Annotated in this window: 116 protein-coding genes, 4 tRNA genes and 1 rRNA gene; 24 read left to right on the forward strand and 97 right to left on the reverse strand. The window is 28.7% G+C overall.

Translation table 11 applies throughout. The annotated features are described in order from the left end of the window. The 7 genes from carB (IR151_RS16005) to IR151_RS16035 all read right to left on the reverse strand — a co-directional run. Positions 1-2,866, reverse strand: a 2,866-nt coding sequence (carB, locus tag IR151_RS16005) for a carbamoyl-phosphate synthase large subunit (RefSeq protein WP_227436399.1), incomplete at its 3' end; no start/stop codon positions are given. A 184-nt stretch (positions 2,867-3,050) separates the two neighbouring features. Further along, positions 3,051-4,100 (reverse strand): glutamine-hydrolyzing carbamoyl-phosphate synthase small subunit, encoded by a 1,050-nt coding sequence (gene carA / locus IR151_RS16010; RefSeq protein WP_227436401.1) that lies wholly within the window; start codon positions 4,098-4,100, stop codon positions 3,051-3,053. 257 nt (positions 4,101-4,357) lie between these two features. Continuing rightward, entirely contained in the window at positions 4,358-7,564 is a 3,207-nt protein-coding gene (gene carB, locus IR151_RS16015) for a carbamoyl-phosphate synthase large subunit (RefSeq protein ID WP_227436403.1), read from the reverse strand. Between the two features lie 52 nt (positions 7,565-7,616). After that, positions 7,617-8,660 carry a glutamine-hydrolyzing carbamoyl-phosphate synthase small subunit gene (gene carA / locus IR151_RS16020; protein WP_227436405.1) on the reverse strand — a complete coding sequence of 348 codons (1,044 nt, stop codon included), beginning with the start codon at positions 8,658-8,660 and terminating at the stop codon, positions 7,617-7,619. Positions 8,661-8,685: 25 nt separating this feature from the next. Further along, positions 8,686-9,402: an orotidine-5'-phosphate decarboxylase gene (pyrF, locus tag IR151_RS16025; RefSeq protein WP_227436407.1), complete on the reverse strand. Its 717-nt coding sequence runs from the start codon at positions 9,400-9,402 to the stop codon at positions 8,686-8,688. A 380-nt stretch (positions 9,403-9,782) separates the two neighbouring features. Beyond that, positions 9,783-10,418 (reverse strand): DUF1847 domain-containing protein, encoded by a 636-nt coding sequence (locus tag IR151_RS16030; RefSeq protein WP_227436409.1) that lies wholly within the window; start codon positions 10,416-10,418, stop codon positions 9,783-9,785. A gap of 23 nt (positions 10,419-10,441) precedes the next feature. Continuing rightward, entirely contained in the window at positions 10,442-11,359 is a 918-nt protein-coding gene (locus tag IR151_RS16035) for a nitroreductase family protein (RefSeq protein WP_227436411.1), read from the reverse strand. A 367-nt stretch (positions 11,360-11,726) separates the two neighbouring features. Between IR151_RS16035 and IR151_RS16040 the strand changes: the two genes are divergently transcribed. Next, positions 11,727-12,956 (forward strand): aminopeptidase, encoded by a 1,230-nt coding sequence (locus IR151_RS16040; RefSeq protein WP_227436413.1) that lies wholly within the window; start codon positions 11,727-11,729, stop codon positions 12,954-12,956. A 203-nt stretch (positions 12,957-13,159) separates the two neighbouring features. Here IR151_RS16040 and IR151_RS16045 read toward each other — a convergent pair whose 3' ends face one another. The 6 genes from IR151_RS16045 to IR151_RS16070 form a co-directional block, all read right to left on the reverse strand. Then, on the reverse strand, positions 13,160-15,541 hold the full coding sequence (locus IR151_RS16045; protein WP_227436415.1) for a homocysteine S-methyltransferase family protein: 2,382 nt from the start codon (positions 15,539-15,541) through the stop codon (positions 13,160-13,162). Next, the gene (locus tag IR151_RS16050) at positions 15,513-16,238 is read right to left on the reverse strand and encodes a vitamin B12 dependent-methionine synthase activation domain-containing protein (RefSeq protein ID WP_227436417.1); all 726 of its coding nucleotides are present in this window, start codon (positions 16,236-16,238) and stop codon (positions 15,513-15,515) included. Before IR151_RS16050 ends, IR151_RS16045 begins: the two co-directional genes overlap by 29 nt. Next, positions 16,228-16,683 carry an S-ribosylhomocysteine lyase gene (locus tag IR151_RS16055; RefSeq protein ID WP_227436419.1) on the reverse strand — a complete coding sequence of 152 codons (456 nt, stop codon included), beginning with the start codon at positions 16,681-16,683 and terminating at the stop codon, positions 16,228-16,230. Before IR151_RS16055 ends, IR151_RS16050 begins: the two co-directional genes overlap by 11 nt. A gap of 280 nt (positions 16,684-16,963) precedes the next feature. Beyond that, the gene (locus tag IR151_RS16060) at positions 16,964-18,148 is read right to left on the reverse strand and encodes an ATP-binding protein (protein ID WP_227436421.1); all 1,185 of its coding nucleotides are present in this window, start codon (positions 18,146-18,148) and stop codon (positions 16,964-16,966) included. After that, complete coding sequence (locus IR151_RS16065) at positions 18,138-18,830, reverse strand: response regulator transcription factor (protein ID WP_227436423.1); 693 nt, start codon at positions 18,828-18,830, stop codon at positions 18,138-18,140. Before IR151_RS16065 ends, IR151_RS16060 begins: the two co-directional genes overlap by 11 nt. A gap of 131 nt (positions 18,831-18,961) precedes the next feature. Next, on the reverse strand, positions 18,962-19,678 hold the full coding sequence (locus IR151_RS16070) for a M15 family metallopeptidase (RefSeq protein ID WP_227436424.1): 717 nt from the start codon (positions 19,676-19,678) through the stop codon (positions 18,962-18,964). 124 nt (positions 19,679-19,802) lie between these two features. Here IR151_RS16070 and IR151_RS16075 point away from each other — a divergent pair, with 124 nt between their 5' ends. Then, complete coding sequence (locus IR151_RS16075) at positions 19,803-20,543, forward strand: ATP-binding protein (protein WP_227436426.1); 741 nt, start codon at positions 19,803-19,805, stop codon at positions 20,541-20,543. A gap of 292 nt (positions 20,544-20,835) precedes the next feature. Here the strand turns inward: IR151_RS16075 and IR151_RS16080 are convergent, their stop codons facing one another. The 5 genes from IR151_RS16080 to IR151_RS16100 form a co-directional block, all read right to left on the reverse strand. Continuing rightward, entirely contained in the window at positions 20,836-21,687 is an 852-nt protein-coding gene (locus IR151_RS16080; RefSeq protein ID WP_227436427.1) for a metallophosphoesterase, read from the reverse strand. 25 nt (positions 21,688-21,712) lie between these two features. Next, on the reverse strand, positions 21,713-22,651 hold the full coding sequence (locus tag IR151_RS16085) for an SDR family oxidoreductase (RefSeq protein ID WP_227436429.1): 939 nt from the start codon (positions 22,649-22,651) through the stop codon (positions 21,713-21,715). A 102-nt stretch (positions 22,652-22,753) separates the two neighbouring features. Then, positions 22,754-23,404, reverse strand: coding sequence for an HAD family hydrolase (locus tag IR151_RS16090; protein ID WP_227436430.1), 651 nt, complete (start codon positions 23,402-23,404; stop codon positions 22,754-22,756). 150 nt (positions 23,405-23,554) lie between these two features. Then, positions 23,555-23,743: a ferredoxin gene (locus tag IR151_RS16095; protein WP_227436432.1), complete on the reverse strand. Its 189-nt coding sequence runs from the start codon at positions 23,741-23,743 to the stop codon at positions 23,555-23,557. A 98-nt stretch (positions 23,744-23,841) separates the two neighbouring features. Beyond that, positions 23,842-25,026, reverse strand: a complete 1,185-nt coding sequence (locus IR151_RS16100) for an amidohydrolase family protein (RefSeq protein ID WP_227436434.1) — start codon at positions 25,024-25,026, stop codon at positions 23,842-23,844. Positions 25,027-25,069: 43 nt separating this feature from the next. Between IR151_RS16100 and IR151_RS20530 the strand changes: the two genes are divergently transcribed. Then, complete coding sequence (locus tag IR151_RS20530) at positions 25,070-25,177, forward strand: hypothetical protein (protein WP_227436595.1); 108 nt, start codon at positions 25,070-25,072, stop codon at positions 25,175-25,177. On the opposite strand, the gene IR151_RS16110 is transcribed toward IR151_RS20530, so the two are convergent. The 5 genes from IR151_RS16110 to IR151_RS16130 all read right to left on the reverse strand — a co-directional run bounded on the left by IR151_RS16110 (position 25,169) and on the right by IR151_RS16130 (position 29,367). Beyond that, positions 25,169-26,086, reverse strand: a complete 918-nt coding sequence (locus tag IR151_RS16110) for a SufB/SufD family protein (protein WP_227436436.1) — start codon at positions 26,084-26,086, stop codon at positions 25,169-25,171. The genes IR151_RS20530 and IR151_RS16110 overlap by 9 nt on opposite strands. 21 nt (positions 26,087-26,107) lie before the next feature. Continuing rightward, positions 26,108-26,836: an ATP-binding cassette domain-containing protein gene (locus IR151_RS16115; protein ID WP_227436438.1), complete on the reverse strand. Its 729-nt coding sequence runs from the start codon at positions 26,834-26,836 to the stop codon at positions 26,108-26,110. A gap of 194 nt (positions 26,837-27,030) precedes the next feature. Beyond that, positions 27,031-27,231, reverse strand: a complete 201-nt coding sequence (locus IR151_RS16120) for a hypothetical protein (protein ID WP_003420681.1) — start codon at positions 27,229-27,231, stop codon at positions 27,031-27,033. Between the two features lie 124 nt (positions 27,232-27,355). Continuing rightward, entirely contained in the window at positions 27,356-27,736 is a 381-nt protein-coding gene (locus IR151_RS16125) for a VOC family protein (protein WP_227436439.1), read from the reverse strand. A 272-nt stretch (positions 27,737-28,008) separates the two neighbouring features. Then, positions 28,009-29,367, reverse strand: a complete 1,359-nt coding sequence (locus tag IR151_RS16130; RefSeq protein ID WP_227436441.1) for an MATE family efflux transporter — start codon at positions 29,365-29,367, stop codon at positions 28,009-28,011. A gap of 511 nt (positions 29,368-29,878) precedes the next feature. On the opposite strand from IR151_RS16130, the gene IR151_RS16135 reads away from it, so the two are divergent. Then, the gene (locus IR151_RS16135) at positions 29,879-30,331 is read left to right on the forward strand and encodes a staygreen family protein (protein WP_227436443.1); all 453 of its coding nucleotides are present in this window, start codon (positions 29,879-29,881) and stop codon (positions 30,329-30,331) included. 159 nt (positions 30,332-30,490) lie between these two features. Here the strand turns inward: IR151_RS16135 and IR151_RS16140 are convergent, their stop codons facing one another. The 6 genes from IR151_RS16140 to IR151_RS16165 form a co-directional block, all read right to left on the reverse strand. After that, a complete protein-coding gene (locus IR151_RS16140) occupies positions 30,491-31,108 on the reverse strand; it encodes a DUF488 domain-containing protein (RefSeq protein ID WP_227436445.1) in 618 nt (205 codons plus the stop codon). Between the two features lie 47 nt (positions 31,109-31,155). Beyond that, positions 31,156-31,761 carry a hypothetical protein gene (locus IR151_RS16145; RefSeq protein ID WP_227436447.1) on the reverse strand — a complete coding sequence of 202 codons (606 nt, stop codon included), beginning with the start codon at positions 31,759-31,761 and terminating at the stop codon, positions 31,156-31,158. 284 nt (positions 31,762-32,045) lie between these two features. Continuing rightward, positions 32,046-32,858, reverse strand: a complete 813-nt coding sequence (locus IR151_RS16150) for a MerR family transcriptional regulator (protein WP_227436449.1) — start codon at positions 32,856-32,858, stop codon at positions 32,046-32,048. An 81-nt stretch (positions 32,859-32,939) separates the two neighbouring features. Next, a complete protein-coding gene (locus tag IR151_RS16155) occupies positions 32,940-34,352 on the reverse strand; it encodes a potassium/proton antiporter (protein ID WP_227436450.1) in 1,413 nt (470 codons plus the stop codon). A 473-nt stretch (positions 34,353-34,825) separates the two neighbouring features. Next, positions 34,826-35,734 (reverse strand): DUF2268 domain-containing protein, encoded by a 909-nt coding sequence (locus tag IR151_RS16160; RefSeq protein WP_413927370.1) that lies wholly within the window; start codon positions 35,732-35,734, stop codon positions 34,826-34,828. A 278-nt stretch (positions 35,735-36,012) separates the two neighbouring features. Continuing rightward, positions 36,013-36,417, reverse strand: coding sequence for a pyridoxamine 5'-phosphate oxidase family protein (locus IR151_RS16165; protein WP_227436455.1), 405 nt, complete (start codon positions 36,415-36,417; stop codon positions 36,013-36,015). 232 nt (positions 36,418-36,649) lie between these two features. Here IR151_RS16165 and IR151_RS16170 point away from each other — a divergent pair, with 232 nt between their 5' ends. Beyond that, on the forward strand, positions 36,650-36,976 hold the full coding sequence (locus IR151_RS16170; RefSeq protein ID WP_227436457.1) for a winged helix-turn-helix transcriptional regulator: 327 nt from the start codon (positions 36,650-36,652) through the stop codon (positions 36,974-36,976). 90 nt (positions 36,977-37,066) lie between these two features. Here the strand turns inward: IR151_RS16170 and IR151_RS16175 are convergent, their stop codons facing one another. From IR151_RS16175 to IR151_RS16280, 22 genes are all read right to left on the reverse strand, one after another. Continuing rightward, positions 37,067-38,902 (reverse strand): glycerophosphodiester phosphodiesterase, encoded by a 1,836-nt coding sequence (locus tag IR151_RS16175; protein WP_227436458.1) that lies wholly within the window; start codon positions 38,900-38,902, stop codon positions 37,067-37,069. A gap of 492 nt (positions 38,903-39,394) precedes the next feature. Further along, positions 39,395-39,844 (reverse strand): GNAT family N-acetyltransferase, encoded by a 450-nt coding sequence (locus IR151_RS16180; protein ID WP_227436460.1) that lies wholly within the window; start codon positions 39,842-39,844, stop codon positions 39,395-39,397. A 314-nt stretch (positions 39,845-40,158) separates the two neighbouring features. After that, entirely contained in the window at positions 40,159-40,563 is a 405-nt protein-coding gene (locus IR151_RS16185; protein ID WP_227436462.1) for a YmaF family protein, read from the reverse strand. 116 nt (positions 40,564-40,679) lie between these two features. Then, positions 40,680-41,546, reverse strand: coding sequence for a pentapeptide repeat-containing protein (locus IR151_RS16190; RefSeq protein ID WP_227436465.1), 867 nt, complete (start codon positions 41,544-41,546; stop codon positions 40,680-40,682). A 350-nt stretch (positions 41,547-41,896) separates the two neighbouring features. Beyond that, positions 41,897-42,136, reverse strand: a complete 240-nt coding sequence (locus tag IR151_RS16195; protein ID WP_227436466.1) for a hypothetical protein — start codon at positions 42,134-42,136, stop codon at positions 41,897-41,899. A 104-nt stretch (positions 42,137-42,240) separates the two neighbouring features. Beyond that, positions 42,241-42,585 carry a zinc ribbon domain-containing protein YjdM gene (locus IR151_RS16200; protein ID WP_227436468.1) on the reverse strand — a complete coding sequence of 115 codons (345 nt, stop codon included), beginning with the start codon at positions 42,583-42,585 and terminating at the stop codon, positions 42,241-42,243. A 326-nt stretch (positions 42,586-42,911) separates the two neighbouring features. After that, positions 42,912-45,422, reverse strand: a complete 2,511-nt coding sequence (locus IR151_RS16205; protein WP_227436470.1) for a diguanylate cyclase domain-containing protein — start codon at positions 45,420-45,422, stop codon at positions 42,912-42,914. A 1,000-nt stretch (positions 45,423-46,422) separates the two neighbouring features. Beyond that, entirely contained in the window at positions 46,423-46,848 is a 426-nt protein-coding gene (locus IR151_RS16210) for a helix-turn-helix domain-containing protein (RefSeq protein ID WP_227436472.1), read from the reverse strand. A gap of 284 nt (positions 46,849-47,132) precedes the next feature. Then, positions 47,133-47,765 carry a ketohydroxyglutarate aldolase gene (locus IR151_RS16215; RefSeq protein ID WP_227436597.1) on the reverse strand — a complete coding sequence of 211 codons (633 nt, stop codon included), beginning with the start codon at positions 47,763-47,765 and terminating at the stop codon, positions 47,133-47,135. A 105-nt stretch (positions 47,766-47,870) separates the two neighbouring features. Beyond that, entirely contained in the window at positions 47,871-48,776 is a 906-nt protein-coding gene (gene dapA, locus IR151_RS16220; RefSeq protein WP_227436599.1) for a 4-hydroxy-tetrahydrodipicolinate synthase, read from the reverse strand. A 4-nt stretch (positions 48,777-48,780) separates the two neighbouring features. Continuing rightward, on the reverse strand, positions 48,781-49,383 hold the full coding sequence (locus tag IR151_RS16225) for a KpsF/GutQ family sugar-phosphate isomerase (protein ID WP_227436474.1): 603 nt from the start codon (positions 49,381-49,383) through the stop codon (positions 48,781-48,783). 63 nt (positions 49,384-49,446) lie between these two features. Beyond that, complete coding sequence (locus tag IR151_RS16230; protein ID WP_227436476.1) at positions 49,447-50,718, reverse strand: PTS ascorbate transporter subunit IIC; 1,272 nt, start codon at positions 50,716-50,718, stop codon at positions 49,447-49,449. Positions 50,719-50,745: 27 nt separating this feature from the next. Beyond that, a complete protein-coding gene (locus IR151_RS16235) occupies positions 50,746-51,033 on the reverse strand; it encodes a PTS sugar transporter subunit IIB (RefSeq protein ID WP_227436477.1) in 288 nt (95 codons plus the stop codon). 15 nt (positions 51,034-51,048) lie between these two features. Further along, positions 51,049-53,130 carry a BglG family transcription antiterminator gene (locus IR151_RS16240; protein ID WP_227436480.1) on the reverse strand — a complete coding sequence of 694 codons (2,082 nt, stop codon included), beginning with the start codon at positions 53,128-53,130 and terminating at the stop codon, positions 51,049-51,051. A 494-nt stretch (positions 53,131-53,624) separates the two neighbouring features. Next, positions 53,625-54,146 (reverse strand): cysteine hydrolase family protein, encoded by a 522-nt coding sequence (locus tag IR151_RS16245; protein ID WP_227436482.1) that lies wholly within the window; start codon positions 54,144-54,146, stop codon positions 53,625-53,627. A gap of 228 nt (positions 54,147-54,374) precedes the next feature. Further along, positions 54,375-54,635 (reverse strand): MerR family transcriptional regulator, encoded by a 261-nt coding sequence (locus IR151_RS16250; RefSeq protein ID WP_227436601.1) that lies wholly within the window; start codon positions 54,633-54,635, stop codon positions 54,375-54,377. Continuing rightward, a complete protein-coding gene (locus IR151_RS16255; protein WP_227436484.1) occupies positions 54,632-54,760 on the reverse strand; it encodes a winged helix-turn-helix transcriptional regulator in 129 nt (42 codons plus the stop codon). The genes IR151_RS16250 and IR151_RS16255 overlap by 4 nt, the downstream gene beginning before the upstream one ends. Positions 54,761-54,956: 196 nt before the next feature. Beyond that, positions 54,957-55,811, reverse strand: coding sequence for an acetyl-CoA hydrolase (locus IR151_RS16260; protein ID WP_227436485.1), 855 nt, complete (start codon positions 55,809-55,811; stop codon positions 54,957-54,959). Positions 55,812-55,842: 31 nt separating this feature from the next. Beyond that, a complete protein-coding gene (locus IR151_RS16265; protein WP_227436486.1) occupies positions 55,843-56,355 on the reverse strand; it encodes a DUF1097 domain-containing protein in 513 nt (170 codons plus the stop codon). After that, positions 56,348-56,617, reverse strand: coding sequence for a hypothetical protein (locus IR151_RS16270; protein ID WP_227436488.1), 270 nt, complete (start codon positions 56,615-56,617; stop codon positions 56,348-56,350). The genes IR151_RS16265 and IR151_RS16270 overlap by 8 nt, the downstream gene beginning before the upstream one ends. A 50-nt stretch (positions 56,618-56,667) precedes the next feature. After that, entirely contained in the window at positions 56,668-57,624 is a 957-nt protein-coding gene (locus IR151_RS16275; protein ID WP_227436490.1) for a flavodoxin family protein, read from the reverse strand. 26 nt (positions 57,625-57,650) lie between these two features. Continuing rightward, complete coding sequence (locus IR151_RS16280) at positions 57,651-59,039, reverse strand: hypothetical protein (protein ID WP_227436492.1); 1,389 nt, start codon at positions 59,037-59,039, stop codon at positions 57,651-57,653. A 342-nt stretch (positions 59,040-59,381) separates the two neighbouring features. Between IR151_RS16280 and IR151_RS16285 the strand changes: the two genes are divergently transcribed. From IR151_RS16285 to IR151_RS20270, 3 genes are all read left to right on the forward strand, one after another. Beyond that, positions 59,382-60,263, forward strand: a complete 882-nt coding sequence (locus IR151_RS16285; protein WP_227436494.1) for a LysR family transcriptional regulator — start codon at positions 59,382-59,384, stop codon at positions 60,261-60,263. Positions 60,264-60,371: 108 nt separating this feature from the next. Beyond that, entirely contained in the window at positions 60,372-60,605 is a 234-nt protein-coding gene (locus IR151_RS16290; protein ID WP_255606218.1) for a transposase, read from the forward strand. Then, the gene (locus tag IR151_RS20270; protein WP_413926651.1) at positions 60,602-60,724 is read left to right on the forward strand and encodes a hypothetical protein; all 123 of its coding nucleotides are present in this window, start codon (positions 60,602-60,604) and stop codon (positions 60,722-60,724) included. The genes IR151_RS16290 and IR151_RS20270 overlap by 4 nt, the downstream gene beginning before the upstream one ends. 308 nt (positions 60,725-61,032) lie before the next feature. Here IR151_RS20270 and IR151_RS16295 read toward each other — a convergent pair whose 3' ends face one another. From IR151_RS16295 to IR151_RS16335, 9 genes are all read right to left on the reverse strand, one after another. After that, positions 61,033-62,340 (reverse strand): M20 family metallopeptidase, encoded by a 1,308-nt coding sequence (locus tag IR151_RS16295; RefSeq protein ID WP_227436496.1) that lies wholly within the window; start codon positions 62,338-62,340, stop codon positions 61,033-61,035. 64 nt (positions 62,341-62,404) lie between these two features. Further along, positions 62,405-62,884, reverse strand: a complete 480-nt coding sequence (locus tag IR151_RS16300; protein ID WP_227436497.1) for an L-2-amino-thiazoline-4-carboxylic acid hydrolase — start codon at positions 62,882-62,884, stop codon at positions 62,405-62,407. Positions 62,885-62,930: 46 nt separating this feature from the next. Continuing rightward, positions 62,931-63,794, reverse strand: coding sequence for a PTS system mannose/fructose/sorbose family transporter subunit IID (locus IR151_RS16305; protein ID WP_227436499.1), 864 nt, complete (start codon positions 63,792-63,794; stop codon positions 62,931-62,933). Then, complete coding sequence (locus tag IR151_RS16310) at positions 63,794-64,549, reverse strand: PTS mannose/fructose/sorbose/N-acetylgalactosamine transporter subunit IIC (protein WP_003425166.1); 756 nt, start codon at positions 64,547-64,549, stop codon at positions 63,794-63,796. The genes IR151_RS16305 and IR151_RS16310 overlap by 1 nt, the downstream gene beginning before the upstream one ends. A 27-nt stretch (positions 64,550-64,576) precedes the next feature. Next, positions 64,577-65,065 carry a PTS sugar transporter subunit IIB gene (locus IR151_RS16315; protein WP_227436501.1) on the reverse strand — a complete coding sequence of 163 codons (489 nt, stop codon included), beginning with the start codon at positions 65,063-65,065 and terminating at the stop codon, positions 64,577-64,579. Positions 65,066-65,082: 17 nt separating this feature from the next. Beyond that, the gene (locus tag IR151_RS16320; protein ID WP_227436503.1) at positions 65,083-65,484 is read right to left on the reverse strand and encodes a PTS sugar transporter subunit IIA; all 402 of its coding nucleotides are present in this window, start codon (positions 65,482-65,484) and stop codon (positions 65,083-65,085) included. A 2-nt stretch (positions 65,485-65,486) separates the two neighbouring features. Beyond that, complete coding sequence (locus IR151_RS16325) at positions 65,487-65,984, reverse strand: PTS sugar transporter subunit IIB (RefSeq protein ID WP_227436505.1); 498 nt, start codon at positions 65,982-65,984, stop codon at positions 65,487-65,489. A gap of 23 nt (positions 65,985-66,007) precedes the next feature. Further along, positions 66,008-66,412 carry a PTS sugar transporter subunit IIA gene (locus tag IR151_RS16330; RefSeq protein WP_227436507.1) on the reverse strand — a complete coding sequence of 135 codons (405 nt, stop codon included), beginning with the start codon at positions 66,410-66,412 and terminating at the stop codon, positions 66,008-66,010. 230 nt (positions 66,413-66,642) lie between these two features. Then, complete coding sequence (locus IR151_RS16335) at positions 66,643-69,210, reverse strand: sigma-54-dependent transcriptional regulator (protein WP_227436509.1); 2,568 nt, start codon at positions 69,208-69,210, stop codon at positions 66,643-66,645. Between the two features lie 165 nt (positions 69,211-69,375). Between IR151_RS16335 and IR151_RS16340 the strand changes: the two genes are divergently transcribed. Further along, positions 69,376-70,119: a PHP domain-containing protein gene (locus IR151_RS16340; protein ID WP_227436511.1), complete on the forward strand. Its 744-nt coding sequence runs from the start codon at positions 69,376-69,378 to the stop codon at positions 70,117-70,119. Between the two features lie 86 nt (positions 70,120-70,205). Here the strand turns inward: IR151_RS16340 and IR151_RS16345 are convergent, their stop codons facing one another. The 6 genes from IR151_RS16345 to IR151_RS16370 form a co-directional block, all read right to left on the reverse strand. Beyond that, the gene (locus IR151_RS16345) at positions 70,206-70,388 is read right to left on the reverse strand and encodes a hypothetical protein (protein WP_227436513.1); all 183 of its coding nucleotides are present in this window, start codon (positions 70,386-70,388) and stop codon (positions 70,206-70,208) included. Between the two features lie 558 nt (positions 70,389-70,946). Continuing rightward, positions 70,947-71,192, reverse strand: coding sequence for a hypothetical protein (locus IR151_RS16350; RefSeq protein WP_227436516.1), 246 nt, complete (start codon positions 71,190-71,192; stop codon positions 70,947-70,949). A gap of 243 nt (positions 71,193-71,435) precedes the next feature. After that, positions 71,436-71,915, reverse strand: a complete 480-nt coding sequence (rlmH, locus tag IR151_RS16355) for a 23S rRNA (pseudouridine(1915)-N(3))-methyltransferase RlmH (protein ID WP_227436517.1) — start codon at positions 71,913-71,915, stop codon at positions 71,436-71,438. A gap of 68 nt (positions 71,916-71,983) precedes the next feature. After that, a complete protein-coding gene (locus IR151_RS16360; RefSeq protein ID WP_227436520.1) occupies positions 71,984-74,086 on the reverse strand; it encodes an EAL domain-containing protein in 2,103 nt (700 codons plus the stop codon). A gap of 12 nt (positions 74,087-74,098) precedes the next feature. Then, on the reverse strand, positions 74,099-74,896 hold the full coding sequence (locus IR151_RS16365; protein WP_227436522.1) for an MBL fold metallo-hydrolase: 798 nt from the start codon (positions 74,894-74,896) through the stop codon (positions 74,099-74,101). A gap of 84 nt (positions 74,897-74,980) precedes the next feature. Continuing rightward, on the reverse strand, positions 74,981-76,444 hold the full coding sequence (locus IR151_RS16370) for a M1 family metallopeptidase (RefSeq protein WP_227436524.1): 1,464 nt from the start codon (positions 76,442-76,444) through the stop codon (positions 74,981-74,983). A gap of 124 nt (positions 76,445-76,568) precedes the next feature. Between IR151_RS16370 and IR151_RS16375 the strand changes: the two genes are divergently transcribed. Both IR151_RS16375 and IR151_RS16380 read left to right on the forward strand, forming a co-directional pair. Then, a complete protein-coding gene (locus IR151_RS16375; protein ID WP_227436525.1) occupies positions 76,569-77,627 on the forward strand; it encodes a DnaD domain protein in 1,059 nt (352 codons plus the stop codon). Positions 77,628-77,635: 8 nt separating this feature from the next. Continuing rightward, positions 77,636-78,628: an ATP-binding protein gene (locus IR151_RS16380; RefSeq protein ID WP_227436528.1), complete on the forward strand. Its 993-nt coding sequence runs from the start codon at positions 77,636-77,638 to the stop codon at positions 78,626-78,628. A 365-nt stretch (positions 78,629-78,993) separates the two neighbouring features. Here the strand turns inward: IR151_RS16380 and IR151_RS16385 are convergent. The 19 genes from IR151_RS16385 to rstA form a co-directional block, all read right to left on the reverse strand. Next, positions 78,994-79,068: transfer RNA gene (locus IR151_RS16385), tRNA-Thr, on the reverse strand. 26 nt (positions 79,069-79,094) lie between these two features. Beyond that, positions 79,095-79,170: transfer RNA gene (locus IR151_RS16390), tRNA-Val, on the reverse strand. 4 nt (positions 79,171-79,174) lie between these two features. Then, a tRNA-Glu gene (locus IR151_RS16395) sits at positions 79,175-79,249 on the reverse strand. Positions 79,250-79,255: 6 nt separating this feature from the next. Beyond that, a tRNA-Lys gene (locus tag IR151_RS16400) sits at positions 79,256-79,331 on the reverse strand. 307 nt (positions 79,332-79,638) lie between these two features. Then, positions 79,639-80,928, reverse strand: a complete 1,290-nt coding sequence (locus IR151_RS16405) for an adenylosuccinate synthase (RefSeq protein WP_227436530.1) — start codon at positions 80,926-80,928, stop codon at positions 79,639-79,641. An 81-nt stretch (positions 80,929-81,009) separates the two neighbouring features. Further along, the gene (locus tag IR151_RS16410) at positions 81,010-81,318 is read right to left on the reverse strand and encodes a hypothetical protein (protein ID WP_227436532.1); all 309 of its coding nucleotides are present in this window, start codon (positions 81,316-81,318) and stop codon (positions 81,010-81,012) included. A gap of 204 nt (positions 81,319-81,522) precedes the next feature. Next, complete coding sequence (gene dnaB / locus IR151_RS16415) at positions 81,523-82,851, reverse strand: replicative DNA helicase (protein ID WP_227436535.1); 1,329 nt, start codon at positions 82,849-82,851, stop codon at positions 81,523-81,525. Between the two features lie 18 nt (positions 82,852-82,869). Continuing rightward, positions 82,870-83,319 (reverse strand): 50S ribosomal protein L9, encoded by a 450-nt coding sequence (gene rplI, locus IR151_RS16420; RefSeq protein ID WP_054275501.1) that lies wholly within the window; start codon positions 83,317-83,319, stop codon positions 82,870-82,872. Continuing rightward, on the reverse strand, positions 83,320-85,314 hold the full coding sequence (locus IR151_RS16425) for a DHH family phosphoesterase (protein WP_227436537.1): 1,995 nt from the start codon (positions 85,312-85,314) through the stop codon (positions 83,320-83,322). A 10-nt stretch (positions 85,315-85,324) separates the two neighbouring features. After that, positions 85,325-86,281 (reverse strand): YybS family protein, encoded by a 957-nt coding sequence (locus IR151_RS16430; protein ID WP_227436539.1) that lies wholly within the window; start codon positions 86,279-86,281, stop codon positions 85,325-85,327. A 7-nt stretch (positions 86,282-86,288) separates the two neighbouring features. Continuing rightward, positions 86,289-86,609 carry a MazG-like family protein gene (locus tag IR151_RS16435; RefSeq protein ID WP_227436541.1) on the reverse strand — a complete coding sequence of 107 codons (321 nt, stop codon included), beginning with the start codon at positions 86,607-86,609 and terminating at the stop codon, positions 86,289-86,291. Between the two features lie 141 nt (positions 86,610-86,750). Next, positions 86,751-86,978 carry a 30S ribosomal protein S18 gene (gene rpsR / locus IR151_RS16440; RefSeq protein WP_021386573.1) on the reverse strand — a complete coding sequence of 76 codons (228 nt, stop codon included), beginning with the start codon at positions 86,976-86,978 and terminating at the stop codon, positions 86,751-86,753. 18 nt (positions 86,979-86,996) lie between these two features. After that, positions 86,997-87,431 carry a single-stranded DNA-binding protein gene (locus tag IR151_RS16445; protein WP_227436543.1) on the reverse strand — a complete coding sequence of 145 codons (435 nt, stop codon included), beginning with the start codon at positions 87,429-87,431 and terminating at the stop codon, positions 86,997-86,999. A 36-nt stretch (positions 87,432-87,467) separates the two neighbouring features. Further along, positions 87,468-87,746, reverse strand: coding sequence for a 30S ribosomal protein S6 (gene rpsF / locus IR151_RS16450; RefSeq protein ID WP_227436544.1), 279 nt, complete (start codon positions 87,744-87,746; stop codon positions 87,468-87,470). A 219-nt stretch (positions 87,747-87,965) separates the two neighbouring features. Continuing rightward, a complete protein-coding gene (locus IR151_RS16455; RefSeq protein ID WP_227436546.1) occupies positions 87,966-89,162 on the reverse strand; it encodes a PLP-dependent aminotransferase family protein in 1,197 nt (398 codons plus the stop codon). Positions 89,163-89,264: 102 nt separating this feature from the next. Further along, positions 89,265-89,450 (reverse strand): DUF951 domain-containing protein, encoded by a 186-nt coding sequence (locus tag IR151_RS16460; protein ID WP_054275506.1) that lies wholly within the window; start codon positions 89,448-89,450, stop codon positions 89,265-89,267. Between the two features lie 14 nt (positions 89,451-89,464). Then, positions 89,465-89,728, reverse strand: a complete 264-nt coding sequence (locus IR151_RS16465; RefSeq protein WP_227436548.1) for a DUF3343 domain-containing protein — start codon at positions 89,726-89,728, stop codon at positions 89,465-89,467. 78 nt (positions 89,729-89,806) lie between these two features. Beyond that, a complete protein-coding gene (gene yedF, locus IR151_RS16470) occupies positions 89,807-90,394 on the reverse strand; it encodes a sulfurtransferase-like selenium metabolism protein YedF (RefSeq protein WP_227436550.1) in 588 nt (195 codons plus the stop codon). A gap of 104 nt (positions 90,395-90,498) precedes the next feature. Further along, positions 90,499-91,791, reverse strand: a complete 1,293-nt coding sequence (gene rstA, locus IR151_RS16475; RefSeq protein ID WP_227436552.1) for a toxin production/motility transcriptional repressor RstA — start codon at positions 91,789-91,791, stop codon at positions 90,499-90,501. 258 nt (positions 91,792-92,049) lie between these two features. On the opposite strand from rstA, the gene IR151_RS16480 reads away from it, so the two are divergent. Continuing rightward, complete coding sequence (locus IR151_RS16480; RefSeq protein ID WP_227436554.1) at positions 92,050-92,631, forward strand: GerMN domain-containing protein; 582 nt, start codon at positions 92,050-92,052, stop codon at positions 92,629-92,631. Positions 92,632-92,709: 78 nt separating this feature from the next. Here IR151_RS16480 and IR151_RS16485 read toward each other — a convergent pair whose 3' ends face one another. The 12 genes from IR151_RS16485 to rpmH form a co-directional block, all read right to left on the reverse strand. Beyond that, positions 92,710-93,852 carry an aminotransferase class V-fold PLP-dependent enzyme gene (locus IR151_RS16485; RefSeq protein WP_227436556.1) on the reverse strand — a complete coding sequence of 381 codons (1,143 nt, stop codon included), beginning with the start codon at positions 93,850-93,852 and terminating at the stop codon, positions 92,710-92,712. Positions 93,853-93,884: 32 nt separating this feature from the next. Then, on the reverse strand, positions 93,885-94,751 hold the full coding sequence (locus IR151_RS16490) for a ParB/RepB/Spo0J family partition protein (protein WP_227436557.1): 867 nt from the start codon (positions 94,749-94,751) through the stop codon (positions 93,885-93,887). A 1-nt stretch (position 94,752) separates the two neighbouring features. Next, on the reverse strand, positions 94,753-95,526 hold the full coding sequence (locus IR151_RS16495) for a ParA family protein (RefSeq protein ID WP_227436560.1): 774 nt from the start codon (positions 95,524-95,526) through the stop codon (positions 94,753-94,755). Positions 95,527-95,661: 135 nt separating this feature from the next. Continuing rightward, complete coding sequence (gene noc / locus IR151_RS16500) at positions 95,662-96,447, reverse strand: nucleoid occlusion protein (protein WP_227436562.1); 786 nt, start codon at positions 96,445-96,447, stop codon at positions 95,662-95,664. 164 nt (positions 96,448-96,611) lie between these two features. Further along, positions 96,612-97,331: a 16S rRNA (guanine(527)-N(7))-methyltransferase RsmG gene (gene rsmG / locus IR151_RS16505; RefSeq protein ID WP_227436564.1), complete on the reverse strand. Its 720-nt coding sequence runs from the start codon at positions 97,329-97,331 to the stop codon at positions 96,612-96,614. After that, positions 97,324-99,219 (reverse strand): tRNA uridine-5-carboxymethylaminomethyl(34) synthesis enzyme MnmG, encoded by a 1,896-nt coding sequence (gene mnmG / locus IR151_RS16510; RefSeq protein ID WP_227436566.1) that lies wholly within the window; start codon positions 99,217-99,219, stop codon positions 97,324-97,326. The genes rsmG and mnmG overlap by 8 nt, the downstream gene beginning before the upstream one ends. A gap of 122 nt (positions 99,220-99,341) precedes the next feature. Continuing rightward, positions 99,342-100,721 (reverse strand): tRNA uridine-5-carboxymethylaminomethyl(34) synthesis GTPase MnmE, encoded by a 1,380-nt coding sequence (gene mnmE / locus IR151_RS16515; protein WP_227436568.1) that lies wholly within the window; start codon positions 100,719-100,721, stop codon positions 99,342-99,344. A 109-nt stretch (positions 100,722-100,830) separates the two neighbouring features. Continuing rightward, complete coding sequence (jag, locus tag IR151_RS16520; protein WP_227436570.1) at positions 100,831-101,460, reverse strand: RNA-binding cell elongation regulator Jag/EloR; 630 nt, start codon at positions 101,458-101,460, stop codon at positions 100,831-100,833. Then, positions 101,429-102,136, reverse strand: a complete 708-nt coding sequence (locus tag IR151_RS16525) for a YidC/Oxa1 family membrane protein insertase (RefSeq protein WP_227436572.1) — start codon at positions 102,134-102,136, stop codon at positions 101,429-101,431. The genes jag and IR151_RS16525 overlap by 32 nt, the downstream gene beginning before the upstream one ends. 31 nt (positions 102,137-102,167) lie before the next feature. Next, positions 102,168-102,419: a membrane protein insertion efficiency factor YidD gene (yidD, locus tag IR151_RS16530; protein ID WP_227436574.1), complete on the reverse strand. Its 252-nt coding sequence runs from the start codon at positions 102,417-102,419 to the stop codon at positions 102,168-102,170. A gap of 32 nt (positions 102,420-102,451) precedes the next feature. Further along, on the reverse strand, positions 102,452-102,796 hold the full coding sequence (rnpA, locus tag IR151_RS16535) for a ribonuclease P protein component (RefSeq protein WP_227436576.1): 345 nt from the start codon (positions 102,794-102,796) through the stop codon (positions 102,452-102,454). 77 nt (positions 102,797-102,873) lie between these two features. Further along, positions 102,874-103,011 (reverse strand): 50S ribosomal protein L34, encoded by a 138-nt coding sequence (gene rpmH / locus IR151_RS16540; protein WP_003420485.1) that lies wholly within the window; start codon positions 103,009-103,011, stop codon positions 102,874-102,876. Between the two features lie 658 nt (positions 103,012-103,669). Between rpmH and dnaA the strand changes: the two genes are divergently transcribed. The 12 genes from dnaA to IR151_RS16600 all read left to right on the forward strand — a co-directional run. After that, on the forward strand, positions 103,670-104,989 hold the full coding sequence (gene dnaA / locus IR151_RS16545; RefSeq protein WP_255613010.1) for a chromosomal replication initiator protein DnaA: 1,320 nt from the start codon (positions 103,670-103,672) through the stop codon (positions 104,987-104,989). A 241-nt stretch (positions 104,990-105,230) separates the two neighbouring features. Beyond that, a complete protein-coding gene (dnaN, locus tag IR151_RS16550; protein ID WP_227436578.1) occupies positions 105,231-106,337 on the forward strand; it encodes a DNA polymerase III subunit beta in 1,107 nt (368 codons plus the stop codon). A gap of 137 nt (positions 106,338-106,474) precedes the next feature. After that, positions 106,475-106,681 carry a S4 domain-containing protein YaaA gene (gene yaaA, locus IR151_RS16555; protein WP_227436580.1) on the forward strand — a complete coding sequence of 69 codons (207 nt, stop codon included), beginning with the start codon at positions 106,475-106,477 and terminating at the stop codon, positions 106,679-106,681. 16 nt (positions 106,682-106,697) lie between these two features. Continuing rightward, complete coding sequence (gene recF / locus IR151_RS16560; protein ID WP_227436582.1) at positions 106,698-107,813, forward strand: DNA replication/repair protein RecF; 1,116 nt, start codon at positions 106,698-106,700, stop codon at positions 107,811-107,813. Then, positions 107,814-109,715 carry a DNA topoisomerase (ATP-hydrolyzing) subunit B gene (gene gyrB / locus IR151_RS16565; protein WP_227436584.1) on the forward strand — a complete coding sequence of 634 codons (1,902 nt, stop codon included), beginning with the start codon at positions 107,814-107,816 and terminating at the stop codon, positions 109,713-109,715. A gap of 19 nt (positions 109,716-109,734) precedes the next feature. Then, on the forward strand, positions 109,735-112,161 hold the full coding sequence (gene gyrA / locus IR151_RS16570; RefSeq protein WP_227436586.1) for a DNA gyrase subunit A: 2,427 nt from the start codon (positions 109,735-109,737) through the stop codon (positions 112,159-112,161). A gap of 68 nt (positions 112,162-112,229) precedes the next feature. Next, positions 112,230-112,526, forward strand: coding sequence for a YtxH domain-containing protein (locus IR151_RS16575; protein ID WP_227436588.1), 297 nt, complete (start codon positions 112,230-112,232; stop codon positions 112,524-112,526). Next, entirely contained in the window at positions 112,526-112,786 is a 261-nt protein-coding gene (locus IR151_RS16580; protein WP_054272124.1) for a hypothetical protein, read from the forward strand. Before IR151_RS16575 ends, IR151_RS16580 begins: the two co-directional genes overlap by 1 nt. Before the next feature lie 11 nt (positions 112,787-112,797). Next, positions 112,798-113,115: an STAS domain-containing protein gene (locus tag IR151_RS16585; protein ID WP_227436590.1), complete on the forward strand. Its 318-nt coding sequence runs from the start codon at positions 112,798-112,800 to the stop codon at positions 113,113-113,115. A 3-nt stretch (positions 113,116-113,118) separates the two neighbouring features. Then, positions 113,119-113,526, forward strand: a complete 408-nt coding sequence (locus tag IR151_RS16590; RefSeq protein ID WP_227436592.1) for an ATP-binding protein — start codon at positions 113,119-113,121, stop codon at positions 113,524-113,526. Further along, on the forward strand, positions 113,526-114,299 hold the full coding sequence (locus tag IR151_RS16595; RefSeq protein WP_227436593.1) for a SigB/SigF/SigG family RNA polymerase sigma factor: 774 nt from the start codon (positions 113,526-113,528) through the stop codon (positions 114,297-114,299). The genes IR151_RS16590 and IR151_RS16595 overlap by 1 nt, the downstream gene beginning before the upstream one ends. Before the next feature lie 181 nt (positions 114,300-114,480). After that, positions 114,481-114,547, forward strand: a 16S ribosomal RNA gene (locus tag IR151_RS16600); the annotation flags it as partial.

A 114,547-nucleotide genomic window follows, 5' to 3' on the forward strand; every position in this document is an offset into this window, starting at 1 on the left:
CTATAAACTCATCTTTATCGTTATTATTAACAGTAGCAAGTACTACTCCTCTTTCGTCAGACATATGTCTACCTGCAGCCAAGAATCCTTTATATAGAGCTTCTTCTAGGTTTTCTCCTACACCTAAAACTTCTCCTGTAGATTTCATTTCAGGTCCAAGACTTACTTCAACTTTAGCTAATTTAGACATTGAGAATACTGGCACTTTTACTGATACTAGTTTAGGCTCTTTATAAACTCCTGTACCATATCCTAAATCCTTTAATTTAGCTCCTAACATACATTTAGTAGCTAAGTCAACTATTGGTACCCCACTCACTTTACTTATATATGGTACTGTTCTACTGGCTCTAGGATTAACCTCTATTATATATAATTCATTTTGAAATTCTATAAATTGTATATTAACCATACCAAGTACATTAAGGTCTAAAGCTATTTTTTTAGTATACTCTAGAATTTTATCTTTTATCTTATCAGATATGTTTTGGCTTGGATACATTGTCGTACTATCTCCAGAGTGAACTCCAGCTCTTTCTAAGTGTTCCATTATTCCAGGTATTAATATATCTTCTTTATCACATATGGCATCTACTTCTATTTCTCTACCAGTTAGATATTTATCTATAAGTACTGGATTCTTATGGTCTCTGGCAAAGGCATCATCTAAATACTGAGTTAATTTTTCCTCGTTATAAGTTATTTCCATACCTTGACCACCAAGTACATAAGATGGTCTAACTAATACTGGATAACCTAATTCATTAGCAACTTCAATACCCTCATTAGTTGTCCATACACCTTTTCCTTTTGGTCTATTTATATCTAATCTCTCTAATAAGTCGTCAAATTTTTCTCTATCTTCTGCTGCATCTATATCATCAAAATCAGTTCCCAATATAGGTATTTTTTTCTCATGTAAGAACTTAGCTAGTTTTATAGCTGTTTGTCCTCCAAATTGTAGTATTACACCTTCTGGTTTTTCTTTTTCAATTATGTTTAAAACTTCTTCTTCTGTTAATGGTTCAAAATATAGTTTATCTGATGTATCAAAATCTGTACTTACTGTTTCAGGGTTATTGTTTACAATTATAGTTTCTATACCCATTTTTCTTAAAGATTTTACACAGTGAACTGAACAATAGTCAAATTCTATACCTTGACCTATTCTTATTGGTCCAGAACCTAATACTACAACTTTTCTCTTATCACTTACAACTACTTCATCATATTGCTCATAAGTTGAGTAGTAATATGGAGATAGAGCTTCAAATTCTCCTCCACATGTATCAACCATTTTATAAACAGGTTGTATATTGTATAGACTTCTTAATTCGTATAATTTTTCTGGGCTTATCTTCATTAAGTCAGATATACCTTTATCAGAGAATCCTTTTTTCTTTAATTCATGTAAGTATTCCTTATCTAAATCTTCTATTTTAAGACCTTTTAATTTTTCTTCTTGCTCAACTATCCATTTAAATTTATTTATAAACCACTTATCAACACCAGTGATTTCTTCTATCATTTCTACTTTATAGCCTCTTCTTATCATTTCAGCTAAATCAAACAATCTTTCATCATCAGGTACTACAACTCTTTTCTTTAGCTCTTCTAACGTTCTACCTTCTGATGGAGCATGAACTAATGAATATTTTCCTGTTTCTAGTGATCTTATTCCCTTAAGAATAGCAGCTTCAAAGTTGCTTCCTATACTCATTATTTCACCAGTTGCCATCATCTTAGTTCCTAATTTTCTATTTGCCTTTTTAAATTTATCAAATGGCCATTTTGGTATTTTTACTACTACATAATCTAAAGTTGGCTCAAAACAAGCATAAGTTTTTTTAGTTACTGCATTTTCTATTTCATCCAAAGTATATCCTAAGGCTATCTTAGCTGCCACTTTTGCTATTGGATATCCTGTAGCTTTTGATGCTAGCGCTGATGATCTACTAACTCTTGGATTTATTTCTATTATTGCATATTCTAAACTATGTGGATTTAAAGCTATTTGAACATTACATCCACCTTGAACTTCTATTGCATTTATTATATCTATTGATGCTTTTCTAAGTAGTTGGTATTCTTCATCACTTAAAGTTTGACTTGGAGCAACAACTATACTATCTCCTGTATGAACTCCAACTGGGTCTACATTTTCCATGTTACATACAGTTATACAGTTTCCATTCCCATCTCTCATTACTTCATATTCTATTTCTTTCCAACCTTTTATACTCTTTTCAAGAAGAACTTGACCTACTGGACTTAATTGCAATCCATGTGAAAGTATCTCTCTTAATTCTTCCTCAGTATCAGCTATACCTCCGCCAGTTCCACCTAGTGTATATGCTGGTCTTACAACCACTGGATATCCTATTTTGCTTGCAAATTCAAGACCTGCTTCTAGGTTTGTAACTATATCACTAACTATTACAGGTTGATTTATTTCTTTCATTACTTCTCTAAATAAATCTCTATCCTCACCCTTTTTTATAGACTCTATAGATGTACCTATAACTTTTACATTATATTTATCTAGTATACCAGCATCATGTAATTCTACAGCCAAGTTTAGTCCTGTTTGACCACCCATACCTGCAAGTAAGCTATCTGGTCTTTCTTTTTCTATTATTTTTTCTATAAATTCTATTGTTAATGGTTCTATATATATTTTATCTGCAATTTCTTTATCAGTCATTATCGTCGCTGGATTACTATTTACTAATACAACTTCTATTCCCTCTTCTTTTAATGCTTGGCAGGCCTGTGTTCCTGAGTAGTCAAACTCTGCTGCTTGACCTATTATTATTGGCCCTGACCCTAATACTAAAGTTTTCTTTATACTATCTAATTTAGGCATAACTCTTTCTCCTTATCTAAACAATTTTCACAGTTTCTATCTTCATAATCTATACAATCAATTTTAATTATTTTATTCCATATTAAATTTGAGATTATTTATTATATCTATATTAATTAAACCAATATTTTTTTGATTTAAGTTAGTCTTATTTTTAGTTATATATTATATATATTGATATTATTTATTTTACGAACTCTAAAAACTTATCGAAAATATAGTCATTATCTTTTGGCCCTGGACAAGCTTCAGGGTGGTATTGAACACTGTATACATCTAGCTTCTCATGTCTCATTCCCTCAACAGTATTATCATTTAAATTTATATGTGTCACTTTCATTTGTTCAGGAACTTCTGAAACATAATATCCATGATTTTGAGAAGTTATAAATACTTTTCCCTCTTCTAAATCTTTAACTGGATGATTTCCACCTCTATGTCCAAATTTAAGTTTAGCAGTTTTTCCTCCAAGAGCTAGGGCTAAAAGCTGATGCCCTAAGCATATTCCAACTATAGGCTTTTTACCAATTAGAGCTTTTATATTTTCTATAACATCTTCTAAATCCTCTGGGTCTCCAGGCCCATTTGATAAAAATATTAAATCAGGGTTTATACTTAATACATCTTCTGGAGATGTTGTAGCTGGGAATATTGTTATATCACATCCACGAGCTATAAATGATCTTAAGATATTTCTTTTAACTCCAAAATCCATAACAGCTACTTTTGGTCCATTTCCTTCTATATGCTCTACTTCTTTTCTTGTAACCGTTCTAACTGCTTCTGTATTTGAAAACTTATCTAATTTATGTTTAACATCTTCTAACTTGCTATCTTCTAATGTAATTATACCTTTCATTGTCCCATTATTTCTAAGTATCTTAGTTAAAGCTCTTGTATCTATTCCTTCTAGTCCTATCACTTTATTTTGCTTTAAATATTGGTCTATATCAATCTCACATCTAAAATTACTTGGAGAATCACTTTTTTCTCTTACTATAAATCCTTTCACTTGCACTTTTTCAGATTCTGCTGATGATAAATTTATACCATAATTTCCTATAAGAGGATAAGTCATAGTAACTATTTGACCATAGTAAGAAGGGTCTGTTAAAACTTCACCATATCCTATCATCGAAGTGTTAAATACTACTTCTCCTACACTTTCTTCTAAATATCCAAATGCTTTTCCTATAAAAACTGTCCCATCTTCTAATATTAACCTTGCTTTCATATTACAGTACCTCCTATAATTCTCTTTAGGCAAACTAAAGAACATTAACTAAATATAATCTTTTAAATATCTATATCTATTTTTCACTTTTACATTCTAGTTTTATACTTATTTACATTTATTTTTTATCTTTTTCTATTATACTACAAATTTCTTAAAAAAAAGAAGTTATCTCAAAAGTAAAAACTCATAGAAAAAATAACTTCTTCTTTTTAATTTAATGATTAAATTCTTAAACTATACAATCAACTTAATTTCTATTCAGCTATATTGTAAACTTTTAACTTATCTTTGTTTAGGTGTTTTTTCTTAACCTCTACTAGAGCTTTTAGTGTATCTAAAGATGTCATTATTTCAGTAGAAAATTCAATAGCTGTTCTTCTCATTTTAAATCCGTCTCTTGTTGAGTCATTACCTTTAGTAGGTGTATTTATTACTATATCAACTTGTTTATTTCTTATAGCATCTAGTATGTTTGGTCTAGATTCTTCCACTCTATTTACTATATCAGCTTCTATTCCATTTTCTCTTAGACTCTTAGCTGTACCTTCTGTAGCAACAAAAGTGTATCCTAACTCTTTCATATCTTTTGCTATTGCTATAAACTCATCTTTATCGTTATTATTAACAGTAGCAAGTACTACTCCTCTTTCGTCAGACATATGTCTACCTGCAGCCAAGAATCCTTTATATAGAGCTTCTTCTAGGTTTTCTCCTACACCTAAAACTTCTCCTGTAGATTTCATTTCAGGTCCAAGACTTACTTCAACTTTAGCTAATTTAGACATTGAGAATACTGGCACTTTTACTGATACTAGTTTAGGCTCTTTATAAACTCCTGTACCATATCCTAAATCCTTTAATTTAGCTCCTAACATACATTTAGTAGCTAAATCAACTATTGGTACCCCACTCACTTTACTTATATATGGTACTGTTCTACTGGCTCTAGGATTAACCTCTATTATATATAATTCATTCTGGAATTCTATAAATTGTATATTAACCATACCAAGTACATTAAGGTCTAAAGCTATTTTTTTAGTGTATTCTACTATCTTTTCTTTTATCTTATCAGATATATTTTGGCTTGGATACATTGTCGTACTATCTCCAGAGTGAACTCCAGCTCTTTCTAAGTGTTCCATTATTCCAGGTATTAATATATCTTCTTTATCACATATGGCATCTACTTCTATTTCTCTACCAGTTAAATACTTGTCTATAAGTACTGGATTCTTATGGTCTCTATCAAATGCATCCTGTAGGTATTGAGATAATTTTTCTTCATTGTAAGTTATTTCCATACCTTGACCACCAAGTACATAAGATGGTCTAACTAATACTGGATAACCTAATTCATTAGCAACTTCAATACCTTCATTAAGTGACCATACACCTTTTCCTTTTGGTCTATTTATATCTAATCTCTCTAATAAATCATCAAATTTTTCTCTATCTTCCGCTGCATCTATATCATCAAAATCAGTTCCCAATATAGGTATATTTTTCTCATGTAAGAACTTAGCTAGTTTTATAGCTGTTTGTCCTCCAAATTGTAGTATTACACCTTCTGGTTTTTCTTTTTCAATTATACTTAAAACTTCTTCTTCTGTTAATGGTTCAAAATATAGTTTATCTGATGTATCAAAATCTGTACTTACTGTTTCAGGGTTATTGTTTATGATTATAGTTTCTATATCCATCTTTCTCAAAGATTTTACACAGTGAACTGAACAATAGTCAAATTCTATACCTTGACCTATTCTTATTGGTCCAGATCCTAACACTATTACTTTTTTCTTATCACTTACAACTACTTCATCATATTGCTCATAAGTTGAGTAATAATATGGAGATATCGCATCTATTTCTCCTGCACATGTATCAACCATTTTGTATGCTGGTTTTATGTTATATAGACTTCTTAATTCGTATAATTTTTCTGGGCTTATCTTCATTAAGTCAGATATACCTTTATCAGAGAATCCTTTTTTCTTTAACTCAAGAAGATAATCTTTAGTTAAGTCTTCAATCTTCATAACTTTTAATTTTTCTTCTTGTTCAACTATCCATTTAAATTTATTTATAAACCATTTGTCTATTCCTGTGATTTGTTCTATCATTTCTACTTTATAGCCTCTTCTTATCATTTCAGCTAAATCAAACAATCTTTCATCATCAGGCACTACAACTCTTTTCTTTAACGCTTCAATACTTCTCTCTTCTGATGGAGCATGAACTAATGAATATTTTCCTGTTTCTAGTGATCTTATTCCCTTAAGAATAGCAGCTTCAAAGTTACTTCCTATACTCATTATTTCACCAGTTGCCATCATCTTAGTTCCTAATTTTCTATTTGCCTTTTTAAATTTATCAAATGGCCATTTTGGTATCTTAGCAACTACATAGTCTATAGTTGGCTCAAAACAAGCATAAGTTTTTTTAGTTACTGCATTTTCTATTTCATCCAAAGTATATCCTAAAGCTATTTTTGATGAAACTTTTGCTATTGGATATCCTGTAGCTTTTGATGCTAATGCTGATGATCTACTAACTCTTGGATTTATCTCTATAACTGCATATTCAAAACTATGTGGGTTTAATGCAAACTGAACATTGCATCCACCTTGAACTTCTACTGCATTTAATATATCTAAAGATGCTTTTTTAAGCATCGCACATTCTTTATTGCTTAGAGTTTGTGTTGGAGCAACAACTATACTATCTCCTGTATGAACTCCAACTGGGTCTATATTTTCCATGTTACATACAACTATACAGTTTCCTTTTGAATCTCTTATTACTTCATATTCTATTTCTTTCCAACCTTTTATACTTTTTTCAATTAATACTTGTCCAACTGGACTTAATTGCAATCCATGTGAAAGTATCTCTCTTAATTCTTCCTCAGTATCAGCGATACCTCCACCAGTTCCACCTAATGTATATGCTGGTCTTACAACTACTGGATACCCTATTGTAAGTGCATAATCAAGACCTGCTTGTAAATCTGTAACTATATCACTAACTATTACAGGTTGATTTATTTCTTTCATTACATCTCTAAATATATCTCTGTCTTCACCTTTTTTAATAGATTCTACTGAAGTACCTATTATTTTTACTCCATATTTATCTAGTATGCCTTTTTCATAAAGCTCAACTGCTAAGTTTAATCCTGTTTGTCCACCCATACCTGCAAGTAAGCTATCTGGTCTTTCTTTTTCTATTATTTTTTCTATAAATTCTATTGTTAATGGTTCTATATATATTTTATCTGCCACTTCTTTATCAGTCATTATTGTAGCTGGATTACTATTTATTAATACAACTTCAATTCCTTCTTCTTTTAAAGATTGACATGCTTGAGTTCCTGAATAGTCAAATTCTGCCGCTTGACCTATTATTATTGGTCCTGACCCTAATACTAAAGTTTTCTTTATACTATCTAATTTAGGCATAAATTTTTCTCCTTATCTAAATGGTTTTTACTATCTGTAAATAATACTAAATCTATATTAATGCTAAGAATTTATTAAATATACAATCTAAATCTTCTTTTGTTGTGTATTCTGGAATGTACTGAACACTATATATTGGTAATTCCTTATGTCTCATTCCTTCTATAGTATTGTCATTTAAATTTACATGAGTTATCTCTGTATCTTCTGGCATTTCTGAAACATTGTATCCGTGATTTTGAGAAGTTATAAATACTTTTCCTGTTTCTAAACATTTAACTGGATGATTTCCTCCTCTATGTCCAAATGCAAGTTTTGAAGTTTTTCCACCTAATGCTAATGCCAAAATTTGATGTCCTAAACCGATTCCTGCTAGTGGTTTTTTGCCTACTAATTTCTTTATATTTTCAACTATATCATTTATATCTTCTGGATTACCTGGCCCATTAGATAATAATATCAAGTCAGGGTTTATATTTAAAATTTCTTCTGAAGTAGTCATTGCTGGTACTACCATTATGTCACAGTTACAAGCTTTCAGTGAGTCTAATATACTATTTTTAACACCAAAGTCTACAACTACGACTTTAACACCAGTCCCTTTAATATTTTCAATTTCTTTTCTTGTAACACTTTTAACAGAATCTTTATTGCAACACTCTGTTAATTTAGACTGAATTTCTTGTAATGATACATTTTCTAAAGTTATAATACCTTTTTTTGTTCCATTATTTCTAATAATCTTAGTCAATGCTCTTGTATCTATTCCTTCAAGTCCAATTACTTTGTTTTGCTTTAGATATGTGTCTATATCCATTTCACATCTAAAATTATTTGGGTTGTCACTTTTTTCTCTTACTATAAGTCCTTTTACTTGTACTTTATTTGATTCAACATCTTCTAAATTTATTCCATAGTTCCCTATAAGTGGATATGTCATTGTCACTATTTGTCCATAATAAGTTGCATCTGTCAGTAGTTCACCATATCCTGCCATTGAAGTATTAAACACAACTTCACCAACAGCTTCCTTTAAATATCCAAATGCTTTTCCTTCAAATACTGTTCCATCTTCTAAAATTAATTTCCCCTTCATATAAGCTACCTCCCAAATGTTTTATCTAAGCATTTTCTATTTCTTTTACAATATTAATAGCTGATTCTCTTGGACTTTCTGCTTTTGTTATAGGTCTTCCAACAACTAAATAATGAGCTCCTCTTTTTATTGCATCTGATGGAGTAACAACTCTTTTTTGGTCTCCAACTTCTGCTGACTTAGGTCTTATCCCTGGGCAAACTGTTATAAAATCAGTTCCACATGCCTCTACTATCTTATCTACTTCTTGAGCTGAGCAAACAACTCCATCTATTCCTGATTCTTTTGCTAATTTAGCTCTCTTTATAGCCAATTCTTCTGTTGTCATATTACATCCTATATCTTGTAAGTCTTGGTTGCTTAATGAAGTTAAAACTGTTACTCCAACCACCAAAGGTTTTTCTATATTTAATCTCTCTGCTTCTTCTTTAGCAACTAGTGCACATTGTCTCATCCCTTCCATATCTGATACATGAATTGTCATTAACCAAACATTATCTCTTACTGCAGCTCTTACTGCACTTTTCATAGTATTTGGAATATCATGGAATTTAAGGTCTAGAAATATTTTTTTACCTTTTTCTTTTAAGTAGTCTATTGTCTTTCCTTTTGTAGCCACATATTGTTCTAGTCCTACTTTAAATATATCTACACTATCTTCCAATTTGTCTATTAGTTCTTTAGCTTTATCAAATTCGTCAGTATCAATTGCAACTATTAGCTTCTCTTTACCATTTATCATTTTTATATCTCCTTTTTAATAAAGCCTAAATCCTCATAAAAAAATCCTTACACCAAAAGAGGCACAAGGATTTTATCTATACATAACTTTGATATTAATTAGCTATGAGATATCTTTCCCAGTCTCTCTGGACTAGTTTAAAAGACTTTATTATATTTAAATTTTTTATTTTATACTCATCAAAAACCTCTAGGTGATTTACTAGAGGTTATATATTAACACTATCTATAACCCTTTAGTCTCTCTGGACTAGTTTAAGGAATTTAGTCATAATATTTTTTCTTTATTTATATAACTTTATGTATCTTAAGGATATTTTAAAGTTTCATCTTTTTTATAATTAAACCACTAATTGCTTTTTATGTCAATAAGTCTTTGAATTATTCTTCATCTTTATCAAATAATTTTTTTTCAAAATAAGACTCTGCATTATATATAGCAGCAGCTGGATTATGCCCAGTTACTCTATCTTTGACAATTAGAGTTGTTATAGGAGCTTCCATATATTTCATGGCTAATGTATCATGACCAACACATAATCCAAGAATTATATTAAGGTCAACTTTAGCCTCATTTAAAAATAAAGCTTGCCCTATTGGATTACACATTATTTCATCTTTACATTTTGATATTGTTTGTGATGGCTTCAATCCAACTGTAGTCTTAGGAATCGCTCCATTTTTACATATAACAGAAAACACTTCAAATCCATGATGTTCAAATACCTTTTGTACTGTTTGCATTTCTCTTTTTAAACCAATACAAAATGCTATACCAATTTTTTTATAGTCACATTTTTTAGCAAACTCTATAATCTCTTTTAACCTAGTATATTGACAGTATCCCTCTGTTTCAATTAATCCAGCATTATAAGCTATTTTTCTATTTTCTTCCTCTTCATAAAGTTTTTTTGCTTTTTCTTGTAACTCAACTTCCCTAGTTGGGCATATCTTCATTAGCTTATCCATATCTCCATCTGAACAGCCTCTAAGATTACATTTCCCACACTTATACATGTCTACTATCCCCTCTCAAAATTTTATTCATTTTGTGATTCTTCTTTTTCCAAACTTAAATTTTCATCTTGAGTTTCTTCTTCTTCTGGTTTTACATGTTCAACTACAGTTATAAAATATGATTTTCCTATTTTATTCTTTATAGGAAGTTTTTCATATGAAACATCTATTTTATTTTTTATACATGCTATATCAAAATGTCTTAAACCTACACCTAAGCTAACCTTATTCATATATTCACAATGTTTCTTAGGTTTCTTTTCAAATAGATGAAGACCTCGTTCATCTTTGTGAAAATACCAAGGTTGAGAGTTTTTCACAGATGGAGCTCTTCTTGTAAATTCTAATATTTCTTTCCATTTTCTATTTCTATTTATTTTATTTATAATATCTTTTACTGGTTTTCTATCAGGTCTAGCATATCTTGTCCTAAATAAATCTTCATTTTTTGCCGGATATCCAAAAGCTATTATTATATATGGATTTTCTATTTTGTTTTCATCTTCTTCTTCTGTTTTTATTCCAGCTAAATAATCTAAATCGTCTTCTTCATCTTCTCTTGGGTCTTTGTTTCCAATATCTACAAATTCCAAGATATCTTCTCTTTTTAATGTGGACTCCAGCCAACAAGTAGCTACTCCTAATGTTGTAAGACGTAATACTATACCTTCAGTAGCAAAACCTATATTTTGTAAATAGTCTTTTCCCTTATCTGATGTGACTACTATATAATGAGGTGCTTTTACTTTACACTCTTTCCCCATTAAAAAGTGTATTATATGACCTCTATCAACAACATGTGCTTTAATATTTAAATCTTCATTTAAGTATTCTAAATTTTTACAACTTCTTTTTATTTCTTCCATTAATGGCTTTTTTAGTTTTGTACTGGAAAAATTTCTTACAGATTTTCTATAAAAAATGGCTTCATAAAGCTCCATTTATGCCCTCCTAACTGAAATCTTCTGTTCATAATATATAAACTACTATATTTAAACATATATAAGCTTTGCCAGAAAATTTTTTATTTCATTATAAATATCTATCTCATTATTATATTATAAGTTTTTTTCGGTATTCTTGTATAGCCTTTCACTAAAAAAGTATTTTTATTTCTACTTTAATACTATTATCAACAAAAAATAACGTCTTAGTTACAATTATATATCTAAACAATCTATTTTAATTAGAATACATATTTTTTATTTCTCAGTCTATTAAGTATAAATATTTTAAATATGACCCAAAATCTAAGTAATGATATAATATTTATAAGTTATTTAATGTTAAAAATACAGGAGGATAGATATGGATTTCAATAAAAATTTAGAAAAATATGCTGAGTTAGCAATTAAGGTCGGAGTTAACATACAGCCAGGTCAAACTTTACTTATAAAATCACCAATCGAATGTGCTGATTTTGCAAGAAATGCACTGAGGGAAGCATATAAATGTGGAGCTAAAAATGTATATATAGAATGGTCTGATGAAGAAAGTACTCTCATTAAATATTTATATGCTCCAAACGAAGCATTTCATGAGTTTCCAAAATGGACAGCAGATCAATATGTAGATATAGCTAAAGAAGGTGGAGCATTTTTATCAGTATATGCTCAAAACCCTGATTTATTAAAAGATGTTGACCCTGAGAAAGTTGCTAACTTTCAAAAAGCTTCTGGAAAGGCTTTAAAAGAGTGGCGTTCTTATACGCTAACAGATAAATGTAAATGGAGCATAGTTTCTGTACCAACAAAAGATTGGGCAAAAAAAGTATTTCCAAGTTTATCAGAAGATGAAGCAATAGATAAATTATGGGATGCCATATTTAAGTGTTCAAGAGTTGCTGGACAAGACCCTATAAAAGCATGGAAAGAACATAATGAAAATCTAAAGTCTAAAATGGATTTTTTAAATGAAAGTAATTTTAAAACTTTAAAGTATAAATCTTCAAAAACTGATTTAACTTTAGATTTACCAAAAGGTCATATTTGGTTAAGTGGAGCATCTAAAGACCCTAACGGAGTAAGTTTTAATCCTAACATTCCAACTGAAGAGATTTTTGGAATGCCACACAAGTTTAAAGTCAATGGAACTGTATACAGTACTAAACCCCTTGTTTATGGAGGAAATATAATTGATAATTTCTCTTTAACTTTCAAGGATGGTAAAATAGTAGATTTCTCTGCTGAAAAGGGACTAGAAACATTAAAGAAACTTATTGAAACAGATGAGGGTTCTCATTATCTAGGAGAGGTTGCTCTTGTTCCATATAACTCTCCAATATCTGATACAAATATTATTTTTTATAATACTTTATATGATGAAAATGCTTCTTGCCACTTTGCAATTGGTTCTGCATATAAGACTTGCTTAGATGGTGGAAATGATTTGAAAGATGAAGAATTAGATGAGTATGGAGTAAATGATAGTCTAACACATGTTGACTTTATGGTTGGTTCTTCAGATATGGATATTGTCGGAGAAACTCATGATGGAAAACATATACAGATTTTTAAAGATGGCAATTGGGCTTTTTAAGTGTTTTTATACTAAAAAGGGCTGACGGAAGTTATACCAGACTTCCCAGCCCTTTTTAATGTTGATGATAAATATTTTTTTATATTAATTAATCTCATTATTATAGATTAATTCCTATTATTTTGGACATAAGTTTCTAAAACTTATATTTATATTATATATAAAATATCCTATTTAGTAAAACCTTTATTTCGATTTACATGCTAAAAATTTAGCTTTGCTATCTCAACAGCAGATTTTGCATCCTTTGAATAATAGTCAGCTCCCATTTCCTCAGCATATTCTTCTGTCAAAACAGCACCACCTACAAATACTTTTGCATTTATTTCATTATCTCTTAATGCTTGAATTGTATCTTTCATACTTTGAACAGTTGTAGTCATAAGTGCACTTAACCCTACTAACTTTATATCTCTTTTTTTAGCAACCTCTACTACTTCCTCAATTGGAACATCTTTTCCTAAGTCTATAACTTCATATCCATAATTCTCTAGCATTATTTTTACTATATTTTTTCCAATATCATGAATATCTCCTTTTACTGTAGCAACTATTATTTTTCCTTTAGATACATTATCACTACTTCTACTTATTAAGGTTTCTTTTATTGTATTTAGTGCAGTTTTCACTGTTTCTGCTGATTGAATAAGTTGTGGTAAAAAGATGTCTCCACTATCATATTTCTTTCCTACTCTATCAAGAGCTGGAATTAAAATTTTATCTAATATATAATTTTCATCCTTCTCTTTTAAAAGATTCAACGTTTCATTTTTGGCTTCTTCTTTTAATCCCCTTTCAACTAAAACATCTAGTGATAAGTCTTTATTAGCTTTAATAGTGGAATCAGACTGTTTTGAATTATTCATATTACTATATTGATTTATATAATCTACGCAGCCTTTATCTGTATTATTTAAGATTCTAAAAGAATTAATAGCCTCCATCATACTATATTCGTTTGGATTTATAATTGCTAAGTCAAGCCCTGCTCCTAAAGCTAGCGTTAAAAAAGAAGCATTAAGTGCTTTTCTATTTGGAAGTCCAAATGAAATATTTGAAACACCTAGTATAGTTTTTACCCCTAATGTCTTAACCATTGTTATGGCTCTTATAGTTTCTATTGCTTCCTCTTGTTGTGCTGAAACAGTTAGTGATAAACAATCTATAAATATATCTTTTGGTTTTATTCCATAAGAAACTGCTCTATCAACTATTTTTTTTGCTATTTCAAATCTTTCCTCAGCTCTTTTAGGTATACCTTTTTCATCTAATGCAAGACCAACCACACATGCACCATACTTTTTAACTATTGGTAATATACTTTCTAAGGACTCTTCTTTGCCGTTTACAGAGTTTACAATTGTTCTACCATTATAATATCTAAGACCTTGTTCTAAAGCCTCTACATTGGAAGAATCGACTTGTAATGGTGTATCTACTACTGCTTGAATCTCTTTTATCAACTTTGGCATTAATTTCTTTTCATTTATTTCTGGCAAACCAACATTCACGCCTAATATTTGTGCACCAGCACTTACTTGTTCCAACCCCAAATTTATTGCATAATCTAAATTTTCATTTTTTAAAGCTTCTTGTAAAGATTTTCTACCAGTTGGATTTAATCTTTCTCCGACAACTGTAGGTGATTCTACTTCCACAAATTTTGAGGGCGAACAAACTACACATTTATCAATCTTTTCGGTACTTCCCTTTTTAACAGAACTTATATTTTCAGATATTTCTTTTATAAAGCTTGGATTTGTGCCACAACACCCGCCTATTATAGTTGCTCCAGCTTCAACAAATTTTTTGACTCCCTCAAAAAATTCCTTTGCATCAACATCATAGATAGCTTCTCCATCAACTATATTTGGTAAACCTGCATTTGCTTGAACCATTACAGGTATTGAAGCTCTTGACACAATTTTTTTGACTATTGGCAAAAGCTGTTTAGGACCTAATGAACAGTTTACTCCTATTGCATCAACTCCCAGACCTTCTATTGTGGCAACCATACTTTCTGGCATACATCCAGTAAAACTTCTCCCACTCTCATCAAATGTCATAGTACAGAAAACAGGTAAGTCAGAATTCTCTTTAGCCGCTAAAACGGCTGCTTTAGCTTCATATAAATCCATCATAGTCTCTATTACTATTACATCAGCTCCAGATTTAACTCCCTGTAATACTTGTCTTTTAAATATCTCATATGCTCTGTCAAAGCTTAAAGTTCCCATAGGCTCTAACATTTCTCCTATAGGACCAATATCTAGTGCTACATATCTAGGTTTAGTGTTATCTACATTTTCTATAGCTTTTCTAGCTACTAAAATAGCATTGTCAATAACTTTTTCTACTGTATATTCACTATCTAATTTTAATTCATTACACCCAAAAGTATTTGTAAGAATTACATTTGAGCCTGCTTCTAAATATGATGTATGTATCTCTATAAGTTTTTCTGGATTTTGAAGACCAAATACTTCTGGATTTTCACCTATTTTTAACCCCTTTTGTTGAAGCATTGTTCCCATTGCACCATCAAATATTAATATATTATCCTTTAGATATTGTCTTATTTCCACAAGAATTCGCTCCTTTTCTATATGTACAATTTCTGTAGTTTTTACAATTTTCACACGATTTTTCTTTCTTTGATTTATCTATTTTCAAATTAGAAATGCCTATAATAGCTACTACTGATTTTCTTGGTATCATAATCCCATTTGATGTAATTGTGAGTCCTATTTGTTTTTGAGCATTTAAAACATTTAATATATCTATATTTTTCTCTATTGGTAAGTCCCCATATCCTGGGCTATATCGCATAGTTATAAATTTGTTTTGTTTTAAAAAAACCTTTTCTATATCATTTTGAACAATATCGCATACTTCTTCTATTGCTGTTGTTCCACATGAATCAATTATTAGTCCTCTTGTTAAGTCTGAGTAAGAGTATCTTTTTATTTCCTTTTCTACCTCTATTCCCAAAGTAGCTGCCATAATTACACATTCATCACAGTCTTTTAGAAGTTCATATATATCCTTACTTTTTAAGGTTAAATTTGTTCCCTCTAGTTCTACAATCTTATCTTTATTTATTTTGATAGGATAAATCCTAGATATATATCTAGGATTTATCTTGTTTTTGGCTATTTCTATACATTCATCAATAGTTTCTTTAAGTTCTTTATCTATTTCTTGTCCTTTATATTGTAAATACCTTAGAACCTCACTTTGATTTATGCTTATACGTTCTCTTTCAATTACATTATTCTCCATATATATTAAGAGAAAATCCTTTATCTAAAACATCTTTTGCATATTCTTTTGCTCCAAATAAAGATAAGTCTCTATAATTTCCACATTCTAAAGCTGTAGCAGCTGGCATTTTATCAGATTCAATTACTTTCTTTAATGCCTTTTCTAAGCCATCTTTAACTGTTTTAGCATCTATATCTCCCCATAATATTAAATAAAATCCTGTTCTGCACCCCATTGGAGATAAATCTATCACTCCATCTAATGTCTCTCTTAAATAAGTTGCTAATAAATGTTCTAAACCATGCATAGCAGCAGTTCCAAAGCTTTCTACATTTGGTTGTAAAAATCTCAAGTCAAATTTAGTTATTTTATCTCCTTTAACTCCATCAAGTACACTACACTTTCTCACAAAAGGAGCTTTAACTTTTGTATGATCTAATTTAAAACTTTCTACTTTTTCCATTTTTGAATCCTCCATCATCACTTAAAAATTTATTACTTTAAATCTATAAAAAAACTCCCCCTATCCACTATTGATAAGAAGAGTATATTATTTCCAATCATCTCATCGTTGTTAGCAGGACCACCTAATAAAAGGTTGGTATAGGATCGCTGAGCTAACTCTCTCCCCTAATTCTTGATAAGTATCTTATTAAACTGACTTAAATTATATATTACTTTTTTATTTTTGTAAACACTTTATGCTATAAATATTTGTGTATCTAAATCATACTTTTATCTTATTACACAGTTTCTTGTATTATTGGTAGTTGTACCTCAAATACAGTTTGATGTATATTACTTGAAACAGTAATTTCCCCACCATGTAAATTCACAATATTTTTTGTAATTGCAAGACCTAATCCAGAACCTCCATCATTGCTATTTCTTGATTTTTCAACTCTATAGAATCTATCAAATATATTTGGTAAATCTAATACTGGAATGGGTTCTCCATAATTTATAACTTTTGCAATAGCCATATTTCCTTTTTTTGCTGTTACTATATCCACATAAATTCCTTCTTTTCCATATTTCATAGCATTGGTTATAAGATTTTCAAAAGCTCTCACCAATTTATTTGGGTCAGCATTTATAATTAATTTTTCTTCATTGAAATTAACTCTACTAACCATAAATTCTTTTTTAAAATAAAATCCAAGTTGAGATACTATTTGGCTTAATAGCTCTACCAAGTTTATGTCTATTTTTTTTAATCTTATTGTATTATTTTGCATTTTTGTAAGTTCAAATAAATCATTTATAAGTATATTTAAACTTTTTGATTTCTCATATGCAATATTAACATAATACATCAACTGAACTTCATCTTTATACTTACCATCTTCTATCAATCCTAGATAACCCATTATTGAGGTTAAAGGAGTTCTTAGGTCATGTGAAACATTTGTTATTAAATCTGTCTTAGTTTGTTGAGCCTGTCTTTCTTCAACAGTTATATTTCTAAGTTGATAAACTATACTATTGATTTTATTTGCAAGTTCATCAATCTCATCAATTTTTTTATCACTTAATCCATTTGACTCATACTCAATATCTATACTTTTTTCTAAATCGCCTTCCTCCATTGAGTTTACAGCATCCATGATAATTTCTAGTTTTTTATTTTTGTTATCAGTATCTTTTAGAAAATTTACAAGTTTTTTATTTCTCTTGTATGACATTAATGAATAAATTGATAATGATGCTGTCAGAAATAAAACTGAATATAATGTGCTGTCTCCTATAACAGATCTAATATTTCTTAAACTAAGCATAAAGTAATTAATTGTAGATAAAGTAGTTCTTATATATAATATCTTTATTATATATGCACTTGTTAACATAATAATTAGGGTTATAATACAGCTTATTATAAAGTCTACTATAGGACGAAACATATAATTTAATACACTCTTATTTTTCAATTTTATATCCTACCCCCCATACAGTATGAATTATTTTTTCTCCATCTGTATACTTTTCAATTTTATCTCTTATCCTACTCATATGAACCATTACAGTATTGTTAGATTGGTAGTATTGTTCTTTCCATACTTTTTCAAATATCTCTTCTGTACTATATACTCTACCTTTATTATTTGCTAGTAAATACAAGATATCAAATTCTCTCGATGTCAAAAATATATCCTTTCCAGCTACTGTTACACTATGCTTTTCCTTATCTATTAATACCACTCCAACTTCTATGACATCTTTATTTTCTTTGTTAGTACCACTAAAATAATACGCTCTTCTAAGTAATGCTTTTACTCTCACAGTAAGTTCAAGTGGATTAAATGGCTTTGTTAGATAGTCATCTGCACCTGTCATTATTCCTTGTATCTTATCCATATCCTCTGATTTGGCACTCAACATAAGTATTGGTATATTTAAACTTACTCTAACTCTTCTACAAACTTCTATCCCATCCATCTTTGGCATCATTATATCCAATACCATCAGATGAATATTTTCTTTTTCTAAAATATCTAAAGCTTCTTGTCCATCTTTAGCCTTAATTACATTATATCCATCATTTAAAAGGTATATCTCTACAAGGTCTCTTATTTCCTTTTCATCATCCACAACAAGAATTGTATCTTTCACTTTTTCACATCCTAACTTACTTTAATATAGTTTTTACTCATCTAAAATTATACTATACTTAAAGTAGTCTAGTATCAAATTTATTTATATTACATTTAGTAATATCATACAATTTATGTTATGTTGTTTTATTATTTGTTTTGCAAATATTCTTCCAAGGTTAACCCTTTTGAATAAATTTCCTCAGCAACATCCTTACCCACATATCTAATATGCCATGGCTCATATGCTGTACCTGTTATATCTTCTTTACCTTTAGGATATCTTATTATAAATCCAAATTTATGAGCATTTTCTGCCAACCATATAGCTTCTTTTGTACTTCCAACAAACCATCTCTCTGGATTTGTCAAGTCAATACACAGTCCAGATTGATGTTCACTATGTCCAGGTTTTGCTACATATGCATCAGCTTTTTCCTGACCTTGAGAATTTACTCTTCTTGTATAAGTATCTTGTTGAGTCTCGTAAGACCTATATGCTGAAGACCCTAAAAACTGTATTCCTTCTTCATTAGCTTGTCTAACTAAGTCTTCTACTGCTTTTGCAGGTTCTCCTGCCATTTGTTTTTCCTCTTCAGTAGCTTCTGGAACAAATTCTATATTTACCTTAGTAATGTCTTTCGGCATATAATCTTTACTAAGTTCATTTGTCTTGTTTACCAATAATATATTATCTGCTATACTATTTGAGTGATTTTTTTTCTGAGAATCTGTTTCAACATCTTGAGATGAAGCAAATTGAGCAGTTCTAGTTGGTTCTTCATCTTTCAGAATTTTATCTTTAACTATAAACATACTTATAAATACTACTACTATAATGCCTAACATCAATTTTAATTTTTTCATGGTTGAATCGTCTCCTTCGTTATGTTTATTAACGTTAATTTTAGAGTATAAGTTTTAAGTATTTTATAAGTAAACCTTAAGTTATTCTTAAGTTTATATTTTCAAATAAAGGATGGTGCTAAAAATGTCTATGCAAAAACTTCTTAGTAAAGCTCGTAAGGCTATACAAGACTTTGATATGATACAAGAAAATGATAAAATTGCAGTTGGTCTTTCTGGTGGAAAAGATAGTTTGACATTACTTCATATCCTTAAAAATTATCAAAGATTTTCTCCACAAAAGTTTGAATTAATAGCTGTAACACTAAATACTGGTGGAATTGATAAATCACCATTAAACAAATTATGTGAGGAAATAAATGTACCTTTTTATGAATTTCAAACTAATATAAAAGAAATTGTATTTGATATAAGAAAAGAAAAAAATCCTTGTGCACTATGTGCTAATTTAAGAAGAGGTGCTTTAAATGACAACGCAAAGAAACTTGGGTGCAACAAAGTAGCTCTTGGACACCATAAGGATGATGCTATTGAGACATTTTTAATGTCTATGTTTTATGAAGGAAGAGTTAATTGTTTTTCGCCAAAAACATACTTAGATAGACAAGATTTAACTGTTATAAGACCAATGATTTACATAGAAGAATATATGACTAAGAAGATTTCAAAGGAGTGTAACTATCCTATCATAGCAAACCCATGTCCTGCAAATGGCCATACTAGGAGAGAATACATAAAAAACCTTATTGCGAATTTAAATAAAGAAATGCCAGATTTTAAAAGAAATGTATTTGGAGCTTTAAATAATTCAGAAAAACTTTTTATATGGGATAAGGAAAATATAAAAAATATTTATTTAAAGTAATTTAAATATAACATTAAATCATTTTCATACATTGTATAAAAATTAATATCTTTATATAAAGAAACACAAGATTGTATTAATTATAAATACTCTCTATTTATAATTGATACAATCTTGCTATATTATAATCTTTTATATTTTTATTATTTTTTATATCTATATTTTAATAGTTATTAATATTATTATCAATTCTAATAAATGTATTAACTATAACTTAAACTTTTTATATTCTTAACTCAATTTATTCTTAAAATTTCTATCCCTCTATATTTCATAAAAACAATATTTTATACTAGATTAGAATATTAAATTCGACTATCTCTGGTACATTAAAAAATCTAAATGGCAACTTTGTACTTCCAAGACCAGAACTCACATATAGATGATTTCCCTTTATATCATAAAATCCTTTAGTGTATTTCCTTCCATATGGAGGAGTAACTAAAGCACCCTTGAAAGGCAACCTTATTTGACCACCATGACTATGTCCAGATAAAACTAAATTCATTGTATCTTTACTGAGCATATCTACCAAATCTGGTTCATGTGCTAATAATAAATTAAAACTATTATAATCAGTTTTGCTTTCCAAATCTCGTATATTTGGATTACCATTTAATATCTCATCAGATCCAAGTATATTAATATACTTATTGTCTTCAAGTCTTATTTTCTTATTTTCATTAACTAAAAGATGAAAGTTAGAGTTTTTCATAATTTGTCTATAATACCTAGGAAGTTTATACATATAATCATGATTACCAAATACTGAAAACTTTCCTAACCTTGCATTCATACTAGATAAAATCTTTGTAATTTCATCTATATCTGGATTTTTATTAGAATAATCAATTAAATCTCCAGTAAATACTAATATATCTGGATTTAAGGCATTCACCTTATTAGCTACTTTTTTAAGTTTATTAGTCGAATAAAAACTGCCTATTTGAGTATCTGAAATCTGAACTACTTTTATAATCTCATTCTCATTTTTTACTATATCTTCTTTAATCATGTTTCCATCTTCATTTATATTATATTTTTTCACAATTAATAGACTCGGTTCTATTGCAACTGAGTATATAAAAATTAAAACAAATATCAATATAAAAAATTTTAAAAAACGCTTTATCTTTAATTTCAAAGTATCTACCTACTTATTTATTATCTTAAACTATTTGCATTACAGACTCAACTTTATCCATTTTTCTATCATGTAATTTTGGTTTATTGGCTAAGAACCATTTATATGTTGTTGTAAGGCCTTCTTTTAATAAAACATTTGGTATATAAAGACCATGTTCAATAAGCTTATTTATATCTAGATTAAAGTCTATATTTCTAAACGGGAAGTAAGTTCTCTCTCTAAACTCAACTTTTTCCATGTCTACATATTTTATAATAGGTTCCTTCCCAATAACTTCTCCACATGTATATATAAGTTCATCCCAAGATATTAACTGTGGATTTGTTACATTATACGCTTCTCTCACATGAGAATTTTTCATTACACTTTCTAACACTTTTACTAAATCCCCAATATATATAAATTGATTGCTTACTTGTTTTCCTTTAGGTACTGGTATTTTTTCGTTTTTTTCTATTTTTTCAAAGAAATAGTATTCTCTATACAAATTATTATTTTCACCATATATATAAGTTGGCCTAATAATTATATATGGTATAGAACTATTTATAACAAAATCTTCTGTTTCTTTTTTGTTAAGTCCATATTTACCCCAGTTTTCATTTTCACCTTTTTCATTATCTTCTTTTACATTTCTTCCACTATCTTTGTATACGGCTCCTGCTGACAATACTATGTATTTTTTTAAGCTATCTAAGTTCACAAAATCAATAAGATTACCAACATCCTCTTTTGTATATGCTGTCATATCATATATGTAATCGTACTGTCTTCCATTGATAATGTTTTCCATATCTTTGCGTACTTTTCTATCGCAAATTAAGTGCTCTCTAAATCCTTTATAATCTATTTCCTTTTTACCATTCGTAAGTATATCTATTTGATACCCACATTTAATTAAACGCTTAGCAAGTGCAGAACCTATGAAGTCGCTTCCACCCATGATTAAAATAGATTTCATTTCAAGTGCATCCTCCTCTTTTTTAAATGGCTTCCTTAATTATAATATCATATTTTTAAATATGCTACACCATTTTGTATTGTTTTTGTCTATAAAAGATATTTATAGCAAAATATCTTTTATAGATTTAACACTTTCGACAATATAGGTAGGATTGCTCTTACTAATTTCATCAAAAGAACCATATCCATACAATACCCCTATAGAATCTACACCTATTTTATTAGCTCCAATTATATCGTATTTTCTATCACCAATCATAATGACCTTATCTTTATCTGTTACACCACACAAATCTAACACATATTCTATAACTTCATTTTTATTTACTCTTGTACCATCAAGGTTACTACCTGCGATATATTTAAAATAACTATCTATACCAAAATATTTAAGTATGGTTTCTGCAAAAACTGTTGGTTTAGAAGTAGCTAATAATAATGTTTTCCCATTCTCATAAAGTATTTTTAAAGTCTCCTTTATGTCTTTATAGATTTTATTTTCAAATATTCCTCTGTCAGAAAAGTATTCTCTATATTTTTCAACAGCTTCTGTTGCCTTTTCATCTTCAAATTTATAATAGTCTTTGAAAGTAGAATGTAGGGGTGGCCCTATAAATTGTTCTAAGTTATCCAATTCTTCTTCTATACCAAAACTATTTAAAGAATATTGAATAGACTTTGTTATTCCTTCTTTAGGGTCTGTAAGTGTTCCATCTAGGTCAAACAGCACTATTTCATAATTTTTCTTCATATATAAGTCCTCCACTTTTTATAAAAATAATATATTATCTTTTGAGTTTATATATTTTAAAAAGCTATAGTAATAGAATCTTAATCTAATACTATAGCTTAAATAATAATCAAATCTTATATGTTGTCTTGAAACTAAATCTAAACAGTCTTATTTAACTGTTATAGCTGAAACTGGACATCCTTCTTCTGCTTCTTTACATAAATCTTGTAATTCTGCTGGTATTTCTCCTTCAATTGCAACTGAATGTCCTTCATCACTCATACTAAAAACGTCTGGACATGTTCCTATACACGCTCCACAAGCTACACATACATCTTTATCAACAAATGCTTTCATACTAAAATACCTCCCCTAAAATTATAATTATTGTTCCATTACATATTTATCCAATATATACTAATTTAAACATATTTTTCCTTTTTTTTCAATATAACTTAATTTATTACAGTGCCATCATACGAATGTCTATAAACTTCACTACTTTTCATCCATGATTTTATAGTATATTGTAAGTTCAATTTTTTATTTAGCATTAGTTCATTATTATTATAATCTGTTATAATTTCTTCACTATCATCTATTGTAAATATTGTAAAATCACCTTCTCCACCAATTTTTATCCTCCCTTGACTTCCTTGCAAATTAAAAACTTTTGTTGGATATTCAGTTACTTTTTCTATACATTTTTCTAGAGGTATACCAAGTTCCATGATTTTATTTACAACATTTAAAAGAGAATAATGTATATCTTTCATATTTTTTATATGCATATCTGTACTTATTAAATCTGGCTCTAATCCTTGATTTACTGCTTTTTTAAAGACTTCAAAATCAAACTGCTCTAATCCATGGCATACATCAAATAATACACCTTTATCTTTTGCATTTAATACAGATTCTCTCAAACTGCCAGATTCATTAAATATTCCATTTGTGCTATTTCCATATACAGGCGTAACTACATCTCCCTTTCCCAAAATATTCATTACTTCATCTATATATGATGGATACTCCCCTATATATACCACTAATGGTAAATTTAACTTTTCTGCAATTTGCTTTGACTTCTTAATTATATCTATACCATCTGTACTAGATTGAAATTTACTTGCTTTTACTTTTATACCTTTTATCTTTTCCATGTTTTTTTCTACAATAGACTCAATGTTATCAAAATTTATAACATCTAAAGATGTTGATTCATTCAATATATTTAATCCCTCATTAGTTACATTTAAAAATGAATACACTTCAGTCTTACATTCATCCATATATTTTTTCTTAAAATCGTAGTAATTTACAGGACCTGCTGTACCTGCATCAAATATAACTGTTGAACCTTTTTCAATTCCAATTGAATCAGAATCCATACCTGTAGGTAATTTTCTCTTATAACAATGGGTATGAACATCTATAAATCCAGGAGAAATATACATGTTGTTAGCATTTATTATCTCAAACTCTTTGTTTATGAGTATTTTTTCTTTTCTTATCATTTCTTTAAGATTTAATCCAATATCACATATCTTTCCATGTAAAACCAAGATATCTCTTTTCTCAAATTTGATACCATCTTTTGGAGATATTATTGTGCCATTTCTTATAAGTAAGTTTTTCATTTATTCCACATCCTAATTACAGTATAATTTCTCTAATAGTTTTATCTTACATAAAGAAAATAAGTCTAAAAATAAAAAAATTTTAGACTTATTCATTATATTATACTATATTAATTATATTAAATTAAATAAAAACTTGGACTTACTTTAAAAAACAATTTAGTATTTGTTGTTCTGCTTCTTCTTCTGTAAGTCCTAATGTCATCATCTTTAAAATTTGGTCTCCTGCAATCTTTCCAATTGCTGCTTCATGTACTAAAAGAGCATCTGGATGGTTTGCAGCAATTTCAGGTATAGCACTAATTTGAGAATTTCCCATAATTATTGAGTCACATTGAACATGTGCAGAGCAAAGAGAATCCCCAATAACACAAGGATTAAATTTTTGTTTAGAGTTGTCTTGACCAACTGTACGAGAAATTACTTGAGCAGAAGAATTTTCACCTTCCAATATAACCTTCATATTAGATTCTGCAACTTGATTTCCATGAGTTAACAACTTTTCAAATACAACTATCTTTGCTCCTTTACCTAAAGTGGCATCCATTTCTCTTTTAGTTGAATCAACGCCTTTAATCTGAATTGTTTCCATTTCACAATATGAATCTTCACCCATATTAACAATCGTAACTGGATTTAAAATTCTTTTTCCTTCTCCATCACCTTCGCCATAATGTTTTTCCACATATTTTAGACGAGCTCCTTTATGTAAGAAGAATCTATGTATTCCATTGTGTTCACTGTCATCATTACCACAATTATGTATACCACAACCAGCAATTATAACAACATCTGCATTTTCTCCAATTTCAAAATCATTATAAACCATGTCTTGTACACCAGCTTCTGTTACTATTACTGGTATATGAACATTTTCTCCTTTAGTGTTTGGTTTTACTATAATATCAATTCCAGGTTTATCAGTCTTTGGAGCTATAGTTACATTTTCAGTTGAATGTCTTTCTATACCTTGTCCATTTTTACGTATATTGTATGCTCCTAATGGAGTTCCACGAAGTTCAGCAACTTTTTCTAAAAGATTTAAGTCTATTTTGTTCATTTAATTTGCCTTCCTTTCTAATTAATTCATATCTTTCATTAATTCACAGTTTGAATTAACTTGGCACATGATTTCAGGTAATATAGCATCTTTTGTTCCATGGCTTTTTACTGAACCATCTTGTAAAACAATTATTTCATCAGCTAACTCTAGTATTCTTTCTTGGTGAGAAATTATGATTATAGTTTGGTCAGATTCCCCATGAATTTTCTTAAAACTTTCATTAAGCTTTCCAAAACTCCAAAGGTCTATACCTGCTTCAGGTTCATCAAATATAGAAACCTTTAAATCTCTAGCAAAAAGAGTTGCTATCTCGATTCTTTTCATTTCCCCTCCAGAAAGAGAGTTATCAACTTCACGATTTAAATAGTCTTTTGAGCACAATCCAACATCTGTAAGATATTGACAACACACATCAGTAGACAATGGTTTTCCATGAGCAAGAGTAAGCAGGTTTTCAACTGTCATACCTTTTATTCTTGGTGGTTGTTGAAATGCATATCCTATTCCTTTTTTTGCTCTTTCTGTGATGCTAAGATTAGTTATATCTTCTCCATCTAAAAGTATTTGACCGCTAGTGACTTTTTCAATTCCCATAATAAGCTTAGCAATTGTGGATTTTCCTCCACCATTTGGTCCTGTGATAACAATAAGTTTGCCTTTTTCAAATGAAAGGCTAACATCATTTATTATTCCTAGCTCCTCATTGTTAGACTCAACATTAAAGGAAAGATTTTTTATTTCAAGCATAATACCCCTCTTTTCTGTAAAATATTACATTTATATCCATTCTTTTATTATATCAGTACTTTTTATATCTCAGCAACTCTAAGGGATAAAATATATATTAAATATAAAACAAGGTTATGAAAAAATAAAAAAGATGAGTTTTCATAACTCATCTTTAAAAATCAGTATTATTTAATTATATATGTATCTAAAAATTAACCTTCTATATACTCTAATATTATTTTTTGATTATCTTTTAACATGATTTCTTCTTTTTTAGATTCAATCCCATTCTTTTTTATTTTTACTTCAGCTACAAAAGCGTCATTACCTTCAACCATTTCTAATAATTCATACGCTTTTTTACGTCCTATTTTAGTTGCTATATCTTTTAGTACTGCCATTTTCTTAAACATTTTATCACCTCTACTCAAATTTTACAATTGATTTTTAATTATATAATTATCGTTTAATACTAAATTATAATAATTATTGTATCTAATTATATCAGATATTGAGTAAATTTAACACTTTACAAAATTATTTATCTTCTCTGACTAAGTAAGAATTTCCATCTTGGTCTTTAAAAGAAAACATTCTTCCATAAGGCATCTCCATTAATTCCCCTACTTCAACTTTATTCTTTGCTATCTGTTCATAAGTTCCATGAATATCTCTTGTACTTAAAATTATTGATGGATGCAATAAATTTACATCTTGATTTTGCTTCATCATCAGATTTTTATCATACAATACAAATGTTGTAAATTCATTTTTACTTGGTGCTACTTCCACCCATTTCATATCTGGACCCATTTCTTTTTCATAAGTTACCACAAAATTTAATTTTTCTGTCCAAAACAATTTTGCATCCTCTTGATTATTTACATAGAGAGTTATTTTTCCTATTTTATTTATCATAAAAATACCCACCTTTATTATTAAATAAATATCTAATATTTTTTATATTTAATAATATACCCATATATATTATTAAATATAGATATATATTTCTAATATTTGTCGCCAAATTATGTAATTCTCTACAGTATATAATTTATAGTGTCCATATAATTATATACTTAATTTACATATTTTAATTTTTCTATATATCATACTTATAATTATGATATTCTCTAAATAAAAAATCACTTTTAAATAGAATTTACTATCTAAAAGTGATTTTATATATTCTATGCAACTTTGTGTTTTAGCCACTTCGTTCCTCTTAATCTCAAACAATATAATGTTCCTCTAACAAGCCAATCTGTATACATACCTATCCAAATTCCTAGCACTCCAAATTCTAATACAACCCCTAATACGTAACCTGTAAAAATTCTAAAAATCCACATTCCTATTACGGCTGTCATCATTGTATATCTAGTATCTCCAGCACCTTTCAGCCCTGCTGATAATACAAAGGATATAGGCCATATTACCATAGCTAAACAATCACTTCGAATCAATTGTGTTGATACATCAATTACATTCGAGTTTTGAGTATACATGCTTGAAATCCATGGTGCAATTGGTATAAATATAGCACCTACTGCAAATAAGCAAACCGTTGCAAATTTAGTTAGATACAATAAAGTACTCTTAGCCCCTTTGATGTCTCCCCGTCCTATATATTGACCCACCAAAGTCGTAGCAGACAAGGCCAATGCATTTCCAATTACATTTATAATAGATGCAATTGACATTCCTATTGCATTTGATGCAATCGCTGATGTTCCCATAGTAACTATAAATATTTGAACAATCAATTTACCTGCATTAAAAAGTAATTGTTCAACCCCTGCTGGTATACCTATATTGAATATAGATTTTTGAGTTTCAACATCAATCTTAAATGGAAATATTTTACCTATAGATATAAATTCATTCCCTTTAAACAAAGCCCTTACAATAACTATACATCCGATTATTCTGGCTATGGCAATAGACATAGCTGCTCCTGTTATGCCATAAGAAGGTGTCTGTAAATTTATTCCTAAAGTATTTAAATCAACACCATATATAAGTATATATCCTAATGTTACATTTACTATATTCATAAACATAGTCACATACATAGGTTTCTTTACATCTCCACAACCCCTTAGAATACCATTTGCTATCTGCTGTGTTGCAATAAATGGATAGGTGAATAATGTAAACTCTATGTATAGTTTTGCATTTGATTTTACCAATTCTTCTGCTGAACCATAAAACAAATTGATTACACCTGTTCTAAAAATCCACATTAATACTGTTATTGTAAATGATAATATTACACCAGATATTAATGCTTGCTTGATAGTTTCATTTACTTTTTCATTATCTCTTTTCCCTATTTGTTGAGCTACAACAACAGTAGCACCAACAGATAGCGCAGCAAATACAGATATAAATATATTGTTGATTGAATCAACCATTCCAACTGCAGATACAGCCTCTTCCCCAATATGACCTGCCATCATTGTATTAAATACCCCTAAAAGCATAACAAATGTCTGCTCTATCATTATAGGAATTGCTAATCTTATAACATTCTTCCTTATAAACATTCCTTTTCCTCTTTTCCCTCTTTATATAAATTTAATTTTTAATTAGTTTATCAAACTATGAATTGATATCATAAGGTTTAGAATTGTATTTTCAACGTTATAATATACTGTATTCAAATAATATAAATCTTGTTTAATATCATTTGAACACAGTATATCTTTATAATTATCTTATGTTTATTATTCTTTATGGATACTAGATTTAAAATATTTATGAGTTAAATTAACCAGTTAATATAGCTGGACATCAAACGCAATCACTGTATTTCGATAATATTGTACCACTATTGTACAATAATAACAATTTCATAATATTATCACATATAAGTCCTGTAATAACAATTTGACACTATTACCAACCTGTACCTATTAGTGTAGAATATCTTATTAGGCTTGTTAATTCACTTTGTATCCTAATTCTAATCATTTATAAAATCTTATAAGATATCTGTAACAAAATCACATCAATTTAAATATTGTATCTTATAGACTATTTTTAGGATGTGATACTTTGGTTAATTTGAATGCGAATAATTTAAATGTAAATATGGTTTACCCTATTTCTGCCACAGCACCTATACGTTTCAGAAGATATACTGTTTCATACTTAGAAAACATGGAAAATATTTATTTAACTATAGCAACATACTTTGATACACTTGGTTTAGGTACAGTAAGTATTGACAAAGTTTATGGTCAATGGGCTTGGTTCGTTGATGATATATATGACTTAAATCTATTTGTTTTTGTAGGAAACTATCCTTATCAAATTGCTAAAAGTAGATATGATACATTTGTTGATATTTTACCAGTGGCTATTACTTCTATTGTCAATGGAGACAGAGTGTTTTTAACTTCGAATCCTTGTTTATTAAACTCAAAAATTACAGTTAGATTTATATCTAGCCATCCTACTCTTAATAGAACAGTTGATTATGGTAATATTAGAGATTTTATTTTTTAACAGTACAACATGATGTGCTATTTAAAACAACGTAACCTTTTAGATAATGATATTAATTTAACATAAAAACCTTAGCTAGTACATCATGTTTAACTGTTACAAATTTATAATAATTTTTCTTATCAAATGGTGTTTAAGTTTTTGGGTAGTTCATATATTTTACTTACCTATTTTTTCTGTTCTATATCCTATTTCTTTATTAGCTAATCTATAGCCTTCTTGTATCATATCTTCTCTTGTTAATGCATTTCCTAATAAATTATCAATACTCAGTTGTTTTCTATCACTAAAATACTTATCTAATAATGACTCTTCTATATCTTCTTGAGATGCTAAATGTCCTTCATGCATTATATATTTTACATTGAAACCTTCTTTATTTAATATTTTTCCTAGTAAAATACTTCTATGACACCTTATAGGCTCTTGCATTGCACCTAATAAAACTATTTTATAACCAATTTGACATCCCTTTTTTAATCTTTCGATTCCTTTTAAAAATACTTCTTCCTTTATTACCTCTTCAAAATCTGCATAACCTTCTTTTGTATATACATCTTTATTAGTTCTTTTTGCCCCAAATTCCTTGCCCATGTATATATATACAAATCCAGCCTTTCTCAGGGATTCATTGAATGCCTCCCTATTATACTGAATATTATATTTAGAATATGGTGTTTCTCTAATGTCAACTACACAGTTTATATTATATTTTTTTATCATATTAATAAGCTTATCAAATGGATAATTTGAATGACCTATTGCAAATATTTCCATACAATCACCTACTATTCTTAAAATTACTATTTTATACAATTGATAATCTATCTTACATACAAGCCCTCTACATTGCAAATATACTTAACTATATCTATACTTCCATTTAACCCTATATATACATTGCTAAATAATCCATTTATTTCTAATCCTATTCCCAAATCCAACATATATATAGAGAGATAAACTCTTTCTCTTAGTGCCAACTTCATAAGAGCATCAATTATATAGTAATTATACCCTATTTCTTTAAAATCAAATAAGGTATCGCTTAATTGTTCTAGATATGTACTCTCCTTTTTACTTAGTACTCTTTTTATATGTTTTTTATTTTCACTTACAAAATATTCACTTACAATTATTATTTCTTTACTGTAACTCATTATAATTAATAGTGCTCTTAAAAACTTATTTTCCTGTATAAAATACTTATCCTTTACTTTATCTAAATCCCAAAATACATCAAGGATACTATGTGGAGATTCCTTATCCATCGTTTTAGGAAAACTATCTATTTTAAAATACCTTTCATTTAGTATTATCTTGTCAGTTCTATCTAAATCTATATATGGTAAATCTTCATTTTCATAATCAATATAAAATCCATTAAATACTTGTTTTACTTTATCAGTTAATACTTTATATTTTTCCACTTTATCACCTCAACGAAAATATACAACTTTATAAATAAAATATCAATATATTTTATTTATAAAGTTGTATATTTTCATATCTTATCATTAATTAATTAAAATTAAACAATTAATTGTATTTCTTATGTTAGACCAGTTTTTCTAAGCTTAGTTGTATAAAACTCTATTTTAAATTGCATATTTAAATACATAAAAATCTAGTAAAATATATTAAATATAAAAATAAGGTCTATCTTTTTATTTAGACAGACCTTACTTAATTACTTATATATTATTTTAATTTATTATAAAATATGTTTCACGGGTATCTGAATTTCTGTTAACCAATCTTCTTCATTTTCTTTATTCCATATACCATCTATATAAGATTCCCTAAAATGCCCTATTACTTCATATTTATTATCTTGTATCCATTTAAATGCATCTGCATAAGTTTTTCCTAATGTTGAATATGGTCCATTATGCAATATACAAACTGCATTTTCAACTTCGTCTATTTCTTTAAATTTTAATAAATCTGTGTCTTCTTTTAGGTCATTTATCGCCTGACACATCTCAACATCCATATCTGTTTCTCTATATTCACCATCATGATATATATTAAAACAATAGTCTGGAACCATACATGTACACCCTGATTTCATCATTTCTCCAGCCATTACATTTGGAAACAAATTGAAAAGCTCATCATAATTCTTTAATACTTTTCTCATAGAAGCAATTTTAACTTTTGGTAGAGACTTAATAATTACATTATTCATATCGACTTCTCCTTTTAAGTTTTTAAGGTAATTACGTAGTTTAATAAGCTTATATTCTTCATTCCTCATTACATCTAATATCTCTTTTTCTTTGTTTATTAAAATCCTTTCCACTTCTTCAGGCTTTTCTATTATTTCTTTTATTTCAACTAGTGATATGCCCATTTGTTTTAAGGTGATTATTTGATGCAATTTTGGCAATTGTTCTGTTGTATAGTATCTGTATTTTGTAAATTCGTCTACGTATTCTGGCTCTAACAGCCCTATATCTTCATAATACCTTAATGTCTTTGTAGTTATTTTATTTATTTTAGAAAACATTCCTATAGAAAACATCTCATCACCTGCGCATTAGATTTGATTAATTTAAGTTTAAACCTTACCCTTAGGTCAAAGTCAATATTAAATAAATTATAATTATATTAATTCTTCAATTTTGTCTCCACTTAATACTAAAATATCCCCTCTTTTTATAACAGTTGACCCTTTAGGTACTAAAACCTGCTCTTTTCGTTTTATCATAACTATTAATATCTCTTCTGGTATATTAGAATCCATTATACTCTTGTTAACCCACTTATTATCATCATCTATATTTACTTCTATAAGTTTAGAACTAATTTCACCATCATAGTCATTAAATGTTTTTAATACAGGTGTATTATCATCAACTAAGTCTAACTTCCTTGCTACAGTTGGTATCAACGTACCTTGTAGTCCTACTGAAAGTAACGCTATGAAAAATATTATATGAAATATATCATTCTCTATGACTACTCCTTGAGTAACTGCATAAATTGCAAAAACTACTGATGCAGCACCTCTAAGACCTACCCATGATATAAACAATTTTTCTCTGTTTGAAAATTTAAATTTTGCTAGAGTTATAAATGTGGCTAATGGTCTTGCAATAATTATCATAAATACAGATATGGCCATTGCTATACCAAATACACTTGGTAGTTTTGAAGGGAAGGATAACAATCCTAACATAAAGAATAACATTATTTGCATAATCCATGAAATTCCATCAAAGAAATGAACTAGACTCCTTTTATGAGGTATCTTACTATTGCCTATAATAATACCTGAAATATATACACTTAAATATCCATTTCCCCCAACATATTCACTAAGTGCATAAGAAAGTAATGCAATAGCTGTAATAAATATAGTATAAAATCCTTCTATCTCAAAATTTGAATTTCTCAAAATATAAACAGATAATTTTGCCAATATAAATCCTATTGCCAACCCAAAAGTTATTTGTTTTATTACCATTGGAATAATAAGTTCTACACCAGAATTATTCATCAATGTCAAAATAATTAATGTTAACATATATGCTATTGGGTCATTACTTCCACTTTCAACTTCTAATAATGAAGCAAGAGAACCTTTTAAGTTTAGTTTTTGAGAACGTAATACAGCAAATACAGATGCAGCATCTGTTGAAGCTGCAATTGCTCCAATTAACAAACCTTCAAATAAAGTAGTTCCTATTACCATGTAACAAAATATACCTGTAACACCTGCTGTAATTATTACACCTAATGAAGACATCAGTATAGAAGGTACTGCAACTGGTTTAGCCATATTCCAGTTTGTTCCAAATCCTCCAAAAAACATTATAAATATCAATCCAATAGAACATAATTGTTTTGTTAACTCATAGTTATCAAAATAGATTCCTACCATTCCATCAGACCCAAATAACATACCCAATAAGATAAAAATCAATAATATTGGTACTCCAAATTTATATAATACCTTACTTGAGGTTATACAAATCAATAGTACTAACCCACTTACAATCATCAATTCTGTCATAGCATCATCTCCATTTCATATAAATTTTACAGATTAAATTATATCTATAATTATACTGATTCTTTAAGTATCAATATGATATAAGTTATATTGTGCAAAGTATAATTAAAATTTAACAATCTATTAAAAGTTGATTATTATGCTCAATTTCATATATTTACTTTAATTATATTCATTTAATCTTTATAGTTTGAATTTTATTTAATTAATATTTCATTTTTCAGTCGATTGTTTAGTGTATTTCATATTTTTATAGTAAATTTACAGGTAACTATGAAATACATAATATTTAGATAAGTAATAGGAAACTAGCATGTAGTATTAGATACACTAGATATGAAATCTTCAAAATTTTATTATTGAAATATTTCTTTATATATATTATTGTATATTTTTTACAAATCATTGTCAATTTATTTTTCTCAAAAATAGAATAATTGCATAATCTTTTTTAGATTATGCAACTTATAGATTTAATCCCAAAATTCCCTTACTTCCTCTATGATTTCACTATATGGTAATAAAGTAGCCTCCACTATTGACTTGTTTGTTTTTTCTAAATAATACTTAATCATATAGTAACCACAGGCATATCCTGCACAATAAGGTAGTCCTACTGGAAAATATCCTTGCATTTTAGCTATATCATCACCATAAAGATATGATATTATATTTTGAAATCCAGTTTCTTTTAAGCCACTTTTGATTATTGGCTTTATATAGCTATTCAGTGTTTCAATGTCAGTTTTACTAACCCAAGGCCCTACCATATCATCCCCAAACATCCATGTTGCAAAGTTTTCTGCAAGACCTTCATTTATCATCATTTCTTCTAAAGTTATGTTATTACTCCAATTTATAAATTGAAATCGAATATTGTGATTACATTCATGTGCTAGTGCTGCTGGTAACCTATTAATAGTATACTCATTTGGGACTATTGATAAAAATATATATCCTGGAATTCCACCATCACCAAAATATCCATCACTTAATATTGTATAAGGGTTTTTGGGATTTGCTAATAATATTGAAAATTTATACTTCTCAGTGTTCAATTTATACCCCTCTTTTATAAAAGGCTTTATGGAACTTTCAATAGTTTCTTTACACTTGTTCCAAAGTTTGTCATTGGATAGAATATCTATGTTATTTATTTGACTTTCATTAATATCTTTTGGAGACAAAACCCCCATCATATCACTTGCCATAATTACATCATATCCACCTTCTTGTTTTGCAGTGATTGGAACATTTATACACATCCATTTAAACTCAAAAGGCTTCATCAACTCATATCTGTATATATCCTCTTTCTTATTTGCAGGTGCATTCATTATTTTTTTATATATTTTATCTGAGCGTACCTCTACAATATTCATTTTTATCATCTCCTTTAAAATAAAGTATATAGAATTACGTAGCGTCAATGTCAATATATAAACTTATACAAATAAACAAGAGAATCATTTAATTTCATATAATATGACTCTCTTATATATTTGTAATGTGATGGATTTGTATAAGATTTTTAAACATTTATTTTATTTCTTAAACTTAATTATGTTAAAACAAGGATAATATTATCATCTAACTTAAATTCTATTTTAATGTTGTTAAAATAATATTGCTAGTTCTTGATATTAATTATTTTTTTGTATTAAATACTATATTCTTTTGGTGGCTCGCCTGAAAAATCTGAGATTACAGCCTTAGCGTCCTCAAGATAAAATATTTCAAAAGTAGGATTATCTTCATTCTTATAGATTGATTTAACAAGTTCACTAGATTCAATTATTTTTTTCTTTATATCCTTATTGTCTGAGAATATGACTTTTCCACATAGTCTTATCCAAGCAAATTCAGGAGTTGACGTAGTTATTTCTACATATGGACTTTTTTTAACTTGTTTAAATACATCTTTTTCATTACTTGTACAAAAATATAATTTTCCACATTCTTCAATCATAAATTGGAATGGGCGAACTTTTGGCTTTCCATCCGCTCCTATTGTTGCAAAATATTGAACTGGATTTTCCTTTAAAAATTTTACTACTTCATTCATTTCATCTACCCCCTAAAATAATTTGTTGTATTTTTTATTTCTTTAATAATATAATAAGCTCATTAGTATCTATTGTATAGTAAGCACTTTAAAGTACTATAGTTACCTAATAGAAACTATTGGCACAGTTTATTTTTTTAATACTTATATATTTAAAAGAAATTTTTATACATATTCCCTAAAATGATATAATACTTTAAAGAAGATTATTAAAGAAAGGATGTTGTGATTTATGAAAAAAGATTTACCTGAATGTCCTGTAGAGATTACTTTACAACTCATCAGTAATCGATGGAAGGTATTAATTATACGAGAGCTATTAGATGGTACTAAAAGATTTGGTGAAATCAAAAAATCTATTGGAGATATAACTCAAAAAGTTTTAACATCAAACTTAAGGTCTATGGAAGAAAGTGATTTAGTAACTAGAAAAGTTTATCCAGAAGTTCCTCCAAAGGTAGAATATACTCTAACAGAAACTGGTTATAGTCTTGAGCCAGTTCTAAATTCAATGCATGAATGGGGAAATGATTACAGACACAAAGTTATTAACAAATAAAAATAACCGTATCTCTTCACTATGATACGGTTATTTAAAAATATTATAAAATAAATATATTATTATTTTGCAATTTGCACATTTTTTAGTCTAATACACTTCAATTATATCTTTATCAGAATCATGCCTAAATAAATAATTAGCTACTCTATTTATGAATCCATTTTTCTGCCAATAAATTGCATCATCTACTAAAAATGGATTATCTGTAATTATACTATCTACATTCAAAATAATCATTTTTTTCATTAATTTACTGTTATTAATAGTCCATACAAAAACTTGTTTTCCTTTTTGATGTATGTTATCTACTACCTTTTTGTTTATAAAGGTGGACTCTATTCCATATATGTCAACATAGTCCCAGTCATAAAAATTCCCATATGCAACTGCCGTTAAATAACAAGTTACCATATTGGGATTTAATTTTTTAACCCTTTTTAATACATTTTTATTCATGGATGCTACAACGCATTGATTATCTATTCTATTTGATTTAATTAGCTCTAATACTCTTTTTTCTACATCAGTTTTTTCATGACCATTAAGCTTTATTTCTATTAGCAATTTTATTTTACCTTTAGAATACTTCATTGCCTCATCAAGAGTTGGTATTTTCTCCCCAGCAAAATCTGACCTAAAATGACTTCCTACATCATATGTCTTAATTTCATCATAATTCACTTCCCAAACATTTTTATTTACACCAGCGACTCTTTCAAAATTAGAGTCATGAAATAAAATCAACTCTCCATCTTTAGTTTCTTGAACATCAATTTCAGCATATTCAGCTTGAGTTATGAATGTTTCTTTAAATGCTGCTATAGTGTTTTCTGGAGCAACCAACGCTGAAACCCTGTGAGCCGTTGCTGTTGTGTTGTAAAAAAATGAAGTATTAAATAAAATATCATTATTTAAAGAGTACATCATTGACTCAATATGTAAGATAAATAAAATTACTACTATTTTCAAAGTAACTTTTAATACTGACTTTATTGAGTTTTTTTGTTTTTCTAGATTCTTTTTATAGACACGAATGTCATTATATTCATAATAAAATGCAGAAATAAATCCAGTACTAATTATAAATATAGCTATTGATGAAATAAATGCTGCATAATCATTAAACATAATGCATCTACTAATAAATATATCTTTTAAAAAGTTTGCATTTGTGTAATTTTTAGTCCATATTCCTATCAATATAATAATAACATGATAAATTATATACCCCATAACAGTAATTATTAGAGATAATCCTAAGGAATAAAGTATTAATTTTATTGCTTTTCCTTTTGTAAGGCTAGCACTTTTTTTCCTTGCTTCTTTAAAACTATTTGTATTTAGAGTTACCTCATGTATACTAAAAATCCATCTAATGACTGATATATATAATATTAAAATTAAAACCATATAAATTATATTCAGAACAATATTAGAACTTATATAATCCAATATATATTCAGGAAGTTTTATTTTCCCTATAAAGCCTGAGGTTAGGGCTATATTCGTTAATGGAACTATTAGTAATACAAACACAAATAATAATATATTTTTAGGATTCAATATGTTTATAGATTTTCTTAAGGATAATTTAATAAGTTTAAACAAAGTAATTTTTTCAGAAATTCGTGATTTATCAAAACAAATAATCACTGAAGTAAATTCAAAAAACATATAAAACGCCAATATTATAATTGACAGTATAGCTAATACTATTGATAGAGGATTCGTTAATATTTCTCCTATGTTATCAGTACTTAAATACACTATATTTGCACTTTTCATAGAGCTACTTAATACAAGTTTGATTGATGGTAATATAATCAACAAAGCTAATCCTTTATGAAATAGCTCAAATAGAATTAATGTACTCCAGTTATATTTCACCAATTTTATAAAATTATTTAAAACTTTCTTTTTCATGATATCCCCTTAATCTTTTTATTATATTTTAACCTGTAAATCACTTAAATATATATTATCTTTTAATAATTTATAATTTAATATCTCTCAAATTATTATATTTACAACTATTCACAAATAAAAAAGCACTTTCTTCTTCTTAAGAAAGTGCTTTTTACTATTAACTTGTATTTGCTTATATATTTAATATAGTGCTGAATCTATAGAAAATAAAATAAATTATTTTCAAATTTAATTGCTAGAATTAAAATTATAAGGTTTATCATTTTATAATATTATTTTATTGGACATATCAAACAATAACTAAATATAACTTTCTTCCTTCTTTACAGTCATATTTTAGTGTATTATCATTTGTAAGTTCTGTAGCAAATATAGTATCATATTTACCCAAATAGATTAGGACAATTACAATTTTATTTAAGTTGTAGAATTCTCTATATGCATATTTATATTTTCATATGCATATTTTTTCATTTAACTATATCTATATTAACTTAGCCTCATATGTAATATTGGAAATGGATTCCCTTGCCCATCTATTTCAGACCTATCAAACTCTTTAAATCCTAAGTGAATATAAAATCCCACTGCTTTTTTATTTTGTTCATTTACATCAACATATTTTATATTGTATTTATCTATAGCATATAATATTAGTTTTTTTCCAATACCATTACCCCTATATTCATCTTTTATAAATAACATTTCAATTTTATCTTTATCTATTCCCATAAAAGCTTTAATCATGTTATCAACTTTTAAACAAACCATAGTTTCTACTTGTGTCAAACCAATTTTAACTACTGGCTTCAAAGATTCAATATCTTTTTTTGTCAAAAAATCATGTGTTGATCTTACTGATGATTCCCAAATTTGTAACATCTCTTGAAGCTCTTTTGCACTCCTTTGTTTAACTTCAAAAACTATTTCAGAGCTCATAATAGTCTCCTCTCCATAGTATATTTTAATTACATAGTACAACCTTATGTTAAGTATAATCACAATAAAATTTTATTTTGTAAATAGTTTATTATAATTTATAATCATGTATTTTGGGCAAATAAATTCACTGTTGAATACTAGTTAAAATGCCTCTGATACTTATAAATGAATATTCTTTTTTATCAAAGATAGAAGTTATAAAGGACTATGAAAGCTAATATCATAGTCCTCATTAAGTTTAAACATTGTATATAATACACTTTTATACTTTACTTACATTCAATAAATTTGCTACAATAATTTACCTTAGTTTATACTAAAGGTGCTTCTATTTGAGTAGTAAAAAGGAATTTATGGCAATGACCATCACTAACAGTAGTATTTCCACATACTAAGTGAACATGCTTATTAGTTCCTGGTATATTAATTGCTGGACCTGTTGTAACACATATCTTGTGGAAATGGTCAAGAAAATCTACATTATCATTTATTTTATGAACATGATTTGTTCCGCCATTTATTGGTATAACTTCACCTGTAACTCCTGCAGCACGATGATTATGTCTATCTTCACATTCTTCTGCTAATTTAACACTTTCTGAGTATTCATGGACATGTGTCATTTCTTCATAGTCATTATAGCACTTATTACACTTATTATATTTATAATCCTCATACATATAATTTTTTTCACATTTACAATTTTGACAACTCATTTTTATATCTCTCCTATTATATTATATATTAAGAAATTCCTCTAAAGAATCTCTAATATATACTATGAACTGGAGTCAAAAATGTTCATATTTTGTAAAGTTATGTAATAATTTAATTATTTATCCCAGTATTTAGGATGTACTAGTGTATCTGGTAACTTCGTATTAGAATCTCCCTTTGCAGTATTAATCTGTAATTGTGTAAGGAATACACTATTTTTAAGATTTGCCCCTCTAATATCGCAGTCTCTTAAATCTGCCCCTATCAAATTAGCACCACTTAAATCTGTTTCCCTTAAATTAGCCGCTATAAGAAATTTACCTTTTAAATCTGCTCCTATTAAATTTGTTTTTCTAAGGTCTACTCCTATTAAATCTATACTTTTACTTAATTTTTTCTTATTTTTAAAATTAGAAGTCTTTACAAAGGATTTAGCTTTTTCTAGTACAAAGTCACTAGCTTGTGACAATAATGAATTAACTTTTGTTCGATGTGATATTATATCTAAATATATTAGTTGTTCTGGACTCATATTAGTTAGCTCATCAGTTTCTTCAATTATTAGATTGAGTTTTTCTTTGATTGAATTAGGTATATCTAATGTAGATGCTTCTTTAAGATACCATAACATTTCATGTAACTGCCTCATAATTAAAAATACTTCAAACATCTGGTTTGCTAATTCTGGCTCTTGTATCCAGTTTTTTCCCTTGTATGTTACCTGTGCTACCTTTTGACCCGAACCAAAGCAATCATACGTAGTACAGCCTCTAAATCCTTGATTTCTAAGATTTTTATGTACAGAACATTTAAAATCTGATTGTAAGTTAGTGCATGGCTTACCTGATTCCTTATCAGCAGGAAAACCTTCTGAAGCAGAAAAATAAAGTGCCACACAACAAAGTCCAAAGCACTTTTCACAATCAATTTTTAAATCTTTAAATAATTGATTATTATATGTATCTCTATGTATAGCTTTCATATTTACTCTCCTTTTATTTTTACATTTTATAATATAAATTAATATTTATTAACAAGTCATTTTTAAACTATTTATACAAAATTACTTCTTCTTAATTATAAGTTAAAGTGTCCTTTATTCCAATAGTATACAGTAATCTATCAATATTAATATTTGTGACAATGCCTTTTTCATGCCAATAGTTTTTGCATCCACAATAGTCTAATATTACACATTGCAGAATAAACTAAAAATTTTTCGCTTTTTATTCTCCAATGTGAATTGATGTTTGTATTGCATCATTAATTTTCTTTTTAAATATATAATCTAAATTTGTCACAAAAAAAGAAAGAAATCATAAGATTTCTTTCTTAACCAATAATATATTCTAGTAATGTACCTTTTTCTATGTGTTTATCCATTTCTAATCTTTCATTTGGGCCAAATGTTATCCATAACTTTGCTTCCCCATTTTCGTCACACCCAACTACTGCTTCTCCATCTTCACTATCTTCACAGCATCTGTATACTATAGGTACTACTTTTTTCATTTCTTCCATTACTTTATTTACATAATAATCTTGTTCTTCACCTTTTAAAAAATAACACATACGTTACCCTCCTAATGAATTTTCTATTACTACATTAAAGTCTTAAATTTATATTTGTATAATAGCTATATAGATTATTTCATAAATACCACAAATTTTTTATACTATGCTTTTTTGACAACAGAAGACTTTAGTTTCATAGCTCCAAAACCATCTATTTTACATTCTATATCATGCCCATCAGATGGGTCATGAATTAAACGTATACTTTTTACTTTTGTTCCTATTTTTATAGATGATGAACTTCCTTTTACTTTAAGGTCTCTGATTACTGTCACAGCATCTCCATCATTTAACACATTTCCATTTACATCTTTAATAATGTTTGTATCTTCTTCTGTATCTAGTTCTAAAGTCCACTCATGAGAGCATTCTGGGCAAACTAGAAGAGTTCCATCTTCATAAGTATATTCTGAATTACATTTCGGGCAATTTGGCAAATTTTCCATATTCATATGTCCTCCATTTATTATTTTTAATTTTATCTTTAAATATATAAAATTTCTTTTGAGCCTATATGATACCACATTATACTTATATTGACAAATATAGCCTTGTACTTATAGTTTTAAATATTTATAAAAGAAAAAACAGTCAATCTGTTATAATCAACTGCTTCTAAAACTAATACTATTTTTTATAAATTGATATTTCAATATCATTACAAAATTTACCTAATTCCTTAAATAAGAACTCTAATATTTCCTATAGTCAACGAAAATATTTTGTCTAAAGTAAAATTTAATTTATGTCCAACATAGTACTTCTTTTACTACTAAATCATACTGACACATAAATATGCTTCCTTTTGATTCCATGTTATAGGAGTCTTATTAATATCTATAGAGTCATAATTACAATACTGCCCAATATGTAATTTAGGATATGTACTCTTAAATCTTTTATTTCCATACAATAACAAATTATCTTCCTTATCAACAACATAAATACATTGATCAATACTATCTATAATAGCCTGGTATTGCTGCATCTGTTGATTTAATTTCTTCTTTTTCTTACGTTGCAAAAATATTGATAGAACTTGAGAAATCAAAGCTAATGTACTGACTTCTTCTTGTGTCCATAGACGTAGACCAGTACATTCATCAAATCCAACAAATCCTCTGAATACCTCATCTTCTCTATATGCACATTGAAGTGTGGAATGTATATCTTGACTAGAAAACAATTCCTCTAATTCAGGACTTAATGTATGTACATCACGACAATAGAAAACAGAATCATCTTCAAAGAGTTTTTCATAATCTCCATAGTCCTCATAATCAGCATTTTGCAAGTATTCTATTTGAGGAATGATTCCCTCATTACACCATTCATAAGTATTAGAAGTGTATCGACCATCTTCTGAATTTTCAAAGATATAAGCACGACTCACATTAAACTGCTTACCAATAATTTCAAGTATCATATTAATCGTCTGGTCTATATTATCGGTCTGATAAAGGACACGGAATATATAACGTGTAAGATTATCAGAAGATTCGACGTATTTTTTTTCTGAATCAATAGCTGTCCCAAGAGAAGAGTAATTCAATTCTTCCAAGCCTTTAAAGGCATCATGATTATAGATGACATAATTGTTTTTACCCAAACTTTTTGCCTGATATAAAGCCTTATCAGCTCTTGTATACATTTCCTTGAATGTATTACCATCTTTCGGATATATAGAGATTCCAATACTACAGGTTACTTTTACAGAGCTTTTTTCTTTCTGAAATAGATGACGGAACATATACAGCAATTCTTCTGCTTTCTTTTCTGCATCTTTAGTTGAAGAAATGTTCTTCATAAAAATTGCAAACTCATCTCCACCTATTCTGCCAACAACATCACTATCGCGCATTATTTTTTTCATGCCTGATGCCATCTCTATGAGCACTATGTCTCCAATCATGTGACCTTCTGTATCATTAATATGTTTGAAATTATCTGTATCAATCATAAATAGCGCACCCATAGCATCTAAATTTTGTTCAACATATTCCTTAATCTGCTTTTCTGTTTCAGCACGATTATAAATTCCTGTCAATGCATCTTTCTCTGCTATGTATTGCAATTTCTCAATCTGTTTTCTTTCTTTTGTAATATCAAGTCCTACACTATAAAAAGATGGTATTCCATCCCAACTGTCTTCTCCACTAATATAACATAGAGTGATAGTCCATATACGTTCTTCTTTTGAGCGCGTATATGTTCTTGCTTCAAATACAACATTATCTCCAGACTCTTTTAAATCTTGCGCCATCATCTTCGCACGCTTATAATCCTCAGGATATAAATATAAACATTGGCTATTAAGTTCCTCTTTAAACTGCTCCTTTGTATATTCAATCATATTCAGAAATATATCATTATACCAGAGTATTGTAAGATAATCCCTTGCATCCATTCGAACCATTCCTGCTGGAATAGTTTTCAGGATTGATTCTCTTTCCTGATCTTTTTTTGCAAGTTTATACTCAGAACTGTACATATCATAAGACAACTCTATGCGTGCTCTGTGTCCTTCCCAATTTATCATACGATTTTTAATCATAAATGTTCGCTTCAACTTGGAATTGTAAAACTCCCATTCATATGTCTCATCTTTTTTTAAATATGAATTGGTACAGAATGGACATGGGGAAGTTCTACCTTGAATTACCTCATAGCATTTTCTCCCAATCACCTCATTTGCTGATGCTTGTAGAGTATTACATGACTGTTTATTTACGTACAACAACTCATATGTGTCCATATCACTTATATATACATTTCCAGCATACTCTGACATCATCCACTTAAAACTCTCTGTACTCTCTTTTTCCATCTCATATAGTTCATTCTGTCTAATTTTTAACTCATCAATATTTGAATATATGATATAGACTATTGCTTTTCCATCCTCCTGTGGCTCAACTAATATACCAGTCATTATTACCCAAACATATTCTCCATGATTTACTGGAATGCAAGTTTGATATTCTACACTTTTCTTACCACTATGATAAGCATCTAAAAAACGACTTTTCATAGCTTCAAAATGATAAAGATTATCTTCATAATAATGTCTAAGACTAGAAAAATGAGACAAAAATTCTTTCTCTGTATATCCCAACAACTGATAAAAAGCTGTATTTCCCCAGATAATTGTAAATGAATCATCTAAAACATGCTTACTAACTCCAATATCCATAGCTTTTAGCATGTCCTCTGAAATAACTTCATTATTTGTTACTTTCTCTTCTTTACACATTCGATGTGTCCCAGTATCTTCTTGCTTCATTTTTAATTATCCTCCTCTCTTTATACCCACTTCTAATCTATTGTGCTAATTAGCATAATTATAAAAGTGAATAATCAGTGTGTCAAATTATTTTATTTACAATATTGTTTTATTTAACTTTTAAATTTTCACACATCGTCCAGCTTGAATGTTAAAGGTATGGCTATTGTTGATTTCCCTAATGATACAACTTCAAAAATTATACAAATTGATTTCTTCTAATTTAGGCAATAGGTTTGATTTATTGCAAACAAAACTTGATTAATTTTATATATAGGGTGGAACTTATTGTTTCTTAACCATAATTTTCTGATATTTATCTAAAATTTGCCTTCTTTTAATGAAATTATATCATAACTTGAACTTTAAATCAGTCCTTTTCTAAATAGAAAAATAAGATAAAACCATTGAAATTATGGAAAAAATAATAGAAAATCATAGCAATTTAAATATACTATCTACAGTGTTTTGTATTAACTCTACAAGTCTGATTGACCATTGCTATTTTTAATACGTATTTTTAAATATTCTTCTAAATTATCTTATAAAACTATATGTTTTTCGAGTTAATTATATATTAATATTCATTTTTTTAAACTTAGAGATACTATCTATTCTTAAATTCTTTTAATATCAATTAAATATATTATTTGTTTTTTATTCTATGTTATATACTATACACATAAAAACTGTATCTATTACTTATAGTATAGTTATTTGCTATACTTTTAAAAGTAATTTCTTCACTAAAAAATAACCACATAAGTAATTATCTTATATGGTCTATGTTAATTATTCATTATTATAAAGTTTTATTTTTAAGTGTACTACAGTAAATGTACTAAAATTGTTTAATAAATTTATTTTCTTTCTTATCAATAATTAAAAAGTAAGTGGTTATACCTAGATAATTATTATCTAATATAGCATCAGAAAAACTACCTCAATCTTCAACTAAAAGTAAATCTGTAGGTTTAACTTTTTTAAAATTTAATTTATTCTATTTTTTTATATAGTCCAGTATATAACTAATTCCCATACCTATAAAACTACCAACTATCCCCCACATAAAATTACTTGTGACAAATCCAATTGAGATGCCAATTATAAAACCACCTATAATTAAATTATCTGATGGGTCATTTTCTTCCTCATTTTTATCATAATCTGCGATATTATCAGTAGGTAATTTACCTGGTACAATCGTATCTTCAGCTTCAGTTTTATTTGTATTAACTATCAAATCATCTAAAGTTACATTAAATAGATTTCTTAATAGTATTAAATTTTCTATATCTGGATATGTTTTATTGGATTCCCATTTTGATATAGCTTGCCTAGATACATTTAGCATTTCAGCAAGTTGTTCTTGTGATAGATTTCTTTCTTTTCTTAGTCTTTTTAAACTTTCCCCCAAGTTCAACATAATCACCTCATCTCAATTTAAATTATATTTATTTATTGATTTATTCACAAGACTTATATAGTTGCACCATGTTAACTATTAGTTGCATTGCTGAATTTATCTACATTCCAAATAAAAAAATAATAAAGGAGTTGCCTTAAAATTGATTTTTTTCTAATCAAATTTTAAATTCAACTCCTTTTTTGGAATTTTAAATGAAATTTATTTCTTGAAAATAAGCTACTCTTCGTAAAAAAGAAAGCTGTTACACATCAATTTATAATTGTTTAGCAACAGCTCTAACTTTAAGCTTTTCTTATATTTTTAATTGTTTCACGAATCTTTCTGGCATTTTCAGCAATATCTTCAACACTACCCTTGGTTAATAACCCACCAAATCCACACACATCAACACCATTTTCCAACCATATATGCAAGTTATCAAGAGTAATTCCTCCACTTGCCAATATTGGCATATCAGGTATTGGTGTTTTAAATACCTTTACTAGTTTAGGTCCATAGAAATCTGATATTGGAAAAGCTTTGATAAAGGTAGCTCCTAAACTCAATGCATCTACTGCTTCTGTTAGTGATGTACACCCTGGTGCGTAAGGAATTTGATATCTATTACAAGTTTTTGCTACACCTTCATTGTAATTCGGTGCAATAATGAACTGAGCTCCATGTAAAATGGCATGACGAGCTGTTTCACTATCTAAAACTGTTCCAGCACCCACACAAAGTCTTTTACCATACTTTTTGCTAAGCCCTTGAATGATTTCTCCAGCATTATTCAAGGTATAACTCATTTCTATAACTGGTACTCCACCTTTAATACAGCCTTCAGCAATCTCACATGCACGCTCAAGTGTTTCCACTCTTACAATTGCTAGAGCTCCACATTCTACCATTCTTTTAGTTATATTCATCTTTTTCATACCATTCACCTCTACATTCATCAAAGCATTTTGATTCTTCATTAATTCCAATCCCATTTTACAATACTATATTAGTTATATGTCAATGTGATGTCACTATCTGCGTTATCTATTCTCACAGTTTTTATTGAATAAAGTTTTATAATTTTCAACTACTTGCTTAATTTCTTCAAGCAATACTCCCATTGGCTCAATTACAGGAAGTCGTGCAGTCCCAACATTAATTCCATTCAAGACAACAGTTTTCTTTATAACAGATGGAATAGTCCCAAATTTTAGGATACGACGAAGTTCTTCAATACTATTTTGAGCTTTTTGAGCTGCTCTTAAATCACCCTTAATAAAGTTATCATAAATAGCAATATCAATCTCTGTTAAAAAATTTGCTGTGGCTGCTACAGCACCTTGCCCACCAGATTTCAAAGTATCAAGAATAAGGGAATCTGAACCTGAAAATACACTAAAGTCTTCATTCCTAGTTATTTCAATATAAGCTTTTATATTATCAAGCTTACCACTACTATCCTTTATTCCAACAATATTTTTTACCTTAGATAATTCATGTACTGACTCAGGTTCAATATTAATTCCAGTCTTACTTGGCATGTTATACATCATAATTGGTAAGTTAACTGCATTAGCAATAGTTTTATAATGTAAAATTAATTCCTGTTGTGTTGGTGTTACAAAATATGGCGTAATAATTGATAATGCACTTGCACCTATTTCTTCCATTCTCTTGGATAAACTTATAACTTCACGAGTTGAATTACCTCCTGTTCCAACAAAAACAGGTACACGATTGTTAGTGTGATTGATAACAATCTTTGCAAATTCAACCTTTTCATCATCTGTAAGCACATGACATTCACCATTAGTTCCTAAAATAAATAATCCATAGATTCCTCTATCAATTAGATAATCAATCAATTCACATGTTGCGTGTGGATTGATATTTTGATTTTCATCAAATGGAGTTATCATTGCACATATAATACCTTTATATTTCATAAAATTATATTCCCTCTCTAATAGACTTTCCAAGACTTCCTCCTGGATGCCACTTTAAATACTGCTTTGCATCAAGACCTTTAGCGTACTGAAGTGCAACACTTAATGATTGTAATACTATAGTTTCAGCAAGAATTGATGCACGAGGAGCCTTATTAAGGCAATCTCCTTCCTGTTTAACGCCTGCAAATAGGAATATATCAGAAGAATTTTTTAAGTATGAATCAACATTACCACTCACCCCAATTATTTTTGCTCCATTTGCTTTTAATGTTTCAACAGTTGCTTTTAATTCTTGAGTTTCACCACTATTCGATATTGCAATAACAACATCACCCTCAAGTACTTGACCACTTGACCCATGTACTGCTTCTGTACCATGCAATACATATGCTGGTGTTCCAGTAGATGAAAGTAATGAAGAAATATACCCTGATACATGACCTGGTTTACCAATACCAGTTACATGCACACGTCCATAACTTCTTTCTGCTTCGAAAATTAAATCACATGCTTTGTTTATAGATACTTCATCTATTGAAGCAATGAACGTTGCAACTTCATTAGATAGATTCTCTAGAAATACAGGTAATGTATTTTCTACCATAGATTTATCCTCCTTAAAATTATAATAGGAATACCTATTATCCTTGTATAATATTAATATGTTTTAGATAGGTTTTATAAATTGTAAAATATTATGTAATATTGAACCAACCACGTTATAATCAATATTAGGGAAAGTTGCTCCTTCTATACCAAGTGTTCCATAAACTGGATATAGTATAACTGGTAAGAATGCAAGAAATAATCCTACAACGAATGAGCCAACAATAGCTCCTCTCCATCCTCCTGATGCATTACCAAATACCGCAGCTGTACCACCTGAGAAGAAACATATATGAGCAGCTGGAATAATTACTACAGGGAATATATTAGGAAATGATGCCATAATAACAATTGCTAATAGACCAGCAGCATATGCTGAGATAAATCCAATAATAACTGCATTTGGTGCGTATGGAAATACTGTTGGTACATCTAATGCAGGACGTGAACCTGGAATATATTTTTCTGAAATAATTACGAATGCTGCAGTTATTTCAGCCAAGAACATACGAACACCAGACATTAATATTGACATACCAGCTACGAATGTAAATGCTTCTATAAGAGGGAATACTAACCAATGTGTTGAGCCAGCAAGTTCCTGAGTAAATGAGTGTCCAGCTTTTAAAGTTGCTACATAGAATAAGATTAACATAACTATAGACAGACCCATTAAGAAATCTCTAAATATTGATAACCACTTAGGAAATTTAATCGTTTCTGTTGTTTCTTCTTTATGCTTTGAAAATAAACGACCAATATAACCTGATAAGCCATAACCAATCATGTTGAAGTGACCAATAGCTTGTTCATCCCCACCTGTCAGTTCACGCATAAATGGTTGACAGAATTGAGGTAATGCAGCAGACATAAATCCTAAGATAGTACCACCCACTAAAATAGTAATTGTGTTATCGAATCCATGTGCTTTCATAATCAAAACTAATACACAAGAAAAGAATAAACTATGACCTGTTGTAAAGAAAATATTTTTGAATCTTGTAATACGTGCAAAAACTAAGTTTAATATGAATCCAAGAATCAATGTACATGAAACCGCAAAACCATATGTACCTTGTGCAAGTGCAGTAGCTGCTTCTGGTGAAGCTATAACACCTGTAATTCCAAAACCTTGTTGAAATAATTTATTGAAGTTCTGTAATGCTCCAGTCATAGCTGAAGCACCAATACCAAATATCAAGAAACCTATAAGTGTTTTTGAAGCTCCAGTAAATACTTCAACAGCTGGTTTCTTTTGAAGAATCAATCCTATAAATGCAACTACACCAAGTAAAACAGCTGGCGTACTCAATAAACTAATAATAAACTCCATAAATAGCCCTCCTTATTCTATTAAATTTTATTTTTCTTTTGATGCAAGAAATTTTTCTAATGCTGTTTTAATTTCATTACGGTCAACAATGTTGTGAATTCCAATTATATCAAATTTCAAATTTTTATTTTTTAACTCTTCAGCAACATCAATTAATGTTTCTACAGCATCTCCATTGAATCCATTTAAGGAGTCTAATGAACCATGCTCTACTTCAATTGGAAAATTATTTTCCTTAATAATTTGTTGAGTCTTTATTTTTAACATCAAACTTGAGCCAACTCCTGCTCTACATGCGATTAAAATTTTATACATAATTAAATCCCCCTTTTATAATTCATGTGTTTTTATAAAATCAATAATTTCATTAGCTTCCTTAGCATTATCCAAAACTCTAAAGAATTCTTCTTCTTCCAATAGTTCAACTAACTCTGACATAGCACGTAAATGACTATTATTATCTATTGCACTTAAGCAAAATACATATTTTACAGGGTCATTATTATCATTTCCAAATTCAACAGGATTTTCTAAAGTAGCAATCCCTATTGCAATTTCTTTTGCCCCTGCTTCTGGTCTAGCATGTGGAAGTGCCACATGTTTTGTAATTACTATGTATGGTCCAGACGCTTTTGCTGAATTAACCATAGCATCTACATAGGCTTCAGTTACTTTATTATTTTCAACTAAGACAGAAGCTGACTGTCTAATAGCTTCCTCCCAATCTTTAGCTTTTATCCTTAGTTTTATTAGCGTTTCATTAGTAATGTCACTTAGCATAGGTCCTTCTCCTTCCTTAGACGTAAAATTTTCTATCTGTGTAAAATAGGCTAATAACTCACTTGAAAGCATACTTTCAGAAGTTACTTTCGCATATTTTTTTATTATATCCATAACCTCATCGATTTTAGGTTGCCTTAAAAAAATATCACCCAATTGAATGTACACTTCACGTGTAACCTTATATTTTTCTTTTGGGGTCATAACAGGACTAACTTTAATCACTGGCACATCTGTTTTTAAACCCTCCGCCTTATAATTAGTTGTAAACACAATGTCTACAGATTCACTAATATTTCCCAGTTCAGAGGATTCTAGTATTGGTAGAAAATGCAAATCAGGGAACAAGCTTGTAAGTTCTGCATGTAAAATAGCTGAACTGCCAACACCATTTGAACAAACTATCAATGCTCTCCTTTTTCTAGGTCCATCAAACTCTTTTTTATCTGAGAAAAGGGTTGCAAAATGCATAGTTAAATATGCCAATTCCTCTTCTTGAATGTCTTCTCCAAATAGCCCACAAAACTCTTTCATTGCATTACTCACAATTCTATAAACTAATCTATATTCTTCTTTTACCTTTTCACAAATTGGATTATAAATAGGTAATTTAAATAAAAGTCTGTAATAGGCTGGTCTAAAATGAGAATATAGTCTCTTAAATATTTTTTCTTGACTTATATAATAAACTCCACTTAAATATCCAAAATTTGTCATCATTTTATTTACAATTTTTGAAATAACAGCTCTATCTTCTGTATCTTCTTCATCATTTCCTACTGATATACCTAAAATCCAAGCACTAATATACATTATATTATGAGATTTTATCTTCTCTTTACTCTCATATACTTCTAATAACTCCCTAGCAAATTTGTATTCCTTCATCGAACTCATGACTGCAATATTAGGAATATCTATATTTTCTTGAATAACTATTCTATTTGAATACATTCTTGCTTTTAGAAAGATAAAGATATATATAAACTCTATTAATCTATCTTCAACAAAAGTAATTTCATATTTTTTTACAAGCTTTAATATAATTTTTTTAGCTTCTTCAAAACTATCTAACTTATACTCTTCAATAAAAATATCAAATACTCTTGAACTTTTCTCATTAGATAGAGTTTCTATAATGTTTTTAATAAGTACTCTTCTAATTTCCATCTCATTCCCGACTAGGTAATATCCGTTTATACGATTGTTCTTAACTTTAATGTTCTTTTTTTCAAGTTCTGGTATCAAATCTTTAAAATCAAGATTTACAGTAGACCTACTTACTTTTATAGAATCTATAAAATGATTAATTGAAATATCCTCCAGATTAATAAAAAGCATTAAATACATATATAAAAGTCTTTCTGTTTTGCTAAAATAGTAAGTATTCTTAGAATAGTTTTTTTCGAGGATTTCTCTAATTGCATCTTTTGTATCTTTTTTAACAATAATATCTTTATCAGCTCTTAAATATATAAGTGGTACTTTTTTTACTTTAAGTATGTCATTGATTTTATTTATTCTATAAGTAATTTGCCTCTTTGATGCATTAGATTCTTCTTGTAGTTCGTCAGCTGTAATCAATGTGCTATTTAATAAAACCTGAAGAATTGATACAATTTCTTTATCCACTTCTATTAATCCCTACTTTCTTGTTAAGATTAGTCTTTGTATTATCACTAGATTTTCATCACCTCCACAATATTTATTTTATTTGATAATTTTAGCCTTTTCAATTTCATTTAAGTCTAACTTTTGTTTTAGATTAAGACAAAAATTAAACTTATCTAAAATACAAACTATAATACATGTATAGATTCTATAGATAAAAAAAGAGTTTCTTAAATAAAGAAACACAAGAAAAATTGATTTAAATAATAAAAATTATATTGATTATGAATAAATTACTACAACTAAAAAGCACATTAATTCAAAATAAAATTGATGTGCCTTATATATAACTCTAATATGTTAAGTCTGATTTTTAATTTGGAATTTAACATCCTTTGTTGGAACTTAAATTTGAAATCAACTTATGTAAATATAAATGTCACAGTCTATGTTCCTTATGATTTTAATATTTTAGACTAAGTAAGTTAAGTTTTTTCTTATGTAATAATCTATATTTATTTCATCCTTCTAAGTGTTTCGTCTACTGAAATACATTCTGCATATCTTTCATTCCAGATAAATTCATTGTAGTATTTATATGATTGTTCTGCTGACATAAATGAATTATCAACAGTTGTATTTGCATAAGCTGGGACTATTATATTAAACCCATGTTCAAATCCACATTTTATAGTAGCATCAATACAGTAATCTGTTTGAAGTCCAGCAATAATTATATTTTTTTCACTAGTACTTTTTAAGTATTCTAATAAGCCTGTTCCCTTAAAAGCACTATTTACTTCTTTATCAAAGATTTTTTCTTCATCACATGGTTTAAATTTTTCATATATTTCAAATCCGTTTTTACCTTTAGTCAACTCATTTTCAACTCCATCATCATGACGGACATAGATTACTTCTATATTATTTTTTCTTGCTGTATCAATTAAGCTTTCTATATTTACTACAAATTCATGAAATTTATATAATTTTTCATTTGTTATTAGTTTTTGTGTATCAACAATTAATAAAACCATACCTATTCCTCCTTGAATGTTACTCTAATAATTTCTTTATATTTTACTATAAAAGTAAATATTAGCCTATAAATTTTTATTGTGAAAAACCTATTAAAACTAGGCTCCAGCTTAAGAGAATATCTACAAGTAATTTTTACTTAAATTCAATTAATAAATAAGAGATAATCATATCACTCACTTAGCATATGATTATCCCTTACATTCTTAAAGAGTTTGTTCTTTCTCTTATAATAAAAGTTCTAAATTGCTTATACTCTTGCTTTTTCTTATTTCTTGAATTTTTTTAATTTCGATATCAATCTCTCTATAAAAATTTATTGTTGTAATATCATATATATCAAACTGATTATATTTTCTATATCCATTTTCATCATTTTTCTTAGGATTTACTAATCCTTTATCCTCATAAAATTTTAGCGTGTCTCTAGATATTCCTAAAAATTTAGATACTGTCCAATTGTATACATTGTATCCTCCTACTGTTATATAAGTTCTTCATGTTCATTAAATTTCTTCCTATTAACAATTCCAACACCTTCTAAAACTTGAAGTATCACAATCATCATACCATTTGTAATCTTTGGAATTACTCTTTTTACTTCATAACTCAAGTATAAACTTATTAATATGATACGTTGTAAATATTATATTATCTACATGTATCTAACAATGATTCTTTACCTTTAAGATACACTCTCACATATTTAACTTTTACTTCAAAAGTTTTTCTAGACACAAAAATGTTCCCTTCATGATAACAGTTTTATTATTTTAACTATTTGTCATCATAAAAGGAACTTCTTGATTTTATCTCATTGGAATATATCCACGATACTGTGAATATGCGTCCATAGTTGCTATATCGCCTAAGAATACTGAGGCAATATTAAATTGTGGTTTTAAATATGGGAACTCTTCTTCTTGTGCCCATTCTGGCTTTTTGATAAATGATTTTGTCCCCTCAACCACAGCTTTATACCATTCTTCTTCTCCTTCAAACCATAGTTCTACTACACGATCAAAGGCAGTTGCTCCATAGTTAATCATGATTTTACTACTTACAAAACGATTAACATAACAGCAGTTTGTAAAGTATGGAACTACCTCATCATAGAACCATCCTTCTCCTTCTTCTTTAGAAATTCCATCTGGGTACTTAATCATAAATTGCCAACGATAGTTTGGTCCATCTTGTACAGTACGTCCTTTTCCTCTAAAATCTTCTTCCCAGTTTATTGGAATAAAAGCAAATATAAATGGTGGACATCCATTATCCCCACCTACTGCACGTCCTGCATCTCCACTTTCTGCATTCTCATGAACTTTTTTATTCTCCACATCTGGTATACACCCTTGCCAACGGAGAACATCCATAGGCATGTATTCTGTCATAATTCTATTTGCCATTTCAGGCATATGTTCATCTACAATCCAATAATGCTCTGTTAATTGCATCTTACGTACACCAAAACGTTCGCCTTCATCTGGTGTAGGATATGCTTGATAAAAAGCATATTTAGTACAATATGGTCCAAAATTACTAATACTATCTGGAATATGGTAGCGATATAACCAGTCCATTAATTTAGGTCTATACTCTTCCTTAGCAAGTCCTACATATATTAAACTTCTCATTATTTTAAATTCAAATCCCATAAACATTCTCCTATAATCAAATTATATTCATATGCTTTCAATTTCCCGTTTTTTTATCTTTCTCCAAAATACATACAGTAAATAAATCTACGCCTGCTCCTACATACCATACTCCTACTGCCATAGCCACAGCAACTTGAATACAAAGACTTTGTAAGTTAATAATACTTTCACCTGTCATAATAGTTAGACCTATGGCCCAACCACAAAGCCATGATGGTAAGAAAATTACTTTTTCAAATAAGGATGCAATTATAACTGCAAAAAAACCTAATATACCAAGTGTTAAAAATAATTCTAGATTTGGGTTGAGATTTATGTATTCCATAATTATAATAGCCAACACTGCCCATAAATCTCCACACCAAAAACCAAACATTATTTTTAATCCATCTTTTCGTTTATTACCATTTGTTACATATAATCCTGCACAAATTAATGCTACTGCTCCAGTTTTTATTCCTATATAAGGTGCTAGCACTGCCCATAAAGGAGGTAGTAAAGCAATCCCTATGGATAGTGTTAATATTTCTTTTTTCTTTCTATCCATTTCCTATATTATAATTAGTAGTTTCTATAGCTTGATTCATTCCCACTAACCTTATTGTTATTGGATTTGCAATCATAGATACTACAAAACAAATTAAGTGTAGTGGTATAAACATAGCAATGAACACTGGAGCTAATCTAACATTGTAATATGCAGGTACTAAAGCAATAATTGCTTCTATAGTCGATATGATAAGTGCTATTTGGATATTATTTACTATATTAATAATTCCAATTTGTTTAAAGTGTGGCTTTTCATTCATATAATAAATCTCCTATAACACTAATTAAAATATGAGTCTTCATATTTTAATTATTCTCCTAATGAAAGTTCAGCATGCTTTTCTTTGGTTAATGGTTCTATAAAATTGTAAGCGGCTTTTCTTTCTTTAAATTCTGGTGTTTTACGAACTTCTGCATAATGACCTTCCATTTTCTTAATATCATCACCATGTATAAACTTACCTGCTAAAGTATCATGAGCATGACCTAATTGCTCTTCTGGGAAACTAAATACAGTTTTTCCACTTGCAGTATCTAATTCTCCAACTATACCACATAGAGCACATATTGATTTTTTAGTACCTGGCTCAAGGTAGAATAATCTATTATTACAATGTGGACAGACTCCTTCTTCTCCTTTGTATAAAGCTTTTTCAAAATCTTCTGCTGCTTCAACTATGTTTAAACCTATTTGATGAACTTGAGCAAGTTTTGAGCCATCCATTACTAATTCCTTTGCCCATGGGAACCAAGCATTATCTATAACTTTCCACATTGGTATTAATGCTAACATAGCATGCTCACATTGAACTCTTGTACCCCAGTCTGACCCTCCTATTCCCATGAATGATATTACTTTATCATTAAGCATTCTTGGGTCTGGAGTTTTTCCTCCTGTAGCTTCTGCAACTTTTATTCCTATAATATTATTTCCTCTATCTGCTCTTGGTCCAAAACGGTCCATTATAGTATGGAATAGACCTGATGCTCCTTCCTCAAATATAGGGTCTGAAACTACTATCCCATCTGCATCTTTCATTTTGTCAAGTAACCATTCAAAATCATCCTTTAATACACACATACTACCTTTTCCAGATAATAAAGTCTTAACACATGCACAACATCCAGTACAATGTTTAATGTTAAGAGATGACATTTGAATAAATTCTACTTCAGCTCCTGCTTCTTGAGCACCTTTAAGTGCCACTTTACACATGGTGTCATTATTTCCATTTTTTGTTCCAAAAGAAATACCTAGTATTTTCATTTTTAACTCTCCCTCTTTAGTGTTTATTAATCTTCTTTCATTTTTAATATATAGAATCCATCATCTAGGGCATCTACAATGATGTAACCTCTATCGTCAACAATAAGATCTTCTGTTACTGCCAAGCGTGGTCCAGGGAATCCTGGGAAATAAGATTCTTCTGGCGTTTTATTTGGATTTGGTGGTATAAAATATGCTAACTCTTTGATGTAATATGGATCTGATACATCATAAACCCTTAATCCTGCATGGAAATAACAGCAATATACTCTATCTCCTCTTTGCTCTAGCCATGGTTTATTATCCATTGGCTCATGAAGGTTATGTGGACCAAATGGCCCTGGTTTTCCTAGCCCTGCAACATTAAAGTTAGGATATGGGAAATCCTTTGGTACTTCAGGATATGGGAATTGAGCAATTAATGTTGGTCTTGTTGGATTACTAACATCAACCATATGTATATTATTCATAGCTTGAACATCTGTAATACTCTCTGGCTTAAAAAACTGGAAACGTTCTCCCTCATTTTGCACAACAACTAAATCTCTTCCTGGTAATGGTAGTGCTGTATGAGTTCTTGCTCCTGCGAGTTTACTAGAAAATGCAGGCATAAATGGTAATTCACCTAAGCATCTTGGTCTTGTTAAATCTTCAACATCTAATACAACTAAACCAGCTCCTCCATAACCACAATATGCTTTTCCATCTCTTACAAATGGTGGTCCATGAAGCCATCCTTTATCCATAAATTCTGGACAATGAGGTGCTCCTGCATCAAAAGTTCTATCTGGATATCCATCTGCATATTGGTCTGGTCTCCACCACTTACCTATTTCCACTGGATTAGTTGGATCTATTATATCTATAACTCTATAAATCAGACCTTCAAATCCAACACAATCACTTGATAAATGTACATATCTTCCACCATTGTACATAAATCTATGAACACCCATTACATGCTTTAATCCACAATCCCAGTAACCTAAAAACTTAGGATTTAAAGGGTCTTCTTTTAAACTATATATTCTGATTCCTGCTTCACACTTAATACTTGCTAATTTAGCTTGATCTACAAGTGCTCCTGGTCCACTTCCACAACTCATAGCTACTATCATTAAATCATCTGCTATTTGAATTTTTGGAGTAGTTGTTGTAGGATACTCTTTTGGATTTAACATTTGAAAATGTTTTATAAATTGTGGATTATAAGGATCTGTCACATCACTAATCATTACTCCATTTTTTTTACTTCCCCCAAAACAACATCCATATAAATAGTATTTTTCATCTCTTTTGTACAGAGCCATCTGAAACATTCCACAAGTTCCATCTAAGTCATTAAAGGAACAAACTTCAAGATTTTTAACATATCCGTTATTTCCTTTTCCTTTTGCATAAAATTTATCTTCCATTTTTTCTCCCTTCTCATTTAAAATATTATTAATTGCTATACTTTCATTTTATGAGACAAACTTACTTAAATCCAATATCGTTTTCATGGGAATATATAAGTTATTCTTATTATTGAGCTACTCCATGTTAACTACCTTTCCAGCCTACTTATGTTGAGGATGGAGTAGTTAGTCTATCTTTGATAATTTTATAAAACCTAATATAGAAATATGTCTAAAACATATATTTTTATAGAAATATTTTCCAATATTATTTAAAAGTAAATTTTCTTATACTATAATAAGTTTTAATTATATATGAATAAGGTCTACAAACAATAAAGTTTAAATAGGGGTGATTATTTGAATACTAAGCAATTGGAATATTTTATATCTGTAGCAGAAAATCTAAGTTTTACCAAAACAGCAGAAAAGTTTTATATTTCCCAAACTGCTGTTACACAACAAATAAAAGCTTTAGAAGAAAAAATAAATGTGACTCTATTTACAAGAAGTAAACGACATGTTGAGCTAACACCAGCTGGAAAAGTTTTTTTATCTGAGGCTCGTACTATAATAAAAAATATCAATGACGCTATTGAAAAGACACAACAATTTGCACATGGTTCTTTTGGAACTTTGAGTATTGGAATCTTAATAGGATATGAAAAAAACAAATTCCAACAATATTTAAAAGAATTTTCTAATACATACCCTAATATATCTATGGAAATTTGTACTAACGAGATAACTGAACTTTTAAACTTAGTAAAAAATAATTTTATGGATCTTGCCTTTGTTATTAATCCAGAGAATCAACCATTAAAAGATTTTGAATATAAAACTGTAGAAAGATATTCTTTGGTAGCTCTTTTACCCCATGGTCATCCACTTTGCAATGAGGATTCTATTGATTTAATTGAGCTACAACATGAGAAGTTTATTTTTGTAAAGGAAACAGGAGATGAGTATGGGCAAAAATCCATGATACAGAATAGATATCGTGAAGCGGGATTCGTACCTAATGTTGTACAACGTTCAAATGATTTTAATACTATTGAGTCACTAGTAGCCTCTAACATGGGTATATCCATTTTACCTTCATTTTGTGTTGTAGATACTATGATAAAACAGGATATTGCAATTGTACCTATAAATGAAGTACAAAATAGAATCGAAGTTGTAGTTGTATGGAATAAAAACAATACAAATCCAGCATTAGAAAAATTTATTTCTATAATATAAAATTAATTAATATTAACTTGGTCTTTAAAATAAAGTGTGTATTCTTCTAAAAAGTAATGATAATTAAAATATTAAATATCACTATATAAATGAAGGTGCACACTTTTTATGTTTAACAAAAACAAAATATTAAAAAAACTTATTGAAGAATATGATGTTAAAACAACTACAGATGTTCAAGACATGTTAAAGGATTTATTTGCAAGTACAATTCATCAAATGTTAGAAGCGGAGCTTGATGAGCATCTAGGTTATGATAGGTATGATAATAAGAATAAAAATACTAAAACTCTAGAAATGGATATAGAAATAAAAATGTTAAATCAGATTTTGGAGAAATAACTTTAAATATTCCAAGAGACCGAAATGTAGATTTTGAACCAAAGGTAATTAGAAATTGGACTCAAATTTTAGCTCATTTAAGTATTTACTTTGAAGAAAGAATTTTAACTTTAAGTTAATAAAGAAATATTTCAAAAAATTCAAGAAATTTTCTTAAAGGGATAATAATTTTTGCAAAAATGGAAAAAATATCAAAATAAGCCTATGATTTTTAAAGCCATAGCCTTATCAATAAATATTTAATTATCACTTAAAAGATAAACTTTTATTTAAAGAATACACATAAATATTTCCAAACTCAAAAACCTTATTGTTTTAATAACACCACCAAGTCCAGCTGTTATTTTTATTCCTATTTTCCCAGTTCCAGGTATACCTACCTTTAATGTATTCTTAATTATATTTGCACATAAGTTCTATTTTCCTTTTACAATTCTAATAGTTTTATTAAAGCCAAGGTATATATCTCCATATTCTTTCGTATATGCTCTATTGGTACTCTTTCATCTGCTCCATGACCACCAGTTTTATACTCTAAGAACTTAGGTCCAAACGCCACCATATCTTTAAACCAACTTGCATATGTGCCACCACCCATAGCAATTGTATATCCATTTTCATCTGTTACTTTTTCATAGGCTTCTAATAACTTTTTAAGTACTAAACTACTCTCATCCACATAATGTAAGTCTTTATGATCAATAATCTTTATTTTCCAACCATTACAAAAAAACTTTTTGAATCTATCTATTATATTGTTTAAAACTATATTTTTACCATACCTTATATCTAACTCACATATGATTTTTTCTTCATTCACTTTTAATATTCCTAAATTTAAAGTAGTGCTTTTGAACACCTCATCATATTGATTAATTCCCAATGCATCTCCATAATAGTCACTACAAAGGTATTTTGAAACTAATTCTATATCTTCTCTATACTGAAAATCCATATTATCTTTAACTATCTTTATTATCATTTTAGATATAGCATTTTCTCCCTTTTCAGGATTACTTGCATGCACAGCTACTCCTTTAGTAGTTAATTCTGAAATAATTCCATTAATAATCTTTGCAGTACAATAAGACGGAACAACATTTTCTTTAGTTCCTCCACTTACTATTATGTAAGGTTTACTTTTATCAATTTTAATCTCTTTTTCTATCCTTATATGAACTCTTCCTTTTTCTCCATTAACCACTGGATACATAGCATCTGGAGTAAAGCCCATACTTGGAATTTCTTCACCTTTATCTAAATAATATTTGATACACTTCATACCTGTTTCCTCATTTGTACCAAAAATTAATCTTATTCTTTTATTAATTGTAGGGTACATATCCTTTATGTTTTTCAATACATGTATAAGCATAGATACAGCCCCCTTATTATCTATGGCACCTCTTCCATAAATAACATTGTCAATTACTGCTCCCGAAAATGGATCTACACTCCAACCATCTCCTGGGGGAACTACATCTAAATGCATTGGAATTCCTATTAATTCTTCTCCCTCTCCAATTTCTGCATATCCAATATAATTATCAATATTTTTAACGCTAAAACCCAAACTAGTGCAGTAATCTAAAGTTTTATCTAAAGATTTTTTAGGTCCGATACCAAAAGGACATTGTGAAATAGGTTCACCTTGTTGTGTATCAATTTTTATTAATTCTTTTAGGAATTCTACTGTTCTATTTAAACTATTATCTACACTTCTGCTTATATCCATAAATCAACCTACTTTCTGTTTTTTTAAAGCCTGTTCTTAAAGAACAGGCTTTTAGCATTAAAAACTATTTTCTTGTGAATACTAATTCGCAAACTTCATCATCATGAGCACATTTTTGAGCAAACTCTAATCTAACACCTTGTGCACAATCAACTCTTCCATAATCACCGTAGCAAGCTAATCTACAAATTTCTTTTCTTTCTTCTTTAGTTAATCCATACTCTTTCCAAGCAGCATCTAATGGACAGTGATGGAATTTTAAAACTCCATTCTCATCTGTATTTTCTACTAATTCCATTTCAAACACTTTTTGTCCTTTACTGTTATATAACATTTCTGCCATTTTTCCTGGAGTATCTGCTACGCTATATTTTTGACCTCTCATTTTGCCAAATCCATATATTGCTTCTTTACATATATCATCTGGATTAACTCCTAATTTTTCAGCTTCTTTCATAAGAAGATAGAACCATACTGCTCTTTCTCCTGTTGCTCCTCTAATTCCTTCTAAATATTCCTTCTCTGTATACATTTTTTCTGACATGTCTTTCTCCTCCTAAAATTAAATTCTATATTTTAATCATTGTAAATTAGAATATTCCAATTAATGATCCTACTAATGCTACTACAACTAAAATTACTAATAACTTAGTTATTGTCCACTTCTTGTATTTCATTCCCCAATATACGAAGAATACAACACCAAGTGGTAATAAACCTGGAGCAATCATATTTAATGTGTCTTGAACAACAATTGCTTTACCACCAATATCAAATGATAATGGAGTTGAAAGCTTAACTGTAGTTGCAGATAATGCTCCCATCATAAACATTCCTAGAATTGAAGCACCATCAATTATCTTATTGACAATACCACCTGATAGAATTTTCTTAATTGAATCTCTACCTAAAGAATATCCTAAATGGAATAAGTAATAACCTTCGCAAAATAGTAATATACTAAACATTATTGGGAAAAATGCACCTATAACACTTCCTTCTGCTCCAAATGAAGCACCTAAAGCCAAGAATATTGTTTGAAATGTACCAAAATCTAAAGTATCTCCAATTCCAGCCAAAGGTCCCATAAGCCCATTCTTAACACCTGAAATAACTTCTCCTGGGATTTTTCCTTCAGTAGCTTTCTCTTCTTCCATAGCTAAAACTGTACCGTGAATTAACCCTCCCCATATAGCTTGAGTATTAAAAAATTGTAAATGCCTCTTTAACGCATCTATTAAATCTTCTTTTCTCTTATATAACTTTTCTAAAGCCGGAGTGAAACTTGCACAAACTGCTAATGCTTGCATTCTTTCAAAAGAGTTAGATAATTCTGCTGTCCACCACCATCTTAGATATGTTTTTGTTACATCTTTCTTCGTAAGTACTCTTGTCTTATTAACTTCAGTCGTACCTTGTTCATTTTTAACTTCTTTGTTTTTTATTTCTTGCATTATACTTCACCCACCCTTTTATCTTCTTTCATAAATGTAATTAAAAGAGCTATACAAACACCAAATATTGCAGCTGCAGTGATTGATATTTCAAAATATTGAACCATAAAAAATCCTATAATAAACATTGGTAAGAATTTATTTTTACCTATAGTAAATATTGTTGTTGCAAAACCTAATGCAGGTAATATACCACCCATTACTGTTAATCCATTCATTAACCATTGTGGTATAACATCTAATAATGATTGAACTAAATCTGCTCCAAAAAAGTTACATACAAAAACTATTGGAAATCTTAAAACAAACCCAAATATTAAAGAGTAAAGTGTTGCACATCTCCAGATACCTTTTGTATTACCTTCTTCGGCATACTTATCTGCCTTATGAACTAATACAGCATTACCAGTTCTTCTTAAGTTATTAACTAATACTCCTATAACACCTAAAGGTACCGCAATAGATACTGCAACTTCTGCATTAACACCAGTTTGAAGTGCTACTGGTATTGCAATAAGAGCAGCTAAACATTTATCTGATGGAATATTTCCTCCTGCTGCTACCATTCCTAGATAAACCATTTCTATACTTGCACCAACAATCATACCAGTTGTTACATCACCCCAAAGTAATCCAAGGCTAAAACCTATAAATAAAGGAGACTTTAGTGTTGAGAAAAGGGTATACCCTGCAAGACCTGCTGCAAACCAATACCATAATCCTGTTACAATTGCCAACATCAAAACAGATTCCATTTATAATTCCTCCTAATTTATAAATTTTTATTTAAATTTCTTTAACGCATTTTCATACGTCATAGATGATTCCTCTGGTATAACCTGTAGAACTATTTCAACCCCATTTTCATTAAGTTTATTTAGTTGTTCTACATCTTCATTTCCTAATGAAACAGCTGTAAATACCATCTTCTTTCCTGCTTCATTTGGAATACCTCCTAATTGAATCTTTTCATATTTAAGACCTGCCTTATACGCCTTATTTGCCATATCAACGTTCTTAAATAGAATAAATATATTTTTATCTCCTAAAGTATTGTTTTGGAATGCTTGCCCTGCATCTTCTACTGTTAAAATAGCCACTTCTACTCCTGATGGTGCTGCCATCCTATATACGTCAGCCATAAATTCATCTTGACCTAAGAAGTCATCAACTATTACTATTTTTTGAGCTTGAGCGATTTTCACCCATTTTGTTATAACTTGTCCATGAATTAATCTATGATCTACTCTTACTAATGTTATTTTTGCCATTATATCCACCTCATAATTTATATTTTTTTAAATTCTTTAATTAAATCCACACAAAGGCTATTATTTTTTCTGACGATTCTTTCTGGTAATGTATGTACTTTATCTTCTTTGCTTAATTCTTCATCTACGATTAAAATTGTCTGTAAGCTAAGTCCATTTATTGCATCTATCCCTCTTCTTATAGCAACAGCTATTGCAACATTTGATGTAGATCCCCCATACAGATCTGATATTATAATTTTCACATCCTCTTTATCTACTATTTCTTCAACCTCTTTCATGAATACAGAAACATCTTTTTCAGGGCTTAGTGATAAAACTTCGTATTGATTTGACAATCCAAAGTTTTTATTTGCTTCTTCTACTAATACTTTTCCCCAAGTTCCATGGCAGAGTATGATTGCCTTATATTTATTCATTGCTAAACAAACTCTCCTTTATAGCGATTAATAATGTGATTTAACTCTACTTCGTCCTCGTCAGGTACCATTTGAATTGATACATTAATATTTTTTTTAATAAATTCATCTATTAAAAGAAATTCTTTTTTATTAATGTATACACTTTGAGATATTTTCTTTTTTCCTATCCCTGTAGGTATTCTTCCAATAATAAGTTTTTTAATATCAATTCCTTCTTCTTTCATTCTATTTGCAGTATCTAAGTTTTTAATTAATACAAAAACGTTATCATCAGCTTGGTTATTATAAAAATACCTCCTTGATTCACTTACAGTTAATATTGATAAATCAATATTCTTTGGTGCTGCCATTTTTATCAAACCTTTAGCAATAACATCATTGGTTGTTTCATCATCTACTACTACTATTTTTTTAACACCTAGATGCTTAACCCATTTATATATCACTTGACCATGTATTAATCTATCATCACATCTGCAATATTTTACTAAAGACATTTTTAATCGAACTCCTTTTTCTATTACATTGAGCCAAGAACTTTATTAATATGGTTTATACCAGTTTTCCCCGCTTCAATACATGTCTCTGCTAACTCTTCTAAACTTTTTCCATCTCTATTAATTAAAGCTTCAAGTAGCATTGGAAGATTTACTCCAGTAAGTGCATGAAACTTTCCACCTTTTTTAAGGTTTAAACTTGCAACATTACTTGGTGAACCTCCTAATAGGTCAGCTAATACTAAAACTCCGTCACCTTCATCTAATTCATTTAACTTTTCTACAAAATTTCTATTTAAGTCTTCAATATTATCATTCCTATTTAGTTTAATTGCTGCTGTTCTTTCTGCTGGTCCTGCAATAAGTTCACAGCTTTTTATAACTTCTTCACTAAAATTCCCATGAGTCATAACTATTATCCCAATCACCAATCTCACCTCACTTTTCTTGTCACTTTTTATATAAGCAATTGTTGTGCCAACTTATGTGTATCAATAACAAATGGCTATTTTACAGGATTTAATCAAATCTTTTTACTTAATTTATAAAAAAAACTCACTTTTTCAATATGTATCAAAATCTTTTTCAAACCTGTATCAAATCTGTATCAAAAATAGGTAAAAAAAAGATAGCCTTTTGGCTATATTTAAATTTTGTATCAACTTTTGAATTTATCTGTATCATACTGTGATTCAAATATATCTAATATATTTGCATATTCCATATCTGAAATAATTATATCGAATGTCTCTTCTACAAGCTTAAAGCTTTCTTTTATAACTAAATATAATTCTTTACTTCTACTAATTCTTTCTTCATATAATTTATAAACTAAAGACTCTTTTATTATTACTCTTTCAATCATACATGAACAATGAAATATAAACTTTACTAAAAGCTCATCTTGAATTACTAAAGAATAATGTTCGCTAATTCTATTAATTACTTCTTTTAATATAAAATAAGCCTTTTCCCCATTTAAAAAAGTCAAAGTTTTACTAATATTATCAATTAGTAATCTATCAAAATATCTACCACCATTATCTTTTTCAGCATACATAATTTCCATATCTCCATAATGTTTCTTTATAGATTCTATAATATTAAAATATAATTTCTCTAATGTCATTTCCGGAGTTAAGGCCTTTCTAGTTGCTTCTATTACAATAGGTGTACTTACCATATCTATTGCTTTTACTTCTTTTCCAGTAGCATCATGAATAACTTTAGCAAATGTTAAAATAGATCCCATATCAGTTAGAATTAAAATTCCCTTTCCTTTGTCAATTTCATTGGCTATTTCTACAGCTTGGACTAAAATATCCTGAACTCTATCTTCTAATCCCATATTGATTGCCACCGCATGGTTACAATCCAGTAAAGTATTAGCTACATTCACCATGCTAGATGCCGTAGATTCACCATGCATTATAACTAATATTGCTATACTCTCCTCATTTAATCCCACATAAGATAAATAAAGAAACGTTGCTAAAAAAATTGCTTCATCTTCTGGAAACTCAACTCCATACATTAACGACATGTTAGATAATATTTCTTTTGCTATGTTATATTCATATGCTCTTTCCTTCATAATCTCATCTTTATTAGGATGCTTTACTATGTTCCCAATCTTTATTCTTTCAATTAAATTCTGAATATGTAAGGCTATAGCTTTTATTAATTTATCTAATCCTTCTCTTTTGCTCCATTTATCATGCTTTTGTAAAATATACTTCACAGTAGTTGCAATTGAATCATTAACAATATTGTTATAAGCTGTTTGATTACTACTATTATATATAAAAGTATTCATTAAATTATAGGAATACTTCTGTATATCTTCATCTATAACGCTTCTAATTTGTGACTCTTTAATCCCTTCCTGTTGAAGTTTATTCCAAGTTTCTTTTATCATTCCATAGAAATCTAAATCATATTTTTTATTTTCTATTAATAAATTTTCACTTTCAAAATTCTTTTCTTCTGGTAAAAAAATAATATCATCTTTCCCAATAAAACTGAAGTTTTGTACAAACTCCTCTTTTCTATTATTTCCATATAATGATTCTCTAATATTGTTTGGTAGAAGAGAGAGTCTTACATATACACATTCTCTTTTATAGGTCATATAATCTAAAAAAGCTCTTGCACAAATTAATTGTATGTCGCTTTTTAATTGTCCTATATTTCCCTTACACTTATATAAAATAAATGCCTTAATAACTTCTTTTGAAACCTTTAACTTAACACCAATCCTAATACTTTCTTCTTTAAAAAAATAACATATAAGCTTCATTCTCTCTTGAAAGCCTCTTTCCTCTAAAGACGGAATCTTTATAGTTACAGGTATTCTTCTTAAAAACGTTTCCAACATTGCTATCTCTGGATCTTCTGTAGTAGCTGCAATTATCATAACCCTACACTCATGTACCTTATTAGCCTCTCCTAATCTTCTATATATACCTTTATCCATAAGCAGAAATAACATTTCTTGTCCCTCTGCAGATAGTCGATGAACTTCATCTAAAAACAATATTCCATTATTAGCTTCATGTACAATACCATATTTATCTTTATCAGCTCCAGTAAATGCTCCTTTTACATATCCAAAAAGCTGTGCTAATAATAATTGCTGATTATCAGAATAATCAGCACAGTTAAATATGATAAATGGTGCATTATCACTATCTTCTTTTATAGTTAAACTATACTTATACATATATTCTGCAAATATAGATTTACCAACTCCTGTAGGTCCTATTATTAATGTACTCAACCCCTTAGGTGGATATATTACTGCTGCTTTAGCTTGCTCTATCTGGGACTTTAAACTTCCGTCACATCCTACTAAATTAAAAATATTGTTCTCTTTTTTTATACCCTCTACAATATACTCATCTTTGATAGAATCATTTTCACTATATTCGTTTATAGAGTTAATATTATCAAATATCCCTGTATTTAGTTTCTTTCCTAAAATACTCTCAATACGTTCTTTATATAAGTACTGAACAGGTTTTCCCTTTATCTTTATAATGATATTTTCCTTTATTAATTGATTTAATTCCTTACTAGCATTACTTCTATTTATACCTACTTCAGTAGCAATATGTTCTGCATCAAATCCAAATCTAATGCCATTATTAAGGTTCAAGTGTTCTTCTGTTAATCTTTTCAAGCAAATTAAAACTTTTTCTTTCCTTGATAGCTTCTTTTGTATCATAGTTAACCTCCCCTATAAGCAGTAATACTGTTAAATATTTATTATTAAGCTTAATTCTACAATATTTCAATATTTTTGTCTAATTGTGTAACTATTGATTTTCTTTCCTATTCATTTTATAATATAAATTACGTTACCCTCATCTTTTATAGAGGAGGAATTTATATGAATTTTTTATCAGATTTACACACCCACTCTATAGTCAGTGGTCATGGCTATAGCACTTTGTTAGAAAATATTAATTATTGTAAAGAAAATGGAATTAAGATACTAGGTACATCTGAACATGGTCCTAAGATGCCTGGCTCTCCCCACAAATGGTACTTTCACAACATTCAAAATATCCCAAGAATCATAAATAACATTATAATCTTAAGAGGATGTGAAGCAAATACACTAGACACTGAAGGAAACATAGATTTAGAACCCTTTGTCATTTCTCGATTAGATTATCTTATTTTGTCATTTCATGAAGCCGTTTTTTCACCAAATACATTAGAGAATAATACTAAAGCCTTAATAAATGCAATAAATAAGCATGATAATATTGAAATATTAGGCCACCTTGGAAACCCAAACTACCCAATCGACTATGAATTAATCATTAAATTAGCCATGGAAAAGAGTATCTTAATAGAAATAAATAATTGTTCTATCAAAGGAGTGTCAAGAAATGGTAGCTCAGATAATTGTAAGTATATTGCTACACTTTGCAAAAAATATGGTGCTAAAATCATACTAACTTCAGATGCTCACATTTGTTTTGATATAGGTAACTATGAGTATTCTGAGAATATCTTAAAAGAAATTAATTTTCCAAATGAATTAATAATGAATTATCCTAAAAAACTTATTAATCATTTTCACCAAAAAGGTAAATTACTAGATGTTGATTATACAAATATTTAAGTAATAATACATGCTTGCTTTAACTCTTATAAAAATTAGAGTATTATCCTATTTAAAATGCCAATCTCATATTAACTACAAATAGACTATAATTTACGTATTTGTATACTTTTTATATACTTACTTTTCAAATTTACACAATTTATTTCAAGTAAATACAAACAGGATGGGTTACCTTGTTCTTTAGGCAACCCATCCTTCATTAAGTATATTATCACATCATCATTTATTTGTATCTCTATGCTATCTATTTCTCTTTTCTTATTCATTATTACCTTTGAAACACTGCTCCATTATAAATCCAACAGAGCATATATTTTGCTACAATTTTATAAAATAATATTAAATTAGAGTTAATTGTTCATTGTTACTTGTTTCGTCAATATCTTGTTCTCTAAATAAATCATGTCCAGGTAAAATAGCTAAGTCATCTTCACACAATTCCTTAGCTTTTTTACTATTAATTTATTCTAGCTGTTATAAATCCAGCATAATCATCTTTTAAGTCGTACTCATAGCTTTCTTAATCTATGAAGTTACTACTTAACACATCTTTTAAGTTATCACCTAAATTATTTTTAATTATTTTGAAATAATCACTAGGTACTTTATTTAATATAGTTCTACTGTTATTCAGATTAATTATACATATATTTCCATTACAGTTAATTTAATTTTTATTAAACCCTTTATTTTTCAAATAATCTTTTGGGAAAATGTGATGATATTCATTTTTATTGACTATAGACAGTACTGACTGTGTATTTATTAGAGCTCCGTCCAGTAAGCTTCTAAGGTTGTTCCTAGAAAGAATAAGAGCATATGTTTTACTTAATGCATTTCTTAATGCAAATGAAATATGTTAACTGTAATGAATAAGGCAAATATCCATGACTAGTTAAAGGTAGTTCTGTTGTTATAAAGTCTACAGCATGTAAATATGCTTTCTTGCATTTCTCCGCAATATTTTTTAATTCCTCTGATGATAAATTTCTTAATTTATTCATTTCTTCTTTAGTTACACCTAAACCGACACAAGATGCTAAGTTTCTTAAAATTTCAACTTCAGCCACTTTTTCAAAGTTTTTCTCTTCTAAATCAGACCTCACCTAATTTATTATTTTATACTTCATTGTTTAATCCCTCTTTATCTACTTATTTATCTATATTTTAATCAATTTCGATACTTTACTAAATCTAATCTGATAATTTATATCAAAATACTATATATTATTTGTACTTTAACTTATTATATACCTGTAAAATAAAAGTAGCCTTAACCAACTTATTTCAGTGGTTAAGACTAACGTGCTCCCTTACTTATGATATGGTTCTCCATTATTTATCCTATAAGCCCTATAAATCTGCTCTAATAATATCAACCTCATCATCTGATGAGGAAAAGTCATCCTAGAAAAAGATAATCTATAATCAGCCCTAGCCAAAACATCATCAGAAAGCCCTAGAGAACCTCCAATTATAAAACAAAGACTACTGTTACCTCTAACTGCTAAATCACTCATAGTCTTAGCCAGTTCTTCGGAAGACAAATTCTTTCCATCAATAGCAAGAGCTATAACATAGCTGTTATGCTTTATCTTACCTAAAATCTTCTTTCCCTCTTTATCTTTTATAATTTCCATTTCCTTAGCACTTAAATTTTCGGGAGCTTTTTCATCATCTAACTCTATAATTTCCAACTTGCAATACTTAGAAAGCCTCTTTCTAAATTCATCAATACCTAACTTTAAATATTTTTCTTTAATTTTACCTACTACAACTATACTTATATTCATATACTTCTCCTAAACTTAATCTTATTACAAATTTATATACTAATATGACTTACAAACTATTAGTAAGACTATTTAGCAAGTTCTCGATTTGCATAATCTATAAACTCCTCAAAAGGTATAGCTTTACTATAATAATATCCTTGATATATTTCACATCCTAAGTCATACAACTTATCTCTCTGATTTAAATTTTCAACATACTCCACGATTATATCAAAATCTAGGTTTTTTGAAAGATTTACAATAGACATTATGATTTCACTACTTCTTTTGTTTGTAAGTATCTCTTTAACAAGTGAACCATCTAACTTAACTATATCAAAATTATTATTTTGGAGGTATACAAGGGAACTGTGTCCCATTCCAAAATCATCCATAATAAGCTTTATACCCAAATCATGTATTGCATTTATTCGATCTATAATTATCTGAGAACCTGACAATGCAACCTGCTCTGTGATTTCTATACCAAGCATATTAGGGTTGATATTATTATTCTCAATTATATTTTTTATTTGCTCTGGTAAATTAGGAGCATTAAGTTGGTCTGGAGATATATTTACAGAAAATTTAATAGGATTTATTAATAAGTTTTCACTTTTCTTTAAATCAACACATGCTTTATTAATAATATACTCTCCAAGTTCATCTAAAAAACCTTCTTCTTTAGCTAAAAGTATAACAAGTGGCGGATAAATAAATCCACCTATTGAATGCCTCCACCTAAGTAACCCCTCTGCTCCTACAATATTCCCATCATAATTAACTTGTGGTTGATAAAAAATCTCTATATCTTCTTTTTTCATAGCAAACTTTAAATCTGATGCTAGCATTTTTGATATTGAACCTATTTTTCCACTATGATTTAAAATATTTGGTTGTTCTCCTGTTAATTCGCATTTTTTTACTAAATTTGTTAAATTTTCTATATTATTTTTAAACATGTAAATATATCTATTTTGTGACATCTTTATAAATGGAATATAAATCATAACTCCTACACACAAATTAAACAATTGCAACAAACTTCCTCTTATTGAATCTGTAGCCATATATCCACTTAAAAATATAGGTGATGTCCATTCTACTGCAGAAACTGTACAAGGTACAATACCTGTAGACATAGCTACATAACTTGTAATTGTTAGAATCATAGGTGTAATTATAAATGGTATAAACATGATGTAGTTAAAAACAATTGGAATCCCAAAAACTAGCATCTCATTTATATTAAAAAGAGCTGGTATTGAAGCAATTTTAGCCAGCTTTCTTACATTTATACGTTTCTCACTAAGAAAAATGGCAATTACTAAACACAACAAAGCTCCACATCCACCAAATAAAACCATTGTATCAAAAAAAGTCTTAGTAAAAATTTCTGTTGGTAATTGATTATTATTAACTAAATTTATGTTAATTGCCATCCCATTTTCAAATAAATTTTTTGCAACTGTGTCAAGTACATTACTTCCATGAATACCAAAGAACCACATAAAATGCATTAGAAATATAAATAGCAAAGCACTCATAAGGTTTCTTCCCATACTATTAAATATATTTGAAAATAAATTATAAAATATATCTTGAAAATTTGAACTTCCAATTAGATTTATTACTATTACACGCAAAATAGAAAATAAAAATACTACAGTTATAAATGGAATTATAGCTGAAACCACCATATTAAAATCAGCATCAGCCCCCTCTGTATGAAACTTTACACTTGTTATAAAAGACTCTGTGAGCTTTACAAATAACATAGAAGACGTTATGGAAACAATAATAGCTGTAAACAACCACTTTGTTTTAAATATCTCCACATAAGAATCTATTTCACTACCATGTGAAAATACTAAAAAAGAGCACATTGCAACTATAGGAACAAGTACTGTATACTTGCTCCCATAGATTTTTCCATAGCTATAACTTATTGTCAACAATATTATTAATGAGATAATTCCTAAGGTAGAATCATTTATAAATGTAAGCATATTTAAAATCTCACCATTAAATAAACTTGCTATATATTCTTGATAAATTTTTATTGGAAGATTCAAAATAACAAGTGCAATTGAACCAGTCATAATAGCAGGTATTGCTAAAATCATCCCTTGCTTTATAGAATATAAGATTTTATTATCCTCAACATTTTCGAAATTTCTTTTTAGCAAAGTTATTCACCTCTACTTCATCTTATAAACATTAGAAACATCATTGCGTGATAATACATCTAGTTTTACATCTTGCCCAACTACTATATCGTTTGATGCTAATACTCCCTTTGAAGTTTCATATGCCAATTCTGGAAAATTATTTTCTTTACTTAAATGTGCTAATAATATAGATTCTGTACCTTTATCAATAAGTTCAACACAGAAATTTGCTGCATCTTCATTAGATAAATGTCCTGTATCTGACATTACTCTTTTCTTTAAAGCATATGTATATGAACCCATCATAAGCATATTAGGGTCATAATTTGATTCTAATACCACTAATTTAGATTTATATAGATGTTTTTTTATATTTTCAGTAATACACCCTATATCAGTAGCTATAGACATTTTTTCATCGTTTTCTGTATAGAAATTATATCCAACTGGGTCAGCTGCATCATGTTCTATTGAAAAAGGTCTTACTATAACATCTCCTAATGAATAAGTTTTATCATTTTCAAAGACCTTCATATTTTTGTCCTTAATATCACCAAGCTTGTCTTTCATAGAACACCATGTCTTTATATTAGCAAACACTGGTATGTCAAACTTTCTTGACAATATACCTGCCCCTTTTATATGGTCAATATGCTCATGAGTTATAAATATCCCTTTTAATTTATCTGAATCTACTCCAATGTCTTTAAGACCTGTAGTTATTCTCTTTCCACTTAATCCTGCATCTACCAGTATATTAGTATTTTTATATCCTATATAGTGGCAATTTCCACTACTACCACTTCCCACTGAACAATACTTTAGCATTATTTCACCTCTTTTTCTGCCTTATAAATTATATTATACCAAAAAAACAGAGTATTAAATAAAATTTAATACTCTGTACGAAATTTACTTGTATTCACTTATAATCTTATTTATATCTACCCCTTTACTGTTCCATAACTCTACAAAAGCTCTTCCATTGGCATTTTTATGTTTGTATTTATTGTAATATTCATTTAATGTTTCAAAGAATACCTTATCTCCAACTTCTTTTCTTACTTCATTAAAAGCTGTTGCTCCTTTTGTATAAACATTTAAACTGTATTCAGTAGAATTTTTATACTCATTTGATGGTTTAAATATGTTTTCACTCAAATAACTCTTTGTTTGTATTTGCATAGTTTTTATAAGTTTATTTGCCATTTCTTTTCCATATTTTTGTTCAAAATAAACTATTGTAGAATATTCAGTAAGTGCTTCATCTAACCAAGGTTCACTTATTTCATCATTTCCAACAGCAGAATACCACCATTGATGCGCTGTTTCATGTGCTATAACATACTCAAGTAAAAACTCATTTTTTTCATTATATAAGCTTTGGTCTATCATAACAAGCATTGGATATTCCATTCCACCTATAAAGAAATCACTTGCTACAACAGAATATTCTTTATATGGGTATTTGCCAAACAACTCACTAAATATATTTATTGAATCTTTTGCAATCTCTGTTGCTCTGCTAGAAAGTTTCTTATTTAAATTGTATGTACTAATAGCTACACCCTTTGAGTCAACTTTATTTACATCAAATTTACTACTTAATATAAATGCAAAATCCCTAACGTTTTCAGCTTCTATCTCATACAACATTTTCTTGTTATCATGTTTGTCATTAACAAGTTTACCTGTATGAGCAATCTTATACTTATTTGGAATCAATAGTTTCACATGAAAATCACTAGTTTCACTATAAAATGGGTCCCCAATAGTTTCATAACTCTTTAGATTCCATCCTCTTTCATCATTAACACAAGCTATAGGAAACCAATTAGTAATATTTATAGTGTTTTCTCCATATCCAAACCTTCCCACTGAGTTTGGTATTTTTACGTTATATTTTATATCCAGAGATATCTTTTCATTTGGCTTTAACTCTTTCCCCAATTCTATTTCTAGTATATCATTTTTATCTCCTTTGATTTTATATTCCATTTTACTGCTATTATTTAGTATGTTTTTTATATCTATATATCCTTCATTGAATCCATTAGGATAGGCTCTTGTCATCTCACCTTTTTCAAAAGGAGCAAATTCTTTTTTAGAAAAAGCATTCGGATATATATGGAAATATATTTTATCCATGTTTGATTTTGTCTTATTTATGTACTCAACACTCTGATTGCACATTAACCTCTTAGTTTCATCATCAAATATAACATCCATATTATATTGATTTATCTTTGAATTAGATTTTTCTTTGTACGTTTCTAAACTGTCATCCTTTTCTATGAAGCAACCTATTATTAGTACCATAAATAAAATTGCTACTGATAATGTTCTTCTTACTTTTTGGTTGAATTTTATAACCAAAATATCTCCTCCTTTTTAAAATGAATACTTTTAGAAAATATTTACATGCTAATCTTATGACCTTTTATTTGTTTACAACCAAATGTAATACAAAAAATGATATAATTTAATCTGAGGTGATAAAATGTTTTTCAAAGAAAGCAATGAAATAGATTTAGGTGAAATCACTATTCCCAATATCTTTATAGATATATTTATGCCAATGGCGGATGGGTTATACGTAAAAGTTTATCTTTTAGGCTATAGACAGGCATGTGATATTACTTCTAATCCTAAGTTTGACAATAGCTCAATAGCCAAGAACCTAAATATACCTTTGTCTGATGTACTATCTGCTTGGAAATTCTGGGAAGAAAAAAAGATTATAAAAATACATGATAATGGAGAATATGATAATTTTAATTATTCAATAGAATTTTTAGATTTAAAAAATTTCTATATCGAAAATATATTAGGTAATAATTCATCTGTAAAATCTAATACAGATAAAGTTGTATCTACTTCTGAAAATCCAAGTATTAGAAAGATGTTCAATTCTATAAATAAAATAGTTGGTCGATATCTTGACCCAAGTGAAAAAATAAGTATTATGGATATAATGAATAAATACAACATGGGCCCTGATATGATACTTTGTGCTTATGAATATGTTAAAGATAAAACTGGTACATCTAAACCAGTTAAATACATCGAAGGCATTATTAGAAACTGGTATGATTCAAATTTATATACCCCAAAAGATGTTGAAGACAGCTTCTTGATTAGAAGTGAACGATATATTTTATATAAAACTATTTTCAATGAATTGGGATTTTCAAGACAAGCAACGAAATCAGAAAAAGAACTCATGGATGCTTGGTTTGATAAATTTGACATGGATATGGACTTAATAGTAAATGCATGTTCTAAATCTAAGAATATACCAAACCCAAGTATATCTTATATAAATGGAATAATTAAAAATTGGCACGAAAAAAATATAAAAAATTTAAATGATTTAAAGCAAAAAGAGGAAGAACGTATAGTTAAGGAGAATATTAATAAGAAGCAGATTAATACTACTCAAAACAACAATACTTACAAGAAAACTAAGTTTCATAATTTCAACGAAACATTTACTCAATATACATCTGATGAACTCGATGAAATTATTAAAAAAAGTCAAAAAGAAAAGTTTAAGTAGGTGATTAAATGAATGAAGATAAAATAAGAAAAATACTGGCTAAATATGCCAATAAAAGAGATAAAAATGAGCTACTATTGGAACATAGAAAAAATGAGGTCTATAATAGAATTCCTGAGATAAAATCTATAGATGATGATATTTCTAAAATAGGTCTTAACTTAGCTAAAACAGTTCTTTTAAATCCTAAATCTAAAGATGAAATTGTAAATGAGTCTAAGAAAACTATAGAATCTTTAAAATTGAGAAAAGAAGAACTTTTAGTTAAAAACAACATATCTCTTGATTACTTAGAAATAAAGTTTCAATGTGACTCTTGTAAAGACAAAGGATTTTTACCTAATGGTGAAAAATGTTCTTGTCTAAAACAAGAAATTGTAAATGAGGCTTATAAGATGTCTAATTTAGATAGAATTTTAAGTCAGGAAAATTTTTCGAATTTTAACTTGAATATATTTTCTCCTAAGAAGAGTCCTGATGGAGAAATATCTCCAAGAGAAAATATGTTAAATAATCTAAGTATCTGCGAAAATTTTGTTCATGACTTTAAGGTAGATAATAGTGAAAACTTATTGTTTTATGGTTCTACTGGACTAGGTAAAACATATATGTGTAACTGTATTGCAAAAGAATTGTTAGACAAAGGTAATGTTGTAATTTATCAAACATCTTTTAGAATTTTAGATATTCTTGAAGACTATAAATTTAGAAGAGACCCAAACAATCAAATAAGTGAAGAAAATTATAAAAACTTGTTTGATTGTGATTTATTAATAATAGATGACCTTGGTACTGAACTTAATAATTCTTTTACTAGTGGAGAAATTTTCAATATTGTAAACACAAGACTTGTTGCTGGTAAAAAGATTATTATATCAACCAACTTAACACCATCTCAAATAGGAAATACTTATACTCAAAGAATTCTATCTAGGATTTTAGATAAGTTTAGAATTTTAGAATTTACTGGAGATGATTTGAGATGGGAGAGATTTAAATAACGTAGCCCTTAAAAAACATTTTTTTATTTTTAAATAGAGAGGTAAGAACATACTTGCTTCTCTGTTTAAAACTTATACTATATAATCACATTATCCATTCAGTTTTTCTAATTATATTCCTAATATACTTTTTAATATACTAATCATTTATCTAGTTTGTAATTTTATATATATTAATATCATTCTTAATATATTGCATTATTTAAATTTATTATAGTACATTTATAGACTCTGTTTCTAAATATATGATATTGTATAATATTTAAAAATTTAATTATAATTAATTTTTGACGCAATTAAAAAAAAGATACCTAAAAGTATCCTGTAGCATAGAAAATTATATTAATTTACATGTATGTATTTTGTGGAGCTGGTGATAGGAATCGAACCTACAACCTGCTGATTACAAGTCAGCTGCTCTACCGTTGAGCCACACCAGCATATATAGTATTTTTCATCTAAAAACTGGTGGGACTAACAGGGCTCGAACCTGTGACCCCCTGCTTGTAAGGCAGGTGCTCTCCCAGCTGAGCTATAGTCCCATATTGGTGACTCGTAGGGGAATTGAACCCCTGTTACCGCCGTGAAAGGGCGGTGTCTTAACCTCTTGACCAACGAGCCATGATTTGGTGATCTATCCGCGACTCGAACGCGGGACACCCTGATTAAAAGTCAGGTGCTCTACCGACTGAGCTAATAGACCACATTTTTTCGACTTTTTTCGTCGTTTCTTTCACTCACAAGTTATATTATAACTGCTGTATAACTTTTAGTCAACAGTTTTTTTTATTTTTTTTAGTATATAATTAAAATAATCCTGAATCATTGATTTTCAACAAAATCATCTAAATAAGACATCTAAGTCAAGGGTACAAATTCGACCTTAATTTTATTAAAATATACATAAATAATTTTAACTCAATATAAAAGAGCATCTCTAATAATTATAAGTATTATCTTGAGATACTCTTTTTTTAATCATTTATAATTTAAATCACTTACTTAAGATACTAAGCAAATATGTTTTTTCTTATTATAGTTTGAGCTCTATTAGGCCCAACAGAAACCATATCTACACTTACTCCAATCAACTCTTCTATTTTAGCAATATATTTCTTTGCATTTTCTGGAAGGTCATCAAAATTGTCTACTTGAGTTATATCTTCATTCCATCCATCTAATTCTTCATATATAGGTTCACATTTTGCTAAATCATCTAATGAAGCTGGGAAATCTGTTATTATTTTATCGTCCATTTTATAAGATGTACAAACTTTAATTTTGTCAAATCCAGTTAACACATCTAATAACATAAATGAAATACTAGTTAATCCATTAACTCTAGCTGCATATTTTACTATAACAGCATCAAACCACCCGCATCTTCTTGGTCTACCAGTAGTTACTCCAAATTCATGCCCTTGTTCTCTTATCTTATCACCAGTCTCATTTATTTGTTCTGTAACAAATGGACCTTCTCCAACTCTTGTAGTATAAGCTTTTACTATACCAACAACATCCTTTATCATATTTGGTCCTATACCTGCACCAATAGCAAATCCTCCAGATATTGGATGAGAAGATGTAACAAATGGATAAGTTCCTAAGTCTAAGTCTAATAAAGTACCTTGTGCTCCTTCAAATAACACTTTTTTACCTGCTTTTACTGCATCATATACAATAACTGATGTATCTGCTACATATTTTTTTATTTGTTCTGCGTACCCAATATATTCATTATATATAGCTTCAAAATCAAATAATTCTTCTTTTCCATATATGTTTCTAACTAATTTGTTTTTAGCTTCTATCTGAGCCTTTAATTTTATGGCAAATTTATCTTTATCCATTAAATCACATATTCTGATTCCAGATCTCTCTGTCTTATCCATATAGCAAGGTCCAATACCTTTTTTTGTCGTACCTATCTTTAAATCGCCTCTAGCTTCTTCTGATAATGCATCTAGCTCTTTATGGTATGGGAATATAACATGAGCTCTATCGCTAATTTTTATGTTTTCTGTATTTATATTATCTGCTTTAAACATTTCTAATTCTTCTAAGAATCCTTTAGGGTCAAATACTATTCCATTTCCGATTATGTTCACTGTCTTTGGATTTAAAACTCCAGATGGAATTAAGTGTAATGCATATTTTTTACCTTCAACAACTAATGTATGACCTGCATTATTTCCACCTTGTCCTCTTACTACTACATCTGCTTGAGTAGCAAGATAATCGATAACTTTACCTTTACCTTCATCTCCCCATTGAGAACCAACAATTGCAACTGTTTTCATGTAATTCACCTCTATATTTTATATACTCTCGAACGCTTTACTTATTTATTCTATCAAATATTCGTATTTTTTTCAACTTTTTTAACGTTCTCCAATATTTAACAGATACTCTTCTATTTTTGAAAAGTCATCTATTTTTTTAATTTCTGTGCTATTTTTTATAACTTTTTCTATAAACTTGTCCACGTCTAAAAGTTTTTCTAATTTACATACATTAATTATATTTCCAAAGTTTGTATTAGTCATGTTTATATGATATTGATTGTCCACAATACTAGCATAAACAACAATTGATTCTTTTAAATTATTATCAACTATCCTAAATAAGTTTATTTCATCAAGTACTTTAATTATATTGGGATATATACATTTTAAGCTTATTTTTTCCATATTATTCCTCCTGATAATTAATACTTATACACAGATAAAGCAAGCTAAAAGCTTGCTTTATCTACTTATTCACACTTATCAACAGGCTATCTGTGGATAGTGTGGATAATTTTTTAGCTAAATTTCAAGGTTTAGACATATTTAGTGACATGTATCCACATTTTTCCTGTAGAAAGAAAGGATGTTCTGTGGATATTAGTTAAATTATAGGTCTCTCAACTTATCCCCAAATCTTTGAACCTCACCAAGCCAAACTAGTTCCACAGAACCAGTTTCACCATGTCTATTTTTTGCTATTATTATTTCTCCTATATTTTTACTCTCAGAATCAGCATGATAGTATTCATCTCTATACAAAAACATAACTATATCTGCATCCTGCTCAATTGCTCCAGATTCTCTTAAATCAGATAACATAGGTCTATGGTCTGCTCTTTGCTCTGGGGCACGTGATAACTGAGATAATGCTACTACAGGACAATTTAATTCTTTTGCTAATACTTTTAATGACCTTGATATTTTAGATATTTCTTGTTGTCTACTTTCATTATTACCTTCACCTTCCATAAGTTGAAGATAATCTATAAGCACTAAATCTAGACCTTTTTCTATCTTTAACTTTCTGCACTTTGACCTTAATTCTGATATTTTTATTCCAGGAGTATCATCTATGTGTATTTTTGCATCTGACAGTACTGCCATTGCATCTATAATCCTAGGCCAATCATTATCATTAAGTGTTCCAGTCTTTATCTTTTTCAATTCTACACTAGATTGCGAAGATAGCATACGTTGTACTAACTGTTCTTTTGACATCTCTAAACTAAACACAGCTACAGAAGCATCTCCTTTTAAAGCTGCATTTTGTACTAAATTTAAAGAAAAGGCCGTTTTACCCATTGCAGGTCTTGCCGCAACTAATATTAAATCTGTTCTTTGAAGACCATTTATTTTTTTATTTAAATCTTTAAAACCAGTAGTTATACCAGTTACATCGCTTTTATTTGTATATAATTTTTCTATCATATCATAGGCATCCATCAAAACTAAGTTTATAGATTTAAAATCGTCACTAGTTTTTTCCTGTGATATATCAAATATTCTCTTTTCAGCTTGTTCCAAAACATCTTCAATTTTCGTTGCTCCACTATATCCTAGATTTATTATTTCATTAGATGCTTTTATAAGCTTTCTAAGTACAGACTTTTCTTTTACTATATCAGCATAGTATTTTACATTTGAAGTTGTTGGCACTATTGTAGAAAGACTTGTAATATAACTGATTCCTCCAATATCATTAAGATGCCCTTGTTTTCTTAGCTCTTCTGTCAATGTTATTAAGTCTATAGGCTCACCTTTATTGCTTAAAGTTATCATACATTCATATATTATTTTGTGAGCCTCTTTATAGAAGTCACCAGGCCTTATAGTTTCTGTAACTGTTATTATAGCATCTTTGTCTAGCAGTATAGAACCTAATATTGACTGCTCTGATTCTACACTGTGAGGAGGAATTCTCGTCATGTCTTCCATCTTTATCACCTCTAGTTATTACTGTTTTTCTTTTACATCTACTCTTATTTTAGTAGTTACTTTTTGATGTATTTTTATTTCTACAAATGTTGAACCTAAAGTTCTTATTGGTTCATCTAATAAAATCTTTCTTTTGTCTACATCTATATCTTTTTGTTTCTTCAATTGCTCAGCTATCTCTTTGGCTGTTATTGAACCAAATAATCTTCCACCTTCACCTGATTTTGAATATATTTCTATATTAATTTCTTCCATTTGTTTTCCTAGTAAAACAGCTTCTTCATATTCTTTTTGAGCTTTTATTTCTTTAGATTTATTCTTTTCATTTAATTCCTTGATTGCTACACTATCTGCTTGCACAGCCATTTTCTTAGGAAATAAGAAATTTCTTGCATATCCATCACTTACTTCTTTCATTTCCCCTTTTTTACCAGTTCCTTTTACATCTTTTAATAATATAACTTTCATCTATTCTTCCTCCTCTAAATACTCCTCTATTATTTTATTTACTATCTTGTAAGCTTCTTTTAGAGAAACATTTTTTAACTGTGCACCAGCTATATCTATATGTCCCCCGCCTCCTAATTTTTCCATAAGTACATGTACATTTATTTGCCCCAAAGACCTTGCACTTATAAATATAGTATCATCTTTTTCTCCTAATACAAAGGAGGCTTCTACTTCTTTTATATTTAATAGCTCATCAGCAGTTTGAGCTATTATGACGTTTATACTATCTATTTCTGTACTTGAATATGCTAGACATATTCTATTATTAATTATCTTTGTACTTTGAATTATTTCAGCCTTTATTATAAAATCTTTTACATCAGAATTGAAAAACTTCTTGACTTCTATTGTATCTGCTCCAACTTTTCTAAGGTAAGAAGCAGCTTCAAATGTCCTCACACCTGTTTTAAATGCAAAGTTTTTAGTATCTAAGCTTATTCCTGCTAAAAGACCTTCAGCTGTAAGTTTATTGATTGTTACCTCTTCATCCATATACTGAACTAATTCTGTAACCATTTCACATGTTGAAGATACATATATTTCATGGAATAAAAGCACTGCATCATTTATAAACTCTACACCTCTTCTATGATGGTCTATTACTACTACCTTCTCTGATAACTTTAAGAGTTCTTCACATTCAGTATAATTAGGTCTATGAGTATCAACTACAACAACTAGTGTATTTTTAGTACAGTTATCAATAGCCTCCTCTTTTCCAATAAACAACTTCTTATAATAATTACTTTCATTTATTTTGTTTATAAATATCTCTATAGATTCATTTACAGATTGTAAAACTATATTTGCTGTCTTATTGCAAGATTTACATATATCATAAACCCCAACTGCGGCTCCCATAGCGTCCATGTCAGGATATTTATGACCCATTATATAAACATGATCGCTTTCTTGTATAACCTCTCTCAGAGCATGACCTATAAGTCTAGATTTTACTTTTGTTTTCTTTTCTACAGCCTTAGACTTTCCACCATAAAATACAAACTTATCTTTTGTCTTTACAACAGCTTGGTCTCCTCCTCTACCAAGTGCTAAATCAAGAGCACCTGTAGCAAGTTTTAGGTTCTCATTTAATGTATCTCCATCTATACCAATTCCTATACTTATTGTAACAGGAAGATTATTTCCATAATCAATATGTCTTATTGTATCTAAAATAGAAAACTTCTCAGCTTCCAATTTTTTTAACTCTTTTTTATGCATTACCAAGAAGAATTTATCTTTTGAAGTCCTTCTCAAAGCACCATTTGAATTTAATTCTAAAGCAGAAAGTATTTTTTCTACTTCAACATTAATTAAAGCTCTCTTATCTTCTGCTGCACTTTTTAATACTTCATCATATCCATCTACTTGTATTAACATCATTGCATCTTTTTCATCATCATAATCTTGTTTTACTTGTAAATATTCTGTCTTATCTATCCAGTATAATATCATTAAATATTTAGGATTTTTTTCTTGATCATTTTTTATAACATTATAAACTATTGTATATTCTCTATCCTTATAGTTTATTTCAGTGTACATCTCTTTATTTTCATTTAATACTTTTCTTAAATTAAGATTTTTAACTATATCTTCTATATTTTTATCAAGTAAATCTTTTTGACCAATCATATCATAAAACTTTCCATTATACCATGATATATTTCCATCAAATTCTAGAATACATAGTGGTATTGGAAGATTTATTATAGCTTTCTTAGTTGTTTCATCTATATCTAAAGATAAATTTTGAATATACTCTGTCCATTCATGACGTCTAATATTAGTTGTTCTCCAATTGTGAAAAACCATATATGCAAAAATACAGAAAAATAAACACCCTACATACAAGTTGTAATAAAGCAAAATTATACTAGAAATACCAATAATAATTATATATAAATTTATTTCTGGCATATTTAATTTAAAGGTTTGTTTATTACTCATTTCTATCCTCCTAAGTGGATTTATAACTTCTCACCTTTCTAAAGTCAATTATACTATCTACCATACCAACAAAAGATATTCCCATAAATCCAAATAAACATAAAATTATCCCTGAAAGAAACATAATTTTATTTGGCCCTTGTCTTATCCATTTCTTTAAATAATAAATACAAACTGCTATTCCTTGAATTACAAACATTAAGTTAAAAACTAGCTGTAAATTAGTCATTATTAATTCTGTATATAATTTTGAGCCAATAATTTCAATAAATAAGACTAATAAATAAAGTAAAAAAGTTGTGACTATAGCATTTCCTGGTAAATAAAAGTCAGCAAATTTAGGAAATCTTATATTCAAATTTGTAATCCTTTTGATAAAGAATACGCTTAAATAATATGTTACAAATGCTGATAATAAACCTTGTAAGAATAACATCATTGGTAGCATATTTGTAAAATAACTTACAATTTCATCTGGCTTCATTTTATCAAATACTTTAAGCTCAGTTGCAGAAAAACTATTTTTTTGAATATTTACAATTTCTGTTATCATTTTAGAAACTTCATCTAATAAATTTACATTTAAAAATGTCTTCAATACAAAGAAATACACAACCATTGCAAGCACAAATATTATTGTTCCTCCATATATTGGTTCAAATTTATTACTATCTTCTTGCTCAAAACTTCTCTTTAGCATCTTTCCTATTGCTATGCCTGGCAAAGAATACATTATACATATATTTAATGCATACGAAATGTCTGCAAATAAAACTAGCACACAAAATGTAATCAAAATAGATAAAAAAGAATACTTTTTATCAGTGATGGCACCTATAATTACATATGGGACAGCTGCTAATATGCTAAACATTCCTAGCATTGGAATATAGGCTATTACTAAAGCAATTATTATAGCTAAAACTATTATAGACATGGCTTTAGATAGTCTAATTTTATTATTCAATTTAATATCACTCCCTATTATCCATATGTTTTTTTAAGTTAGATAAATCTCCATACCATCTTTCAACACTATGGTCTTCCTCTATACCAATTTTTATTTTTTCCTTGACTTTATAATCTACGTCTCTAAAACTAATTCCTAATCTCTTTGCTAAGAGATATGTTATCATTATTATATTTGCTAGAGTATCTTGAATTGCCTCATCTAAAGGTTTTACCCCTTTAAATAATAAGTTAAACAAATCACTTACACTCATTAATATTTCTGTTTTCATCCACTCTATTATCTTTATGTTTCTTGTTATCTCAGAACCTTTATCTATTTTCACGTTTGCAACCCTCCTTAATATATAATATTATATCATAAATAATAATATATTTAAGTATATAAACAAAAAAACGAGCGTTATAGCTCGTCTCATTTACTTATATAAATATCTATAATAAAAAATGAGCACAAGGCTCATTTTTTAATCTAATGTATATGGTAAAAGTGCTATATTTCTTGATCTTTTTATAGCAACTGTTAATTCTCTTTGATGCTTAGCACAAGTTCCAGATATTCTTCTTGGTAATATCTTTCCTCTTTCAGTTATATACTTTTGTAATCTCTGAGTACTTTTGTAATCTATTTTAGCGTTTTTGTCAGCACAAAATTGACAAACTCTTTTTTTCTTACGTCTTTTTTTATTCATCATGACTTTTTTCCCTCCTTTTTAAAATGGTATATCGTCATCATCTATAGCTTGGAAACCTTGTGGGTCTAACCCTTGAGGTTCAAAGCTTGGCTCAAAAGCTGGAGCACTCTCTTTATATGAATTTTCCGATTTATTCTTGCTATCTAAAGCTTGTACCGATCTAGTACTTACTTTTGTAAAAGTTCTTTTTTCGCCTGATTGTGTCTGATAATTGTCTACTCTTATCGATCCTTGAAGTGCAACTAATCTACCTTTAGTTATGTAGTTGGCACAAAATTCAGCGGATTTACCCATTACTTCAACAGGTATAAAATCAGTTTCTTTAGATCCATCTTTTTTTACATAGTCTCTATCAATGGCTATTGTAAATGATGCCACTGGTGTTCCTGTACCTGGGATGTATCTTAATTCAGGGTCTTTAGTTAACCTTCCCACTAATACAACTTGATTCATAAAAACACCACCTATTTTTTATAATAAAACTAGTTGTTAAGCAACAACTATCATGTGTCTTATTACGTTTTCATTTATCTTTAAGTTTCTGTCTATTTCTTTAGGAACGTCTACTGCTGATTTGAAGTTAACTAACACATAGAAACCTTCTGTAAACTTAGCTATTGGATAAGCTAATTTTTTAGTTCCCCAAGTATCAACTTTAACTATTTCTCCTTCAGTTGCAACAACTTCCTTAACTTTGTTTAGTACAGCTTCTCTTGTTTCTTCATCAGAGTTTGGCTTTACTACATAAACTAATTCATAATTTCTCACTATAATTCACCTCCCTTTGGACTTAACGGCTCTACACTCTTAGAGCAGAGAAATGAGACTAAAATCTCATACCTACACATTTTATCATTTTTTCTTATTTATGTCAATTTAAATTTTGGACAAATTTTAATATTTAATATAAGGTGAAATATATTTTTTAAATTAACAAGGGATGGCTACTGCCATCCCTTATAATATATCTTAAGTTATTATTTTTAATTAAGCTTCAACACCCATAGCTTCTTTTAAAACTGATGCTATGTTTTTGATACCTTCTATTATTTTTTCTTCTGGCATATTTGAATAGTTAAGTCTGAAAGTATTTTCTCTACCACCATTAGGGAAGAATCCTCCTCCAGCAACATAAGCAACATTCTTTTCTAAGCATTTTGGCATTAATTCTTTAGCATTTAAATTACTTGGAAGCTCTACCCATGTAAATAATCCACCTTCTGGATGAGTAAATACTAATCCTTCTGGGAATTCTTCTTCCATAGTCTTAAGCATAACATCTCTACGTTTGATATAAACAGCTTTTATTTTATCAACGTGTTCATCTAAGTCATACATATCCATAAATTTACTTACTTCCATTTGAGATATAGTTGATGCTTGTAAGTCTGCACCTTGTTTTGCAAAGTTAAATTTAGATAGTATTTCTGGAGAAGCACAAGTCCATCCTAATCTGTATCCTGGGCAGAATATTTTAGAGAAAGTTCCTAAGAATATTACTAATCCTTTTGTATCCATTGATTTTAAAGATGGTAAAGATTCTCCCTCAAATCTTAAATCTCCATATGGATTATCTTCTATTACTGGTATTTCATATTTATTTACTATTTCCATGAATTTTTTACGTCTTTCAAGTGGCCAAGTTCTTCCTGTTGGATTTTGGAAATCAGGTATTACATAAATCATTTTTATTCTATCAGTTGTTTCTAGTATTTTTTCTAGTTCTTCCATTATCATTCCATTAGAATCTGTTGGAACATCTATGAATTTAGGTTGGTAAGATTTAAATGCATTTATAGCTCCTATGTAAGATGGGCTTTCACATAAAATTACATCACCTTCATCAATAAATACTTTTCCTGCAAAATCTAGACCTTGTTGAGAACCACTTGTAACTAATATATCATCTTTATCTACATTAGTTTTGTTTTTGTCATTCATTCTAGCTGCTATTTTTTCTCTTAATGGTTCATATCCTTCTGTTGTAGTATATTGCATAGCTGATCTTCCATTTTCTTCAAGCACTGCAACTGATACTTTTTTCATTTCTTCAACTGGAAATAATTCTGGAGCAGGCATTCCACCCGCAAAAGATATTATTTGTGGTTGTTGAGTAAGTTTTAAAAGCTCACGTATTTCAGATCCTTGTAAACCTTCCATTCTTTTTGCATATTTAACTGCCATAATTAAAGCACCCCCATGAAAATGTTTTCTTCAATTTCTATTATACCAAAAATTTGGATATTAATATACGGTATTTGACATTTTTTAAATGTTAAATTTATATCATTTTTTTATTAGCTTTTTTACTCTCTTTTCTAATGTCTCTCTATCAAGCATTATTAGCCTTGAACATTTCGTACATTTTATCTTTATATCCATTCCAGTTCTTACGATTTCAAACTCTTTACATCCACATGCATGTTGTTTTTTCAATTCAACAATATCCCCTATTTTTAAATCCATTGGCATAAATAATTAGCCTCCTAATCTAACTTCTTTGCTTCCCTTGAGCCATCCTCTAATTTACTTATACAGTAAATTCCCTTTATATCTACATTATTTTCAACTAAAATTGTCTTTATTTTTTTCATATCTTCAAAAGAAAATTTAATTGATATTCCACAGCTTGCTGTTATTTCTCTTGGTGTTGGAAGAGCCATTACTTTTAAACCATTTTCACCAAATAGCTTTTCTGACCTTATTGCATGATGTGTAGAATTAAATGATACTATATACATTTGATTCATTGCTTAATCCTTTCTGACTATCTACTTTTCTTTAGTTTAATATTTCCTATTAACTTTATATTGTTAAACAAACATACATTATATAGAAATAGTATTTGATGCATTTTTTAATGTTTCAACTATAGTGTACATATTTGTAACTGAACCAACTTGTAATTTTTCTTTTAAATTATAGTAATCTAAACAGGTTCCACAAGATAAAATTTCTACCCCTGCATCTTCAAGTATTTTAAGATTTTCTATAGTTGCTTCATTTTCAGCACTTAATTTTACTCCTCCATTAACTAAAAGTATATGTTTAGGATATGGCTTTGATTCTGTTAAAGTATATATAAAACCTTTTATTAATACTTGTCCTAATTCATCATTTCCCAATCCCATCTTATCTGAAGATATAAATACACATGTATCTTCTAGTTCGCTTTCTTCTTTTTGAACTACAACATTATTACCTTTTTTAATTTCTATAGAAATTAAGTTTTCTTTTTCATCAACAATCCTTGCTTCACAATTTAAAGATTTAGCAAGCTTTAATATATTTTCTTTTGCTGTTTCATTGTCAACTGTTGTAACTACAATGCCTTCTTCTATATTATCTAATTCTTTTTTTGTATTTATAACTGGTTTAGGACAAGCAAGCCCTCTAGCATCTATTTTTATACTCATTGTTTGATTCATCTCCTTAAAATTATTCATACAATTTATATTTTATCATAGATATTATCTTGCTTGTTATAGATTGTTTCTATACTATTATAGGTTTATTATACTTACATTATCTCTAAATTTTTATACATAAATACTCCCTTTTGGTAGTACTCTAATTCTTTCTCTTTTGATATGCTTGAATATAATTGACCTAAGTCTATGTACAAGTTTGCTAATATCTTATTATTACCTAAGTCTGATACTATTTTTATACATTTAATTAAATACTCAATAGCAAGAGTAATTTCATTTTGATTCTTATACATATTAGAATAGAATTTTAATGCCTTATACTCATTAAACTTATTTTTATTTTTTATTGATGATGCTAAAGCTATTTTACAATATTTTCTAGCTAAATCATAATCTTCTTTATCTATGTACGCTTCTATTATCTTGAATAAACCTGACATCATATATTCGTCTTCATCATTTTTCTTTATGTTGTACACTTTTTGAGAATATTCAAGAACTCTATCTGTCTCACCTATTTTTCTATAAACATCACAAATTGTTAAGTATACATTTGCTATTCCAGTTTTATTATCTTCATTTTCAAGTATTTTTAGTGCTTTTTTAAAATACTCTTTTGATTCCTCATATTTGCCAATCTCAAGCATGTTGTTTGCTTTTAACACCAAAATATCGACATCTTCTTTTCTATCATTTTTATTATCTATTTCATTTATTTTATCTATGTACTTTAATGACATATTTGGATTATCTAATTTTATATAACAATATGCCATCTTACTATATAATTCCTTATATACGTTAATATCCTCAAACTTATTCTCTGACAAAATTTCCTCTGCAAAATTAAAGTGACTTATCGCACCTTTATAAAAGTCTTCTTGCATATATATCTTTCCTATGTTTAAATAGCACTTTAGTATGTTTTCACTATCATTGTTTTTTATAAAGAAAAATAAAGCCTTTTCAAAGTTTTCTATAGCATTATTGTAATTAGATTTTTTTAAGTTAATGTTAGCCATAAGAAAATTGCATCTGCCATAGTTCTCCATTAAATCGTATCTCTTACATATATCTAAAACTTCTTTTATTTGGTCCTCAGCCTTGTTTAACTCATTCTCTTTTATATAAATTTCACTTTGCAGTATTAAATTATCTGTTATCTTTTTTGACTGCATTTCTTTTGTTTCTAATAAATATTCCACGCTTACATCTAACTTATCACCTAGATATTCCAACAGTTCATAACTAGTATGAGATTTATCTCTCTCTATATGGCTTATTTGTGCTGCTGTTATTCTATCTCCAGCTAACTCTTTTAATGTCATATTTTTTTCTTTTCTTAATTTCTTAATCTTTTCTCCTAAGCTCAAAATTTCCATACTATTCCCACCTTTTGAAGACATTTTTTTATAATATAATTATAACTTATATTTATTTTAAAAACACTACTTTTATTTTACAATATTTTCTCTATACATTAAATGATTTCCCATAAAAATGACTAATATTTAGTTTATTTTGTATTTAATTAACTTAAATAAATCATTTTTTAAATTTGTTACTATTTTGTATTCATATATTCAGTCATAACGATTATAATTATATATAAGAATAGTATCTTGAGAGGAGTAATTTTTATGAAAAACAAGAAAATAATGTTAGTGTTAAGTATATTATCTATATCTATATTGGCAGTTGGATGTAGCAATGCTCAAAATGAAGCAACTAAAAAAGAAACTAAAAATAATACAAATGTTGAGCAACCAAAGGAAGAAAACAATAAAGAAAATAATGATGAAAAAGAAGTTCCTAATAAAAAGTCTACATCAGCTCCAAAGGAAGAAAAAAAGACGGAGTCTGCTGTTATTTATTCTTTTGATGTAGACAAAACAGATTTAATTGAGAATAAGGTTGATTTAGAAAAAATTGATGAAAACACTTTATTTGCTGAGCTACAAAAGCTTAAAGTAATTCCAGAATCTGCAAAACTAAATTCATTTACTACAAAAGATATTGATGGTGTAAAAACTGGTATATTAGATGTTAACTCTGATTTTACAAAATCAAACTTAGGTAGTGATGCAGAAACTTTAATGCTTGATTCAGTTGCACGTACTTACATAAAAAACATGAATGTTGAACAAATAAAGCTTACTGTTGATGGCGCTAACTATGAAAGTGGTCATATAGTTCTTGAAGATGGAGATTATTTAAAGTAAGTTTTTAAATTATATTAAGCTACAAAAATAGTGTCAACTATCTATAAAGTTGACACTATTTTTATGTTGTAATTTATACTATTTATTTTTTGAAATTTTCTTCAAGGCATCTATTGCTTTATCTATCTCATCTTTCGTATTAAAATATCCTATACTGAATCTTACCGCACCTTGTTTTAACGTACCTAAAGTAGTATGAGCTAATGGAGAACAATGTATTCCTGATCTAGTTGCTATATTATATTCACTATCTAATAAGAAAGTAACCTCTCCAGAATCCATGTTTCCTATATTTATAGCTATTACTGAGGCTCTTTTTTTACTGTCTTTTGGTCCATATATCTTTATATCTGATACTTCTTCTAACTTATTTAGCATATATTGACATAATTCTTCTTCATGTTGTCTTATATTGTTGATTCCTCTTTCAAAGATAAATAATACACCTTGGTTAAGCCCTGCTATACCTGGAGTATTATGAGTTCCTGACTCGTATTTATCTGGGAACAGTTCTGGTTGAACCATTTCTTCTGATTTACTACCTGTTCCACCCTCTTTTAATATATTCAAATTTAGGCCTTCTCTTACATATAAGATACCTGTTCCTTGAGGTCCAAATAAACATTTATGACCTGGCATAGCCAACATATCTATATTATATTTCTTCACATCTATATCATAAACACCTGCTGTTTGTGATGCATCTACCAAGAATATTATATTATGTTTCTTAGCTATTTCTCCAACTTTTTTTATATCTATCAATGTTCCACATACATTAGATGCATGTGTAGTTACAATCAGCTTAGTGTTATCCTTTATTGATTTTTCTAACTCTTCATAATCTAAAAAACCTTCATCATCACATTTTACTACAGTATTTTCAACCCCTTTTTTCTCAAGAGCTTTTATAGGTCTTATTACTGAATTATGTTCCATAGATGTTGTTATTACATGATCTCCTTTTTGTAATACACCTTTTATTGCTAAATTCAAAGAGTCTGTTGCATTAGACGTAAATACTATATTCATAGGATTACTTACATTAAATAACTTAGCTATATTTTCTCTTGTATCATAAATTTCTCTAGCAGCTCGCATAGCAAGCTTATGCCCTGCTCTTCCTGGATTTGCACAATAGTTTTTCATACAATCTAAAACAGCATCATAAACTCTTTCTGGTTTTGGATATGTAGTTGCAGCATTGTCTAGATAAATCATATTCATCGTCCTCTCTATTTTATATTTGTGTGTTATTCAAGAAGCATTGATACAATACTGTTTAAATCATCATCATTATAGTATTCTATCTCTATTTTACCTTTTTTCTTACCTTTGGAAATATTTACTTTAGTTCCAAAAATATTTCTAAGTTTATCTTCTACATCTAAAATAAATACATCTTTAGGCTTAGACTTCTTTGGCATATCTTCTTCTTTATTTTCAGATATTTTTTTTGCAATATTTTCAACTTCTCTTACAGAAAGTTCTTCCTCTTCTATCTTTTTTGCAATTTGTAGTTGTAATTTTTTATCTACAATCCTTAATAGAGCCTTTCCATGACCTGCTGTGATTTTACCACTATCTATCATGTCTATAACATCTTGTCCTAGATTTAAAAGTCTCAAAGTGTTAGTTATATGAGGTCTACTTTTACCGACAGCTTCTGATATTTCTTCTTGAGTTACATTATAATGCTCAATTAAACTTTTATATGCTAGTGCTTCTTCTATTGAATTTAAATCTTCTCTCTGTAAGTTTTCAATTAAAGCTATCTCCATTATGTCTTTCATCTCTATATCTTTAATTATAGCAGGTATTTGACTTTTATTTGCAAGTTTTGATGCTCTAAATCTTCTTTCACCAGCTATTATCATGTACTTATTATTTTCATCTCTTTTAACTACTATTGGTTGTAGTACACCATAATTTTTTATAGACTCAGATAATACTTTTATTTTTTCTTCATCAAATTGCTTTCTTGGCTGAACTTCGTTTGGATATATTTTGTCTATATCTATATTAACTATTTCTTTATCTGAAGTTTCTCCTTTAATTTCTGGTATCAATGCACTAAGACCTCGACCCAATCTATTACTTCTTTTAGACTTATTCTCCATACTACCACTCCTCCTCTTCTAAATCTATAAATTCTTCTGCTAGTTCCAAATAAGCTACAGACCCCCTACATCTTTTATCATAATAAATTGCTGGTTTACCATGACTAGGAGCTTCTGCAAGTCTTACATTTCTTGGAATTAGAGTAGTGTATACACTACCTTTAAAGTACTTTTTAACTTCTTCAACAACTTGTATTGATAGATTGGCTCTTCCATCAAACATACTCAAAACAACACCTTGAATTTCTATATCTGTATTTAATCTTGATTTTACTAATTTTATAGTCTCCATTAATTGACTTACACCTTCTAAGGCATAATATTCACATTGTATAGGAATTAAAACACTATCTACAGCCGTTAGACAATTTATTGTAAGCATTCCAAGTGAAGGTGGGCAATCCAAAAATATATAGTCGTATTCATCCTTTACTACTTTTATGGAATTTTTTAAAATATACTCTCTATTATTTATAGATGCAAGCTCTATCTCTGCACCTGCTAGTTCCGTAGCTGATGGAACTACATCTACATTTTCAAACTCTGTTTTTATTATTGCTTCTTTAATATGCAAACCATCTAACATAATCTCATAGATTGTATTTTCTACTTCATTTTTATCAATACCATATCCACTAGTTGTATTTCCTTGAGGGTCCAAATCTAATACTAATATCTTTTTTCCTAAGGTTCCTAAACTGGCACTTAAATTTACATTTGTTGTAGTTTTTCCGACTCCGCCCTTTTGATTAAATATAGCTATAACTTTGCCCATGATGTTCCCCCCTTTAAGAATCAAATTAATTTTAAATATTGACTAGTTGCTTTTATAATTATAAATAATGTCTATAAATCAATTTATATTACAAGGCTTGTTTTAAAAAAAAAGATTACTGGTAAGCAGTAATCTCTATTTTTTAGGGATTTTTACAACAACTTCCATATAATCTCCCTTATCTATTTCATTATACTTAGCATCAATTCCTGTATTTGATATAGCATCAAAGGCTTGCTTTATAGTATTTATGTAAATTCTTATACTCATAGCACCCTTTATATTCTGTTTTTTATCAGGCTCTTCTTGAATTTCAATTTCTTCTAGTATATCTTGTATCAGTTTTTCTGTTTTTTTAACAGTCAATTCATTCTTTATGACCTTTTCTAGTACACTTTTCATTAAATCTTCACTTGGTAATTTAAGAAATGCCCTAGCATGTCTTTCTGTTAAATTATTCTCTATTAGCTTCATTTTTATATCGTTTGGAAGCTTTAATATTCTAAGCTTGTTTGCTACAGTAGATTGATTTTTACCTAATTTTTCTGCTAATTGCTGTTGAGTAAAAGCATGCTCTTTTATTAAGTTTTCATAGCCAATTGCTTCTTCAATAAAATTTAAGTCTTCTCGTTGCAAATTTTCTAATAACGCTAGAACAGCAGAAGATTCATCGTTCATATTATTTATAATTGCTGGTACAGTTTTAAGCTCTGCTAACTTAGCTGCTCTTAATCTTCTTTCTCCAGCAATTAGTTCATATTTACCATCTTTTGCTCTAACTGTTATAGGTTGAATTATACCATATACCTTTATAGAATTGCTCAATTCCTCCAATGAAACTTGTGAAAATATTTTTCTTGGTTGGTATGGATTTGGAACTATATCTTCTATAGGTATCTCCATAACTCTTTTATCTTCCATAACATACCTCTCTTATTTTAGATATAAATATTTTTGTTCTCTATATGTACATACAATTTTATTTCTGCATCTACTTTAATAATTCCTTTATTTTTGTTTGTTTTGAGGCAACCTTAATTATTTCCTGAGAAATGATTAAGGTTGCCTACTAATTAATATCTTGATTATTTAATAGGATTTTTAGCTGGCTTACCAGCTTTTCTAGGGTATTTAACTGGTGTTTCATGTATCTTTTTAAAAACTAATATATTATGATTTAAATCTATTTCTGGTAATTCTACATCTATTTTTTCAATAAACTCTAATCCTAAAGTATCTATAGCCTTTTTTGATTCCTCTAATTCTAGATTAGCATTTGGACCTTTTAAACAAATAAAATATCCTCCTACTTTTACAAATGGTACACAAAATTCCATAAGAATTGGTAATCCAGCTACAGCTCTTGCTGTAGCAATATCATACTTTTCCCTGTACTTTTCATCTTTTCCAAAATCTTCAGCTCTTCCATGTATAAATTTAATACCCTCTAGTTCTAATGCTCTAGCAACTTCTTCTAGAAAGCTTATTCTTTTATTTAAAGAGTCCAATAAGGTTAACTCTAACTCCTCTAAACATATTTTTAGTGGTATACCTGGAAAACCAGCACCTGTACCAACATCTATTATGGACATACCATTTTTTATATATTCATTTTTTACAGCTGAAATAGAGTCTAAAAAGTGTTTTATATATACTTCTTTTTCATCCTCTATTCCTGTAAGGTTCATTTTTTGATTCCAATCAACTAATATATCTCTATAAGTTTTAAATTTTTGTAACATATCATCATTTGTATCTATATTAAAATTTTTAATTCCATTTTCTAGAAGTTCTATATTATTCACTTTTTCCACCTCTAGTTCTTCTAACTTGTTCTAGGTGTATAAGTAACACTGATATATCAGCTGGAGAAACACCTGATATACGAGATGCTTGACCTATTGAAATAGGTTTTATATCATCTAATTTTTGTCTTGCTTCTAATCTAAGTCCTTCTATTGATGAATAATTTATTTTTTCATCTAATTTTTTATTCTCAAGCTTTTTAAATTGGTCTATCTGTTTTAATTGCTTGTCTATATAACCTTCATACTTAGTCATTATTACGCATTGTTCTTTAACTTCTCTTGAAACATCTTCACCAGCATCTTTTCCTATTTCTTCAAGCAATTCATAGGATACTTCTGGTCTTTTTAAAAACTCATACAGTGATATTCCAACTTTTATTGGCGTTGCACCTTTTTCTTCTAGTAAATTATTTACTTCCTTTGGTGTAACTCTTTCGCTCTTTAATCTTTCAAATTCTTTTTCAACAGCATTCTTCTTATTTATGAATCTTTCATATCTATCTTTTTTAACTAAGCCTAATTCATAACCCTTTTGAGTTAATCTCATATCCGCATTATCTTGTCTTAAATACAATCTATATTCTGCTCTTGATGTCATCATTCTATAAGGTTCATTAGTTCCTTTAGTAACAAGGTCATCTAATAATACACCTATATATGCTTCTGAACGATCTAATACAAAAGGTTCTTTTCCTTCTATCTTTCTAACAGCATTTATACCCGCCATAAGCCCTTGAGCTGCTGCTTCTTCATATCCAGAAGTTCCATTAAATTGCCCTGCACTAAATAAGTTTTCAACACCTTTTATTTCTAAACTTATTTTTAATTGTGTTGGGTCAACACAATCATATTCTATAGCATATGCAGGTCTCATTATCTTACAGTTTTCAAGCCCCTTTATAGTTTTATACATATCTAGTTGAACTTCAAAAGGTAAACTAGTTGATATCCCTTGAATATACATTTCTTTAGTATTCAAACCCTCTGGCTCTATAAACAATTGATGTGAAGTTTTATCACTAAATCTTACTACTTTATCTTCTATAGAAGGACAATATCTTGGCCCAGTACTTTCTATAACTCCACTATACATGGCAGACCTTTTTAAATTATCTAGTATAACTCTTTGAGTATCTTCAGTGGTTCTTGTTAAATAACAAGGTTCTTGCTCTTTCTCTATGTTTTCATTCATAAATGAGAAAGGAGTTACTTTTTCGTCACCTTCTTGTAGAGACATTACAGAGAAATCTATACTATCTCTATGGACTCTTGCTGGTGTTCCTGTTTTAAATCTTCTCATTCTAAGACCTAATTCAACTAAACTATCTGTAAGGTATTTTGCATATCCTAATGCATTAGGACCTTCGTAAAATGCCACCTCACCCATATATATTTTTGAATTTAAATAAACTCCAGTAGCTAATATTACAGCTTTAGATTTAAATGAACATCCTAGCTTAGTTCCAACACCTATTACAACATTTCCTTCATGTAATATTTCTACAACTTCATCCATAGCTATATCGAGGTTTGGCTCATTTTCTAATGTTTTTTTCATTTCTTCATGGTATTTAAATTTATCTGCTTGGGCTCTCAAGGAATGAACTGCTGGTCCTTTAGCAGTATTTAACATTCTACTTTGTATATATGTCTTGTCTATATTTAGTCCCATTTGACCACCTAAAGCATCTATCTCTTTTACTAACTGACCTTTACCCGTTCCACCAATTGATGGATTGCAAGGCATTAATGCAATAGAATCTAAAGACATTGTTATTATCAAAGTTTTATATCCCATTCTTGCCGTAGCTAAAGCAGCTTCACATCCCGCGTGACCTGCCCCAACTACTATAACATCATATTTTCCTGCTTCAAACTTTATCATTTATAATTCCTTTCTTTTTAATATTAATGTTTCATGAGAAACACTATAAAATATCTATAATTTCTACAATAAAAAATGAAATTTATTACTTCTATATCTTCTTTCCTTTTGTGTTTTACATCCTATTTTCCTATACAGAAGTTGTGGAATATATTATCTAATAAATCTTCTGTTACTGTATCTCCATTAATATATCCAAGGTAGTCCCATATATTTTTTAAATCTACTTCTACAAAGTCAAATGGCATACTTTGTTCTAGAGCAATTAAAGCATCTGTTGCAGACTTATATGCCTTACCAAGTGCATCCTTATGTCTAGAATTAGTTACTATTAACCTAGAATTGTTTTTGATACTTCCTTTATATACCATAGACTCTATCTTATCTTGTAATGCTTCTATTCCTTCTTGCTGTAAAGCTGATATTCTTATTATACTATTATTTTCTACATATTTAAGTATTTTTTCTTCTTCAATCTCTTGTTTTAAGTCATTTTTATTTAATAGTACTATTGTTTGTTTATCTTTAAGCTTCTTTAATATTTCTACATCTTCTTCTGACAACTTTCTTGATGCATCTAAAACCATTATAATTAAATCAGCACTTGTAAATGATTCTTTAGATTTCTCAACGCCTATTTTTTCAACTATATCATCAGTATCTCTTATACCTGCTGTATCAACTATCTTAAGAGGTATACCTTTTATATTAACAAATTCCTCTATAACATCTCTAGTAGTTCCTGGTATATCTGTAACTATAGCTCTATTTTCTCCCAAAATAGAGTTAAGCAGTGAAGATTTTCCTACATTTGGTTTCCCAACAATTACTGTTTTCAAGCCTTCTCTAAGTATTTTCCCACTTTCAGCTGTATCATATAATTTTTTAATTTCTTTTTTAAGTTCACCAGTTTTATCCTTAAGCGTTTGATATGTTATATGTTCAATATCTTCTTCAGGATAATCTATAGCAACTTCTACATGTGCCAGTATCTCAGTAACTTTATCTCTTAAGTCTCTTATCTTCTTTGATAGAGAACCCTCTAACTGGTTTTGAGCAACTTCATGAGCTATATCAGTTTTTGCCTTTATAACATCTATTACTGCTTCTGCTTGAGATAAATCTATTCTTCCGTTTAAAAATGCTCTTTTAGTAAACTCCCCAGCTTCTGCCAATCTAACATCTTTAGATAATATTAGTTCTAAAATTTTCTTTACTGAAATAAATCCACCATGGCAATTTATTTCTATAACATCTTCTCCTGTGTATGAATTGGGCCCCTTCATATATGCCAATAATACTTCATCTATTGCATTTTCATTATCTACAATATTTCCATATATTAATGTTCTTTTATTATAATCTTTTATACTCTTTCCTGACATGGATTTAAAGATTTCTTCTGCAACTTTTAAAGCTTTTTCTCCACTTATTCTCAGTATACCTATACCACCTTCTCCAGGTGCTGTAGCTATAGCCGCTATTGTATCATCTATAAACAAATTTATCACCTCTTAATTTATAATTTTTACATATAGATTTATTTTTGACCAATTACAATGATTTAATAAGATTAAAAAATAAAACCCCCTAATGTTTAGGAGGTTGATTTTATCTTTTACACTCAATTACTAATCTTCTATATGGATCGGTTCCTTCACTATATGTAATTACATATTTGTCATTTTGAAGGGCTGAATGTATTATTCTTCTCTCATATGGATTCATATAATCTAATTTTTTAGTTTTTCTTGTTTTCGCTACTTCTCTAGCAACCTTATTAGCATATCTTATTAAAGATTCTTCTCTTTTTGACCTATAGTTTTCTATATCTACAAGTACTCTTGTATGAGAGTCTTTATTTATTTTATTAAGAGCTAATCCAGTTAAAAATTGAATAGAATCTAAAGTTTCCCCTCTTCTACCAATTAAACTTGCAGCTTCTTTGCCTTCAATATCAACCATGATTAAATTATCTTTTTGAGATACATTGACTTTGGCATCAACATTTGCATTTTTCAACATTACCTCTATAAAATTTTTAGCTACATCTAGTTCCTTTTCAATAACAAAAATTTCATAGGTACCATCTTTAGCACCTATAAAACCTAAAAACCCCTTGCTTGGATTTTCTAGTATTTCTACCTCTATATCCTCTACTTTTAAATTTAAATCTGCTATCGCCTTATTTATAGCTTCTTCTTTACTTTTACTTTTTATTAATTTTAGGCTTTTTCTCATTAACTTTTTCCTCCTTAGAGTTAGCAGCCAGCTTAGCTTTTAAAGGATTCATTATTAAGTAATACTGAGCTATTGAGAATAAGTTACTTACTGTCCAGTACAATGTAAGTCCTGCTGGGAATATAAATCCCCAATAGAAAGACATCCCTGCCATTACATATGTCATTACTTTCATAGAGCCTTGTAGTTGGTCCTTTGGAGTCATTACCTTTTGCATTACATATGCACTTGCTCCTGAAAATACTGCTAATACATAATCTGGTGCTGTTAAACTTTTTATCCATAAAAACCCATTGTCAGCTGCCATAAATGCAGCTTGATTTGCAAAAACGCCATGAGCAACTGGCTCTCTTAAAACGCTAAATAATCCTATTAATATAGGAAACTGTATTAATAAAGGTAAACAACCAGATAGTGGATTAATTTTAGCTTCTCCATATAACTTAACAATTTCTTCATTTTGTTTTTCTGGCTTATTTTTATATTTTTCTTGTATCTCTTTTATACGAGGTTGTATATCTTGCATTGCCTTTGTTGACTTAGTCTGTTTAACTGTTAATGGTAGTAAAATAATCTTTACAAGTATAGTAAAAATTATTATAGAAATACCATAGTGGTTAACAAATTCAAATATTACCTTAAGAATTAATCCTAAGAAATTTCCTATTATATTCAATTTTTTTATACCTCCTAATAGTTACTCTCTTTTATTTTAGAGGGTCGTAACCTCCTGGATGAAAAGGATGACATTTTAGAAGTCTTCTTATTGTTAAGTACATACCTTTTACAAATCCATATTTTTTAAATGCCTCTATTGAATATTGTGAGCAAGTTGGATAGAATCTACAAGTAGGTCCCTTTAAGGGAGATATATACTTTTGATAAAATTTTACTAAATAAATACATAAATTCGATAAATACCTACTTATTTCCTTTAATATATAAATTATTTTATTCAAAATTATTAACCTCCATATTTATAGCATATAATTTAAAGAGAAATATCCGTTCTTTTAACTAAATTTTTTATAGACTTGTCTATCTCTTTAAAACTAGCATCTTTACTAGATACTCTTGCTATAAATACTATATCATATCCAGGCTTAATTTTTTCATCAATATTTAATCTGTAGACTTCTTTTATTAATCTTCTTACTCTATTTCTAGTGATAGCTTTTCCTACTTTCTTTGAAACAGAAATACCTATTCTACTATAATCTGATTTATTTTTAAGTATATATATTACTAAATATCTGTTTGCAAAAGATTTGCCGTGTTTATATACTTTTCTAAAATCAGAGTCTTTTTTTAACCCCTTTGTCCTATTAAAGTCCATAGTTAACCTCCATAAACACAGCTATGCATTGTAATTATTTACACAAAAAGGCCACCTTTGCAGCGGCCCTTTTGTAATTAATGAGTTAATCTATTTCTTCCTTTAGCTCTTCTTCTTTTTAACACGTTTCTTCCGTTAGACGTCTTCATTCTTTTTCTGAAACCATGTTCTTTACTTCTTTGTCTCTTTTTTGGTTGATAAGTTCTTTTACTCATTATTTTGCACCGCCTTTCAGATTTCATTTTCCGTTTATAAAAATAATAACTTTACCCTCAAAGTAAACATAACACATATAATTATAAATACTTTTACTATCGTTGTCAACGAGTTTTTGGTATGCTTGCATCACAAAATCTACCATATATATATTATGTATTTTTTTTATTGAAAATACTAGTAAAAATCTATTTAATTTTATTCTAAATTATTTTTTTCAATTATATACACAAATAAAGCAAATTTAACATGTTTATATTTTTATCAACAATTAGTTAATATTGTGGATAAATTAGTTACAAATCATTGAAGTTTGACATATATTTTGATATTATAAATATACTTGTTGATAATGTGTATAAATGTTATCAACTTATTAAAAATTATTCACAGCTTGTGGATACTTTTGTGTATAACTTTTAAGATTACTGACAATACTCTAGTTATAATCACCATTTATTGTATGTTTATGTTATTTATAACTTTATCTACATATTGTTTATATCTTTTCATATTTTTTTAATAATTTATACTATTATTAATTTATCAACACCATTATCCATAAATTTAGTTATTCTGTAAAATTTATATATATTTTTGCTTTTCTGTTAATAACTTTGTGGAAAATATTAATTATTCTGTTCGGAGGTTTATATTATGGATATAGTTTCTTTATGGGACAAAACCCTACAATTAATAAAAGGTGACTTAACTTCAGTAAGTTTTAATACCTTTTTTAAAAACATCGTACCATTAAAAATACATCTTAATGACTTGATACTACTAGCTCCTAGTGATTTTAATAAAGATATTCTAGAAAATAGATATTTGCATTTAATTGAAGATGCTATAAATCAACTGTCATTAAAAAAGTATAATATTAAATTTGTATTGAGCGAAAAAGAAGTTGCTGACCTAAATTCTGATAGTGCAGATTTAAATTATAGAGTACTTTACCCTAACCTGAATCCAAAATACACATTTGATACGTTCGTTATTGGTAATAGCAATAGATTTGCTCATGCTGCATGTGTTGCAGTTGCTGAATCTCCTGCTAAAGCTTACAATCCACTTTTTTTGTATGGAGGGGTTGGCTTAGGTAAAACTCATTTAATGCACGCTATTGGACATCATATTGTCAGCCAAAAAAAAGATTCAAAAGTTGTTTATGTTTCTTCAGAAAAATTTACTAATGAACTTATAAACTCTATAAAAGATGATAAAAATGAAGAATTTAGAAATAAATATAGAAATGTAGATGTCTTATTAATTGATGATATTCAATTTATAGCTGGGAAGGAAAGAACTCAAGAAGAGTTTTTCCATACATTTAATACTCTTCATGAGGCAAATAAACAAATAATTATCTCTAGTGATAGACCACCAAAAGATATACCTACACTAGAAGATAGATTAAGATCGAGATTTGAAATGGGACTTATAACTGATATTCAGGCACCAGACTTTGAAACAAGGATTGCTATCCTTAGAAAAAAGGCTCAACTAGAACGTATAGAAGTGCCAAACGAAGTTATGTCATATATAGCAAAAAATATTAAGTCAAATATAAGAGAACTAGAAGGTGCCTTAACTAGAGTAGTTGCTTACTCTTCTCTTAGTAATAGAGTGATATCTTTTGATCTTGCTACAGAAGCTTTAAAAGATATTATAACAACTTCTAAAAATGAAGAAATCAATGTGCTTAGAATAAAAGAAAAAGTTTCTTCTGTATTCAATTTAAAAATGGAAGATTTTAATTCTAAAAAAAGAACTCGTTCAATAGCTTTTCCAAGACAAATAGCTATGTATTTAACGCGCGAACTTACTGATTTGTCTCTCCCTAAAATAGGTGAAGAATTTGGAGGAAGAGATCATACAACAGTAATTCATGCTCATGATAAAGTATCTAGAGACATAGAAGAAAGCGAAGAAATTAAGACTAAAATAGACAAAATTATATCAGATTTAAAGGGATAATTTATACACAATTGTCTGTTTATATCTATTGAATAACTTGTTTATACTTTTTTATATTAAAATTTATTAACAAATAATTAAGTATAAAATAACAAAGATATCAACATCTTATACACATGTTGATATCTTTGCATTTATAATGTTACATGTACTTATTAACATTATCAACAACACCTACTACTATTACTACTATGATTTTAACTTATTTTTTTATATAAAAAGCCAGAGGAGGTTATCCACATTGAAAATAATTTGTAATCAAAAAATCCTAGCAAATAGAATCGGGATTGCTCAAAAAGCTATTAATGGAAAAACAACTATAGAACTATTAAAGGGTATACTTATATCTACAGAAGAAGGCCAGTTAAAACTTACTGGATATGATGCGGAGATAGGAATAGAAACTTATGTACAAGCAGAGATTATAGAAAAAGGTGATGTTGTTGTAGATGCAAGATTATTTGGAGATATAATTAGAAAATTACCAGATTCTTTTGTTGAGATAGAAACAGATTCAGAAAATAATATTTACATAAATTGTGTAAATTCAAGATTTAAAATTAAAGGATATGCAGCTAAAGAATTTCCTAAACTACCAGAATTAAATGAAGAAGATTTATACAGCATACCTCAAGAACTCCTAAAAAATATGATTAAACAAACTGTATTTGCTATTTCACAAGACCAAACAAAACCTGTTTTAATGGGAGAACTTCTAGAAATTGTAGATAAAAATTTAAATCTAGTAGCAATTGATGGCTATAGATTAGCTGTAAAAAGCTGTTCAGTTGATAGTTTAACTGAAAATATAAAAGTAATAATTCCAGGAAAGACACTTATAGATGTAAATAGCTTGCTTTCTGGAGAAGATAATGTTAAAGTTGGATTTAACGAAAAAAATGCTATTTTTATAATTAATGATACAAAAATTATTACAAGATTACTTGAAGGAGATTTTATTGATTATAAAAAATTATTGCCAAGAGAGCATAATAGTAGAGTAAAGTTAAATACTAAAGAACTTTTAAATAGTATAGAAAGAGCATCTTTATTGTCTCAATCAGAAAAAAATAACCTTATAAAATTATCTATAAGGGATAAAGTAATGGCAATTACTTCTAATACAGAAAAAGGAAATGTCTATGAAGAAGTTGAAATAGATTTAGATGGAGATTATTTAGATATAGCTTTTAACTCTCGATACTTTATTGAAGGATTGAAAAATATAGATAATGAGGAAATATTTATAGAATTTACTACAAATGTAAATCCTTGTATAATTAAACCAACAGATGATATTAATTATATTTACTTATTACTTCCAGTAAGAATATCATCTAATATATAGTAGATATTAAGGAGTTGTCTTTTGTAGAAAAATTTTTCTAATCTTAGGCAACTCCTTTTGCAAGTATTTTTATGGTATAATATACTTTTAGTGTATTAATACCTATTTACCTAAAATAATGGCAAGGAGGAACTCTTATGACTGAAATAACTATAGAATCAGACTATATAAAGTTAGATCAATTCCTAAAACTAGCAGAGATTGCATCAACCGGGGGTCATGCAAAATTTTTAATTCAAGAAGGTTTAGTGACTGTAAATGATGAAATAGAATTAAGAAGAGGGAAAAAGATAAAATCAGGAGATATAGTTGAGATAGAAGGAACTAAAATAAAAGTATTGTAAAAAAGGAGAACTTTTTGTGAAACTTAAAAGTTTGCAGCTTGTTAATTTTAGAAATTATGAAAAGTTGCATCTGGAATTTAATGGTAAAGTGAATCTTCTTGTTGGAAAAAATGGTCAAGGAAAGACAAATATAGTAGAATCTATTTATATGCTTTCTTTTGGCAAGTCATTTAGAACCAACAAAGATAGAGAAATGGTTAGATTTAATAGTGAAAATTTATATGTTGGAGGAAGTTTTTCAAAATATAATAAATATAGTCTAATAGAGCTAATTATTGGAAAAGATAAAAAGGGGATACGAATAAATAAAGTTCCTTTGCAAAAAATGCAGGAATTACTTGGCAACTTAAATGTTGTCATATTTTCACCTGAAGATTTAAGACTGGTTAAAGAAGGTCCTAAAGAGAGAAGGACTTTCATAGATAAAGAGATTAGCCAAATTATTCCTAAATATTATAATTATCTTACTAATTACAATAAAATACTTTCTCAAAGAAGTAGAGTTCTAAAAAGCATGCATGTTGATGAAGCTTTATTAGATGTATATGATGATACACTAGCAAAATACGGAAGTTATATTTATATTTTACGCAGAGACTTTATAAAAAAGATAGCTAATATATCTGAACATATGCATATGAATTTGACTAATGGAGTTGAAAAATTATCAATCAAATATAAAACTCAAATAAATATAACTGACGAAGATACTATAGAAACAGTATATAATAAATTTTTAGCCAAGTTGTCATCAAATAGACCTAATGATATAGAATCTAGAACTACTAGATATGGTATACACAAAGATGACTTAAATATATTCATAAATGATTTAGATGCAAGACTTTTTGGTTCACAAGGTCAACAAAGAACTGCTTCAATATCATTAAAGCTATCAGAGATAGAATTAATAAAAAATGAGGTTGAAGAATATCCAGTATTAATTTTAGATGATGTTTTTAGTGAGTTAGATGAAGCAAGACAAAAACTTTTAGTAAATAATTTAAGCAATGTTCAAATGTTTATAACAAGTGCTGAAATTTCACATAAAAAAATATTTGATGAAAAGGATGTTACAATATTTAATATTGAAAACGGCAATGTTATTAGCATAGAGAATGGAGGAAATTAAATGAAACAAGAATACGGTGCAAGTCAGATACAGGTATTAGAGGGATTAGAGGCCGTTAGAAAAAGACCAGGTATGTATATTGGTAGTACAAGCCCAAGAGGTTTACACCACTTAGTTTATGAAGTTGTAGATAATAGTATCGATGAGGCTTTACAAGGCTATTGTTCAAATATATATGTATCTATTAATGAAGATGGCAGTATTTTAGTAAAAGATGACGGAAGAGGTATCCCAGTCGAAACACATCCTAAGACTGGAAAATCGACTTTAGAAACAGTATTAACTAATCTTCATGCAGGAGGAAAATTTGGAGGCGGAGGATATAAAGTATCTGGAGGTCTTCATGGAGTTGGTGTTTCTGTAGTTAATGCATTATCAAAATGGATGATAGCAGAAGTTTATTTAAATGGAAAAATATATAAGCAGACATATGAAAAAGGTCTACCAACATCTAAGATTGAGATAGTTGGAGAATCTCAAAGTACAGGAACAATAATTCAATTTATGCCTGATGCTACTATATTTGATGAAATAGAGTTTAAATATGAAACATTAGAATATAGACTTAGAGAACTTTCTTTTTTGAATAAAGGAATAAAAATAGTATTTGAAGATAAAAGAGAAAATCAAGAAAAAAGAAAAGAATTTCACTATACAGGTGGTCTAGTAGAATATATTAAGTATTTAAATAAATCTAGAACTGGAATACATGATGACATAGTTTATATAGATAAAAAAGTTGATGATTGTATTGTCGAATTAGCTATGCAATATACGGATGGTTATACAGAGAACATATATTCTTTTGCAAATAATATAAATACGCATGAAGGAGGAGCTCATTTAAGTGGATTCAAAGCAGCTCTTACTAAAACTGTAAATGATTATGCTAAGAGAAATAAATTCTTAAAAGAAAATGATGTTAATTTATTAGGTGAAGATATAAGAGAAGGACTTACAGCTGTAGTATCAGTTAAATTACCAGAGCCTCAATTTGAAGGACAAACTAAAACAAAACTAGGTAATAGTTTTATGAGAGGTGTAGTTGATAGTGTAACAGTTGATGAACTTGGCTCTTTCTTAGAGGAAAATCCAGCAACAGCTAGAATAATAGTTGATAAAGCTTTGAGAGCACAAAGAGCTAGAGAAGCTGCAAAGAAAGCAAGAGAATTAACAAGAAGAAAGAGTGTTTTAGAAAGCACATCTTTACCTGGAAAATTAGCAGATTGTGCAGAAAAAGATCCTGCTAAAAGTGAAATATTCTTAGTCGAAGGAGATTCAGCGGGAGGTTCCGCAAAACAAGGTAGAGATAGAAATAGTCAAGCGATACTTCCATTAAGAGGTAAGATACTTAATGTCGAAAAATCAAGACTAGATAGAATATTATCTTCAGACGAAATAAAAAATATGATAACAGCTTATGGTTGTGGTATAGGAGAAGATTTTGATATAGATAAGGCTAGATATCATAAAATTATAATTATGACCGATGCCGATGTAGATGGAGCTCATATAAGAACTTTACTATTAACATTCTTCTTTAGATACATGAGACCTCTTATAGATGAGGGGTATGTTTATGCAGCACAACCTCCTTTATATAAAGTAACAAAGCAAAAAAAGGAACATTATGTTTATTCAGATAAAGAATTAAATGTTTTATTAGATGAAATTGGAAGAAATGGTGCAGAACTTCAAAGATATAAAGGTCTTGGAGAGATGAATGCAGAACAATTATGGGATACCACTATGAATCCTGATACAAGAACTTTATTGCAAGTAACTGTAGAAGATGCTGCAATTGCAGATGAAGTATTTTCAATGCTTATGGGTGATAAGGTTGCTCCAAGAAAAGAATTTATAGAAGAAAATGCAAGATTCGTTAGAAACTTAGATATATAGAGAGAGGGGATTAGTATACATGGAAGAAAATAACAAAATACTCCCTATTGAAATAGCGGAAGAAATGAAAAAATCTTATATCGATTATTCGATGAGTGTTATAGCTGGACGTGCTCTTCCTGATGTTAGAGATGGTCTAAAGCCAGTTCACAGAAGAATACTATACTCAATGAGTGAATTAAACTTAACACCAGATAAACCATATAGAAAGTCAGCCCGTATTGTTGGGGACGTTTTAGGTAAGTACCATCCACATGGAGATACTGCTGTTTATTTTGCAATGGTTAGAATGGCTCAAGACTTTTCAACTAGAGCACTTTTAGTAGATGGTCATGGTAACTTTGGTTCTGTTGATGGAGACTCACCAGCGGCAATGCGTTATACAGAAGCTAAGATGAGTAAATTATCATTAGAATTATTAAGAGATATAGAAAAAGAAACTGTAGATTTTAAACCAAACTTTGATGAATCATTAAAAGAACCTTCAGTACTACCAGCAAGGTATCCCAATCTATTAGTGAATGGGTCTAATGGTATAGCTGTTGGGATGGCAACTTCAATACCTCCACATAACTTAGCTGAAGTAATTGATGCAACTGTACATTTGATTGACAATCCAGATTGTAGTGTTGAGGACTTAATAAAATTTATACAAGGCCCAGATTTTCCTACAGCTGCAATTATAATGGGAAAAGAGAATATAGCAGAGGCATATAGAACTGGAAGAGGTAAAGTTAAGGTTAGATCTAGAGCTTTTATAGAAGAACTTCCAAAAGGAAAACAACAGATAATAGTTACAGAAATACCTTATCAAGTAAATAAAGCTAAATTAGTTGAGAGAATAGCTGAGTTAGTTAAAGAAAAAAGAATAGAAGGTATATCAGATTTAAGAGACGAAAGTAATAGAAATGGTATGAGAATTGTTATAGAATTAAAGAGAGATGCTAATGCTAATATAGTATTAAATAATCTGTATAAACATTCTCAAATGGAAGATACATTTAGTATAATAATGCTTGCTCTTGTAGATGGTCAACCAAGAGTTTTAAATCTTAAGCAAATACTATATCATTATATTAAACATCAAGAAGATGTTGTTACAAGAAGAACTAAATTTGAATTAAACAAAGCTGAAGCAAGAGCACATATTTTAGAAGGATTAAAAATTGCTTTAGATAATATAGATGCTGTTATAAGCTTGATAAGAGCTTCAAAAACAGGCCAAGAAGCTAAGATAGGTTTAGTAGAAAAATTCAATCTAACTGAGATTCAAGCTCAAGCTATACTAGATATGAGACTTCAAAGACTTACAGGTCTAGAAAGAGATAAGATAGAAGCTGAGTATGAAGACTTAATAAAGAAAATAAATAGATTAAAAGAAATTTTGGCTGATGAAAGATTACTTTTAAATGTAATAAAAGATGAAATGACAATAATAAAAGAAAATTATTCTGATGAAAGAAGAACAGAAATAAGACATGCTGAAGGCGAGATAGATATGAGAGATCTTATAAGTGATGAGGAAATAGCCATAACTCTTACTCACTTTGGATATATAAAAAGACTTCCATCTGATACTTATAAGAGCCAAAAAAGAGGTGGAAGAGGTATCTCAGCACTTACAACTAGAGAAGAGGACTTTGTAAGACATTTGATAACTACAACTACTCATAGTAGATTACTGTTCTTTACAAATAAGGGTAGAGTATTTAAATTAAATGCATATGAAATACCTGAAGGTAAGAGACAAGCAAAAGGTACTGCTATAGTAAACTTACTTCAATTGTCAGCAGACGAAAAGATTGCAACTTTAATACCTATAGATGGTAATGATGAAAATGAATATTTATTACTTACAACTAAAAAAGGTATCGTTAAAAAGACTAAACGAGAAGAGTTTAAAAATATAAACAAATCTGGTCTTATTGCTATAGGTTTAAGAGATGATGATGAACTTATTGGAGTAGAGCTAACAGATGGAAAACAGGAAGTACTTTTAGTAACTAATGAAGGTATGTCTATAAGGTTTGATGAAAATGATATAAGATATATGGGTAGAACAGCAATGGGTGTAAAAGGTATAACTTTAAGTAAAAAAGACTTTGTTGTATCTATGAATCTTTGTAGTAAAGGTACAGATGTATTAGTTGTCAGTAGAAATGGTTTTGGTAAAAGAACAAATATAGAAGAATATAGAAGCCAAATAAGAGCTGGAAAAGGAATTAAAACTTATAACATATCTGAAAAAACTGGTACAATTGTTGGTGCAGAGATGGTCAATGAAGATGATGAGATAATGATTATAAATTCTGATGGAGTTCTTATTAGAATAAGAGTTAATGAAATTTCACTATTTGGAAGGGTTACAAGTGGTGTTAAATTAATGAAGACTAATGAAGAAGTGAATGTAGTTTCGATTGCTAAAATAAATATTGAAGAAGAATAGGATAAATATCCTATTCTTTTTGTATAATGTACTTAGATAAAAATTTAAAATTGAAAGGAGTAGTTGTTATGTGTAATAAAAGAGGTTGTAAAAAAGGTGGATTTTTATTAATAGGAGCCATTTTAGGTTTTATATTTGGTATGTTTCTTGCACCAAAAAAAGGTTCTGAGTTAAGAAAAGAGACAAAAGATAAGTTTGATAAAGTGAAAGAAAACCCAAAAGAAGTTCTACATGAAACATTTAATGATGTTAAAGAGAGAATAATAACTTTAGTAGATGATGATAATAATGAAGAAGATATAAAAATTTCAGAAGAAGATATAGTAATAAGTAAAAGTTTTGACGACGAGGGAGATGTTAACTAATGAATGCATGGGGGTGGCAAATAGGAGCAGTGTTAGTAGGTAGTTCGGCTCTTATAGTAGCAATTTATTTAGCTAAAACTCTAAATAGTTTAAATAAAGTTGTTGAAAAAGCTTATAAGATTGTAGATTACAATGAAAGACATATACAAGATATTGTTGAAAATGCATCATCAATATCAAAGGGAATAGATGATATAGTTTATGTAATTAATAAGATATTGAGTATAGGTAATATATTTAAAATTATTAAGAGAAAATAGGAGGTTTTTACATGTCTATGAATATAGATTCAAATTTAGATTCTCAAAATAAGTTTTGGAATGTTTGTATTGATGGAGAACTTGATGTCTCTACAGCAGATAAATTAAAAGAACATTTACATGGTTTAATAGAAAGAAACATGTTGGATGTAAAGATAAATCTTAAAGATTTAGATTATATAGATTCTACAGGTTTAGGAGCTATGATAGGTGTTTTAAAAAAACTAAAAATAAATGAAAAAGAGATATACATAGTAAATCCTAAGAGTAATGTTAGGAAAATTTTTACTATAACAGGTCTAGATAAAATATTTAAAGTGGAGGGATAAATTTTGGCTTGTGAAACTATAAAGATGGAAATTACTACAAATCCAGATTATGTAGGCATAATAAGATTAACAGCGTCTGGGATTGCAAATAAAATGGGGTTTCCAATAGATGATATAGAAGATATAAAGGTAGCAGTATCAGAGGCATGTACCAATGCAATAAAACATAGTAATGATGATGTATTCAATATAGTATTTAATATTTTAGACGATGCAATTAATATAGAGATTCAAGATAATGGAAAAGGATATGATGTTAGCTCAATAAGTACACCAGATTTAGAGAATCCAAAAGAAAGTGGTCTTGGATTATTTATAATTAAAACTTTAATGGATGATGTAGATATTGAATCAGAATGTAATCAAGGAACAAAAATAAAAATGACTAAGTATTTAGGAGTTGATATTTAATGAAAAATGTAGCTAATGCTACACATTACCTAAATATGGATACAAAAGAGCTATTTAATTTATATAATACAAATAAAAACGTAGATATCAGGAATATTCTTATTGAAAGACATCTATATTTAGCAAGGTTGTTAGCTAAAAAGTATATAAACAAGGGTGTTGATTTTGAAGACATATATCAAGTTGCTTCATTAGCATTAATTTATGCTATTGATAGATATGATGTTGAAAAGGGATTTGAATTCTCCAGTTTTGCAACACCAACTATAGTAGGAGAAATTAAAAAATATTTTAGAGATAAAGTATGGACACTTAGAGTACCAAGAAGAATACAAGAATTAAGCAAAAAGATAAGTGATGCGAAAATTAAACTAGAGCAAGAAAATAAAAAACATCCAAAGGTAAAAGATATCGCTGACTATATAGGAGTTAGTGAAGAAGATGTACTAGAGGCTATGGAAGCATCTTATGGTTATCAACCTATGTCTTTAGATTCATCAAGTAATGATGATTCAGAAGACAAAGACATAACTCTTATTGATAAAATAGGAAAAGAAGAAGGTAATTTCGGAAGTATAGAATACGAAGATTTTATTAATAAGTTTATTGAAACTTTAAATGAGTTAGAAGTAAAAATATTTAAAGATAGATTTTTCTTCGATAAAACCCAGTCTAGTATAGCTAAAGAATTAGATATATCTCAAATGACTGTTTCTCGCTTAGAAAAAAAGGTCGTAGAAAAGCTAAAAAAAGAATATGAAAAAAATTTCTAAAAAATAATAAAAAAAGTATTGACCTACTGTTTGAATGATGGTATAGTATTACTTGTCCTTGAAAAAAAGGAACAAGAAAAAATACGAACATTGAAAATTAAACAGTAGGTTAATTTATATTAAGAAACAAACCATAAAGCCAGATATTTAGATAACAATAGTATCTGAGCCTGATAAACTTTTATTTGAGAGTTTGATCCTGGCTCAGGATGAACGCTGGCGGCGTGCCTAACACATGCAAGTTGAGC

It is taken from the genome of Clostridioides sp. ES-S-0006-03, assembly GCF_020662275.1.
In the GTDB taxonomy this organism is placed as follows: domain Bacteria; phylum Bacillota; class Clostridia; order Peptostreptococcales; family Peptostreptococcaceae; genus Clostridioides.

Bases quoted from the DNA above. Each gene is read 5' to 3' on its own strand.
- carA (WP_227436401.1), bottom strand. From the start codon at position 4,100: ATGAAAGCAAGGTTAATATTAGAAGATGGGACAGTTTTTATAGGAAAA.
- carB (WP_227436403.1), bottom strand. From the start codon at position 7,564: ATGCCTAAATTAGATAGTATAAAGAAAACTTTAGTATTAGGGTCAGGA.
- carA (WP_227436405.1), bottom strand. From the start codon at position 8,660: ATGAAGGGGAAATTAATTTTAGAAGATGGAACAGTATTTGAAGGAAAA.
- pyrF (WP_227436407.1), bottom strand. From the start codon at position 9,402: ATGATAAATGGTAAAGAGAAGCTAATAGTTGCAATTGATACTGACGAA.
- IR151_RS16030 (WP_227436409.1), bottom strand. From the start codon at position 10,418: ATGTATAAGTGTGGGAAATGTAATCTTAGAGGCTGTTCAGATGGAGAT.
- IR151_RS16035 (WP_227436411.1), bottom strand. From the start codon at position 11,359: ATGGAGCTTTATGAAGCCATTTTTTATAGAAAATCTGTAAGAAATTTT.
- IR151_RS16040 (WP_227436413.1), top strand. From the start codon at position 11,727: ATGGATTTCAATAAAAATTTAGAAAAATATGCTGAGTTAGCAATTAAG.
- IR151_RS16050 (WP_227436417.1), bottom strand. From the start codon at position 16,238: ATGGAGAATAATGTAATTGAAAGAGAACGTATAAGCATAAATCAAAGT.
- IR151_RS16055 (WP_227436419.1), bottom strand. From the start codon at position 16,683: ATGGAAAAAGTAGAAAGTTTTAAATTAGATCATACAAAAGTTAAAGCT.
- IR151_RS16070 (WP_227436424.1), bottom strand. From the start codon at position 19,678: ATGAAAAAATTAAAATTGATGTTAGGCATTATAGTAGTAGTATTTATA.
- IR151_RS16075 (WP_227436426.1), top strand. From the start codon at position 19,803: ATGTCTATGCAAAAACTTCTTAGTAAAGCTCGTAAGGCTATACAAGAC.
- IR151_RS16085 (WP_227436429.1), bottom strand. From the start codon at position 22,651: ATGAAATCTATTTTAATCATGGGTGGAAGCGACTTCATAGGTTCTGCA.
- IR151_RS16090 (WP_227436430.1), bottom strand. From the start codon at position 23,404: ATGAAGAAAAATTATGAAATAGTGCTGTTTGACCTAGATGGAACACTT.
- IR151_RS16095 (WP_227436432.1), bottom strand. From the start codon at position 23,743: ATGAAAGCATTTGTTGATAAAGATGTATGTGTAGCTTGTGGAGCGTGT.
- IR151_RS16100 (WP_227436434.1), bottom strand. From the start codon at position 25,026: ATGAAAAACTTACTTATAAGAAATGGCACAATAATATCTCCAAAAGAT.
- IR151_RS16110 (WP_227436436.1), bottom strand. From the start codon at position 26,086: ATGAACAAAATAGACTTAAATCTTTTAGAAAAAGTTGCTGAACTTCGT.
- IR151_RS16115 (WP_227436438.1), bottom strand. From the start codon at position 26,836: ATGCTTGAAATAAAAAATCTTTCCTTTAATGTTGAGTCTAACAATGAG.
- IR151_RS16120 (WP_003420681.1), bottom strand. From the start codon at position 27,231: ATGTTTAAGAAAATGGCAGTACTAAAAGATATAGCAACTAAAATAGGA.
- IR151_RS16125 (WP_227436439.1), bottom strand. From the start codon at position 27,736: ATGATAAATAAAATAGGAAAAATAACTCTCTATGTAAATAATCAAGAG.
- IR151_RS16130 (WP_227436441.1), bottom strand. From the start codon at position 29,367: ATGTTTATAAGGAAGAATGTTATAAGATTAGCAATTCCTATAATGATA.
- IR151_RS16140 (WP_227436445.1), bottom strand. From the start codon at position 31,108: ATGGAAATATTTGCAATAGGTCATTCAAATTATCCATTTGATAAGCTT.
- IR151_RS16150 (WP_227436449.1), bottom strand. From the start codon at position 32,858: ATGTTTTCTATAGGAATGTTTTCTAAAATAAATAAAATAACTACAAAG.
- IR151_RS16155 (WP_227436450.1), bottom strand. From the start codon at position 34,352: ATGACAGAATTGATGATTGTAAGTGGGTTAGTACTATTGATTTGTATA.
- IR151_RS16160 (WP_413927370.1), bottom strand. From the start codon at position 35,734: ATGAATATTGTAGAGGTACGCTCAGATAAAATATATAAAAAAATAATG.
- IR151_RS16165 (WP_227436455.1), bottom strand. From the start codon at position 36,417: ATGAATGAAGTAGTAAAATTTTTAAAGGAAAATCCAGTTCAATATTTT.
- IR151_RS16170 (WP_227436457.1), top strand. From the start codon at position 36,650: ATGAAAAAAGATTTACCTGAATGTCCTGTAGAGATTACTTTACAACTC.
- IR151_RS16175 (WP_227436458.1), bottom strand. From the start codon at position 38,902: ATGAAAAAGAAAGTTTTAAATAATTTTATAAAATTGGTGAAATATAAC.
- IR151_RS16180 (WP_227436460.1), bottom strand. From the start codon at position 39,844: ATGAGCTCTGAAATAGTTTTTGAAGTTAAACAAAGGAGTGCAAAAGAG.
- IR151_RS16185 (WP_227436462.1), bottom strand. From the start codon at position 40,563: ATGAGTTGTCAAAATTGTAAATGTGAAAAAAATTATATGTATGAGGAT.
- IR151_RS16190 (WP_227436465.1), bottom strand. From the start codon at position 41,546: ATGAAAGCTATACATAGAGATACATATAATAATCAATTATTTAAAGAT.
- IR151_RS16195 (WP_227436466.1), bottom strand. From the start codon at position 42,136: ATGTGTTATTTTTTAAAAGGTGAAGAACAAGATTATTATGTAAATAAA.
- IR151_RS16200 (WP_227436468.1), bottom strand. From the start codon at position 42,585: ATGGAAAATTTGCCAAATTGCCCGAAATGTAATTCAGAATATACTTAT.
- IR151_RS16205 (WP_227436470.1), bottom strand. From the start codon at position 45,422: ATGAAGCAAGAAGATACTGGGACACATCGAATGTGTAAAGAAGAGAAA.
- IR151_RS16210 (WP_227436472.1), bottom strand. From the start codon at position 46,848: ATGTTGAACTTGGGGGAAAGTTTAAAAAGACTAAGAAAAGAAAGAAAT.
- IR151_RS16215 (WP_227436597.1), bottom strand. From the start codon at position 47,765: ATGAAAAAGATGAATATAACTAAAAGAATGGTAGAATGTGGAGCTCTA.
- dapA (WP_227436599.1), bottom strand. From the start codon at position 48,776: ATGAAATATAAAGGTATTATATGTGCAATGATAACTCCATTTGATGAA.
- IR151_RS16225 (WP_227436474.1), bottom strand. From the start codon at position 49,383: ATGGTAGAAAATACATTACCTGTATTTCTAGAGAATCTATCTAATGAA.
- IR151_RS16230 (WP_227436476.1), bottom strand. From the start codon at position 50,718: ATGGAGTTTATTATTAGTTTATTGAGTACGCCAGCTGTTTTACTTGGT.
- IR151_RS16235 (WP_227436477.1), bottom strand. From the start codon at position 51,033: ATGTATAAAATTTTAATCGCATGTAGAGCAGGAGTTGGCTCAAGTTTG.
- IR151_RS16245 (WP_227436482.1), bottom strand. From the start codon at position 54,146: ATGGTTTTATTAATTGTTGATACACAAAAACTAATAACAAATGAAAAA.
- IR151_RS16260 (WP_227436485.1), bottom strand. From the start codon at position 55,811: ATGTTTATGGGATTTGAATTTAAAATAATGAGAAGTTTAATATATGTA.
- IR151_RS16265 (WP_227436486.1), bottom strand. From the start codon at position 56,355: ATGGATAGAAAGAAAAAAGAAATATTAACACTATCCATAGGGATTGCT.
- IR151_RS16270 (WP_227436488.1), bottom strand. From the start codon at position 56,617: ATGAATGAAAAGCCACACTTTAAACAAATTGGAATTATTAATATAGTA.
- IR151_RS16275 (WP_227436490.1), bottom strand. From the start codon at position 57,624: ATGAAAATACTAGGTATTTCTTTTGGAACAAAAAATGGAAATAATGAC.
- IR151_RS16280 (WP_227436492.1), bottom strand. From the start codon at position 59,039: ATGGAAGATAAATTTTATGCAAAAGGAAAAGGAAATAACGGATATGTT.
- IR151_RS16290 (WP_255606218.1), top strand. From the start codon at position 60,372: ATGTTTAACAAAAACAAAATATTAAAAAAACTTATTGAAGAATATGAT.
- IR151_RS16295 (WP_227436496.1), bottom strand. From the start codon at position 62,340: ATGGATATAAGCAGAAGTGTAGATAATAGTTTAAATAGAACAGTAGAA.
- IR151_RS16300 (WP_227436497.1), bottom strand. From the start codon at position 62,884: ATGTCAGAAAAAATGTATACAGAGAAGGAATATTTAGAAGGAATTAGA.
- IR151_RS16305 (WP_227436499.1), bottom strand. From the start codon at position 63,794: ATGCAAGAAATAAAAAACAAAGAAGTTAAAAATGAACAAGGTACGACT.
- IR151_RS16310 (WP_003425166.1), bottom strand. From the start codon at position 64,549: ATGGAATCTGTTTTGATGTTGGCAATTGTAACAGGATTATGGTATTGG.
- IR151_RS16315 (WP_227436501.1), bottom strand. From the start codon at position 65,065: ATGGCAAAAATAACATTAGTAAGAGTAGATCATAGATTAATTCATGGA.
- IR151_RS16320 (WP_227436503.1), bottom strand. From the start codon at position 65,484: ATGAATAAATATAAGGCAATCATACTCTGCCATGGAACTTGGGGAAAA.
- IR151_RS16325 (WP_227436505.1), bottom strand. From the start codon at position 65,984: ATGTCTTTAGTAAAATATTGCAGATGTGATGATAGATTAATACATGGT.
- IR151_RS16335 (WP_227436509.1), bottom strand. From the start codon at position 69,210: ATGATACAAAAGAAGCTATCAAGGAAAGAAAAAGTTTTAATTTGCTTG.
- IR151_RS16340 (WP_227436511.1), top strand. From the start codon at position 69,376: ATGAATTTTTTATCAGATTTACACACCCACTCTATAGTCAGTGGTCAT.
- IR151_RS16345 (WP_227436513.1), bottom strand. From the start codon at position 70,388: ATGAATAAGAAAAGAGAAATAGATAGCATAGAGATACAAATAAATGAT.
- rlmH (WP_227436517.1), bottom strand. From the start codon at position 71,915: ATGAATATAAGTATAGTTGTAGTAGGTAAAATTAAAGAAAAATATTTA.
- IR151_RS16365 (WP_227436522.1), bottom strand. From the start codon at position 74,896: ATGCTAAAGTATTGTTCAGTGGGAAGTGGTAGTAGTGGAAATTGCCAC.
- IR151_RS16375 (WP_227436525.1), top strand. From the start codon at position 76,569: ATGTTTTTCAAAGAAAGCAATGAAATAGATTTAGGTGAAATCACTATT.
- IR151_RS16380 (WP_227436528.1), top strand. From the start codon at position 77,636: ATGAATGAAGATAAAATAAGAAAAATACTGGCTAAATATGCCAATAAA.
- IR151_RS16405 (WP_227436530.1), bottom strand. From the start codon at position 80,928: ATGAAAACAGTTGCAATTGTTGGTTCTCAATGGGGAGATGAAGGTAAA.
- IR151_RS16410 (WP_227436532.1), bottom strand. From the start codon at position 81,318: ATGGAAAAAATAAGCTTAAAATGTATATATCCCAATATAATTAAAGTA.
- dnaB (WP_227436535.1), bottom strand. From the start codon at position 82,851: ATGGAAGACATGACGAGAATTCCTCCTCACAGTGTAGAATCAGAGCAG.
- rplI (WP_054275501.1), bottom strand. From the start codon at position 83,319: ATGAAAGTTATATTATTAAAAGATGTAAAAGGAACTGGTAAAAAAGGG.
- IR151_RS16425 (WP_227436537.1), bottom strand. From the start codon at position 85,314: ATGAGTAATAAACAAACCTTTAAATTAAATATGCCAGAAATAAATTTA.
- rpsR (WP_021386573.1), bottom strand. From the start codon at position 86,978: ATGATGAATAAAAAAAGACGTAAGAAAAAAAGAGTTTGTCAATTTTGT.
- IR151_RS16445 (WP_227436543.1), bottom strand. From the start codon at position 87,431: ATGAATCAAGTTGTATTAGTGGGAAGGTTAACTAAAGACCCTGAATTA.
- IR151_RS16455 (WP_227436546.1), bottom strand. From the start codon at position 89,162: ATGGCAGTTAAATATGCAAAAAGAATGGAAGGTTTACAAGGATCTGAA.
- IR151_RS16460 (WP_054275506.1), bottom strand. From the start codon at position 89,450: ATGCCAATGGATTTAAAAATAGGGGATATTGTTGAATTGAAAAAACAA.
- IR151_RS16465 (WP_227436548.1), bottom strand. From the start codon at position 89,728: ATGAATCAAATGTATATAGTATCATTTAATTCTACACATCATGCAATA.
- yedF (WP_227436550.1), bottom strand. From the start codon at position 90,394: ATGAGTATAAAAATAGATGCTAGAGGGCTTGCTTGTCCTAAACCAGTT.
- rstA (WP_227436552.1), bottom strand. From the start codon at position 91,791: ATGGAAATTTTGAGCTTAGGAGAAAAGATTAAGAAATTAAGAAAAGAA.
- IR151_RS16480 (WP_227436554.1), top strand. From the start codon at position 92,050: ATGAAAAACAAGAAAATAATGTTAGTGTTAAGTATATTATCTATATCT.
- IR151_RS16485 (WP_227436556.1), bottom strand. From the start codon at position 93,852: ATGATTTATCTAGACAATGCTGCAACTACATATCCAAAACCAGAAAGA.
- IR151_RS16490 (WP_227436557.1), bottom strand. From the start codon at position 94,751: ATGGAGAATAAGTCTAAAAGAAGTAATAGATTGGGTCGAGGTCTTAGT.
- IR151_RS16495 (WP_227436560.1), bottom strand. From the start codon at position 95,526: ATGGGCAAAGTTATAGCTATATTTAATCAAAAGGGCGGAGTCGGAAAA.
- noc (WP_227436562.1), bottom strand. From the start codon at position 96,447: ATGGAAGATAAAAGAGTTATGGAGATACCTATAGAAGATATAGTTCCA.
- mnmG (WP_227436566.1), bottom strand. From the start codon at position 99,219: ATGATAAAGTTTGAAGCAGGAAAATATGATGTTATAGTAGTTGGGGCA.
- jag (WP_227436570.1), bottom strand. From the start codon at position 101,460: ATGAGAAAAAGCCTAAAATTAATAAAAAGTAAAAGTAAAGAAGAAGCT.
- rnpA (WP_227436576.1), bottom strand. From the start codon at position 102,796: ATGGACTTTAATAGGACAAAGGGGTTAAAAAAAGACTCTGATTTTAGA.
- rpmH (WP_003420485.1), bottom strand. From the start codon at position 103,011: ATGAGTAAAAGAACTTATCAACCAAAAAAGAGACAAAGAAGTAAAGAA.
- dnaA (WP_255613010.1), top strand. From the start codon at position 103,670: ATGGATATAGTTTCTTTATGGGACAAAACCCTACAATTAATAAAAGGT.
- yaaA (WP_227436580.1), top strand. From the start codon at position 106,475: ATGACTGAAATAACTATAGAATCAGACTATATAAAGTTAGATCAATTC.
- gyrB (WP_227436584.1), top strand. From the start codon at position 107,814: ATGAAACAAGAATACGGTGCAAGTCAGATACAGGTATTAGAGGGATTA.
- gyrA (WP_227436586.1), top strand. From the start codon at position 109,735: ATGGAAGAAAATAACAAAATACTCCCTATTGAAATAGCGGAAGAAATG.
- IR151_RS16575 (WP_227436588.1), top strand. From the start codon at position 112,230: ATGTGTAATAAAAGAGGTTGTAAAAAAGGTGGATTTTTATTAATAGGA.
- IR151_RS16580 (WP_054272124.1), top strand. From the start codon at position 112,526: ATGAATGCATGGGGGTGGCAAATAGGAGCAGTGTTAGTAGGTAGTTCG.
- IR151_RS16585 (WP_227436590.1), top strand. From the start codon at position 112,798: ATGTCTATGAATATAGATTCAAATTTAGATTCTCAAAATAAGTTTTGG.
- IR151_RS16595 (WP_227436593.1), top strand. From the start codon at position 113,526: ATGAAAAATGTAGCTAATGCTACACATTACCTAAATATGGATACAAAA.